Genomic DNA, 113,875 nt, shown 5'->3' with positions numbered 1-113,875 from the left:
CCTCGAAGCGGGGCTGCCCGCCGCACATGCCGTCCGAAGCCATCAAGTGGGTTTCGCCGATGCGGAACTCGGCATGCATCACCTTGTCGGGCGACGGAGCGGGCGCGCCCGGCGCGCCGCCGCAGGTGCCTTCCTGGGGTGGAGCGGGGTTGTCCTGGAAGCGCATCAGCGCCGTGACCTCGGCGCCCAGCGCTTTCCGGTAGAAGGCCAGCGCCTCCTCGCAACGGCCGTTGAAGAACAGGTACGGTTGGGCTTTCATGGGGGCTCCTCGGCTGGGGGTCCATCAACATGTGAACACCGTCCACAAAGGTAGCAGAGACAATGGACACTGTCCACATCGCAAACGCCATGTCCGCTTCCGCTCCGCCATCCGCCATGCCCCCGCGTGCCACCTACCGCCACGGCGACCTGCGCCGCGCCCTGCTCGATGCCGGGCTGGAACTGGCGCGCCAGGGCGGGCCGGACGCGGTCGTGCTGCGCGAGGCCACCCGGCGCGCGGGCGTGGCGCCCAATGCGGCCTACCGCCATTTCGCGAGCCGGCAGCACCTGCTGGACGCCGTGCGCTCCGCCGCCGTGGCCGCCATGGCCGTGTTCATGGAGGAAGAGCTCGTCCGGGTGCCCGCGGACGCCCCGGCCACCGAGCGGGCCTACGGCAAGGTGCGCGCCGTCGGCCGGGGCTACCTGCGCTTCGCCCAGGCGGAGACCGGGCTGTTCCGCATGGCGTTCGGGCAACCCTTCACGGTGGAGAGCGAACCCGATCCCGACAAAGGCGGCGCCAGCGGGCTCAACCCTTTCGAGCACCTGGGCGCTGCTCTCGACGACCTCGTGGCCGCCGGCGCCCTGCCCGCCGAACGCCGGCCCGGCGCGGAATACCTCGCCTGGTCCACCGTGCACGGCATGGCTTTCCTCGCCATCGACGGCCCCCTGCGCAGCGCCCCCGAAGCGCTGCGCGAAATGCTGGCGCAGCGGCTGCTCGACATGGTGGAGCGGGGGCTGTAGGGGAGCGCCCGGGGGCGGTCGGGCTCAGGGGCGCCAGAACTCCCACCAGCGGCGGGCGGGTGGAGGTGCAGCAGCGGCTTCCTGATGAGGCGCGGGGTACCGGGCACGCAACTGCGACACTGCCTCGGCACAGGAAAGCTGCGCGAGCGCCTGCGCGGCCGGGTGGTGTGCCGCGCAGAAATAGGCCAGTCCTTCGGGATGCCCGAGGCCGGATGCCTCGGCGCCTGCGTAGTCGATGAACTGCACCCAGGTCCCTCGCGGACCGCCTCGGTCCGCCTCTTCGGCCCCCGAGGTGCCGCACACCGGACAGACTGCAGGGTTCATCGTCCGGGCTCCGAGGCGATCACGCCAAGCACAGGAATGACAAGCCGTGGTGCCTCGTGGCCCACCGACTTGACGAACATGTTTCGAATGAGTGCTGCCTGGATGGGCACGATCGAGGTGGCTGCGTATAGCCGGCACAACTCGTCGGGATGCGAAACCACGCCCTTCAACCCATTGCCTACCGTCCGATCCATGTATCGGATTTGTCCGTAGATCGTGCGGAATGCATAGATGGCATGGCCACCGATGAGCTTGCTGCCGTTCATCACATGGACGGAAAGCATAACCACACTGCCATCGAACGGCACCATGCGCTCTGCCTCCCGGAAGGAAGAGATGCTCCTCACCGCCCCGACCTGGGCGCCCAGGTGCCTCAGGTAGGACATGCCCGTAGCCAAATTGGGAATACGCCACAAAGCGTTCATATCCATGCCAAGCGCTCTGGCAACGTCCTCAACGCTCGCCAGCAACTTGCCGTTGAACTTTTGTCCAACCTGAGCGAACGCCTTCGCCGATGCGATCCAGAAGCAATTGGGACCGCCCGTATCAGCCACCACTCTCGCCATGGACAGCCCTTTGGCAGACTGGTAGAGGCTCGCGGCCTTGCCCACAGGAAACACCGCGACAAACCGCAGGGCGTCCTGTCCCGCCCCTCGGAGCGTCCCCTCTTTCATGCCGTCCCCGAGCCGCAGGATGTCCACGAATCCCGCACCGAAAGTCATCAGCGCTTTCGTCGACGCCGCGGTAATCATCGCTCCCTGGCTGTATTTGCTGGACTCCACCCACTGATCCAGGATCTGCTCGGATTCTTGGCGCTGCCCGTCGAACCAGTCTGCTATTTGCGTGAATTTCCACATGGATCTTCTTCCTCCCATTCAAAAATGACAGGATTCCAAGCGTACTTCACCGCATGCTGCCATGCCAGTTCATCAAGGCATTGGCTTCTGCACGAAATCCACGCGCAGACCACGCTCCGTCACCGTGATGGGCCCGGGCTGCATGCCCAGCCCGTCGGCCAGTGCCAGGTCCTGCGGACGCAGGGTGTGCAGCACCACCTCACCGAGCGATTGCGTGGCCAGCTGCTGCGAGTAGGCGTTCAGCATCTCGGACGCAGACGACCGGAGCCCATCGATGCGCAGCGAATTGACGTGGATCTGCTGCGCACGCAGCGTGCGGTCCGAGGGCTCGTAGCGCAGCCCGAAATCCACGTCGAGCGAGCCGGACGCATCGTGTGCGCCGTCAGACACCGCCAGCCCTGAAGCGACCACGGGCAGCACCGCGTTGATGCGGTTCTGGGCCGGCAGCAGGCGCAGCGCGGGCACCTGCACTTCCATATTCAGCAGCCCGCCGAGCCGGTAGCGGCGCGGCAGCTTTTCGGCCAGGGCGTCCTGGATCTGCGGCGTGGTGATGGTGTAGGAAGGCTGAGCCTGCGCGGGCGGCGTGATCAGCGCCGCGCCCAGGCCCACGGCACTGGATACCAGTGCGAATGCGCGGCAGAAAGCGCGCCGGGCGGGCTGCACGGGCTCGGTCTGGAAAGAGGAAATCGGCATGCGTGGATTTTCAGCGGCGCGATCGAAGATGGGACCGGTGAGGAAGTAACACTTGGTTGTGATCCATTCGGGCAGGCTCAGGGTGCACCGAAGTCAATCTCCAACTGCGCGGCAGGCAAGGCGGGGTCCGCACGGCGGCTCAGCAGCTTGCGGGCGCACACCACCCGCAGGGCCGCAACCGCCACGTAATAGGCGAACGAGAGGAATAATGCCGCCCACAGTGCCAGGTAACCCCACTGTTTCCTGATCGCTTTGTCCACGTACACGCCGAACTCAGGGTCCTTGAGAACCGAACACATGGTGGCGATGTCTCGCTCCGAGAATCCCAGGCGAGCGGCTTCTCCGGCTACCGGTTTCTCGCAATCATCGGGCCTCAGCCGCTGTGTAGAGAAGGGCGGCAAGGGCCAGACAGGCCGAAGCTCCGTTTCGCTGGCGAGAAAGCTCTGGTCCGTCTTTTTCACGGTGAGCAAAGCCGGCAGCGTCATGGCCCATATGGCCAGCAGCCCAGTGACCATGAGGGCCATCGCGCAGACGCCCACTGCACGCCCCACCCACTTCGGTGGAAGCCAGCGCTCCTTGACACGGCGTGCCTGGGGGTCGAAGTACGGGCCGCAGATGCGCAGCACCCCCAGGTCCACGTTCCTCACCCGGCACCACTCCATCAACGTGCGAGCTTCGGCCAACGTGGTCACCTGGACACCGGCGAACACATGGAATGCCGCCAAGTTGTTCTGTTCATCCACATAGGCACGGATGCCGGGGTCCGATATCTCTTCCTTGCCATGCACCAGCAGCCAGATGCGCCGGCGCAGCATGTGCCAGGACTCGGTGCGCAGAATCACCCAGAAAAAGATGGCACCGAGTCCGAGGGCGATGCCCAGCGGCACCAGCGTGGCGATATCCGAGACTTTGAGCGCGGCAATGCCGTCCATGGGAATCCTCCTCACCTTTCTTGTTTTTCGAGGTGTCGGCCCCCTCGCGCCTATCGCAACGCTGGTGCCGGCAACCCATCAAGCCGCCACCGCTACCCCATCCAACCGCTGCGCGAACGCCCCCTCCCCGCTCGCGGTGATCACCAGCCGGTGCGTGGCCCGCGTTGCCGCCACGTAGAACAGCCGGGCCTCCTCGCGCTCGTCCTCGCCGTCCGACGGCATGTGGCCTGCTCCCACCATCGCCACCACCGGGAATTCCAGTCCCTTGCTGGCGTGCATGGTCATCACCTTCACCGTGTCGTCCGCCGGATGGAAGCTGCCCGTGCCCTTGCGCACGTGGTGCGGCAGGCCCTTGTGGCGCAGGGCCGAGGCGCACTCCTCCATCTGCGCGTAGTGCCTGCACAGCACGGCCATGTCGCCCCAGGCGTGGCCTTCCTGGTGGGCGGCAGCCAGACGCTTGGCCACCTGGGCGGCCTCGGCGCGGAACGAGGGCAGGCGCACGACCACCGGCGCCTCGCCGTCGCGGCCGCAGCTCACGGGCTGCAGCAGGGGCACGCCGTCCTCGGTGCTGTCCTCGGGCACGAGCAGGTCGGCCGCGATCAGGTGGGCGGTCTGCAGGATCTGGCGCGTGTTGCGGTAGTTGATCTTCAGGATGGACGTACGGCCCTGCGCCTGGATGCCCACGCTGCGGAAGCTGAACTGTTTCTGCCGTGCGCGGGCATAGATGCTCTGCGCATCGTCATAGAGCACCAGCAGGCTGTTGGTGGCCGGGTCCACCATCCGCGAGACGAGCCGGAGCCATTCCGGCTCGAAATCATGCCCCTCGTCGATCAGCACGGCCGCGTACTGCCCGCTGGGGATGTGGCCCGTGTCCACGCCGCGCACCACGCGGTCCACCATGTCCGCGAAGAAGGCATCGCGCGGCAGCGACGGCGCCGGCAGGCCCTGCCCGTAGGCCACGAGCTGCGCGCGCGCCCACTTGTGGAAATGCAGGCAGTGCACCCGCTCGCCCAGCCCCTTGGCTTCCATGGTGCCGGCCAGCTTCACGGCCAGCGGCTCGTTGTAGCAGAGCACCAGCACCGGCTTGGCGCCATCGGGCAGCGCGCCGTGCAGCTTCGCGAGGTGCTCGGCACGGTAGCCCAGGATCATGGTCTTGCCCGAGCCGGCCACGCCGTGGATCACCCGGTGGCCCTCGCCCAGCGAGCGCGCCAATTGCTCCTGCTGCAGGTCCATCACGCGCAGCAGGTCCGGCACGTCGTCCACGCCGCCGTAGTGCGCGAACAGCCGGCCCTGCACGGGCACGCGCACTTCGGGGAACATGTGCCAGCGCACGCGGTCGATCTGCGGCAGCGGCATCGCTCCGCCGAAGGCATGCGGGAACATGCGCCAGAGCCGCTGCTGGAAGGCCTCGGGCTCCACGTCCTCCAGCATTTCGTCCTGGCAGACCACGTAGTCCGGCGCGATCGCCTCGTCCAGCCCCGCCGCCTCGAATTGCCGGCGCGTGATGCGCGTGAACACCACGCCGTGGCCCCAGGGGAAGGCCAGCTTGCCCTGGTGCGGCCCCGAAGGCTGCACCAGCTGCGGATCGCGCTCCAGCGCTCGCACCACCTCCAGCGCGCAATGGCGGGCCTGCTCCAGCGGGTTCTTGACGATCTTGGGAGCGCCGCCGTCCGGGGCGATCTCCCAGTACTGCCGCGTGGCCTTGCGCACCGTCTCCAGGTGCCAGTCCTTGGTTTCCAGGATCAGCACCCCGCGCCGCGGGTGCATGACCACGAAATCCGGATAGGTCTGCTTCGGCCCCACCGGCACGTCGTACCAGACCGAATAATCGCCGTCGAGCTTGCGCTCCAGCCGCTGGGCCAGCCGCCGTTCGCCCGCGGTCATGCGGGATGTGCAACTGCCGATGGCGGGAATGAGAGTCGCCACGGGAAGCCTCCTTCTCTCTGCTGATTTGTATCTATTTGAAATTTTATGCGATAAGTGATTTCTTTCTGCCTGATGGAAAGAACAGTACCCGCGTTTATTCGCCGGCGTATTCGAGTTCGAACAGAGGGATCTCCAGCGAACGCCGCAGCCACAGCCCTCCCCCGATGGCCCGAAAATGGCGCGACAGCCCCCGCCGGTAGGCCTCGGCGCGGTGGCGGAACAGCGCGGGATCCGTCAGCTCTTCATCGATGATGTCCTGTTCATAGTCCTCGCGCGTGACGGCCTCGATGTAGAGCGCCCCGCGGCACAGGCGCGCCAGGTTGTCGAGCGCGGCCTTCAGGTCCGGCGGGCTCAGGTAGGGCAGCACGCCCTGGCACACCACCAGGTCGGACGGCTCGCCCGCGGCATAGTCCACCACGGAGCCTTGCTGCCACCCGTAGCGCTCGCACAGGTAGGTGCTGAACTCCACGCCCTGGTAGCGCGCCTGCGGAAAATGGCGCGCCACGATGTCCTTCCACAGCCCGATGCCACAGCCCACGTCCAGCACGCGCTCCACCGGCACCCGCAGGTACTTGAGGTAGCTGCACACGAACTGGCCCAGGCGCTCCATGTGCTGCGGGTCCACCACGCTGGTCTTTTTGTCGAAATAGAAGCGCTGGTAGTAGGCCTCGTCGAACAGGGTGGCGCTGGCGGATTTCAAAGGCGGGTCCTTGCTGGGCTGGATGGGAAAGATTCGGCGGCAGGGAGTATCCCGTATCGCTCCCGCAGCCTGGCACCCCGGGGACGGCCGCACACCCCGGGCCGCCGCACAATGCCGGGCATGAGCGCCCCTCCGCCCGCCCTGCCTGCCGCCCTGCCGGAATCGACCGCGCACGATGCCTGGGTGGACTCGGCCCGGGGCCGGCTGTTCGCCCGCCGCTGGCAGCCTGCGCCGCACGATGCACTCCGCGCCATCGCGCCGGCCCCCGTCATCCTCTTCCACGACTCGCTGGGCTGCGTGGCGCTGTGGCGCGACTTTCCTGCGGCGCTGTGCCGGGCCACCGGCCGCGACGTGATCGCCTACGACCGGCCCGGCTTCGGCCGCGCCGACCCCTGCACGGGCGCGCTGCCGCCGGACTTCATCGCGGCCGAGGCGCGCACCAGCCTGCCGGCGCTGCGCTCGGAATTCGGCATCGGCCGCTACGTGGCGCTCGGCCACAGCGTGGGCGGGGCCATGGCCGCCCATTGCGCGGCGGACGGCAGCAACACGGGTGATTGCGTCGCCCTCGTCACCGTGGCTGCGCAGGCCTGCGTGGAAGAACGCACGCTGGCGGGCATCCGCGAGGCACGCGACCAGTTCCAGCGCAGCCCTGAGGCGCTGCAGCGGCTCGCCCGCCACCATGGCGGCGACGAGCACAAGGCGCGGTGGGTGCTGCATGCCTGGGTCGATACCTGGCTGGATCCCGGTTTCGCCGGCTGGTCGCAGGCCGGTGTGCTGGCGCGCGTGCACTGCCCCGTGCTCGCCCTGCATGGCGACCGGGACGAATACGGATCCCTCGAGCAGCCCGCGCGCATCGCCCACTGGGCGGCCGGGCCTGCGCGCGTGGAGATCCTGCCCGGCGCGGCGCATGTGCCGCACCGCGAGCGGCCTCATGAGTTCGTGGAGCGCGTCGCGCGCTTCCTGGCGGACCTGCCGTGAACCGCCCCGGCGCGCAGCGCCGGACCCGTCGGATCAGGCCTTGGGCGGCCGGTACATGGCGCAGAGCTTGTTGCCGTCCGGATCGCGCAGGTAGGCCAGGTACAGCGGGCCCGCCGGGCCTTCGCGGTATCCCGGCGGGTCTTCGCAGGTCGTGCCGCCGTTCGCCACGCCGGCCGCATGGAAAGCATCGGCCCGCTCCGGCGACTGCATCGCGAAGCCGATGGTGCTGCCGTTGCCGTGCGTGGCCGCCTCGCCGTTGATCGGCAGTGTGATGCCGAACAGCCCGCCGGGGCTGCGGTAGAAATAGCGATGCTTGTTGGCCATGCCGGGCGGAACGCCGATGGTGCCGAGCAGGGCGTCGTAGAAGCGCTTGGATTTCTCGAGGTCGGTGACGCCGACGATGACGTGGCTGAACATGCGATGTGTCTCCTGTGATGGCCTTGCCGGCCAGGCCGGTCCGCTGGCCGGACTGCTGGTCGGGACATGGATCGTAGCGGCAGCCATCGCGGCCGGGCGTCGCGCATGCGCGCCCAGGCCGCGCCTAGTACCGGCCCTTGACGAACAGCACCGACTCGGACTTGCGCTGCTTCGGCCGCACCACCACCGTGCCCGCCAGCTTGTCGTGCCAGCCCTGCTTGCGCCGGTCGAACGCCACCCACACGAAGCCCAGGCACAGCGGAATCGCCGACACGAAGTACGCCAGGTAGCGCCCCACCGCCTGCCCGGGCGTCATGGGCCGGCCGGTCTCCGCATCCACCACGCGGGCGCCGATGTTCATCTTGCCGGGCGTGGCCTGCCGCCAGAACCAGAACAGCAGCACCACCACCGCAGGCAGCACCCAGGAGATCAGGAAATCCGCCGGCCCCGCGACCAGCCGCTCCGTCTGCTTGAAATAGTCCCAGCCATAGACCGCCGCCAGCAGCGGCACGGTGACGACGAGCAGCAGCACCGTGTCGAGCAGCGTCGCGCCCAGGCGCGCCCAGAAGCCGACGTATTCGAGGTCGGAAGGATCGTCGCGGTCGTCCGGGGGAGCACTCGCGGGGAGGGTCATGGCATCGCTCGCTGGGTGGCTGGATGGAGGGGGCCCACGGTCGGGCCGGGGTCGGTGCCGGATTCTCGCCCAGGATCCTGGGCCACCGAAGGACGGCGCTTCGCCCATGCAGCGTCCGGTTCGTGTGGGTCGACCTGGAAGTCCTTGGCGGAGCGCGAGGAGATCGCGCTTCTGCGCGCACAAGAAGTCGGCGCACGAGAGATCGCCAGACGATTGGAGCGCAGCCCGTCAACCAGCTCGCGCGAATTGACCCGCAACGCTGCCACACGAGGCGGCAAGCTCGACTACCGGGCATCTGTCGCGCAGTGGAAGTCGGAGCTTCTAGCGAAGAGGCCCAAGCCAGCCAAGCGGGTCATCCACCAACGTTTGCGCGACTACGTCCAGAATCTCGAGGGCAAGATTCATGACGTCCAAGGTCGTTAAGTTGTCGGTCCGCTGCGTGCTCCATGTATCGGACGCAACAAACCCCACCGCGGGGACCGCAAGCGACAGACAGCGGTTGTAACGGGGCCCGCGCTGACCAAAGTAGACAGTGGACGCCTTCTACGGGCTGACACTGTACGGGCGCGCCAGCGATTTCATGGCAACACAAATTTGGCCGGAAAAAACCACTTAAGCTATTGTCAACATTATGATTTCGGTAAAAAATACAAAAACACCAAATATACCGAAATGCTTGAACTCAGCCCCGCCATCACCCGTCAGTACATCGACGCCGTTGCCGTGTTCGAGGCCCTGGCCGAAGCCACTGAAGAAGCGGCCCAGGTGCGCGGCGGGATGTACTGGCACGCGGGGCCAGCGTCTGCGCCGGAATCGAAATACCTGGTGCGCACCTCACCCGCTGGGGCCGAAACCAGCCTGGGCCCCCGTACCGCTGAGACTCAGGCCATCTACGACAAATTCATGCAAAGAAAGAAGGCCAGCGCCGAACGGCTCACCGGCCTGAAAGCCGCGCTGGAGCAGCAACAGCGTATGAACCGCGCCCTGCGGGTCGGCAGGGTGGACCCGCTGGTGGTGGCGCTGCTCAACCGCCTGGCCAGCACCCACCTCAGCGAACATTTTCGCGTGGTGGGCACCCACGCCCTCTACGCCTACGAGGCCGCAGCCGGGGTGCGGCTGGAGGCTGACGCGCTGGCCACACGTGACATTGACTTGCTGTGGGACACCCGCAAACGCATCACGTTCTCCACCCAGCTCGCACGGGTGGATAGCTCCATGCTGGGGGTGCTGAAAAAGGTAGACCCCACGTTTCGCATCAGGCAGGGCCAAAAGTACACCGCCGTCAACAAAGACGGTTTTGAGGTGGACATCATCCGCCGCGAACAAACGGACGATGACCCCCACCCCATCAAGCTCAGCGACGCGGATGAGGACTTTTGGGTAGCCCAGGCCCGCCGCGCCAGCATGCTGCTGGACTCACCGGGGTTCTCTGCCGTCATCGTCGCCACCAACGGAACCATGACCCGCATGAACACCGTGCACCCTGCCACGTTTGTAGCGTTCAAGCGGTGGATGGCCGGGCAACCCGACCGCGATCCGCTGAAGCGACGGCGGGATGTCCTGCAAGCCGATGCGGTGCAGGTGCTGTTGGAGCAGTATTTGCCGCCGGGTTAAATGCCGAATTGGCACATGCAATGAAAGGCCACCCATTTGACGGACCCCATGCCTGCACTGGCTTTTGGGTTGCGCGACTGTCTCAGCGCGAGGACCGCACGGCCCCCACACCGGTATCGATGGTGCCGAACACCGTCACACCGCTCTCGCCCGACTGGGCACCGGTGCCCGTGGCCGGGTCATTGGCGGGCCGGGAGGCCACCGTGTCGCACCCCGCCAGGGCCGCCGATGTCGCCAGCAGGGCGGCCACCACCCAGGCGCGCGTGGGGGCGGAGGCGTGGCGGGGGGTTGCGGTGTCGCTCGGGGTCATTCGCTGTCTCCTTGCAGGTGCTTGCCCAGGATGCCCGCCAGCTCGAACATGCCGGCCGATTCCTTGCCGAACACTTCGCGCAGCTTGGCGTCGGCCTTGATGGTGCGCTTGTCCTTGGGATCCTGCAGATTGTGGGCCTTGATGTATTCCCACATCTTCTTCACTGCTTCGGGCCGGCCGACCGGTTCCGGGCCGATCACCGCGGCCAGGGCGGCGCTCGGCGGCTTGCCGGCCGCGGTCTTGCGGGGGGCCTTGGCGACAGTGCTGGACTTCTTCGCGGCGGCCTTGGCAGCGGGTTTGGCGGCCTTCTTGGCAGCGGCCGCGGTGCCCGCCTTCGCTGCACCGGCAGCCGCGCCGGCCTTGCCGGCGAACTTGCGCGGCGGGAACTTGCTCTCGCGCGGCTCGAACTCGAAGTTCACCTTGCCGGCTTCCTTGTCCCACGCCAGGAAGGCCTTGAAGCTGCGGCGAGTGCGCATGCTCACGAACTTGTCGAGCAGGTCGGTCTTGCCGGTGGCGAGCAGCCTGGCCATCTGCTCGCGCTCCACGGGCTGCTGCAGGATGACCTTGCCGCTCTTGAAGGTGCAGCTGGGCGCGGGCTGGGCGGCGGTGGGCACGGCCTTGCTGCACACGTAGTTGCTGCCGTGCTCGTGCACGGGCGCGCCGCAGATGGGGCACGGGCCCAGCGGCTCGTCGGTGAACTCGACCAGTTCGCCCGATGCCTCGCCCGCGCGGTCGTCGCCGAAGTCGAATTCCAGCTTGAAGTTGCCGGCCTCCTCGTCGCGCACGATGGTGACCTCGGCCGTGAACGGCCAGCCGGCCTTGGAGCGGAAGCCCTCCAGCGGGCCGATGCGGCGCTCGCGCAGCAGGGCCTCGGCCTCGACGGGCTCGAAGGTGCGGCCCGCGGGCGACTTGGTGAACGAGAAGCCGCAGCCGTCGCCGCGCCCGTCGGCGCCCGTGCAGGCGTAGCGCCGGTAGTTTTCCTTGACCACGCCGCCGCAGTTGGGGCACGGGGTGGAGAGCGTGGCGTAGTTGCCGGGGATGGTGTCGCGGTCGTATTCCTTGGCCTTCTTCACCATGCGCTCGGTCATGGCGGCGATCTGCTGCATGAAGGCCTCGCGGCTGAGCTGGCCCTTCTCCATCTGGGCGAGCTTGTATTCCCACTCGCCGGTGAGTTCGGCGCGCGAGAGCTCTTCCACGCCCAGGCCGCGCAGCAGCGTCATGAGCTGGAAGGCCTTGGCCGTGGGGATGAGCTCGCGGCCCTCGCGCAGCATGTACTTCTCGGTGAGCAGGCCTTCGATGATGGCCGCGCGCGTGGCCGGGGTGCCCAGGCCCTTCTCCTGCATGGCCGAGCGCAGTTCTTCGTCTTCCACCTGCTTGCCGGCGCTTTCCATGGCGCCCAGCAGCGTGGCTTCGGAGTAGCGGGCCGGCGGCTTGGTCTTCAGGGCCTTGGCCTCGGCGTATTCGGTGTGCGTCATCTCGCCGGGCTTGACGGGCACCAGCGGCTGGCCCTTGTCGCCGGCCTTGCCGTCCTCGACCTCGCCCGCGGCTTCCTTGCCGTAGATGGCCAGCCAGCCGGGCTTGACCAGCACCTTGCCCTCGGTCTTGAACGAATGGCCCACCACCTGGCTGATGCGGGTGGTGACCATGTATTCGGCGCTCGGGAAGAACACGGCCATGAAGCGGCGCACCACCAGGTCGTAGAGCTTCTGCTCGGCCTCGGAGAGGCCGCTGGGCGCCTGCGTGGTCGGGATGATGGCGAAGTGATCGCTCACCTTGGCGTTGTCGAAGATGCGCTTGCTCGGGCGCACATAGTTCTCGTCCAGCGCCTGCCGGGCATAGGGCGCGAGGTGGCGCATGCCGCTGGTGGCGAGCATGCCGAAGGTGTCCTTCGCCACGGGCAGGTAGTCTTCCGGCAGGGCGCGGGAGTCGGTACGCGGGTAGGTCAGGGCCTTGTGGCGCTCGTACAGGCTCTGCGCCAGGGCCAGCGTGGTCTTGGCCGAGAAGCCGAACTTGCCGTTGGCCTCGCGCTGCAGGCTGGTCAGGTCGAACAGCAGGGGCGAGGCCTGGGTCGTGGGCTTGCTCTCCTCGGTGACCGAGGCGGCCTTGCCGCGCACGGCGTCGGCGATCTCGCGGGCACGCTCGAAGTTCCAGACGCGGTCGGCGCGCGCCTCGGGATCATCGGCGACCTTCTTCCACTGCGGGTCGAACCACTTGCCGAGGTATTCACCGGCCTCGGCATGGAAGCCGGCATGGACTTCCCAGTAGTCGCGGCTCACGAACTGGCGGATCTTCTCCTCACGCTCGACGACCAGCGAGAGCGTCGGGGTCTGCACGCGGCCCACGGTGGTGAGGAAGAAGCCCCCGTCGCGCGAGTTGAAGGCCGTCATGGCGCGCGTGCCGTTGATGCCCACGAGCCAGTCGGCCTCGGAGCGGCTGCGCGCCGCGCTGGCCAGCCCCTGCATCTGCTGGTCGGAGCGCAGGTTGCCGAAGCCGTCGCGGATGGCCTGCGGGGTCATGGACTGCAGCCAGAGGCGCTGCACGGGCTTGTTCAGGCCGCCCTTGGCGCCGCCCGCGTACTGCTCGATGAGCCGGAAGATCAGTTCGCCCTCGCGCCCCGCGTCGCAGGCGTTGACGAGTTCGGTCACGTCCTTGCGGCGGGCGAGCTTGACCACCGCGTTCAGGCGGCTCTTGGTCTTGTCCACCGGCTTCAGGTCGAAGTACGGCGGGATCACCGGCAGGTGGGCGAAGCTCCACTTGCCGCGCTTGACGTCGAATTCCTCGGGCGCCTGGATCTCGACCAGGTGGCCCACCGCGCTCGTGACGACGTAGCGGCCGTTCTCGAAGTGGTCCTCGTGCTTGTCGAACTTGCCGGCCACGGGGGTGAGCGCGCGCACGATGTCCTGCGCCACCGACGGTTTTTCTGCGATTACCAGGGTCTTGGTCATTTTCTGTGGGGTCGGCCCCGGAGGGCGCTTCTACAATTCCGGTCTTTCGCGCGTACATGCGCATGCACACGCGCGCCTGCGCATGTGTGCCTATTCAAATTAACAGAGTTTCGCCATGCCCCGAACCGCCACGCCCGCCGCCGACCCTTCCGCCGCCAGGGGCGGCCGCCGCATCCAGGTGCGGCGCTCGGGCGTGCATGGCAAGGGCGTGTTCGCGGTGCAGGATATCGCCGAAGGCGAAGTGCTCATCGAATACACGGGCGAGATCATCAGCTGGCAGGAAGCCCAGGACCGCCACCCGCACGATCCGCTGCAGCCGAACCATACCTTTTATTTCCACGTGGATGAAGACCGCGTCATCGATGCCAACCATGGCGGAAACGCATCGCGCTGGATCAACCACAGTTGCGCGCCCAACTGCTACGCCGACGAACGCGACGGCCGCATCTTCATCACTGCGCTGCGCAACATCCATGCGGGCGAGGAGCTGAACTACGACTACGGCCTGATCATCGACGAGCGCTACACCCCCAGGCTCAAGGCCGAGTACCCCTGCTTCTGCGGCAGCGCCAGCTGCCGCGGCACGCTGCTGGCGCCCAAGCGCGGCTGGGCGCCGCCGGGGCCCTCCGCGCCGCCGCCCCAGGCCGGCCGCAAGGGCGCACGCCGATGACCGGCACGGTGCAGCCGCTGCGCTGGCCCGCCGAGGCAGTGTGGGAGGCCGTGGCCCCGCTGCTGCCCGGCTTCACCGTCGAAGTGCTGCCAAGCATCGATTCCACCAACACCGAACTCATGCGGCGCGCGCGGGCAGGCCGCTGCGAACCCACGCTGCTCGTGGCCGAGGTGCAGACCGCCGGGCGCGGGCGGCTGGGCCGCGCTTGGCAGAACGCCGCGGGCGATTCGCTCATGTTCTCGCTGGGCCTGCCGCTGGCGCCGGCGGACTGGTCCGGGCTGTCGCTGGCCGTGGGGGTCTCCATCGCGGAAAGCCTGCAGCCGGTGCCCCGGGCCGGCCAGCCCCGCCTGGGCCTGAAGTGGCCCAACGACCTCTGGCTGGACGACGGCCGCAAGCTGGGAGGCATCCTGGTGGAAACTGCCAGCCTCGTGGGCGGTGCCGGCGCCTGGGGCGGCTCGCATCCGGACCGTACCGCGCGCTACGTGGTGGCCGGGGTGGGCATCAACGTGCGGCCTCCGCCGGCCGAGGGCCTGTCCACGCCGCCCGGCAGCCTGCAGGAGATCGACGCCCGGCTCGACGCCCCCGCGGCACTGCTGCGCACCGTGCCGCCGCTGGTCGCGATGCTGCAGTCGTTCGAGGCCCACGGCTTCGCGCCGGTGCAGCCGCGTTTCCTGGAGCGCGACGTGCTGCGCGACCGCGAAGTGGTCCTGAGCGACGGCGGCTCCGGCACCGCGCAGGGAGTGGCCAAGGACGGAGCGCTGCTGGTGCGCACGCCCCAGGGCCTGCAGGCCGTCACCAGCGCGGAAATCAGCGTCCGCCCGGCCGGGCAGGCACTGCCGCGGAACTGAAGGAGCCCTTCACCATGCTGCGCGCCGCCGTCCTCGTTCTGCTGCTGGCCAATGCCGGCTACTACGCCTGGGCACAGGGCCTGCTGCGCGACTGGGGACTCGCGCCGGCCGAACAGTCCGAGCCCCAGCGGCTCGAGCAGCAGATCCAGCCCGAGAACCTGCGCATCGGCCGGCCGGTGTCCGGCGATGCGGCATCGGCCCCCGCGTCCCCGCCGCCCGCGGCGCCTTCCTCCGCAGACACCCCGGCCAGCGAGGCATCCCACCCCGCCCCGCCCCCCGCATCCGCAGGGCCGGCGCAGGGCGCGGCGGCGGACCGCACGGCCTGCCTGCAGGCCGGCCCGTTCGACGCGCGCCAGGCCGAGGCCCTGCGCACGGCCGCGGCCGCCCTGCCCGCAAACACCTGGAGCCTGGAGCCTGTGTCGGTCGCGAGCCGGTGGATGGTGTACATGGGGCGCTTCCCCGACGAAGACACGCTCGAGAAGAAGCGCGCCGAATTGCGTGCGCGCAAGGTGGCCTACGACCGGCCCGGGCCGGGCCTGGAACCGGGCCTGTCCCTGGGCCGCTTCTCCACGGAGGAGGCCGCCGAACGGGCGCTGGCAGCGCTGGGCACGCAGGGCGTGCGCACAGCCCGGGTGGTGCAGGAGCGCTCGGACGCCACCGGCCATGTGCTGCGGCTGCCGGCGGCCACGCCCGCGCTGCGCACCCAGGCCGAAACGCAACTGCGCACGGCCCTTGCGGGCAGGCTGCTGCGCAACTGCGGCTAGGAACGCCTTCTCAGGCGGCGACGGCGCAGGCGGGTTCCCGCCAGTGCGCCAGCCCCCGCATGACCTGGCGCACCAGATCTTCCATTCCCCTGGCACGGGCGGGGCGCCCTCCCGCGAACACCACGGCAGCGTGCAACCGCTCTTCCCTGCCCGGCAGCCGCATCGGAGGCAGGCCCTGGCGCAGCAGCGCCCAGTCCATCGCCAGCAGTGCGGCGGATGCGTTGCCCGACGGCAGCGGACGCAGGCTCATGAAGGCCTGGTGGAGCAGTGCCGCGACCTCGACGGCAGCCAGCGGATCGCCCCCTGCCAGCCGTGCCTCGAGGTGCACCGTGACTTCCGCCAGGTGGCCCGGCAGAGCGCGCGCGGGCGGGTAGCTGCGGTGATCGAAACCCGGCGGCGCTGCAACGGCGCGGGGGTCACTTTCGCGGCAGGGCAGCGGCCCCCGGCCAGCAGGCACACGCTGGATCTCGTGCGTACGCAGCCGCGGCTCGCCCGGCGCCCGGCCGTTGGCGATCCAGCCCAGCTCCAGCAGCGCCTGCGGGGTGAACGGGCGGCCTTCGGCCACCCAGGTATCGACCGTGCGCGCCGCATCGCGCCAGGATGCCGCGGTGGCCGTGCCATCCACGCGCTCGCTCAGGAACAGCGCGAGCCGCGGCCCCTCCTGCACCGGCAGACCCCTTCCCGAGGCGCCGCCGGCGATGTACCGCAGGCATGCGCCGAGTGCCCGGCGCTCGGCTGGCGTCCATGGCGGTGCGCGCAGCAATTCGGCCGTGAGCGCCGCCGGCGTGCCGTCCAGCACCACCCGGCCGGGCATGGCGAGACGGCCACCGGGAAGCGCGTGCAGGCGGGGGTTGCAGGACAGGTCCACGAAAGCCAGCGCGGGCAGTTGCGCCGCCGCTGCGGGGATCGCCGTGAAGCGGCAATGCGACAGCCGCAGCTCCCGCAGCCGCGTGGCCTGCGCGAGGCTGTCGGGCAGGTTGCCCAGGTCGAAATTCGCCGAAAGATCCAGCGTTTCCAGTTGCGGCAGCGCGAAGAGCGCTGCGGGCACCTCTGTGACGAAACTGTTGCGCGCCGCCAGGAAGCGCAGCGCGCGGCAATGCGCCAGTGCATCGGGCAACCGGTAGAGCCCCGTGTTGTCGGACACGTCGAGCGCCTCCAGGAACTCCAGCCGCTCCAGGCCGGGCGGCAGCTCCGATAGCGCCAGACCGCTGAGGTCCAGTGTGCAGGACCGCTCCGCGTGGGCCTCCAGCACCCGGTCCACGGCTTCCTCCCGCAACTCGTCGAAGCCTCCCGGCAGCGGGCGCACGGCCGCGGGCCGCGCAAGCCGCACGGCCATGCGGGCCCAGAAGCCGCCCCGCGGTACGTGTTCCGGACCGGCGCCGCGCCACTGGCGCAGCGCCCGCATCCATTCACCGTGGCCAGGCAACGGCGCTGCAGGGACCCTGCGCGGGGCCTCCACGGTCTGCGGTACCGCATCGGGAAACGCGGACCTGGGACGGTATGGACTGGAGCTGAGGTTCATGGTCGCTGGGGTCGAAGCCGGTCTGGTTGCGTGGCAGGGCAATGCGGCGGGCCGCGGGTCTGGTTCAGCCTTCGGCGGGCGCCTGGGCCAGCAGACGCGCCATGAGCGCATCCATGTGCCGGACGGTTTCCTGCAGCAGTTCTGCCGCCGCGTCCGGCGACGCGATGCCCGAAAACCGGAACAGGACCGCAGCGGGCAGGGCCGGGTCGTCGGGCAGCAGGACCGGCGGCAGACCATGCTGCTGCAGGGCCCAGTCCATGGCCGCCAGGGCCGTGGGTTCGTTGCCCTTGTTCAGGGGGCTGAGGACCACCAGGGCCCGGTAGAGCAGCACGGCCCGTTCCAAGGCGGACAGCGGGTCGAGCGCCGCATCGGGCGCATCGCCCGCCGACAGCCAGGACTCGACCGCCGCGAGCAGCGGCGGCAGCGCGCCGGGAGACGGCCGGCCCACACCGGCGTCCGTACCGGCCGGCCCCGCGTCGAATAGCCCGTCCGGGCATTCCTGCGTACGCAGGAGGCCCGCGCCGGCCGGCCGGAAGTTGATGCGCCAGCCCAGCTCCAGGATCCGCGCAGTGGTCACCGGATCCCCATCGTCCAGCCAATCCGCGATGGCCTGGTGCGCGTCCTCGCAGGCTTCCTGCGTGCCCATGCCGTCGGTGCGCACCGTGAGCGACAGCCGGGCACGCAGCTGCCCGACCTGGTCCGAAAGGCGGGGCTCCGCCCGCATCCTGGCCTGCAGCAGGGACCACGCGCGGGCGATGGTGTCCATATGCTCCGCGAGCGTGCCGCGCTGGCGCGGCGTCAGCGGCAGGTGGCGCAGCAGGCCGGCGATGGCCTCCAGGGGCGTTCCTTCGAGCCGCAGGCGCGGGTCGTCCAGGCGCCACCCGGCGGGCAGCTCCTGCAGCCGCGGGTTGTGCGCGATCTCCAGCCGCTCCAGCGTGGCAATGCGCTCCAGGCCGGCGGGCAGGTGATCCAGCTGGCACTGCGAGGCGCGCAGCGTCCGCAGCGCGGGAGCGCGGGCGGCTTCGGCGGGAAGCGAGCGCAGTTCCGCGTTGTCCGAAAGGTCCAGCGTCTCCAGCCGTGGCAGCGAGAATATCTGCGGAGGCACCTCGGTGATGCCGCAATGGCGCGCATCGATCGCCCGCACCCCCCGGCAGTGGGCGAGCCGCTCGGGCAGTGCGCCCAGCCCCGCATTCCAGGAGATGTCCAGCCGCTCCAGGGTGCCCAGGGCCTCGAGGCCGGGCGGCAGGTCCGTCAGCCCCAGTCCGTGCAGGTCCAGCGTGGGAGCGCCCACGTCATGGGCGAGCAGCAGGCGGCCCGCGGCGACCTCGCGCAACTCCGTGCCCCCCTGCGCGGCGCCGAACGCCGCGCCCCCACGGTCCAGGACCCGGTCCGCGGCCATGGCGAATTCCCTGCAGCGCCCGGCGAATGCTTCTGCCCGCTCATCGCGGGCGCCGCCCCGGTTCCTGCGCACGGAAAACAGGCCCCGGAACCCCTCGGCGGCCAGCCCCTGCGACGGCTGCCGGGCCGGATCGGCCTCGCACCAGGCCTGCAGCGCCTCGTACCAGGCCTGCAGCAAGGGTGCACCGGGTGATGTGGCGGCCTGGCGCGGTGCAGCGATCGTCCCCCCGCGTTCCGGGGGCATGAAGGACAGGACGGAGGCGCCGAAAGGCGCCGTGAGCAGGGGCGAGGTCATGGCAGCGGGGGCGGTGTGGGGAAAGGAAAGCGGCTCGCCCCCAATCTAGGACGCGCCCCCTTCCATGCCCCGCACCGGCACGACGCGGTGTCGCGAAATGCGAACCGCCCACGCTGTCCGCTGCCGTGCGCAGCGCCGCGTCAGCCGCCCGTGGAGCGCCGCGGATCGAGCGCCAGCAGCAACTCCACGAGCGCGCGCAGGTCGGCCTGCAGGCGCCCGAAGCCCTCCGGCTGCAGCGCCAGCGTGTGCTCGTCCATGTAGAGGCGGCGGTTGATCTCCACCTGGATGCTGTGCCGGTCGCGGGCGGGATCGCCGTAGCGGCGCACGATCTCGACGCCCTTGTAGGGATGGTTGTAGTCCACACCGTAGCCGCGCTCCCGCAGGAAGGCGCAGAGCGCCTGCGACAGCGCCGGATCCGCGGTGGTGCCGTCGCGGTCACCGATGACGAAGTCGGCATGCACGAGCCCGGGATGCAGCGTGGCATGGCTGGCCGCGACGGAGGGCATCGAGTGGCAGTTCAGGTGCAGGCTGTAGCCGTGGCGCGCATGCGCGGCCTCGATGGCCTGCTCCACCGCGGCATGGTAGGGCCGCCAGCACTGCTCGATGCGCGCGCGCCCTTCAGCCACCGACAGCGGCCGGTCATAGATGGGCAGGCCCTCGTCGGTGCACTTCCAGATGAGGCCCTTGCCGAGCCGCACCTTCTGCAGCACCACCGGGTCGGCGGTGACGGGGTCGGGCCACTCGGCATCGAAGAGCGTGGTGTCGATCTCCGTGGTGTCCCGGTTGGCATCGAGGTAGATCCGCGGGAAATGCGCCTCCACCCACGCGACGCCGAGGGCGGGCGCGAAGGCGTAGAGCTTTTCCACATGGGTGTCTTCCGCGCGCCGCAGCACGTCCGGGGCCAGCGCGGCACGGAAGTCGTCGGGATAATCCGTGCCGCTGTGGGGCGAATCGAGGACCAGGGGCGTGCGGCCCGGCACCACCGATACGGAAGCGGCCACGGGGCTCAGCGGCTGCGGGTCGGGCATCGTCGGGCTCCGTTCATCGGGTCAGTCGAGGTGGATCTGGGCATAGGCAGCGATTTTCCGCATCTTGGCGATCTCCTGCTCGATCTGCCGGGAAAACTCTGCGGGCGGGGTGCCCGTGGGGTACAGGCCCTGGCCGGAGAGCCGGTCACGCACTGCCGGCTCCTTCAGCGCGGCGCCCACGGCCTGCTGCACGCGCAACACCGCCGCGGGCGGCGTGGCGGCCGGGGCCACCAGGCCGAACCAGGAAGGCTCGTTGGCCTGGGGATGGCCCAGTTCGCCGTAGGTGGGCACCTCGGGCAGCACGTCCGCGAGCCGCTGCGGCCAGGAGACGGCGAGCGCACGCAGCCGACCGCTCTTCACGTAGGGCAGCGCGGAGGCGACCTGGTCGAAATACACGGGCACCTGGCCGGCCAGCACGTCGTTCACTGCCGGGCCGGCGCCACGGTAGGGAATGTGCACCATGGAAGTGCCGGTGCTGATCTTGAACAATTCGCCCCACATGTGGCCGATGGTGCCGTTGCCCGGCGATGCGTAGGACACCTGGCCGGGCCGTGCCTTGAGGTAGGTCACGAACTCGCCGAAGCTGCGCACCGGCATTTCCCGCGGATTGACCACGAGGATGCCCGGCGCCTTCACGATCTCGGTGACCCCGGCGAAGTCGCGGACCGGATCGTAGGGCAGCCGCGAGAAAACGGCGGGGTTCACGCCATGCGTGGACACGGTCGCCACGCCGAAGGTCAGCCCGTCGCCTGCAGAGCGCGCCACCTCGGCCATGCCGATGGAGCCGCCCGCGCCGGCGCGGTTGTCGATCACCACCGGATGGCCCAGCAGGCGCTGCAGCGGCTCCTGCAGCACGCGGCCCGCGATGTCGGTCGCGCCGCCCGGAGGAAAGGGCACGACGATGCGTAGCGGCCGGCCCTCCTGCGCCCTTGCGAAGTTGCCGATGAAGGGTGAGGCGGCCAGGGCCGCGAGCCAGGAACGACGCTGCATGGTTTCCTTTGAGGTTATCGATGAGATTAATGGAATAAATGCACGAATGACGCAAAGGGCGTGCCGGTTAACATTCCGATTCGGCATACCCTCATCGCCGTCCGTCTCCCCGGAACCCTCCCCATGCCCCTGCGCCGACTCAATCCTCCTCTGCACCTGCTGCGCACGTTCTGCACCGTGGTCCGCTGCGGCAATGCATCGGCGGCAGCAGAGCCTCTGGACCTCACCCAGAGCGCCGTCAGCAAGCAGATCCAGGAACTCGAGCGCTGGGTGGGCGTGCCACTGTTCGAACGCAGCCGCCAGCGCCTGGTCCTCACCCCGGCGGGCGAGCGCTACGAACTGGCGGTGCGGGAACTGCTGGCCCGCCTGGAGGCCGCCACGCTCGAACTGCTGGCCAGCGGGCACGACGGCGGCGCGCTGCAGGTGGCCGCGCTGCCCACGTTCTCGGCGCAGTGGCTGGTGCCCCGGCTGGCGGATTTCCGGCAGCGGCATCCGCGCATCACGCTGCACCTGGCGCAGCCGCTCATCAATGCCCTGCCGGGGCCGGAGACGGACTGCGCCATCCTCTTCGGCGACGGCCACTGGCCCGGCATGCATGCCCACTACATCGCCGGCAACGACGTGGCGCTGATCGCCCCGCCGCCCGGGTCCGGCAGCACGGAACACCCCGTGCCGGTGCTGCGCAGCCCCGCCGACGTCGCGGGACACACGCTGTTGCGGCACGTGTCGGAGCCCGATGCGTGGGAGCGATGGGGCGAGCGCCACGGCGTGCAGGGGCTGAAACGCTTCGACGGTCCGGTGCTCGACCTGTTCGAGACCGTCATCCGCGGCGTCGCCATGGGCCTGGGCCTCGGCCTGGTCCCCCGCTGCCTCGTCCGCGAGCAGATCGCGGCCGGCGCCATCACGGAACCGCTGCCGGACGCCGGCTTCAACAGCCGGCTGGGCTACTGGCTCTGCCATGCGGGCGGGCGCACGCAATCGCCCGCGCTGGGCCATTTCCGCGCCTGGCTGCTGCACCAGGCCGAGTCGCACCCGGGCCCTGCGGCCTGACCGGCGGAGTCAGCCTCCGCGCACTTCCGCCACCATGCGTTCGAGCCGGGCCAGGTCGGTCACCACGAACGCCCGCCCGGCCTTCTCCAGCAGCCCCTGCCGCACGAGCACGCCGAGTTCGCGCGTCACCTGCTCGCGGTTGGTGCTGATGCGGCTGGCGACTTCCGCATGCGCCGGTGCCGGATCGATGCGCGCGCGCCCTGCCGCATCCGCACCGCCCGACGCCCGGGCCATGCGCAGCAGCTCCGCATGCAGCCGGTTCTGCACGCCCAGCGTGCTGAGGTCGATCACCCGCTCCGACAGTTCGCGCACCAGCACGCACAGGCCCTCCACGACGCGCCGCGCCACGGCGGGTTCCTCGGCCATCAGCCTGCGGAAATCCTCCGGCGGCAGGCTCGCCGCCAGGGTGGGCGCCAGGGTGACCACGTCGGCGGAACGCGCGCCGCCGTCGAGCGCGGCCAGCAGGCCGATGGGCTCACCCGGGCCGCAATCGCGGAAGGTGACCTGCCGGCCGTTGGCCGAATAGGTGGTCACACGCACCTGCCCAGTGAGGATGAAGTACACCTCCGCCTCCGCGGCTGCGCGGGAAAACAGGCGCCGCCGTGCCGGCAGCTGCTGCCAGCGGCACTGCTGCGCAATCCGGTCCAGCCGCTGCGCGTCGAGCCCCTCGAACAGCGTCACCCCCCGCAGCGCGAAGCTCGAGGGAACGGCGGCGACGGGAGAGGAACTGCGGCGGGGAGCGGACACCATGCGAAGACCACGGAAAGGGGAAAGGACCGGCGGACGGACACCGCCGGGCTCGGGGCATTATGCTCAGCGCCCCGCCCCGCCCCGTACCGATGCCCCGCTCCGCCCCCGATCCCGCCGACCTGTCCGGCCGCCTGCGCCGCCGGCCCTCGGCGCGCGACCTGCGCTGGGCGAGCGGACTGACGCTGTGGCTCTACGTGGCGCTGCACCTGGCCACGCATGCCGCGGGCCTGGTATCCCTGCAGGCAGCGGAAGCCCTGCGCCGCGCGGTGCATGCCGCGTGGGCGACGGCACCCGGCACGGTGCTGCTGTACGGCGCCTTCGCCGTGCACCTCGCGATGGCCGGCACCGCCCTGTGGCGCCGGCGCAGCTGGCGCATGCCGCCCGTCGAGGCATTGCGCATTGCCCTGGGATTGCTGCTGCCGCTGCTGCTGGCCACGCACGTGGTGGGCACGCGCTGGCTGGAAAGCACCTGGGGCGTGGAGCCGTCCTACCTGCGCATCGTGCGGGCCATCTGGTCGCCCGAGTCCCTGGCGCGGCAGGCATTGCTCCTCACGCTCGCCTGGCTGCACGGCTGCCTGGGCCTGCACCTGGCCATGCGCCACCGCGCGGCATGGCGCCGCCACCAGGCCCTGCTGCTGACGGCAGCCGTGCTGCTGCCGGTGCTCGCGCTGCTGGGCACGCTGGCCATGGGCCGCGAAATCGCCTGGGCCGCGCAGGCACTGCGCTCCCCCGGGCCGCCGCGCCCGGCCGCGGAGGCCGCACGCTCGCTGGGCGATGGCCTGCAGCTCGGCTGGCTGATGGCATTGGCGGCCCTCGTGACGGCCCGGTTCGCTGCGGGCGCGCTGCGCCGCCTGCGCGGCGAAGGCTGCGTGACGCTGCAATACCCCGGCCGTACCGTGCAGGTGGCCCGGGGCACCAGCGTGCTGGACGCCAGCCGCCTGCACGGCATCCCGCACCTGTCCCTGTGCGGAGGGCGGGCGCGCTGCTCCACCTGCCGCGTGCGCGTGGAAGCGGAAGACGGCAGCCTGCCGCCGCCGGAGCGCGATGAACTGCGCACGCTGCAGCGGGTGAACGCACCGGAGGGCGTGCGCCTGGCCTGCCAGTTGCGGCCGCAGGGCCGAGTGCGCGTCACGCCGCTCTTCCAGCCCGGCGCCGGCCCGGCGGCAGCGCGGCTGGGCAGCGAACGGCTGGTGGCCGTGCTGTTCGTGGACCTGCGCCGCTGGTCGGGACTGGCGGAGCGCCAGTGGCCCTTCGATCTCGCCTGGGTGCTGGACCAGTATTTCGAGCGCGTCGGCAGCGCCGTGCGCGAGGCCGGGGGACTGCCCAACCAGTTCATCGGCGACAGCGTGATGGCCCTTTTCGGACTGGACTGCGACCTTCCCACGGCCTGCCGCCAGGCCCTGGCGGCCGCCGCGGCCATCGAGGAACGGATGGAGGCATGGAACGAAGCTTTCCAGGCGCAGTTCGGCCACGCGCTGGACTTCGGCATGGGCCTGCATGCGGGCGCCGTCGCCGTCGGGCAGGTGGGCTTCGAGGACACGACCACCTTCACGGCCGTGGGCGAGGTGGTGAACACCGCAAGCCGGCTGCAGGACCATTCCAAGGTGGTGGGCGCGCGGCTCGTGCTCTCGGCGGACGTGGCGCGCCTCGCGGGCGCGCAGGACCAGTTCGGCACGCCCGGCCCGATCGCCGTGCGGGGTCGATCGCAGCCCCTCGAAGTGCTGCACGTGGCACGGCCGTCGTCCCTGCGCGCACCTTCCGGCGACTGAGCCGCTGCGCCTGCCATCTGCCGGATGCTGTGCGCTTTCGCACAGACCGCAGCAGGCCCGGAGGACACACTTGCCTCCATGCCGCAACGCAACACCGCAACGCGGCGATGACCCGACCGAAAGGAACCACACCATGAACGCACACCGTCCCTCCGCCCTCGTCCTGGCACTGGCCGCACTGGCCTTCGCCGGCGCCGCCTCCGCAGCACCCGCCTCGCAGGAAGACTGGTTCGGTGCCGAGCCCGCCGTACAGGGCAAGCCCCTGTCGCGTGCCGAAGTGGCGGCGGACCTGGCTTTGTGGGATCGCGCAGGACTGCGCGGCGTGGGCGAGGGCGACCGCAGCGCCCTGGCCGACCCCGCCAATGAGCAGCGCCTGGCCGAGTACCACCGCCTGCGCAGCGGGCCCGAGTACCTGGCCGAAGTGCGCCGGCAAGGAGGCGAAGACCGCTCCGTGGCAGGCCAGGCCACCGCAGCCGGCGGCAACTGAACTGCGCCCACTGTTGCATCTGAAACCGCCTGTTCTCCCACGCCGCAGCACCGGGGGGAGCACAGTCCGGTCGGACACAGACCTACACGAATCCGTGCGTTTTCGCACATGCAGGGGCAGGGAAGAGGCGCAAACTTCGTCCCATGCAGAACGCAATCCGGCGTGCTGCACATTGTTCCCCTTGTCGAAGAAAGGACTCATCGCCATGAATCGCAAGCATCTCATCGCCATCGCCACCATCGCCTTCGCAGGCGCCACCGCAGCCTCTGCCGCTCCCCTGTCCCAGGAAGAATGGGCCGGTCCCGCACCGGTGGCCTCGCAATCCACCCAGCAGCCGCTGTCGCGCGCCGAAGTGCTCGCCGACGCCAACCTGTGGCGCCGCGCCGGCCTGGACAAGTTCCAGGTGGGCGAACGCTCGCCGGCCAGCGACCCCGTGTACCAGGAACGCCTGGCTGAATACCAGCGCCTGCGCAGCGGCCCCGAATACGTGGCAGAAGTCCGCCGCCTGGGCGGCGACGTGAGCGCCGTGGCCAGCATGTACGAACACGGCACTGTGCCGATGACGAACTGACGGTCACGCCTGATGCCAAGGCCCCCGTTCGCGGGAGCCGCGGACAGTACGCAGCCCGCCCGGCCCGCGCCTGGCGGGCTGTGTCGCATGGACCGTCAGCCAGGCAGCGGGAGCGGCCTGCTCACGCGGGTTCCGGGTCGTCCCCTGCGGAAAACCGCACGGAAAAGCACGCGCCCGACGGACTCACTCCCGGATGCGCGTCTTCCAGCCGCACCTCCGCGCCATGCTGGCGCGCGATTTCCAGCACGATCGGCAGGCCCAGGCCCGAACCGTCGGCATCGGTGCCCAAGGCGCGGTAGAACGGACGGAACACCAGTTCGCGCTCGGCCTCCGGCACGCCAGGGCCGGAATCCTCCACCTGCAGCAGCACGATGCGCCCGAACCGATCGGCCAGCACCCGCGCAGTCACCACCCCGGGCCAGCGGCTGCTGGAAGGCGTGTAATTGATCGCGTTGTCCAGCAGATTGCGCGCCAGCTCCTTGAGCAGGGTCGGGTTGCCGTCCACCCACACGCCGGGGTCCGCCGGCTGGGCCCCTTCGTAGCCGAGATCGATGGACTTCTCCAGCGCGCGGGGCACGCAGTCGCGCACGGCCTCGCGCACCAGGCGCGCAAGATCCACCGGCTGCCGCGACAGCACGGCGCCACCGGCTTCCGCGCGCGCGAGCGCGAGCAGCTGGTTGACTGTATGGGTCGCACGCACGCTGGCGCGGCCGATCTGCTGCAGCGAGCGCTTGAGGTCTTCCGTGCTGGTGCCCTCGCGCTGTGCAAGATCGGCCTGCATGCGCAAACCCGCCAGGGGAGTCTTGAGCTGGTGCGCGGCATCCGCCAGGAAACGCTTCTGCGTGGCCAGTGAATCCTGCAGCCGCTGCAGCAGATCGTTCACCGAATCCACCAATGGAGCCACCTCCATCGGCACCGCCCGGTGGTCCAGCGGGGACAGGTCGTCCGGATCGCGTGCGCGAATGCGCTCTTCCAGCCGGTGCAGCGGCTGGATGCCGCGTGCCAGCGCGAGCCAGACCAGCAGCACGGCGAGCGGCAGGATGACGAACTGCGGCAGCATCACGCCCTTGATGATCTCGGTGGCGAGCACGCTGCGTTTTTCCCGCGTTTCCGCCACCTGCACCAGCGCAGCGGGAGCCCCCTGTATCGGCAACCGCACCCAGATGGCCGCCACGCGGATCTCGATGCCACGCAATTCCGCGTCGCGCAGCCGCACCTGGCCGGACAGCGGGCGATCGTCCTCGGGCGGCTGTGGCCGGGGCAGGTCGCGTTCGCCGGACAGGAACTCCCCGCGGGGCCCCAGGACCTGGTAGTAGACGATGTCGGATTCATCCGCGCGCAGGATCTCGCCGGCAGGCTGCGGCAGGTTGAACTGCACGCGGCCGTCCTGCACCGTGACGAGTTGCGCGAGCGCATGGGCGTTGTACTCCAGCGCCCGGTCGAAGGGCTTGTTCGCCAGCCCCTGGGCCACGAGCCAGGTCAGCGCCAGACTCACCGGCCACAGCAGCAGCAGCGGCGTGAGCATCCAGTCGAGGATCTCCCCGAAAAGCGACCGCTGTTCGCGCTGGAAGATCTTCAAGGCACGTCGCCCGCGGCAGGAGGAGGCCGCGCTAGGCGGCGACCTTCTCCAGGCAGTAGCCCAGCCCCCGCACCGTGGCGATGCGGATCGGCCCGCGCTCTATCTTCTTGCGCAGGCGGTGGATGTACACCTCGATGGCGTTGTTGCTCACTTCCTCGCCCCATTCGCAGAGCCGCTCCACCAGTTGCTCCTTGCTCACCAGCCGCCCGGCGCGCTGCAGCAGCACTTCCAGCAGGCCCAGTTCGCGGGCGGACAGCTCCACCAGCTTGCCGTCGATGGTGGCCATGCGCCCCGCCTGGTCATAGACGAGCGGGCCGTGCCGGATGGTGCTGCTGGTGGCGCCCATGCCACGCCGCGTGAGGGCGCGCACGCGCGCCTCCAGCTCCTGCAGCGAGAAGGGTTTGGCCATGTAGTCGTCGGCGCCATAATCCAGGCCCTTCACGCGCTCCTCCACGCTGTCGGCCGCCGTGAGGATCAGCACGGGCAGCGCCGAGCCGCGGCCGCGCAGCCGCTTGAGCACATCCAGGCCATGCATGCGCGGCAGGCCGAGATCGAGGATCAGCAGGTCGAATTCCTCCGTCGTCGCGAGCACGGTGTCGGCATCGCTGCCGCTCGCCACGTGGTCCACCGCCGCCCCGGAGCCGCGCAGCGTGCGCAGCAGGCCATCCGCCAGAACCTGATCGTCTTCGGCAATGAGGATGCGCATGGGCCTGTCTCCGGTGTTTCTGGGGATGCGCCGCAGGCGGCGTGACCTGCCCCCGGGCTTTCCGCCGATTCTAGGGACATCGGCTGGTGCGCGGCACGGGGTCACTCCGCCATGCCGTCGCCCCCCGCATAGGCCTCCAGGCCCAGCCGCACCACCGCGGCCACGGCGTCGCCCACCTCCGCACCGAATTCCGCCTCGGCCTGCGCGACCGCACTGCGAAAGGCCTGCAGCCAGGCCAGGCCCGTGTCGGTGAAGCGCACCCGGCGCGCCCGCGCGTCATGCGGGTCGGGCTCCCGCACCACCAGCCCCCACGCTTCGCACTGGTCCACCAGCGCGGCCATCGACTGCTTGGCCATGCCGGCGCGCGCCGCCAGGTCGGTGAGCCGGTCGCCCTGCAGCGACAGGTGGCGCGTGATGTGGATGTGGGCCGCGCTGACCTGGTCGCGCGCAGCCAGGTGCGAGAGTGCCAGGGGAACCTGCACGTCGTGCGCCATCAGCTCGAGCACGCGCGCGTCGAAGCGGCGCATGGCATGGCCGAGCAGGCGGCCCAGGTGGGTCAGGCGCCAGGCGTCGTCCCGGGGGGCCAGGCTGCCCGACGGGGGTCGAGGAAACGGGGAAAAAACCATGCATCAATTGTCAGGCAAACTGATCAAAAAATGCATTGTTTGAAAAGTATCCAACCCCTACACTACTGGTCAAGCATCCAGCCTGTGATTGAAGACAGCCATCCGATGGCATCGCATTCGCCGGCTTTCCTTCCACGTTTTCCTCTTTCAGGAGCACTCCATGGACGCACCCGTCAAGAACAACGCCGCCAACAGCGAAAAGGCCAAGGCCCTGCAGGCGGCCCTCGCCCAGATCGAAAAGCAGTTCGGCAAGGGCACCATCATGCGCCTGGGCGAAGGCGAAGCCATCGAGGACATCCAGGTCGTCTCCACCGGCTCGCTGGGCCTGGACGTCGCCCTGGGCGTGGGCGGCCTGCCCCGCGGCCGCGTGATCGAGATCTACGGCCCCGAATCCTCCGGCAAGACCACCCTCACGCTGCAGGTCATCGCCGAGATGCAGAAGCAAAACGGCACCTGCGCCTTCGTCGATGCCGAGCATGCGCTCGACATCCAGTACGCCCAGAAGCTCGGCGTGCACGTGCCCGACCTGCTCATCAGCCAGCCCGACACCGGCGAGCAGGCCCTGGAAATCGTGGACAGCCTCGTGCGCTCCGGCGCCGTGGACCTCATCGTCATCGACTCGGTCGCCGCGCTGACCCCCAAGGCCGAAATCGAGGGCGAGATGGGCGATGCGCTGCCCGGCCTGCAGGCCCGCCTGATGAGCCAGGCGCTGCGCAAGCTCACCGCCACGATCAAGAAGACCAACTGCATGGTCATCTTCATCAACCAGATCCGCATGAAGATCGGCGTGATGTTCGGCAGCCCCGAGACCACGACCGGCGGCAATGCGCTGAAGTTCTACGCCTCCGTGCGCCTGGACATCCGCCGCACCGGCACCATCAAGAAGGGCGACGAAGCCATCGGCAACGAGACCAAGGTGAAGGTGGTGAAGAACAAGGTGAGCCCGCCCTTCAAGACGGCCGAGTTCGACATCCTCTTCGGCGAAGGCATCAGCCGCGAGGGCGAGATCATCGACATGGGCGTGAACGCCCGCATCATCGAGAAGAGCGGCGCCTGGTACGCCTACAACGGCGAGAAGATCGGCCAGGGCCGTGACAACGCACGCGAGTTCCTGCGCGAGAACGCCGACCTGGCGCGCGAGATCGAGAACAAGGTGCGCGACGGCCTGGGCGTCTCGCTGCTGCCGTCCGTGGCAGCCGGCGCCGCTGCGGCCGACGAGGCCTGACACGCAGGGCACACGGAGCGCCGGCCTGCCGCTTTTCGCGGCGTGCCGGCGCGGCTTGCGACTCCCATGGGTCTTTCTTCCCCCCTCTCCCTCAAGGGCCGCGCGCTGCACCTGCTGGCGCAGCGCGAGCACTCGCGCTCCGAACTGGAGGCGAAGCTCGCGCGGCACGTGCAGGAAGGCGACGACCTGCACGCAGTGCTGGACGAACTCCAGGCCAAGGACTTCATCAATGCCGCTCGCGTGGCCGAATCCGTGGTGCACCGCCGTGCGGCACGGCTGGGCACGCAGCGCGTGGTGCAGGAGCTGCGGTCCAAGGGGCTGGACGATGCGCTGGTGCGCGAGACGGCCGAGCGCCTGCGCGGCAGTGAGGCGGCCCGCGCCCTCGCCGTCTGGCGCCAGCGCTTCGGCACGCCCCCGGAAACACCCCGGGAGCGGGCACGCCAGATGCGCTTCCTCGCGGCGCGCGGCTTCCCGGGCGACGTGGTGCGGCGCGTGGTCGGCGGCCGCATGGAGGCCGACGACGGCCTGGCGCCGTCCGGCCTGGAAGCACCGCCGGACGAGTGACAGCGGCTACCCCAGCAGCCGTTCCGGATTCGCGTCGATCTTGGCGAGCGCGTCGCGCGTCGCGCGCATCGTGAGAGCTTCCTCTTCCTGCGGCACCAGCAGGCCCGATTGCAGATAGGCGGCCATCCGCCGCAACTGCAGCAGGTAGCTGCTGCCGTCCGGCGCCGCGAAAAGATGCAGCTGCCGGCGCTCGCTGTGCCATGCGTACTGCACCTGCGCCGAGGCGCCGTTGTGGTCCAGCGTGAACCACGCCCCCAGCTGCAGCTCGCGTGCCCAGGCCACCATGGCCTCGTCCACGGGCGTGCCGTTGTCCGCCGCGACGTGGATGGACGAGGCATCGATGCCCAGCATCATTTCCAGGTAGTCGGCATCGAGCGGCATGTCGCCCAGCGTGGCGTCGCTCATGTAGTCCTCGAGGTGGTCCAGGCGCCGGGCCATCGCATCGATGTGCGCCTGCGGAATGGAAGCCGTCTTGGAGAGAAAGGCGTCGGCGAGCGTGTCGGTGAGGATCTTGATGTGCACGTCCTGCGGCGCACCGGTCACCCCCAGCAGCTCCATGCCCTGCCGCAGCCGCTGCAGCAGCCCCGGCAGGCTCTGGATGACCTGGGCGCGCTCCGCCCGCTGGGGCTTGGCGCTGGCGGCCCACACGAGGTCGGTGGCCGCCCGCTTGAACGCGGCCGTGTCCGCATGCTGCGCCCCGCTGCGCACGGCCGACAGCGCCAGCACTTCGGCCCAGGTTTTGAACAGGAAGCTGCGGATCTCGTCGCGCACCGGCATGTCCTTGAGCAGGTTGCGCAGCTCGATGGTGTACTGGATCGCCATCGTCTCCTTCTGCTCCACCTGCTGCGCCACGCTCACGATGCGCGAAGTGGCCTGGGGTGCCGTGAGGAACCGCGAAATGAAGGCCTCGAACTCCGCCAGCACCAGCTGGAACACCCGCTGCCCCGTCTCCGGGTACTGCTCGATCACCTGCACCACGCGCCGGATCTCGGCCTCCAGGGCGCTGCCCTGGATCGCCGCGGTGTCGAAGCCCAGGACCACCCCGCCCATGCGGTCGATGAGCTGGCGGGCCGGGTGTGCCATGTCGCTGAAGAATTCGGGTTCGGCCAGGGCCACCCGCAGCACGGGAACCTGCAGGCGTGCGAACCACACGCGCACCGCGGGCGGGATGCGGTCCTCGCTCAGGATGCTCTGGAACATGAGCGCGACCACCTCGATGATGGCCTTCTCGCCCGGCGTTTCCGCCTTGGCCTTGAGCTCCGCGGTACGCTCGCGCGCGGCGCCGGCCACCTGCACCACCGCGGCGGGGCTGTGGTAGTCCAGGACCAGCGTGGCGATCTCGCTTTGGTAGAAGCTGTCGGCCATCAGCCGCTGTTCCGCCAGGGCCTGCTGCAGCGCAGCGGAGGCGGGCGCCGCCGGAGCAGGGGCCTCCCCCCCGGTACCCGCCGCGCGCCCGGCAACGGAGGGGTTGAATGCGGCGATGGCCGGCTGCACGAGAATCCTGCGCAATTGCCCCATCACGCCTTGCGCGCGCTGGCGCGCCCTGGCCAGCGGCGAACCGTAGGCGGCGGCCTGTGTGCCGGCGAAACCCGGGCCCCCGCCCTGCATGGGCCCCATCGGCCGGGAAGGAGCGCGCAGCCCGCCGCCGGTGGACGGGTCCCCGGCCTGCGGCATGGCCCCCATTCCGGACGCCGACGCCGGCCCCAGCCCCCCCTGCACCGTCGTGCCTCCCGTACGGCGCACGCGCGAACGCAGGTCGTCGTCCGGCCGCACGCCCTGCTCCTCGAAAAAGCGGACCAGGGCCTCGTACTGCGCGAGCACCAGCGCCCCAAGGGCGCGCTGCAACGGCTCGAGCAGGGCCTGCAGGTCCGCGCGCAGCAGGCCGCAGGCCACCCACGGATCCACGAGATGCAGGGCCAGGACCTCGGGGCGCAGGAGGTCGCGTTCGCCGGGCTCCTCGCCTTCGAGGTGCTGCAGATGCCTGCGCACCGCGTCGAAGGCGGGACCGGCCCGCTCCGCCACGGACAGGCCGATGCGGGACGCGAGAATCTTGTTTTCCACCACGTCGTCGCTCACCAGCTCGAGGCCCGCGAGCGAAAGGCCGCCGGACAGCGCGGCGCTGCGCGTGCTGGGGAGCGTGGTGGCCGCATCGCGCAGCGACCGGGCCGCGCCGGCGACCCACGCACCATGGAACTGCTGGTAGCGCATCCACAGGTCGCGGCGCTCCTGCATGACGCGCTGCGTCGCCGTCAGGCCCATGAGGTGGCCGGTGAACTCCTGGAGCTCGGCATCCAGGGCGGGCAGGCCTTCACCCAGCCCCTCGATGAAACGCTGGCGCCCCAGGCGGGCCAGGCGCCTCGCATTCGACGGGAAGGTGGACGAAGTCTCCATACGCCGCGAATTATGAGCGCGAGGCAGGCCCGCCGGTGTGTGGGAATTCGCAGACTTCCAACGGACGATCCGCCCCGCGGAATTCCATCGATGCAAATGCTAAACCGGCCGCCTCCGGCGGCCCGTCGGTGCCCGGAATGCGGTGCCGAGCTCAGACCGCCGCCCCGGCGTTGGGGTCGTTGGGGTCGCCTTCCTTGCGGGCCGGGGCCTTCACCAGGTCTTCGCGCTTGATGCCCAGCCACATGGCGATGGCGGCGGCCACGAACACCGAGGAATAGATGCCGAAAAGGATGCCGATGGTCAGCGCGAGTGCGAAGTAGTGCAGGCTCGGCCCGCCGAAGAAGAACATCGACAGCACCATCGCCTCGGTGGACGCGTGGGTGATGATCGTGCGGCTCATCGTGCTCGTGATGGCATGGTCGATGACCTCGTGTGTGGTCATCTTGCGGTACTTGCGGAAGGCTTCGCGGATCCGGTCGAAGATCACCACGGATTCGTTCACCGAATAGCCCAGCACCGCAAGCACGCCAGCCAGCACGGCCAGCGAGAACTCCCACTGGAAGAAGGCGAAGAAGCCCAGGATGATGACCACGTCGTGCAGGTTCGCGATGATGGCCGCGACGCCGAACTTCCATTCGAAGCGGAAGGCGAGGTACACCACGATCCCGACGACCACCATGGCCAGCGCCATGAGGCCGCCGTGCACGAGTTCCTCGCCCACCTGCGGGCCGACGAATTCCGTGCGGCGCAGCGTGACGCCCGGGTCCTGCTCCTTGAGGGCCCCCATCACCTGCTCGCTCTGCTGCGCCGAGGTCGCCCCCTTCTGCACGGGCAGGCGGATCATCACGTCGCGCGAGGTGCCGAAGTTCTGCACAATCACGTCGGAATAGCCCAGCCGCGAGACCGCCTCGCGCACCTTGCCGGTGTCGGCCGCCTGGGTGTAGGCCACCTCCATCACGGTGCCGCCCGTGAACTCCACCGACAGGTGCAGCCCGCGCGTGACGAGGAAGAAGACGGCCAGCGCGAAGGTGATGAAGGAGATCGCGTTGAAGACCAACGCGTGCTTCATGAAGGGGATGTCTTTTTTGATGCGGAAGAATTCCATGGCGTCTTCCTTCGGGTCAGTTCGTCTTGGCCGGCGCAGAGGGTACCGCCGGGGTGTCGGGACCGGGCTTCCACACCTGGCCGATGGACACGCTCTTGAGCTTTTTCTTGCGGCCGTACCAGAGGTTCACCAGGCCGCGCGAGAAGAACACGGCCGAGAACATGCTGGTCAGGATGCCCAGGCAGTGCACCACGGCAAAGCCGCGCACCGGGCCCGAACCGAAGGCCAGCAGCGCGAGGCCGGCGATGAGCGTGGTCACGTTGGAGTCGAGGATGGTCGCCCAGGCGCGCTCGTAGCCCGCATGGATGGCCGCCTGCGGCGCGACGCCCGCGCGCAGCTCCTCTCGGATGCGCTCGTTGATCAGCACGTTCGAGTCGATGGCAACGCCCAGCGCGAGCGCCATGGCGGCGATGCCGGGCAGCGTGAGGGTGGCCTGCAGCATGGACAGCACGGCGATCAGCATGAGCACGTTCACCGACAGCGCGATGGTGGAGAACACGCCGAACAGCGCGTAGTACACGCACATGAACACGGCGATGGCCACCATGCCCCAGACCACGCTGTGGATGCCGCGGCTGATGTTGTCGGCGCCCAGGCTGGGGCCGATGGTGAATTCCTCGATGATCTCCATCGGCGCAGCCAGCGAGCCGGCGCGCAGCAGCAGCGAGGTGTCGTTGGCCTCGGCCGTGGTCATGCGTCCGGAGATCTGCACGCGGCCGCCGCCGATCTCGGAGCGGATCACCGGGGCCGTCACGACCTCGCCCTTGCCCTTCTCGAAGAGCACGATGGCCATGCGCTTGCCGATGTTCTCGCGCGTGATGTCCTTGAAGATGCGCGCGCCCTTGGCGTCGAGCGTCAGGTTGACGGTCGGCTCCTGGGTCTGGCCGTCGAAGCCGGGCTGCGCGTCGGTGAGGTTCTCGCCCGTCAGGATGACCTGCTTCTTGACGATGATGAACTGGCCGCTGCGATCGGGGTAGCGCTCGCTGCCGAACGGCACCGGGCCGGAGCCCCGCTCGGCGCCGCGCGCCTCGGTGCTCTCGTCCACCATGCGCACCTCGAGCGTGGCGGTGCGGCCCAGGATGTCCTTGGCCTTGGCCGTGTCCTGCACGCCGGGCAGTTGCACGACGATGCGGTCCGTGCCCTGCTGCTGGATCACCGGCTCGGCCACGCCGAGTTCGTTGATCCGGTTGTGCAGCGTGGTCATGTTCTGCTTCAGCGCCTGGTCCTGCACCTTGCGCAGGGCCTCGGGCTTGATGGTCGCGCGCACGATCACGCCGTCGCCGCCGGGGCTGGACGTGGCCACGAGATCGGGAAACTGGTCGGAAATGAGGTTGCGCGTGGCCGTGGCGGCGGCCTCGTCGCGCAGGCGCACCTCGATGGTCTGGCCGTCGCGGTTGATGCCGCCGTGGCGGATGTTGCGGTCGCGCATGAAGGTGCGCAGGTCGCCCGCAAAGGACTCGGCCTTCTTGGTGAGCGCCGCCTGCATGTCCACCTGCAGCATGAAATGCACGCCGCCGCGCAGGTCCAGGCCCAGATAGACGGGCTGCGCGTGCAGCGCCGTGAGCCATGCGGGCGAACGGGAGACGAGGTTCAGCGCGACGATGTACTGCGGGTCGGCCGCATCGGGCACCAGGGCCTTCTGGATCACGTCCTTGGCCTTGAGCTGGGTGTCGGGCGTGTCGAAGCGCGCGCGCACCGAGTTGCCGTCGAGGCTCACCGTGTCGGGCGTGATGCCGGCGCCCTGCAGCGCCTCCTCGACGCGCCGCTGCAGCGAGGCATCGACCTTGACCGAGGCCTTGGCCGAGGAGACCTGCACCGCGGGCGCCTCACCGAACACATTGGGCAGGGAATAGAGGATCCCCACGAGCAGCACGACCACGAGGATCGCGTACTTCCAGACCGGATAACGATTCATGATCGCGCTCTTATCATCTCAGTTGACCACGGCGTGCCGCACCACCGGCGGCGCCTGGAGTTGGAGCGGCGCAGGCCAGCAGACGCCGCGCAAGGGCCGCCCCGCCGCGCTGGCGTCGTCCCCCTTCCCGCGCGCAGCGCGAGAGAAGGGGGAAGCGGCGCAGCCGCTCAGGGGGTTGCCCCTCACTTCACCGTGCCTTTGGGCAGGACCTGGGACACGGCGCTGCGCTGGACCTGCACTTCCACGCCCGAGGCGATCTCGATGTGCAGGAAGCCTTCGGACAGGCGCGTGACCCGACCCAGGATGCCGCCGGCCGTCGCCACCTCGTCGCCCTTGGCGATCGCGTCGATCATGGCGCGGTGCTCCTTCTGGCGCTTCATCTGGGGCCGGATCATGATGAAGTACAGCACCACGAACATCAGCACCAGCGGCAGCATGCTCGTGAGCGAGGACATCATGCCGCCAGCGGGCGCGGCGGCCGGGGCGGTCTGGGCGAAGGCGGAAGAGATAAACACGGCTACAGGCTCCGGTGAAAAGAGGGTCGTCCGGCCCGTTCGCCGGACCGATCGTGCACGCAGCGGCGCATGGGCGCCTGCCGCAGGGCAACAGGCGATTGTATGCGGCGCGTTTCAGCGGCCTGGTGGCATAACCCGTGGGCCGTTGGGTTATGCAGGGGCCGAGCCGTATCCGAGGCACGGAAGGCTCAGCGGCCAGGGATGCGCAGGCGCCTGTGCGTGAAGAAGGTATTGCCTCCCACGGTTTTGAACTCCACGAAGTCGGGCGAGGGGGCCCCGGAGTCGTCCGTCCGCCATCCAAACAACCCTGTCGGGCTGGGATCTGGTGGCAGCGGCTCCGTTGCAGCCAAAAGCGCGGCCTCGTAAAACGCCACGTATTTCGCATGCCAGGCCGTGTTGGTGGCATCGTTGACGATGGCCATTCGGGCATCTATCAATTCCTGCTTCCCGCTGGCAATCTGCGGGTAATGCTGGAAACCGGCAAATTGCACCTGCCCTCGGTCACTGGCAGTCACGATGTCCCGGATATTTCGGGCGCCGGCCGCCATGAACTCCTTGGCGCTGCCGGAGCCCAGCCGGTTGGCGATCACCCTGCGCATCATGCGCATTCCGTCCATAGCCGCATCCGGCCCTCCAATCCCGGCCCTCGTCCACTCCTGGGGCGCAGGCACCTCTACGAGGAAGAGCCGCACCAGAAGGCCAGCATCAGACTCAGGGCCGGGCAGACGCACCACCTTCTTCACCGTGACGCTTACCAGCGCCGGCGTGATCGTCAGCACAGAGGCGCTGGCGCCGCGCTCGGACTGGAGCATGAGCTTGGCATTGCCGGCATTGCGCGCGGCCACCGTGAAACCCCACGCATCCGCTCGGCTGTTGTGCGTCGTGCCCGTGATCTCCAGCACGTTGGGGTAATCGCTCACTGCCGCCAGCGTGTAGCGCTTGTCTATCTTCTCCAGCTTGACGCGCAGAACATTGCTCTCGACGAGAGTGATCGTACCCGGCACGGGATTGCCGTGCATGTATTTCAGGATGGCATTGGCCACGGAAACTCCCCCTCGGATATCCGCGATTTGTTTTCTACTTATTGCTTCGGCACGGGTGGCTTGAACGCCGGTATCCGAACCGTAGTCCCTGCACGCCGGCACTGCATGAGTATTCGATCGACCCACGACCGGCTCACCAGGGATGTACTGGTGCCAACATCCGTATCCGTTGGTACGACATCGGTCTTCAGATTCACGACGCCAGTGGCATAGGCCAGCATCCGGCCCTCCGTGTCCGGGTCCATCCTGTCAGGTACGTACGATTGCCCTGATCGAACGCGGTTTATCCGATGCACGGACTCGCCTTCGTACCAGATCATGGACAGCACACTCGTGCCCGGCTCCGATGTATCGGGCCTGTCCAGCCGCCTCTGCACGAAACAGAAGGTGTTCGCATGCGATGTGCTGGCCTTTGCAGCCAAAAACGAACGCAATGCGGCCCGGCTTGGCATCCGCCGCGGATCGGGCCGGGAGAACGCCGGATCGACGGGCACGCGGGACGATTCGGATGCTGCAACCGCGGGCAGCGCAACGCCTCCTAGCGACGACGCTACCGCCAGCGACAAAGAGAGCGCCCGTGCGATGCGTGCAGGGGTATGGCGCGGAATGATTCTCATGGATAGCCGCTCCTCCGGAGGACACTATACGGCCGGCGCAGTTCCGCCGCCCCCCGGGATCCCTCAGGCACTCTGCCGCAGCGCCACCTCCACCGGACCGCCGCGCCACCGGGCCATGAGACCGGTCCACTGCTTGCGGGCCTTTTGCAGGTGCTGCTCCTTCACGTGGCCGTAGCCGCGGATCTGTTCGGGGATGCGCGCGATCTCCACCGCCAGGGGCAGGTTCTCCGCCGTGAGCCCGGCCAGCAGCTCTTCGATGCAGGCGCGGTATTCCTGGATCAGCGCGCGCTCGGTGCGGCGCTCCCCGGTGCGGCCGAAGGGATCGAACGCCGTGCCGCGCAGGCCCTTCATCTTCGCCAGCACGCCGAAGGCCTTGTGCATCCAGGGACCATAGGCCTTCTTCACCAGCTCGCCGCGCTCGTTCTTCTTCGCGGTGATCGGCGGCGCGAGGTGGTGCACCACGCGGTAGTCGCCTTCGAACATGCCGGCGATCTTCCCGGTAAAGGCGCTGTCGGTGTGCAGGCGGGCCACTTCGTACTCGTCCTTGTAGGCCATGAGCTTGAAGAGGTAGCGGGCCACGGCCTCGGTGAGGCGGGTGGTGGAGCCGAAGCGCGCCTCGGCTTCCTGCACTTTCTGCACGAAGGCCCGGTAGGTGGCCGCGTAGGCCGCGTTCTGGTAGCCCGTGAGGAATTCCTCGCGGCGCGCGATGATCTCGGCAAGCGCGGGCTTCTTCGCGAAATGGATGACCTGCGCCGTCTGGAAAAGCGCGCGCACCCCGGCCAGGTCGTGCGCGCAGCGGCGGCCCCATTCGAAGGCAGCCTTGTTGTTCTCGACCTGCACGCCGTTGAGCTCCATGGCGCGCATCAGCGCGGCGCGGGACAGCGGCACGCGGCCTTTCTGCCACGCATAGCCCAGCATGAGGGGGTTGGTGTAGATGCTGTCGCCCAGCAGCTGCACCGCCACCTCTTCGGCATCGAAACTGCCCAGCAGCTCCTCGCCCACGGCCGAGGCAATGGCCGTGTTGCAGTGCTGGCCCGGGAACTGCCAGTCGGGGTTGTTCACGAAGGATGCCGTGGGCGAGCCATGGTTGTTCAGCGCCACGAAGGTACGGCCCGGCTGCATCGCGGCCATGGTGGTCTTGAGCGAGGCGACGATGGAGTCGCAGCCGATGATGAGGTCGGCCTTGGCGGTATCGACCTTGGTCGTGTAGATGGCTTCGGGCCGGTTGGCGATCTGCACGTGGCTCCACGTGGCTCCGCCCTTCTGGGCCAGGCCGGCGGCGTCCTGGGTGATGACGCCCATGCCTTCCAGGTGCGCGGCCATGCCCAGCAGCGAGCCGATGGTGATCACCCCCGTGCCGCCGACGCCGGCCACGACGATGCCCCAGGCGGATTCGGCCGCGGGCAGCACCGGCTCGGGCAGTGGCGGCAGCGCCGACAGGTCGCCCTTCTTTTCCTTCTTCGGCTTCCTGAGCGTGCCGCCCTCGACGGTCACGAAGCTCGGGCAGAAGCCCTTCAGGCAGGAATAGTCCTTGTTGCAGGTGCTCTGGTTGATGCGGCGCTTGCGGCCGAACTCGGTCTCCAGCGGCTCCACCGACAGGCAGTTGGACTGCACGGAACAGTCGCCGCAGCCTTCGCAGACCAGTTCGTTGATGACCACGGTCTTGTCGGGCGTGGCGAGCGTGCCGCGCTTTCTGCGGCGGCGCTTCTCGGTGGCGCAGGTCTGGTCGTAGATGATGGCCGTGCAGCCGGGGATCTCGCGGAATTCGCGCTGGATGCGGTCCAGCTCGTCGCGGTGGTGCACCGTCACGCCCTCGGCGAGCTGCACGCCGTCGTACTTGGCGGGCTCGTCGGTCACGATGACCAGTCGGGCCACGCCCTCGGACTTCAGGCTGTTCATGATCTGCAGCACCGAGTGGCCCTCGGGCCGCTCGCCCACCTGCTGGCCGCCGGTCATGGCCACGGCGTCGTTGTAGAGCACCTTGTAGGTGATGTTGGTTCCGGCGGCGATGCTCTGGCGGATCGCCAGCAGGCCGCTGTGGAAGTACGTGCCGTCGCCCAGGTTGGCGAAGACGTGCTTGTCCAGCGAGAACGGCTGCTGGCCCACCCAGGTCACGCCTTCGCCGCCCATCTGCGTGAAGGTGGAGGTGTTGCGGCCCGGCATCCAGTTGACCATGTAGTGGCAGCCGATGCCGGCCACGGCGCGCGAGCCCTCGGGCACGCGGGTGCTGGTGTTGTGCGGGCAGCCGCTGCAGAACCACGGGGTGCGGTCGCCGGTGTCGGCCGTGGTCCCGGCGAGCGAGCGCTCGCGCGCGTCGATCACGGAAAGGCGAGCGTCCATGCGCGCCACCACGTCTTCTGACACGCCGAGCTTCTTCAGCCGCTTGGCGATGGCGCGCGCGATGATGGCGGGTGTCAGGTCGGCCTTCGGGCGCAGCAGCCAGTTCTGGCTCGGGTTGGCCATGCTCCACTCGCCGCCGGAGTTGTCTCCCTCCACCTCGTCGAACTTGCCCAGCACGTTGGGGCGCACGTCGGCGCGCCAGTTGTAGAGCTCTTCCTTGAGCTGGTATTCGATGACCTGGCGCTTCTCCTCCACCACCAGGATCTCCTGCAGGCCCTGGGCGAAATCGCGCGTGATGGTGGCCTCCAGCGGCCAGACCACGTTGACCTTGTGCACGCGGATGCCCAGTTGCCGGCAGGTGTCGTCATCCAGGCCCAGGTCGATCAGGGCCTGGCGGGTGTCGTTGTAGGCCTTGCCGCTGGCGATGATGCCGAACCGGTCCTGCGCCCCTTCGATGACGTTGTAGTTGAGCCGGTTGGCGCGGATATACGCCAGGGCCGCATACCACTTGTAGTCCATGAGGCGCGCCTCCTGCTCCAGCGGCGCATCGGGCCAGCGGATGTGCAGGCCGCCGGGGGGCATCGCGAAATCCTCGGGCAGCACGATGTTCACGCGGTCCGGATCGACCGAGATGCTGCTGGACGACTCCACCACTTCCTGGATGGTCTTCATGCCCGACCACACGCCGGAGAAGCGGCTCATGGCGAAGGCATGCAGGCCCATGTCCAGGATCTCCTGCACGCTGCTCGGGAAGAACACCGGCAGCCCGCAGGCCTTGAAGATGTGGTCGCTCTGGTGCGGCGCGGTGCTGCTCTTGCTGATGTGGTCGTCGCCCGCGATGGCGATCACGCCGCCGTGCTTGGCGGTGCCGGCCATGTTGGCGTGCTTGAACACGTCGGAACAGCGGTCCACGCCCGGCCCCTTGCCGTACCAGATGCCGAACACCCCGTCGTACTTCTTCTTGTCGGGATAGAGATCCAGCTGCTGCGTGCCCCAGACGGCCGTCGCGCCCAGCTCCTCGTTCACGCCGGGCTGGAAGACGATGTGGTTCTGCGCCAGGTGCTTGCGGGCCGCCCAGAGCGCCTGGTCGTAGCCGCCCAGCGGGGAGCCCCGGTAGCCGCTGACGAAGCCGGCGGTGTTGAGCCCGGCCATGGCGTCGCGCTGGCGCTGCAGCATGGGCAGGCGCACGAGGGCCTGCACGCCGCTCATGAAGGCCCGGCCCTCCGGCAGCGTGTATTTGTCATCCAGGGACACTGTTTCCAGGGCGCGGCGGATGTGCTCGGGCAGCGGGGCGTTCATGAATGTCTCTCCATCATCGTCGGGGGTGCCGCGGCCTCGTGGGCGCGGGCAGGGCGGCGCGCCCGGTGGGGCGGGCTTTGCTTGCCAGTGTAGGCAGGACGGCCGGATATGTCCTTTCGTTTCCATGCCGTGTTTACCCTCGTTTCAGAAAGATCCTTTCTGAAAACAATAAGGAAATGGAAGAACTCGACAAATTCGACATCGCCATCCTCGCGGAACTGCAGGCCGACGCACGGCTGACGAACGCCGAACTGGCGCAGCGCGTGGGGCTCTCTGCCGCGCCGTGCTGGCGGCGCGTGCGGGCCCTGGAGGAGGCCGGCTTCATCAAGGGCTACCACGCGGAGATCGACCGCCACCGGATCGGCCTGGGCGTGCTGGCCTTCGTGCGGCTGGATGCCGACCGCAGCACCGGCGGCCTCACGCGCGAGATGGAAGAGGCCATCGCCAAGATCCCCGAGGTGGTCGCCTGCCATTACATCAGCGGCACCGGCACCTTCGAACTGCAGGTGGTGGCGCGCGACCTGGAGAGCTTCTCGCAGTTCGCGCGCGGCGTGCTGCTGAACCTGCCCAACGTGAAGGACATGCACACGAGCTTTTCGCTGGGGGAGGTGAAGGCGGGAGGGGCGCTGCCGCTGGCGCATTTGCGCCGATGACGATGCGTTTGAATCATCGCCGCAAAGCCATGCGCACTTTCTGAAAAGTCATATGGATGGCAGGCAATAGGGTCTGCGTAACCACCACGGCCAGCAGTTAGGCTGCCGGACGTTTCAGCCCGGCAGTTGCGTTTCGTAATCATACCGTCGCGTCGTCGCGCAGCGCCGGGCTTAGTTGCCTGCAGAATCCGGCGCCGAAGAAAGACACCGGGGGAAGAGGCATATGAACGATATCGTCCGTTTCGATAGCGAGCGCCTGAGCGCGCAACTGGAAGCGAAGCTGCCGCCGAAGGTTCGGCGGTTTCGGTTGGATGACATTCCGGGGGTGATGCGCTCGCGTCTGGAGTGGCCGGTCGCGGCGGCGTTGATGGAGCGGTGGTTCAGGGGAGCGGCGTTTGTGATGCCAGAAACCACCAAAAGTGGGCAGCGATACTTGAGCCATCTGAGTTCCTCGCAACTGGAAGAAAACATGGTCACCATGCAATGGGCATTGGGCTTTGCCCGTGTACGGACTGCGGTGTCGGCATTACAAGCGCGATGGAATAGCCCTGCCGGGATAGAGCAACTTAAGAGACGTATCGAACAGCAGATGAGCGGCCCAGCCTCGCAACGTTGGCGCTTCGGCAATCTGAACCAGCCGGCCAAGGTCCTGGATGGCACCTGCCAGGTGAATTTCGTGGATGTAGGCCGGTTCGGCGACCCCATGGACGACTTCTACGGCGCCATGGGCGAGGCGACGCTCAAGATCGCGGTGTCGGGCATGGTGACGCCCAAGGGCCTCGGCAAGGTCGCCATCGAAATCGACGAGTTGGCCTTCTACCTGCGGGACTCCTATGACTTCAATGACGACTCATTTCTATCGCAGCCGCTAGGCTTCTGGGGGCCCGGTGGCGTGGCGCGTTTTCTCCCGTCCGCACTGGCGATCCCTGTCACAGAGCAATGGATATACGCCAATGCAGCCGAGGCAGACCGCCAGAGCTATCTGGTGCAGAACCAACATTTCAGGGAATGGCGCGCCCTACATAGGCGGGGTGGAGATTTTATGGTCGTCTCCGACGTGCACCGCGTGCGCCTTCCTTTTTCGATCCAGATGGAGTGGTGATGAAACTGTCCAACCTCAAGAACGTACCCTGCATCGTCTGGTGCCTGGGCCTGAACGCGATGTTTCTTGCCGCATGGGCTCTGGCAACACCGACTTTGCTCGATGCCGAGAACAGCCCACACCGGGTGTACCGTCTGGAGTTTCACAAGGCATCTTTCCTGCAGCGCATCACGCACCCGAGCTTCAAAATGCCCTATGTAGTGCGGCTCTACCGCATCGAGCCCAAGACCTTGCTGGGTCAGAGTGAAGTAGTCGATCTCTGGCTGAACGGCGAAATCGGTTGGCATCTCGACCCACCAGTGCAGTTCAATAAAGTCTATGTGGGCAGAGATGTCATCTTCAAAAACATCCCACCGGAATGCACGGAAGAGGCGCAGATACCGGGTTGCCCTAATACCAAACCCTGAAGATCGCCCTCTGATGCTTCGGATGCACCGCATGGGCAAGCGCCTTGCATCCCATCCCAACCATGTATGCCCGCAGCACGTCACGTGCCGCGTCCGCATCCCGGGCCGCGCGCTCGGGCAGGTGCTGCGCGCCGTCGGGCAGCTTTCTCCCACTTACCGGCCAATTGCCAGCCGTTTTCAAAGGCCAAAGCAGCGACAACTCCGAGCAGAAAACCATGAGCTCTTCCTCGAAAAATTCTCGCACGGCATACGCCATGGCCTTCATGAGCGCCATGCTTCCACACGCTTCAGCGACTCAAAACCAAGGCGCTTCGCTATGCACGCTCCAAGAAGAACCGGTTTTTGCGTGTACGCTCAAGAACCATAGGACAGTCGCCGTGTGTGCCTCCCACCCACCTGACGGCTCCCCGGGCTACTTGCAATACCGCTTCGGCAAATCCGGGAACGTGGAAATCAACGTTCCGGACAAAGTGGAGAGCGGCGAATGGCGCAGGCAATTCAAGGCCAAACGGCTTTGGTACTCGGCAGGCGGTGGCAACTACCTGCGCGTCGATCGCGGGCAATATGCCTATGTGGTCTTCAGTGCCTTCGGCCGATGGGGCGAGAAAGACGGAGTGATGGTGTGGAAAAGCGGCGCCATGGTGGCGCACCATGCGTGCGTGGGGCCGGCAATGTCGAAACTGGGACCGGATCTGCCATCCCGGTGGGGGATCGGAGAAGACCCCGAGGAACTCGTATTACCGTGACGGAGCGGCTTGCTGCCTCGGCTGCTGTGCCGAGTGAGCCGGAGGCGGCATCCGACGCTGCTCTGTCGCAGCGCATCCGGTCCCGACCATGGGCCGGAATGAAGCCAGGAATGAGGCATGGCCCATGGCGCGTCGGCGTTCTCTCCCGCAGAATCGGAAGGACATGCCACCTCAGCCCCCGCACGACAGTTCCCCCTCCACGTCCTTGCCCCCCGGCCGCCTGATCGAAGACCCGGCCGCCACGCCCGCCGCGCAGGTGGCCGCCACTGCCGAGGCAGCCGCGGCCGCGCAGCTCGGCCAGGATGCCGCACGGCGCGCCGAGCTCTCCCCCCTCGCCCCGCTCGGGGTACCGGTGTTCCGCATGCTGTGGCTCACCTGGCTGGCCGCCAATACCTGCATGTGGATGAACGACGTGGCCGCAGCCTGGCTGATGACCACGCTCACCACGTCGCCCGTGCTGGTGGCGCTGGTGCAGACGGCGTCCACGCTGCCCGTCTTCCTGCTGGGGCTGCCCAGCGGCGCGCTGGCGGACATCCTGGACCGCCGCCGCTATTTCATCGCCACGCAGTTCTGGGTGGCCGCAGTGGCGCTGGTGCTGTGCCTGGCAATCCTCGCGGGCGGCATGACGGCGCCGCTGCTGCTGGGCCTGACCTTCGCCAACGGCATCGGCCTGGCGATGCGGTGGCCGGTGTTCGCGGCCATCGTGCCGGAACTGGTCAACCGTGCGCAACTGCCTGCGGCACTCGCGCTCAACGGCGTGGCGATGAACGCATCGCGCATCGTCGGCCCGCTGCTGGCCGGCGCGATCATCGCCAGCGCGGGCAGCGCGTGGGTGTTCGTGCTCAATGCCGTGCTGTCGGTGATCGCGGGTTTCACGATCATGCGCTGGAAGCGCACGCACATGCCCAATCCGCTGGGCCGCGAGCGGCTCGGCAGCGCGATGCGCGTGGGCGTGCAGTTCGTGCGCGAATCGCCGCGCATGCGCGCCGTGCTCTGGCGCATCTCGATCTTCTTCCTGCACGCCACCGCCCTGCTCGCGCTGCTGCCGCTGGTGGCGCGCGACCTGGAGGGCGGCGGCGCAGGCACGTTCACGCTGCTGCTGGCATCGATGGGTGCGGGTGCCATCGCGGCGGCGATGTTCCTGCCGCGGCTGCGCCAGGCCATGCCGCGCGACACGCTCGTGGGCCGCGGAGCGATGCTGCAGGCCCTCGCCACCTCGGTGGTCGCGATCGCCCCGAACGTCTATGTGGCCGTGCCGGCGATGGTGGTGGGCGGCATGGCCTGGATCACCACGGCGAATTCGCTGAGCGTGTCGGCGCAGCTGGCGCTGCCGAACTGGGTGCGCGCGCGCGGCATGTCGATCTACCAGATGGCCATCATGGGCGCCACGGCGGCCGGCGCGGCCTTCTGGGGACAGGTGGCGTCCGTGACCAGCGTGCACGTGAGCCTGGCGCTCGCCGCGCTCACCGGCACCGCGGCCATGGCCCTGGTGCAGCGCACCGTGGCGGATCGCTCGATGGAGGAGGACCTCAGCCCCTCACGGGCCTTCAAGGTGCCCACCGCCCCCACGACGCCCGAGCAGGGCCATGTGGTGGTGACCATCGAATACGTGATCGACCCGGCCCGGGCCTCGGAATTCCGCGACTCCATGCAGGAGAGCCGCCGCAGCCGCCTGCGCCAGGGCGCGCTCGACTGGCAGCTGCAGCACGACATCGCCGATCCGGCCCGCTATGTGGAGCGCATCGTGGACGAGTCCTGGACGGAACACCTGCGGCGCTTCGACCGCGTCACGGCATCGGACGTGGCGCTGCGCGACCGCAAGCTGGCTTTCCACGTGGCCGACGCGCCGCCGGTGGTGACGCGCTACCTGGTCGAGCTGGAGCGCTGAGCCGGCCGCCGCCGCCTCGCACCAGCCTCCTCACCGCTGCAGCGGCCGCAGGCCGAACCAGCCCCCTTCGGCATCGAACAGCACGTCGTACTGCTGCAGCAGGTTCATGCCGGTGTTCACGAAGGCGGGGCGCCCGAACACCTGCGCAGCCGGGCCCCGGGCAACCGTGGTGCTGCCGGCAGGGCACGTGGAGCGCGTTGGACGGTTGACGAGCACGGCCCGCGGCGCACCGGCCCCGCCCGCGTCGAACGCATACCGGGCCACCGGCGCCTGCGCATCCGGGAACAGCACCTGCACCGGCGTGCCATCCTTGAGTCCGTTGCTGGTGTGGCCCGGACGGCTGGGGTTGGGGATCTGCTGCGTCGGCAACGACGCCGGGTCGGTCACCGTGAGGTACATCTGCGCGATGCCGGTGTCCACGAGTATCGATCCCGCCTCGGGTGCACGGCCATTCACGGATATGGCCATGGACGCCTGCTGCCAGTCCCGCGGGTCGCTGGATGCCGGCTGCCCGCTGGCCAGCAGGCTGCCCGGCTGCAGCCTGGTGGCGCCGAAGCCCGCGGCGTTGGCCGGTGTGAGACCGGCGTGCACGCCGGATTTCGTCACGATGTAGCCGGCATGCACTTCGCCTTCGCGCACGGGCCGGCCGTCGATGGTGGCGAGGTTGAGCAGTGGATTCTTGTCGGGCGTGCCCTGTGGCTGGCCATCGTGCTCGCGCCCGAACCCCACGCCCATGTACACGATCCCCCTGGGCCGGTCCGTGGTCTTCGTGGGCTGCTCGCAGACCGGCTGGTTGGCTTTCTCGTCCCAGCAGGGACAGATCATTTCCTTCTGGACGGCCAGGACGGGCACGCGGGCCACCACCTCGCCCTCCGCGGCGCGGAACGCGAGATCGCGCACGACCCAGCGCCCCACCCACAGCCGCTTGCTGCTCGACAGGAACTCCCAGCCCGCCGGGCCCGCTTCATCGTCGGAATAGCCGGGAAGGTCGGCCGCGGAGATCACCACCCCGGTGGAACCCGTGTCCATCGTGACGGCGAAGTTCCGGGCGGCGGGTTGCGGGCTGCCGGACGGGGTGCGCACCTCGAACTGCAGTTTCGGCGGCCGGGACGCTTCGCCCAGCGGGACGACGAAGGGGATGAAACGCCCGGTGGTGTCCGGCCGGAGAACGGGCCCCGTCGCGGCTGCGGCATTGGCCGGAGCCTGGGCCCAGGCGGCGCTGCAGGCGAGCAGCGCGGCCATGGGGAGGATCGCTGTGCGGATCGGTGTCATCGGTTCTCCTTCCCTGTGGTGTTTTGGAAGGGGCAGACTACACGATATGCATTGTGCGGATGAGACACCGGAAGCCTGCGGGTGTCCGTGCTGCGCGTACTCAGGAAGCCTTCACACGGGAAGCGAATACGCCAGCATCGCGCTGGCGGATGGCCTCCACCATTCGCGGATACACCTCGGCATAGAGCGCAGCCCCCCGGTCTCCGAAACGATCTTGCGCGTCCGATGCGAACAGTACCTGCCGAGAATCAACGCACAAATTCCGGGCAGCGCATGCATTGACGAGATAATCATCTCCCGGGCCATCGCAACCCGGCACGGCCCCGCAGGTAGCCGCCACCCAGGCAATGGCCAGCACACGTTGATCGGCCGCATCGGTATAGGCTTTTCCGGAAAACACGACCGAGGCTCCATCGGGGGCATGGAAGAGCGATCCAGCCAAGTTTTCCATCAGCAGCGGATCGCCGGTGCGGAGCACCCGCTCCAGGACAGGCATTCGCGCCTGAGGATCGCTTGAAAGGCTCGCCCACTCCTTTCCCAGGCGCCGGTATGTGTCATTGGCGATCCTCGGATCCCGGGTCAGGGCCAGCATGGCATCACCCGACAGTTCCTGGTCGATGAATGACGCGCAACGCTCCTCGCGCAGGATCCTGGCTTTTTGTTGCTCTGCAGATTGAGGGATCCAACTGGGCGGAGCAGGCTCGTCACGCACGGATGCGCACCGTAAAAGAATTGTTAGCGCATACAAGCCATTTCCATCCATCGGGCTGCCGACCATTTGATGGAATAGAACCCTGTAGTCCCTTGCCTGCCTCAACAGAACCGTCCATCCTGACTGCCGCTTTTCTTCCTTCTCTGCCGCAGACCCTCCTGGGCTCGGTGCGGTAGGCGCAGGAGCCTGCTCCCTGGCTTCCGGAACAGGCGCCACGACGATGGTCTGCGCCGTCTTTGTTTCCGGCACTCCGCCTCTGCTCTTGAAAGCCAGGTGGTCGATGAGCACGACCACCAGCCCGGCAGCGAACAGCATTCCCAATGCCTTGTAGCTTTTCAACCGCATACGGAGTGATTTTGTACCGCCCCTGCCTCGCCTGCATCTTTGCCTGGCTTCAACGTACCAGGCATGGGGTGTCCTGGCGTGACTGCCGAGAATGTGGAATTCAGGACAGCCCACTGCTCCTCATATCCATCAGCATAGATCACCACAAAAAAACCCTTGTCATCCGGCCTGTTAGATCTGCCCCAGTATGACCAAAAACCGTCGAACACCTTCAACCTCCGATAAACCTGTTCCGCAGCAAGCCACCTGCTTTCCACGGAGCTTTGCGAAGTGACATTCTTCAGGTCTCCGGTGGCACTGCACCGCACGTTGGACGCCTGAATGTAACGCTCGGCACCTGCGACGAGTTGAACATAACCTGGGAAAGGCTCAGGAATACCCACGGAGCCCACCGACTGCGGTCCATACCCTTCAAAACCAAAATCATATATTCCGCTTGCAGTCACCGTGACTACAGGAAGCCCCTGCGAGAATGCGTTTCCGAAAGACAAAAGAAAAAATAGCCATGCCGAGCGCAGAAGCATGCAATCCTCCAGAAATATTCTGGCATTCTGCATGCGGAGGATTATTTTAATAAAATATCTTTGCTTATAAAATGCATCAGTTATATATATACATCACAGACGTCCGCCAAGTTATGGCCTCGGCCACAGCGCCCACAGCCGCAGCCCCTGCTTGAGCCGCCCCGCCAGGTCGCCCGCTTCCTGGCCCCAGCCGGCGAAATAGTCGGCCCGCACGGCGCCCAGGATCGCCGAGCCGGTGTCCTGCGCCAGCACCAGGCGCTGCAGCTGCGCGGTGGGGCCGGCAGAGGCCAGCCAGACGGGCGTGCCGTAGGGAATGCTCTGCCGGTCCACGGCGATGGAGCGGCCCGGGGTGAGCGGCACGCCCTGCGCACCGCGCGGGCCGAAGGCGGCGTCCAGGGCCGGCAGGGGTTCCTCGCGGAAGAACACGTAGCGCGGGTTGGCCCAGAGCATCTCCGGCACGCGCTGCGGGTTCTGCAGCGTCCAGGCGCGGATGCCGGGCCAAGTGGCATCGCGCACCAACCCCTGGTCCAGCAGCCAGCGGCCCACGCTCTGGTAAGGCTGGTCGTTGGTGCCGGCGAAGGCCACGCGCACGAGGCGCACGGAGCCGTCGGGCTCCTGGATGCGCAGGCGTCCCGAACCCTGGATATGCACCACCAGCGCCTCGACCGGATCCCGCACCCAGGCGATGGCACGGCCCGCCAGGGCAGTCTGGGCCTCGGGCAGGGTGTCGATCTGCTGGCGTGTGTACCAGGGCTTGCGCTGCCCGTAACCCGCCGGCAGGCCGTACAGCGGCACGGTGTATTCGTTGCCCGGCGTGCGGCTGGCGTCGAGGTAGGGCTCGTAATAACTGGTGAGCATGCCGTCCGGATTGCCGTCCAGCGACTCGATGCGGTAGGGTTGCAGGCGCGCCACCATCCATTCGCGCTGCTCCTCCGGCGTGGCGATGGAGAGGCGGCGGATCTCGGGGCACAGCTGCGAGAAGGCCGGCAGCGGGCGCTCGCAACTGCGCAGCCATGCGTTCCAGGCCTCGTAGAGCGCGTCGGTGGAGAACCCGGGCAGCTCGGACCAGTGCACCGGAATCCAGCGGCTCTTGGGCTGCGCCATCGGCGGTGGTAGCGGCCCGCCAGGTTCGGGCGGGATCGGCACGCCGGGTCCCGAAGGCAGGGTGATGAGCGGGCCGGAGGGCATGGTGGCTGGCGGCGGAGCGGGCGGCCGCGTGGAGCAGGCGGCCAGCGTTCCTACAATCAGCGCCGTTGTCACCAGGCGCAGGAGACGGAGATTCATGGGGCTGATTTTGCTTGAAGCATTGCTGGCACTCGCCGTGCTCGTCGCCATCGTGTGGTGGACCATGTTCGCGGGCCGCCGCCGGGGCGAGCTGCCTCCGCCGGACAGCCGGCCGCCGGACGACGGAAAGTAGGACGGCGCCTGCAAGGGCAGGCGGCCTCCGCCGGGTCACGGACGGGTTCGGGCACGCGAAAAATGCCTCCAGGCGCCAGCCCGGCCGGCCGCACTCCGCTGCATGGCGGGCCTGGCCACGGCGTCCCACCAAACGACAACAGGAGAATTTCCATGCGCACTTCCCGCACACTCATCGCCGCCACCGCCGCCGTCGTGCTGCTCGCCAGCGGCTGCGCCAACATGACCGATACCCAGCGCCGCACCGCCACCGGTGCCGGCGTGGGCGCCGCCGGCGGTGCCGTCCTGGGTGCCGTGACGGGCGGCAATGCCGGCACCGGCGCACTGATCGGCGCAGGCGTGGGTGCCCTGGGCACCTATATCTGGTCCCAGCACATGGAGCGGCAGAAGCAGGATATGCAGCAGGTGACGCAGGGCACCGGCGTGGTGGTCACCCAGACGCAGGACAACCAGCTCAAGCTCGACATTCCCAGCGATATCTCGTTCGCGACCAACCGCTCCGACATCCAGCCCAATTTCGCCCCGGTGCTGGACCGATTCGCCGAAGGCTTGCGCAACAACCCCAATGCCGAGGTGCGCATCGTCGGCTACACCGACTCCACCGGCAACGACTCCATCAACAATCCGCTGTCGCTCGACCGGGCCACCAGCACGCGCAACTACCTGACCTCCCACGGCGTGAGCGGAGCGCGCATCCAGGTGGAAGGCCGCGGGGCGCGCGAACCCGTGGCCACCAACGACACGGCCGACGGCCGCGCACGCAACCGCCGCGTGGAGATCTACGTGGGCGAACGCCCCCGCCAGGGCTGACACCCCGCGTGCCCCAGGATCAGCCGGCCGAGCGCAGCAGGTTCGCCAGCTCCACGGCCGATTTGACCTGCATCTTGTCGAAAACGCGCGCCCGGTGGACCTCCACCGTGCGCACGCTGATGTCCAGCTGATCGGCGATCAGCTTGTTGGGCAGCCCTTCCACCACCAGGCGCATCACGTCGCTCTCGCGTTCCGTGAGTTCCGCCAGCCTGTGCCGCAGGTCGTTGCGCTGGTGCGCCTCTTCCAGGTGCCGCGCGGATTGCGCCAGGGCCTGTTCGATGCGGTCCACCAGCAGGTTGTCGGAAAAGGGCTTCTCGCAGAAATCGAAGGCACCGCGCTTGACCGTGGCCACGGCCGTGGGCACGTCGGCATGGCCGGTGAGGAAGATCACCGGCATGGCGCCGATCAGACCGCGTTCGGCCAGACGGTCGAACAGCGCCAGCCCGCTCATGCCGGGCATGCGCACGTCCAGCAGCAGGCAGCACGGCTGGCGCGGCACGGGCCTGTCGCCCAGCATGGCTTCGAAGGCCTCTGCACTGTCGAACGACTCGCTGGGTACGCGGCGCGACCGCAGCAGCCATGCGAGCGCTTCGCGCACGCCGGCGTCGTCGTCCACGATGTACACGGTGGCGTTGGAGACGGGTTCCATCAGGCGTGTCGGGGTTCGTTGTCGGTTTCGGCGCCGGCCGCAGGACAGGCCGGCAGGGTGAAGGTGAATACCGTACCACGCGGCGCGTGGGGCGCGTGGCCCAGGAAGCCGCCATGCTGCTCGACCACGGTGCGGCACAGGCTCAGCCCCAGCCCCATGCCCTCCGCGCGGGTGGTGAAGAACGGCGTGAACAGCTTGGCCCCCACGTCGTCCGGAATGCCCGGGCCGGCATCGATCACCTGGAATTCCAGCCACGCATTCTGCGCGTTGGAGGCCGCGCGCCGCACCCGCAGCTCCAGCAGGCGGTGCGGCGTTCCGGGCTCGTCCATGGCCTGCATGGAGTTGCGCGCGAGATTGAGCAGCACCTGCTCGACCATGGTGCGGTCGCAAAGCACGCGGGGCAGTTGCGGCTCCACGCCGATGCGGATCTGCACGCGCAGCTTGTGCGCCTGCAGGCGGATCAGCGGCAGCACGGCATCCAGCAGGTCTTCCGCGGCGACCGGCTCGCGGGTCTGGTCGCGGCGGCGCACGAAATCATGCACGCTCTTGATCACCCGTCCGGCGCGTTCTGCCTGCTGCGCGATGCGCTGCAGGCCCACGCGCACGTCCGGCAGGAACGAAGCCGGGCCGAGGGCGCCCGGCGCGGCATCCGCCGACTCCAGCAGGTTGATCGACCCGGAGGCGTAGCTGGCGATGGCCGCGAGCGGCTGGTTGAGCTCATGGCTCAGCAGCGATGCCATCTCGCCCACGGTGGCCAGGCGCGCGGTCGCCTGCAAACGCTCCTGGGAGGCCCGCGACAGCTCTTCAATGCGGCGTTGCTCGCTCACGTCCAGGAAGGCGCTCATCCAGCCCGTGTGCAGGCCCTGCGCATTGATCAGCGGCGCCTCGAAGATCAGCACCGGAAAGCGCGTGCCGTCCTTGCGCATGAACGTGGATTCGTAGCCCTCGCGCGGCGGAGGATGCTGCCCCGACAGCCGGACCCGCTGGCGGCGCAGGTATTCGTCGGCGAACTCCGGCGGCCAGTAGGGCAGCCGGTCGGCCTGGCCCAGCAGTTCCTGCGCGGAGAAGCCGACCATTTCGCAGAAGGCGGGGTTCACGTAGGTAATGCGCCCCTGGAGGTCACGGGCGCGCAGCCCCGTGACGAGCGAATCCTCCATGGCCTTGCGGAAGGCGAGCGCATCGCCCAGGTCGCGCTCGGCGCGCAGGCGCCGGCGGTTGTCGCGCACCAGCACCACGAGCACGGTGACCAGCGCGATGGACATGGCCGTGACCACGGCCGTGAGCACATTGGGGAAGACGCTGGGCGCGCTGTGCCAGCTGTCCATGCGCAGCACGAGGGCCGTGCCGGGCAGGTCGAAAAGCTGCTGCGTGCTGAACATGCGCGTGCCACGCCGGTTCGCGCCCACCATGGCCAGCCGGGTGCCATCGGCCTCCGTGAACGACACTTCCTGGCCCCGCTTGAGACCGGGCACCACCATCTCCACCAGCACGTTCTGCAGCGAATACGTGGCGACCAGGTAGCCGGTGTTGACCCCCTCGTTCGTCAACGGGATGCACAGCTCCATCATTTCCGCACCCCGGCCCTCGCCCAGGGGCTGGTAGTAGCTGCCCGAATACGAGGGGCCGCCCACGCGCCGCGCGTTGCCGCAGGCCAGGGCGGTGTTGGAGTGCGTGCCGCTGCGGGTTTCCGCATCCCACTGCACGGGCCGGTAGGGCGTCTCGGCATGCGCACGCACGCGCAGGGCGGGGTCCCGCCATTCGATGCGGACCAGTTCGCGGCGGCTGCCCAGGAGCTGGGCGGCGCGTGCCTCCCAGCTGGCGATATCGGGGCTGCCCGCCTGCAGCGCCTGGAGGTTTTGCAGGTTGTGCGTGAAGCCCGTGCGGATGTCGACCACGGCATCGGATGCATCCCGGTCGAGGCGGTTCTGCACCTCGGTGGCTTCATAGCGCCCCGCCAGCCACACCTGCGTGACCAGCATGCCCGCCACGAGCAGCACGAGTGCCGTCCAGAGCGACCAGCGCCGCCATGCGATGTGCCAGCGTCGCCAGGGCCAGCGTGCCAGCGCGCCCGCCGCCGGCGGCTGCAGCGGCGTGGGGCCGGCGGTGTCCGCGCCGGCCTCCGGCGATGGGGCGGTACTCACGGCGGATTCACAGGACGCGGTGGTCCAGCGCGGGCAACTGGGTGCGCACCTGCCGCAGGCGGTTCTCGTCGAGCGGCGCCGCCACCACGGCCGGGCCCTCGGGCTGCTGCGCCAGCACCTGCCCCCACGGGTCCACCACCATGCTGTGGCCCCAGGTGCGCCGGCCGTTCTCGTGGGTGCCGCCCTGCGCCGGCGCGACCACGTAGGCGAGGTTCTCCACCGCGCGGGCGCGCAGCAGCACCTCCCAGTGGGCCTGGCCGGTGGTATGCGTGAAGGCGCTGGGCACCAGCAGCACGTCCGCGCCGGCGCGGGCATGGGCGCGGTAGAGCTCGGGGAAGCGCAGGTCGTAGCACACCGACAGGCCGACGCGCCAGGTGGAGCCATCGCGGGCCGTCATGGTAAAGCGCGCGGGGGCATCGCCGGCCTCGATGACGGCGGCTTCGTCGAAGCGCTCGCGCCCGTTGTCGAAGCGGAACAGGTGGATCTTGTCGTAGCGCGCCACGCACTCGCCCGCGGGCGAGAACACGAGCGTGGTGTTGCGTACCTGGTGCTCGCTGCCGCAGCGCAGGGGCAGCGTGCCGCCGACGATCCACAACCCCAGCTCCCGCGCCGCCTGCGCGAGGAAATCCTGGATCGGCCCCTCGCCGAAGGTCTCGCGCAGCGCCAGCTTGTCGGTATCGCGGGCGCCCATGGCGCAGAAATATTCAGGCAGGGCCGCCAGCTCGACGCCCCGGGCGGCAGCGTCCTCGAGCAGGCGGCGGGCCTGCTGGAGGTTGTCCTGGACCTGGAGGCCGGAAACCATCTGCAGTGCGGCGGCGTTCATCATGGCTCTTTCTCCTCTGCGCCCCGGGATGCGGGCGCCTTGCGCTGGGATATGGCGGAAGCCGGCACCGACGCCGGGGCGGAAGCCGGCACCGGGGCGGCGGCCTCGTCCGGGGATGCGGCATCCCGCGAAGCGGAGGTGGACGGCTCCGCCCCCGCGCGGCGCCGTGGCACGCGCACGATGCGCGGGTCGGTCCAGGTGCCGTCGATGCGGAACTCCTGCGTTGCCGCCTGGATGAGCGGCCCCCGCAGGAACACCTGTGCCAGGAAGCTTCCGAGCCCCACGACGGGATTGATGGCCGTCGCCACGAGCGACGCCGTCATGGCGTTGATCTCGGGCACCACCACGACATGGAGGTTCTGGGTTTCATGGTCCAGGTCGGCGCTGCCTTCCATCAGCACCGCGGCATTCACGCCCTTCATCTGCAGGTTGTTGCTGGTGGCCACGCCCTGCTCGATGCGCACGTCTCCCCGCACGAAGTCGAACGCGAAGCCTTCGCTGAACACGTCGCGGAAGTCGAGTGTCAGGCGCCGGGGCAGCGACTGCAGGCTCAGCACCCCCAGCAGCTTCGCCAGGCCGGGGTCGGCCTTGAGGAACTGCCCCGACTCCACGTTCACGTTGATCTGCCCCGACATGGAGCGGTAATCGGGGTTGAGGGGCGCCCCCATCCAGGCGACCTGCCCTTCCATTCGGCCCTTGCCGCGGCGCAGCACGCCCTCCATGCCGAAGCGGGCCAGCAACTGGCCGGAATCGCGGATGTCGAGCCGGAAATCCATGGAAGTGCGGCGCCGCGCGCCGGCCGCCCCGCCGCCCAGTAGTACCCAGTCGCCGCTGGAAGTGAAGGAGGCCTCCGGCACAGTGAGGTTGAGCTTGGACAGCCGCCATTCCCGCGGAGCCCCTGCGCCGCCGCGGTTCTGCGCCTCCACCTCGATGCGCCCGAGCCGCCGGCCTCTCAACTCGAAATCCTGCACGATGATGTCGAGCGCGGGCATGGTGGTGCTTTCGGGGCGGCTGTCCAGCAGCGAATCCTCGACCTCCTGGGCCTCGCTCTGGGGCACGGAGAGCCGGGACAGGCGGGCGAACACGCGGCCGCCGGACTCCTCGCCCTCGCCGTCCGCGCGGTATTCCACATAGCCGCTGAGCTCGCGGGCATCCAGGTTGGCCCGCCAGGTGGAGCCCTCGCGGGATCCGCCCGCGACGACGTCGTGCAGCGTGCGTCCCTGCAGGGTCAGCGTCCTGGCGCGCGCGGCCAGCACGGTAGGCAGGAACGCCTGCGCGGCACCTTCGGGCATGCGCGCGTTGCCGCCCGAAGCAGCAGCGGCAGAAGCGCCGTCCGCCGGGGCGGAGGCCGAGGCCGAGGCAGGGCCGGCCGCCTGGCGGCCCAGCACGTCCTGCCAGGCGTCCAGGTCCAGGTGGTCGGTATGCACGTTGGCCGACACCCCCCGCTCCGGCATGACGGCGGACTCGCCCGGCGCCAGGCCGATGCCGATGGCGCCGCGCAGCACGCGGGGCGCCGGCCCCGAATGGTCCAGCACGTAGCTCGCGGAACCGATGCCGCCGATGTCCACCGTCATCTGCTCGCGTACCGGGGGCGCAGCGCCGGCATCCGTGGGCACGGCCGATTCCCGGGCGAGCTGCGACTCGTACCGCACCGGGCGGACCGCATCCGCAGCCTTGCCCAGGGGTGCGGGCAGGTCCAGCGCCATGCCCTGCAGATTGGTCGTCACCAGCACTTCGGGCAGGCCGCGGCGCACGCCCAGGGTCAGCGCATAGGCGGCGCTGCCCGTGGCATGGCGGGCCAGCTCGGGCAGCCCGGGCCACTGCACCGCCTCCCGCAGGCCCTCGGCCGTGGCCACGCCCTGGCCCCGCACCTGCACGGAAGACTCCAGCGCATTCGCACCGGATGCCGCGGGCCGCATGCCGCCTTCGAGCCGCAGTTCGCCGCCCAGCGCCTGCCCCTGCACATTCGCCAGGGTGAAACCGGTGTCGCTGAACTGCACCGCGCCCCGGGTGCGGGTGATGAGGGGCACGTCCGGGGTGATGCGCACATCGTTGCCCGCGAAAGCCAGGCTGCCCTGCACCTTCGACTGGTCGATGTGGCTGATCGGCAGGCTCAGGTTCAGCTGCAGGCCGGCGTTGCCGGTGCCCGTCGCCTGGTCCAGGGCATGCGAGGTGAGGCTCGAGAGGGGCGAAGCGGCCATGAAAGCCAGCATGTCGGCCAGCGGGCCCTGGGCCTGCGCCTGCACGCCCACCACGCTGTGGGCGAGTTCGGGAATGCGCGCCTCCACCCGGTCCACGCGCAGGCGCGGCGTGCCCGCGAAGCTGCCGCTCGCCCCGCGCACCGCCATGCTGGAGCGGTCGAACACCAGTTCACCCGACAGCTGGGTGAGCGCCGGCCAGACCGGATCGCCCGCATGCTGCAAGCCTGGCGGCACGTAGGCATAGGTCACGTCCCGGAGCTTGGCAGCGATGTGGAACTCCCCCTGGCCGGGATGGCTGAACGGGATGTCGTGCAGGTCGCCCTTGACGCGGAACTGCACGCTGGACGCCGTGCCGGCCGTCACCGCATCGCGCACGTAGTGCCGGGTTTCGGCGGGTATGGCCAGCGGCAGGTAGCGGTGCACGCGCGTGCCGTCGGCGCGGCGCAGCTCACCGCCCAGGTCCAGCACGCCCGGGAAGCGGGAGCGGCTGGAAGACTTCCTGGGGTCGCCGGTGGTCCAGGCCACGCGGGCCTCTCCCTGGGCATCGGCATTCGAGAACTGCAGGTCCGGCACCTGGAGCGCGATGCGCTCGCCCTCCACCTGCCAGCGCACGCTGGCGGACAGCCGCTCCAGGGGCACGGTGGGATCTTCGAAAACTTCCGGCAGCGCCAGGGCGCCGTCCTCGATCGACACGGACGCCTTGCCGCCCGACTGGGTAAGCTCGAAATCCACCGCGGCACCCCGCACGCCCGGCATGCCCGAGGTCTTCACCGCAGCGCCGTCGGCCAGCGCCAGGCCCGCGACCCGGCCCCGGGCCTGGTACTGCCGCGGGGCATCCAGCGGGCCGTGCCAGTTCGCCTGGATCTCCTCCACGATGCCCCGCGGACCGAACCGGCCGAGCGCCCCATGCAGCGCATCGCCCAGCGGCAGGCGGCTGGCGATCTGGGACAGCGCCGCCAGGTCGAGCCGGTCGGCGCGCAGTTCGCCCTGCTCGCGCCCGGGCGCGCGGGGGTCCCTGCCGGCCTGCCGGATGGACACATTCCCCCCGGGCCAGCGCAGGCCGTCGCTGGTGAGGAACTGCAGCCCCTCGGTGGACGCCTCGAAGCCGCCTTCCAGCCAGCGGCCACCCACGCGGCCCGCGACCGAAGCCAGTGCCAGGGGCTCCAGCCCTGCCCCCAGCGTGGCCTCCACGTCCGCCAGCGCCACGTCCGCCGTGCCGCCCGCCACCTCGCCGCGCCGCACGTCCAGCCAGGCGCGCAAGGCACCCCGGCCCCGCGCCACGTCGATGCCTTCGATGTCCGCATGCTGGCGCAGGCGGGAGACGTCCACCCGTCCGAACTGCGCGAACAGCAGGCCGCTCCACTGCCTCCAGGCACCGCCATGGGTGGTGAGCAGCGGCTGCCGGAAGCGGCCCATCAGCGTGAACCGGTCGCCCCAGGATGCGGGCGGCGTGGCGTCCAGGCGCATGGCGTGCCGCCAGCCCCGGTTGCGCAGCACGATGTCCACGTCGGACAGCTCCAGCGGAGGCGCTCCGCGCATCGCATCCGTCCAGCGCACCGTTCCGCCGCGCAGTGCCACCTCGCCCTGCGAAAACACCCAGTCGGCAGCCGCGCCACCGTCACCGGAGCCCGCCCCGCCGCGCAGCCGGATGCCACCCACCACCAGTTGGCCGTCAGCCTCGCGGCGCACGTCCAGCTCGGGCCGCTCGATGTACAGCTGCTCGAATCCCAGGCGCAGCGCCGAGCGCGGCGAGAGCGCCGCCACCACCCGCGGCAGGCGAAGGGCTTCGCGGCCCTGCGGGTCGAGCAGGGCCACGTCTGTCAGTTCGATGGCCGGCACCAGGCCCTCCGAGCGCGCCGACAGCGCCCCGATGCGCACGGGTATCCCCAAGGCCTTCGTGGCCTGGGCTTCCAGCGCGGGGCGCCACTCTCCGATTCGCGGCACAATCCAGCCGTGGAGCACCCCCCAGGCCACAGCGACCAGCAGCCAAAAGGCGATCAGCAGTCCCAGTGACCACCGCGCAATAACCGCCATGCATCGGAGCAGGCGGGAGGGGTGCGGTGTCGTCTCAATCATGGTGGGCTTGGATGTGGCAGGAATTATGACCCGCGCCCGCTGCGCGGGTTCAGCGCCAAAGGGTGTCGGTATGTACAGTTTCAGTGCCTCTTCCTTGCCATATGTCCACACCGTTCGCTGAGCCGGGCGGCGCTCGCGCGGAACACGCCGCCGGAGCTGCCCATTCCCGATTCCACCAGCGCCTGCAGCGCCGCTATGCCGGCGAAACCGGGCTGCTGCCGCCGGGCGCGCCTACCCGCCAGACCATGGCCGAGGCCCTGCAGGCCCTGTGCGCGCGCGGGCACGACACGGGCGCCGCCCTGCGCGTGCTGCGGCAACTGGTCATGGAGCGGCTGATCCGGCTGGACTGCGAGGAAGGCGCGCCGCTGGCCGACATCACCCGGGCCACGACCGAGCTCGCGGAACTTTCGCTGGACGAAGCCCTGCGCCACGCACGCCAGGACCTCGACGCCCGCCATGGCCCGCCGCGGGGCCCGGACGGCGGCCCGGTGGCGCTCTGGATCGTCGGCATGGGCAAGCTGGGGGCGCGCGAACTGAACGTGTCCAGCGACATCGACGTGATCTATGTCTATGAGCATGAAGGCGAGACCACCGGAGTGGACGGTGGCCGCGGCCGCATCTCCCACCAGGAATACTTCGGGCGGGCCGTGAAGGCCATCCACGCCCTCGTGGGCGAGACCACCGAGCACGGCTTCGTCTTCCGCATGGACCTGGCACTGCGCCCCAATGGCAATTCGGGCCCGCCGGCCGTCTCGCTCGCCGCCCTGGAGGAATACCTGCAGGTGCAGGGCCGCGAATGGGAACGCTTCGCGTGGCTCAAGAGCCGCATCGTGGCGCCGCGTGACGGCCTCGGCCACCCGGCCGTGCGGGGGCTGCGTGCCGTGGTACTGCCGTTCGTCTTTCGGCGCTACCTCGACTACAGCGTGTTCGATTCGCTGCGCTCGCTGCACCGGCAGATCCGCGACCATGCCGCGAAGCGCAGCGCGGGCCATCCCGAGCGGGCCAACGACGTCAAGCTCTCGCGCGGGGGCATCCGCGAGATCGAATTCATCGTGCAGCTGCTGCAGGTGGTGCGCGGCGGACAGTTCCCGGAACTGCGCTGCCGACCCACGCTGGAAGCCCTGCAGCGCCTCGCGCGCGCCGGCCTCATGCCGCAGGAGACGGCCGACGCGCTGGCCGAGGCCTATACCTTCCTGCGCCGCGTGGAGCACCGCATCCAGTACCTGGACGACCAGCAGACCCACGTGCTGCCCACGCGCGACGACGATCTCGCCTGGATCGCCAGCACGCTGGGGCTCGGCTGCTGCGCCTTCCTGCACCAGCTCGATGCGCACCGCGAACTGGTAGCGCAGGAGTTCGACACGCTGCTGGGCGGCCCCGGCAAGCGCCAGTGCAGCGGCGGCGGCTGCGGCGGGCCGCGCGCGCAATCGGCGCCGGTGCCCGAATTCGACACGCTGCTGGAGCAGTTGCCCCCGAAGGTGCGCGAACGCGTGGCCGAATGGCGCGACCACCCGCGCGTGGCCGCACTGCGCGACGAGGCCCGGGCACGGCTGCTGCGGCTGGTGCAGCGCACGGCGCGCTGGCTGGCCGAAGGCCGCGTGAACGAGGACGCCGCGGTGCGGCTCGTGGCCTGGCTGGAGCCGCTGCTGCGCCGGGAGAGCTATCTGGCGCTGCTGCTGGAGCGCCCGTCGGTGCACGAGCACCTGATGCACCTCCTCGGCGCCGCCCAGTGGCCGGCCCGCTACATGCTGCAGCACCCCGGCGTGATCGACGAACTGGCAGGGGACGCGCTGCTGTCGGAGCGCTTCGTGCCGGCGGATTTCGAGCACGAAATGGAGCTGCGCATCGGCTCGCTGCGCTCCACCGCCGAGGACGACGACGAGGCATTGCTCAATCTGCTGCGCCGCGCCCAGCATGCGGAGACCTTCCGCACCCTCGCGCGTGACGTGGAGCGGCGCATCACCGTCGAGCAGGTGGCCGACGACCTGTCGGCGCTGGCCGACTGCGTGCTGCGCGTGACCGCCGCATGGTGCTGGGACAGGCTGCGCAACCGGCACCGCAACGTGCCGCAGTTCGGCATCATCGGCTACGGCAAACTCGGCGGAAAGGAACTGGGCTACGGCAGCGACCTGGACATCGTCTTCGTGTTCGACGACGACGACGACCGCGCGCCCGAGATCTATGCCGCCTTCGCGCGCAAGCTCATCAACTGGCTCACGGTCAAGACCGGCGAGGGCGACCTCTACGAGATCGACACCGCCCTGCGACCCAACGGCAGTTCGGGCCTGCTGGTCACGAGCTTCGAGGCCTATGCCAACTACCAGCAGCGCCGCGGCAGCAACACCGCCTGGACCTGGGAACACCAGGCCATGACGCGCGCGCGCTTCGTGCTCGGCAGCGATGCGCTGCGCGACCGCTTCGACGCCGTACGCACGGCCGTCATCACGGCCCCGCGCGACGCCGCCGGCCTGCACGCGGAGATCGTCGCCATGCGCGAGCGCGTGCGCGCCGCACATCCGGTGCCTGCGGGGCAGTTCGACGTAAAGCACAGCGTGGGCGGCATGGTCGATGCGGAATTCGCCGTGCAGTACCTCGTGCTCGCGCACGCGGGCGAGCACCCGGGCCTGTGCGACAACGTCGGCAACATCGCCCTGCTGCAGCGCGCGGAGGCCGCCGGCCTGCTGCCCGCGGGCGTCGGCGCGGCCGCCTCGTCGGCCTACCGGACGCTGCGCCAGGTGCAGCACCGCGCGCGGCTGAACGAAGAACCCACGCGCGTGGCACCCGCCACCCTGCACGCCGAGTGCGAAGCCGTGATGGCGCTGTGGCGCTCGGTGTTCGGCGGCATGACGCCGTCGTGATGCGCTGCGGCGGCGAAAGCCGCCGCGATCCTTCGCCGCATGTCACGTCCTTCCGGAGACAAAAGAAGGCGCTTCCCTTATTCCAGCCATAAATGTTAGAACATTGATGCGGGGAAGCTTTTTGGCAACGATACGTTCAAGCGACAAAAACTTACAACATCGCGCCGATGACCGCTGGAGACGCGGACTCATGCCTGCGAAGAGCCCCTGAAGGGGCCACAGCAAAGAGGGAGGGCCATCCTGCCTGTACACGGTCATTCGACGCCTGAGGTGGCACCCTTGGCGCGTCGTGCGCGACTGTACCAACGGACCAGCATAGCAGGCCCTCGCCTGTAGCGATCTGCCGGTCCGTCTCCCATTCCATCGTTGTCAACGAGCCGAACGGAGCAGCCATGCGCGCCAGCCATTCCCCTGTCCAGACCCTTCCACTGACCGCCGCCCAGATGGGCATGTGGTTCGGTACACGTTTCGCGTCGCCCGAGGCCAACTTCAATCTCGCGGAGGCCATCGAGATCCGCGGTAGCTTCGAGCCCCGGCTGCTGCAGCAGGCCTTGCTCACCCTGTGCGCGGAGGCCGACTCCATCCGCCTGCGTGTCGCGGACACGCCCCGGGGGCCGCGGCAATGGCTCGAGGCGGAGTTCGCGGGGAGCATTTCCATGCTCGATTTCAGCGGCGACGGTGATCCCCGGGCTTCGGCAGAGCAATGGATGGCCGACGAATCCTCCCGCCGCATGGACGTCGAGCGGGAGCCCCTCTGGTCCAGCGCAGTGCTCCGCATCGCTCCGGACCACCACATCTGGTACCAGCGCGGGCACCACTACGCCTTCGACGGCTTCGCCGCCGTCATTCTCGCGCGCCGGGTGGCAGACCTGTACACGGCGCTGGTGAACGGCACGGCCGCGCCGGCCGATTCGGAGCTGAGGCCGCTGTCCGTCCTGATCGAGGAGGACCAGGCCTATCGCGACTCCGCGCGTGCCATGAAAGACCGCGAATACTGGATGGAGCGGATGCGTGACCGCCCAGAGCCGCTGACCCTCGCCGAACGGCGCAGCAACAACATCGGCGGGTTGCTGCGGCACACGGCGCACTGGCCTGCGGCGCGCGTCGCCGCGCTGCGCGATGCCGCCGCGCTGCACGGCGCCACGCTGCCACAGGTCCTGATCGCCGCGACGGCCACCTATCTCTACCGGATGACGGGGGTGTCCGACATGGTGATCGGCGTTCCCGTGACGGCGCGCTACAACGACCGCATGCGGCGCGTTCCGGGCATGGTCGCCAACGCAGTGCCCCTGCGTCTGTCCATGCGGCCCGAACTGCCCTTCACGGACCTGCTGCGCGATGTCAGCCAGCAGATGCGCAGGATCCTGCGCCACCAGGCCTACCGCTACGAGAGGCTGCGCACGGACCTGGAACTGCAGGCGAAGGACCACGAACTCTTCACCACCGTGGTCAACGTGGAGCCCTTCGACTATGCACTGCGCTTCGGGGACTGCCCTACCGAGATCCGCAACCTCACCAACGGATCCCTCCGGGACCTCGGCATCTTCATGTACGAGCGCGGGAACGGCCAGGACCTGCGGATCGACTTCGACGCCCATGCCGATCTCTACACCGCTCCCGAACTGGCGGCGCACCATGCCCGGCTGCTCGGCGTGCTCGACGCCTTGACGGACCGTCCCGCGCAGGCCATCGGCTGCGTGGAAGTCATCTCCGCGGATGAACGCCTGGCATTCCTGTCCAGATGCAGCGGCGCGGTCCGCGCGGAGCCCGAGGCCCACCTCGCCGAATTGCTGGATACCGGCCTGTCGAGCGACCCCGGCGCGATCGCGCTGCGCTTTGAAGGCCGCTCCATGACCCGGGGCAAGCTCGACCGCCAGGCCCGGACGTGGGCGCACCGCCTGGCGGCCATGGGCGCCGGACCGGGACGCATCGTCGCGCTGGCGATTCCGCGGTCGCTGGAACTCGTGGCAGCGCTGGTCGCGGTCCTGAGAAGCGGGGCGGCGTACCTGCCGATCGATCCGGACTTTCCCGCCGACCGCCTCGCATTCATGCTGGACGACGCGCAGCCCGCCTGCCTCATGACCACGCGCGAGCTCTCCGGGCGCTTCGATGGCGGCATTCCGCGCTTCCTCGTCGATGCCGCGGACCCGCAGGCCGACCTCCAGCAGCATGCGCATGCCGGCGCCCCGCCGGCCGCAATGCTGCACCCGTCGCACCCGGCCTACGTCATCTACACGTCGGGATCCACGGGCAGGCCCAAAGGCGTCGTGGTCCCCCACTCCGCCATCGTCAACCGGCTGCGCTGGATGCAGGCGGAGTACGAACTGAAAGCCGACGACCGCGTGTTGCAGAAGACGCCCTCGAGCTTCGATGTCTCGGTATGGGAGTTCTTCTGGCCGCTGATCGCGGGCGCCACGCTCGTGATCGCCCGGCCCGGCGGGCACCGCGACCCGGCCTACCTGGCGGACCTCATGGCGCAGGAAGCCGTCACCACCGTCCACTTCGTGCCCTCGATGCTCGAGCTGTTCCTGCAGGAGCATGCGGCGGCAGCGTGCCATACGCTGCGCCACGTGGTCTGCAGCGGCGAGGCCCTGTCTACGCCGCTGGTGGCGCGGTTCCACGGAACCCTGGGGCGATGCGGGCTGCACAACCTCTACGGCCCCACCGAGGCGGCGGTGGACGTCACCGCCTGGGCATGCACGCCCGAGGCATGCGCCGGCGTGGCGCGCATCCCGATCGGACGTCCCATCTGGAACACCCGGATGTACGTGCTGGACCCGGGCCTTCAACCCTTGCCGGTGGGCGCCACGGGCGAGCTGTATATCGCGGGCGACGGCCTGGCGCTGGGCTACCTGAACCGTCCCGCGCTCACCGCGGAGCGCTTCATCGCGGATCCGCACGGGCCGGCGGGCAGTCGCATGTACCGCACCGGCGACCTCGCGCGGTGGCGCGACGACGGCACGCTCGAATTCCTCGGCCGCTCCGACCACCAGGTGAAGATTCGGGGTCTGCGCATCGAGCCGGGTGAAATCGAATCGGCGCTGATGCGCCACCCCGGCGTGCAGCAGGCAGCCGTGGTGGTCCGGGAAGACTCCGGCGGGGACAAGTTGCTGGTGGCGTATTGCGTGCCCGTTGCAGGACACCGGCTGGACGACTTCTCCTTGAAGGCCCATGTAGCGCAGCGCGTGCCCCAATACATGGTGCCTTCCGCCTTCGTCACCCTGGCGGAGCTGCCGCTGGGGCCGAGCGGCAAGCTCGATCGCCGGGCGCTTCCCGATCCCACCGCCTGCGATCCGGGCCTGGACTACGCCGCTCCGCGCACGGAGGCCGAAAAGACCCTGGCGGGGCTGTGGGCGAGCGCGCTGCATGTGGAGAAGGTCGGCATCCACGACAACTTCTTCGACCTGGGCGGGCATTCGCTCATGGCCATCCAGCTCGGCATGAAGATCCGCGAGCACATGCACCCGGATTTTCCGCCGGCCGAACTCTACAGCCGCCACACCATCGCGGAACTCGCCGTCTGGTTCGACAGCAACGGGGGCATGCGCCCCGCCACCGATCTGAAGGCCCAGATCGTGCTGCCCGAGCACATCCGCAGGCCGGACCTGTCCGCGCCACCGGCCCGCCCTCAGCGGGTCTTCCTGACCGGCGCGAGCGGCTTCGTCGGCAGCTACCTGCTCGCCACGCTGCTGCGCGAAACCTCCGCCACCATCATCTGCCATGTACGCGCACCCGACCAGCGCTCGGGCCTGCAACGCCTGCAGCACGTGCAGGCGGAGCGCCGCCTCAGCGGGGCGTGGGATGCCTCGCGCGTCGAAATCGCCACCGGGGATCTCGCCGCGGAGCGGCTCGGCATGACCGACGACGCCATCCGGCAAGTGGCCGAATGCGACGCCATCTACCACTGCGCCGCACAGGTGGACTACCTCCACCCCTACGAGACACTGAAGCCGTCCAACGTGGACAGCGTGGTCACGCTGCTGGAATGGACGGCCCAGGGCCGGCCGAAGGCCCTGCACTACGTCTCCACGCTGGCCGTGATCGGCATGAATCCCGAAACGCCCGTGGTGACCGAGCGGTCCGCCCTGTCCACGCCCGACGGACTGGGAAGCGGCTACGCGAAGAGCAAGTGGGTGGCCGACCACTTGGCACGGGCCGCCCAGGCACGGGGCCTGCCGGTGGCGATCTACCGCCTGGGCGCCGTCACGGGAGACAAGGCGCAGGCAGCCTGCAACGACACCGACATGTTCTGGCGCGTGGCCCGGCTGTATGCGGAGCTGGGGATGTCGCCCCAGCTGGATCTCCCCATCAACCTCACACCCGTGGACGAGGTGGCGAGGGCCATCGTGCGGCTCTCCCACCGGCAGGACTCGTGGGGCGAAGTCTTCCACCTGCTCGGTTCGGATCCGCTGCACGTCAACGACATGGGCGCCGTGTTCCAGCAGATCGGCAGGCCGCTGCAGCCCACGGATCTCGGCAACTGGATGCACCATGCGCAACAGCGCCTGGCCATCACGCAGGATCTCGACCTGGCGGCGCTCCTCACGATCCTGGACGGCTACGACCTTCACAACGCGGTGCCGGCCATGGTCTGCGCCGCGGCCACCCAGGAACGGCTGGAAGCCGCGGAGGCACCCATCCGCTCGGCGGACCGTGACTTGCTGCGGCGCTACTTCGAGAACCTCGGCATCGGCGACGCTGCCGATGCCGCCGGCACGCAACCCGCCGCGGCCCTCGGCTGACGCACGGCAGGAGAAACCGACCATGGCACGCTATCTGCTCGCCGCCACCGCCCTGCCCGGACACGTCATGCCGGTCCTGGCAGTGGCACGGCATCTCGTCCAGCTCGGCCACGAGGTGCGGATCCACACCGGTGGCATCTTCCGCACCCAGGCCGGGAGTACCGGCGCCGGCTTCGTGCCGTTGCTGCCCGGCATCAACCACGATTACCGAGAACTCGGACAGCGGCATCCGCAGCTGCAGCGGCTGCCGCCCGGCCCGCCCCGGCTCGCCTACGGCCTCAAGCACTTCTTCGCCGACGCCATCGCGCTGCAGTACGAAGGCCTGCAGCGCATACTGGACGGCGGCTTCGACGCCGATGCCATCGTCACGGACACGATGTTCTGCGGCACCATGCCGCTGCTGCTGGGGCCGCGCAGCGCAAGGCCGCCCGTGGTCGCGCTGGGCATCAGCGCGCTGGCGCTCTCCAGTGCCGACACGGCCATGTTCGGCTCGGCGCTGCCGCCGCCCGACACCGCCCAGCAGCGACAGCAATACCAGGCGCTCCAGGCCATGGTCCGGCGGACGACGTTCGGCGACGTGCAGCGCCATTTCGACGGCGTGCTGGCGCAGTTGGGGCGCCCGCCGCTTCCGGGATTCTTCGCCGATGCCATGTTCACCCTGCCGGACCTCTACCTGCAGCTCACGGCCGAGGCCTTCGAATATCCGCGCAGCGATTTGCCGGACACGGTCCGCTTCGTGGGCCCGCTGCTCGCGCCGCCCTCGCAGGGCTTCGAGCCGCCGCCGTGGTGGCATGCGCTGGACGATGGCCGCAGCGTGGTGCTGGTCACCCAGGGTACGCTGGCCAACGAAGACCCGAACCACCTGATCGTCCCCACGCTCAAGGCGCTGGCAGGCATGCCGCACCTGCACGTGATCGCCACCACGGGCGGACCCGTGCCGCCCGCGGTGGCGGCGGCAGCCCCCGCGAATGCCCGCGTCCTCGACTTCATACCGTACGACCGCCTGCTGCCGAAAGTGCATGCCATGGTGACCAACGGTGGCTATGGCTCCGTCAACCATGCCCTCAGCCTCGGCATCCCCATGGTGGTGGCCGGAAGCACGGAGGAGAAGCCCGAAATCGCGGCCCGCATCGCCTGGACGGGGGCCGGCATCAACCTCAAGACGGGACAGCCCCCCAGCCGCGCGATCGCGGACGCGGTCCACCAGTTGCTCGGCACCCCCTCCTACCGGCAGCGCGCCCAGGCCATGCGGGAAGCCTTCTCGGGATACGACGCCCTGGCAAGCATCACCCGGGCCCTGGAGAGCCTGACCGGGGCCGCGGAACGCAGCCCGCGGCAGCCGGCCTTCGCGCATCCATGATGGAAACAACTGAAACGGAACCTTCCCATGACCCATCCGCTTGACGACGACAACGGCCTTTTCCTCGTGCTGGACAATTCCGCGGGCCAATCGTCCCTGTGGCCGCACTTCCTGGCGGTACCCGCAGGCTGGACGGCAGTGTTCGGCCCGGAGCGCGCCGAACGCTGCCGCGACTTCATCACAGCCCACGCTCCCGCCTGAACGGCAGCCACCGCCCGGCAGGCGCGGCGGGACGCCACACGGAACGCCAGGCAATTCAAACAAACGTTTGATTGATTGTGATGTAATCCGCGGCCATGCCCGCACGACGCCCACGTTCTGCAGAGACCTCTCTTCCCCCGACCCCCTCTCCAGCCCCGGCTGGAGAGGAGTCGGCATCCCCGCGGGCTCGCCTGCTGTCTGCCGCCCTGCGCCTGTTTTCCGAGCAGGGTTACACCAAGACTTCGGTCCGGGCCATCGCTGCAGCCGCGCATGCCAACGTCGCGGCCGTGAGCTATTACTTCGGCGACAAGGCATCGCTCTACAGTGCCGTCTTCACCGAACCCACGTGGGACCACGAGTCACTGCGCTCCGCCTTCGCTCAGCCCGGCATCACGATGGAAGAGGCGCTGCGGCGCTACTTCCACGCGGCGCTCGCCCCCCTCAGCCATGGCGAACTGGCCCGCCAGAGCGTGCGGCTGCACATCCGCGAAATGCTCGAGCCCACGGGCCAATGGGAGCGCGCGCTGGACAAGGACGTGCGCCAGCCCCATGACGCGCTCGTGCGCCTGCTGTGCCGCCACATGGGGGTCGCCACCGCGGACCTCGCCATCCATCGGCTGGCACTGACCCTCTCCAGCATGGCGTTCCAGCTGTGGGGCCATCGCGACGATATCGAGGCCATCAAGCCGGAACTGCTGGCCACGGCCGAGGCCGTGGAACTCTGGGCCGACCGCATGGTGGACTATGCGCTGGCCATGATCGCGGCCGAGAAAGCCTGGCGGCTTGCCACGCCCAGCGCGGCCAGGGCGCACGCCAGGGCATCCGCCCCACCTGCACCGGCCCGCCGGAAGACGCCGAAACCATGACGCTGACCATCTTTCCCGGCCCACGCCGCCTTCTCTGCGCCGCCGCACTGCTGGCCCTGTCGGGCTGCGCGGTGACATCGCCCGCGCCGCGCGCCGAAGCGGCCATGCCCGCCGGCTGGCAGGCCCCGCTGCCGCACCAGGGCCGCGTCGAAGACCTCTCCCGCTGGTGGGACCGCCTGGGCGACCCGCTGCTCACCGACCTGATCGGCCGGGCACAGGAAGTCTCTCCGGACATCGCCCAGGCACGCTCCCGTGTGGAGCAGGCACGTGCCACCCAGGTGGCTGCGCGCGCCGCGCTGCTGCCGACGCTGGATGCCCAGGGCAATGCCAGCCGGGGCACGAGCCAGCAGGCCGCCGGCCTCGCCACGACCGTCCAGGGCACCGTGCAGGCGGGCTGGGAAGTGGATCTTTTCGGGGGCAATGCCGCGGCCGAGGAAGCCGCCCGCCAGCGTTTCGCAGGCGCGCAGGCCCAGTGGCACGAGGCCCGCGTCTCGGTCGCGGCCGAGGTGGCCACGCAATACGATGCATGGCGCCAGTGCCTGCGGCTGACCGAGGTGGCCGAGTCCGATGCCCGCTCCCGCACGGAGAGCGCGCGCCTGACCGAAGCCAGCGAGCGCGCGGGCTTCACCGCGCCGGCGACGCTGGCGCTCGCGCAGGCCAGCGGCGCCGAAGGCCGGGTGCGCGCCGAGCAGCAGCGCATGACCTGCGACATCGACCGCAAGGGCCTGGTGGCCCTCACCGGCATGCCGGAAGCCGAACTGAGCGCCCAGGCCGCCGCCGCCCCGGCTCCGCAGGCTCTCCCGGACTCGCTCTTCGCCATCGATGCACTGCCGGCCCGCGTCCTGGCCCAGCGGCCTGACGTATATGCCGCCGAGCGCGAGGTGGCAGCGGCCAGCGCCGATGTCGGCAACGCGCGCGCCCAGCGCTTCCCGCGCCTCACCCTGGCTGGCTCGGTCGGCCGGGCGTGGGGCAGCATGGGCGGCACCAGCGTCGCCAGCAACACCTGGTCGATCGGCCCGGTGGGCCTCAGCCTGCCCCTCTTCGATGCTGGGCGGCGTGCCGCCCAGGTCGATGCCGCCGAGGCACGCTACGAGGAAGCCGCGCAGCTCTACCGCGCCAACGTACGCCGCGCGGTCAGCGAGGTGGAACAGGCCCTGGTGCGGCTCGCGAGCACGTCCGCGCGCAGCGCCGACGCCGAGCGCGCCGCGCAGGGCTACCGCGCCTCCTTCGTCGCCACCGAAGCGCGCCGGCGCGGCGGCCTCGCGAGCCTGCTGGAACTGGAGGAGACGCGCCGCACCGCGCTCAACGCCGAAACCGCGCTCATCACGCTACGGCAGGAGCGCATGGCCGCGTGGATCGGCCTGTACCGCGCCGCAGGCGGCGGCTGGGAACCACCCGCGGCCCCCGGCCCGGCAGGCACCTCCGCACCCTGACCCGAACCGTTTCAACGACCGCAACTCCCGGACCTCTTCCATGCTGCGCCTGCGTTCCCGCCCTTCCCTGCTGGCCCTGTCGGCCGCCTGCCTCGCTGCCGCTGCCGGCGGCGCCCTCGTGCTGGCCACGCCCGGCGCCTCCCACGCCGAAGACGCCAAGGGCAAGGAATCTGCCGCACAGGCACCCCGCCCCGCGCTCACCGTGACCGCCACCACGCCACGCCGCGAATCGCTCGCGGCCCGGCTTCCGGCCAACGGCAATGTCGCCGCCTGGCAGGAGGCGAGCATCGGCACCGAAAGCAATGGCCTGCGGCTGACCGAAGTGCGTGTCAACGTGGGCGACACGGTGCGCGCAGGCCAGGTGCTCGCCGTGTTCTCCGCCGATACGGTACAGGCCGAGCTGGCCCAGAGCCGCGCCAGCCTGCTGGAAGCCCGGGCGAGCGCCGCCGAGGCCGCCGCCAACGCCGAGCGCGCCCGCACGCTGCAGGCCTCGGGCGCCCTGAGCCAGCAGCAGATCCAGCAATACACCACCGCGAGTGAAACCGCCGCAGCCCGCGTGGAAGCCGCCCAGGCGGCGCTGTCCGCGCAGCAGCTGCGCCTGAAGCACGCGCAGGTGCTGGCGCCCGACAGCGGCGTCATCTCCGCGCGCACCGCCACCGTGGGCGCGGTGGTGGGCGCAGGCACCGAGCTGTTCCGCATGGTGCGCAAGGGCCGGCTCGAATGGCGCGCCGAAGTCACCTCCAGCGAGCTGCCGCGCGTGCGGCCGGACATCCGCGCCCGGATCACCGCCGCGAGCGGTGCCGAAGTGGAAGGCACCGTGCGCGTGGTGGCGCCCACGGTGGACCCGCAGACGCGCAACGCCCTCGTCTATGTCGATCTGCCCGCCCACCCCGACATCCGCGCCGGCATGTTCGCGCGCGGCGATTTCCTGCTCGCGCAACGCGATGCCCTCACCGTTGCGCAATCGGCCGTGGTCGTACGCGACGGCTTCAGCGCCGTGTTCGAGATCGGCGACGGCGGGCGCGTGGCGATGCGCCAGGTGAAGACCGGCCAGCGCACGGGCGACCGGGTGGAGATCCTCTCGGGGCTGCAGGAACGCGCCACCCTCGTGGAACGCGGCGGCGCGTTCCTCAACGACGGTGACACCGTGCGCGTCGAGGCCTCCGGCGCAGCTGTGCCGGCCGCGAAGAGCGCCAGCACCGCGCGATAGCGCAGAGAAGACAAGAGCAACCCCGCCCATGCCGCATCCGCATTCCCGCCAGAGCCCCGAGAGCCTGCTGCCATGAACCTTTCCGCCTGGTCCATCCGCAACCCCATCCCGGCCGCGATGCTGTTCGTGCTGCTCACCTTCGCGGGCCTGCTGTCGTTCCGCGCGATGAAGGTGCAGAACTTCCCGGACATGGACCTGCCGGTCGTGATGGTCACCGCCGCCCTGCCCGGCGCCGCGCCGGGGCAGCTCGAGACCGACGTGGCGCGCAAGATCGAGAACGCCATCGCCACCACGCAGGGCCTCAAGCACATCACCACCACCCTGGTGGACGGCACGGCCACGATCGCGGCCGAATACCGGCTGGAAAAGCCCGTGCAGGAGGCCGTGGACGACGTGCGTTCGGCCGTCTCCCGCGTGCGCGCGGACATGCCTGCCGACCTGCGGGACCCCATCGTCACCAAGCTCGAACTCTCTTCGCAGCCCATCCTCGCGTTCGCCATCGCGTCCGGCCGCATGGACGACCAGGCGCTTTCCTGGTTCGTCGATGACACCCTCACGCGCCGCCTGCTGGCCGTGCCCGGCGTCGGCGCCGTCGGCCGCGTGGGCGGTATGCAGCGCGAGGTGCGCGTGGCCATCGACCCGCTGCGCCTGCAAGCCCTGGGCGCCACCGCGGCCGACGTCTCGCGCCAGCTGCGTCTGGTGCAGACCGAAAGCGCGGGCGGCCGCACCGACCTCGGCGGCGCGGAGCAGCCCGTGCGCACCATCGCCACCGTGCGCACGGCCCAGGAGATCGCCGCGCTCGACATTCCCCTTTCAGCGGGCGGACACGTGCGCCTGGACCGCATCGCCACCGTCACCGACACGGTCGCAGAGCCCCGCACCGCCGCGCTGCTGGACGGCAAGCCGGTAATCGGTTTCGAGGTCTCTCGCAGCCGCGGCGCCAGCGAGGTCGAGGTGGGCGCGGGCGTGCAGCGCGCGCTCGACCAGCTGGTGGCCGAGCACCCGGACCTGCACCTCACCCGCACGGTCGATTTCGTGGAGATCGCGAGCGACGAGTACGACAGCTCCATGCACCTGCTGTACGAGGGCGCCATTCTCGCCGTGGTGGTGGTGTGGCTCTTCCTGCGCAACTGGCGCGCCACCATCGTCTCGGCCGTGGCGCTGCCGCTGTCCGTGCTGCCCGCCTTCATCGGCATGCACTTCCTCGGCTTTTCCATCAATATCATCACGCTGCTGGCGCTTTCGCTCGTCGTCGGCATCCTGGTGGACGATGCGATCGTCGAGGTCGAGAACATCGTGCGCCACCTGCGCATGGGCAAGTCGCCCTACCAGGCGGCGATGGAGGCGGCCGACGAGATCGGCCTGGCGGTGATCGCCACCACCTTCACCCTGATCGCCGTGTTCCTGCCCACGGCCTTCATGAGCGGCATTCCCGGGCGCTTCTTCAAGCAGTTCGGCTGGACCGCAGCGCTTGCCGTGTTCGCCTCGCTCGTCGTGGCGCGGCTGCTCACGCCGATGATGGCGGCCTACATCCTCAAGCCCATCTCCGGCGAGGAGAAGGAGCCCCGCTGGCTCGCCGCCTACATGCGCGCGTCAGCCTGGGCGCTGCGCCACCGCGTGCTGACGCTGCTCGGCGCGCTGCTGTTCTTCGCGGGCTCGCTCGCGCTCATCCCGCTGCTCCCCTCGGGCTTCATCCCGCCGGACGACAACGCCCAGACCCAGGTGAACCTGGAACTGCCGCCCGGCACCCGCCTCGCCGAAACCCGCGACGCAGTGGCGCAGGCCACGGAGCGCGTGATAAAGGTGGGCCACGTGCGCAGCATCTACACCGCCATCGGCGGCGGCTCCGCGGGTGCCGACCCGATGGCGGGCGGATCGAGCGCGGGCGACCCGCGCAAGGCCACGCTCACGCTGCGCTTCGTGGCCCGCGGCGAGCGCCCGCTCAAGCAGGCCATCGAGCAGGACCTGCGCGCAGCCATGGCGGACCTGCCCGGTGTGCGCGTGAAGATCGGCCTCGGCGGATCCAACGACAAGTACGTGCTCGCCCTCGCCAGCGAGGATCCGCAGGCCCTGGCCGACACCGCGCGCGCGGTGGAGCGCGATTTGCGCACCATCCCCGGCATCGGCAACATCGGCTCCAGCGCCAGCCTCGTGCGGCCGGAGATAGTGGTGCGCCCGGACTTCGCCCGCGCCGCGGACCTGGGCGTCACCAGCAGCGCCATCGCCGAGACGCTGCGGGTGGCCACCGTGGGCGACTACGACCAGAACCTGCCCAAGCTCAACCTGCCCCAGCGGCAGGTGCCCATCGTCGTGCGCCTGGACGACGCGGCCCGCGAGGACCTGTCGGTGCTGGAGCGCCTGGCGGTGCCGGGATCGCGCGGGCCGGTGCGCCTGGGCGAGGTTGCCCGGCTCGAGGTCGGCAGCGGCCCCGCCGTCATCAACCGCTACGACCGCGCCCGCAATGTCAACTTCGAGATCGAACTGGGCACCCAGGGCCTGGGCGAGGTGACCGAGGCCGTGCGGCAATTGCCCTCGGTGCGCCAGATGCCGGCCAGCGTGCGCCTGATCGACGTGGGCGACGCCGAGATGATGGGCGAGCTGTTTTCCAGCTTCGGCCTGGCCATGCTCACCGGCGTGGTCTGCATCTACCTCGTGCTGGTGCTGCTCTTCAAGGACTTCCTGCAGCCGGTGACCATCCTCATGGCGCTGCCGCTGTCGCTCGGCGGAGCCTTCGTGGGCCTGCTGGTCGCCGGCAAGAGCTTCTCGATGCCGTCGCTCATCGGGCTCATCATGCTCATGGGCATCGCCACGAAGAACTCCATTCTGCTCGTGGAGTACGCCATCGTCGCGCGGCGCGACCAGGGCATGGGCCGCTGGGACGCCCTGCTGGACGCCTGCCACAAGCGCGCACGGCCCATCATCATGACCACGCTCGCCATGGGCGCGGGCATGCTGCCGATCGCCATGGCCTGGGGCGACGCGGACATGAGCTTCCGCTCTCCCATGGCCGTGGCCGTGATCGGCGGCCTGCTCACCTCCACCGTGCTCAGCCTGCTGGTGGTGCCGGCCGTGTTCACCTACGTGGACGACTTCGCGCAATGGTTCCGGCGGCGCGTGCTGCGCCAGCGGCCGGCAGACGGCGCGCTGCCGCACCACTAGGAGGCCCGCCCCTGTCTGGCGGAGCATGGCGCTTCGCCTGCAGGCGTGCGGCTTCGCACGCCGCGCGGCGGCATCCGCCCCGGTTCGCGACCATAGAGCCTGAGAGACTCTGAAGACGTGAGCCATGCGTGCCAGCCATTCTGCGGGCATCCGCCCGCCCCTTCCCTCCGCCGACTCTCCGACGCCGCAGCAGAGCGCGGACGATGCGGTACCTCGGCGGCGCCAGAGCCTGCAGGCCCCGGAGGGCCTCGCAGCCCGTGGCAGAACCGGCGCGGATGCGATCTATACGACCGACCACCTCGTGCAGCTCCCGAAGCAGGGATGGCTGAGCCGGCTCAAGACCCGCTGGAAGACGGGCAAGACCACGGCCAGTGCCAGCCTGGGGCCGATGGCGGCGGGCATGCAGACCCAGCATCCGGCGGGCAGCCAGAACCAGGTCCAGGCGCCCCGGTTCAGCGGAGACGGCACCGTTCCCCTGCCCCACGCCACGCGGACCGGGCTGGCCCAGGCCGTGCAGCAGGCATTGCAGCAGGTAGAGGCGGGTGCCGCCACCCCGGAGGCTGCGGGGGCCGCCGGCCCGTCGATGTCGCCCCGCGGCACTGCGGCAAGAGCGCGGTACTGGGCGCAGCAGGCGCTGTCCGTCCTCGCCATGGGCAAGGGTCCCGCCAGCGTGCCCGGCGACGTGCTGGCGATGCTCTACGACGCCGAAGGCCTGAACGGCGACCAAGGGGCCGAAGGCAGCGCCCGATCCGAACGCTCCGTCCTGCTCGGCCACATGCAGGGGCTGGTCCACGCAGAGAAGGCCAAGGCGGCCATCCATCTCGCCGCCCAGGCGGCCCTTCCCGGCGGGGAGCGTGTCGGCACCGACGGCGCCCTGCAGCGGCTGACCGAGGCCAGCCAGGCCGCCGCCCGGCGCACGAAAAACGAGGCGAACGCCCTCAACGCCCGCAGGATCGCCGATCTGGTGCAGGGCGTTCCGGCGCCTTTGCAGCACCGCCTGCAAACGGCGGCCGACACCCTGGCGGCGGCACTGAACCACGGAGCCAAGGTGCCGGACGTCCTCGGCGTCGACCTGCTCGTGCGCACCGCGCGCGCCACGTTCGCGGACGACCCCGCGGGCCTGGTGGACGCGATGGAGGGCATTGCGCGCAGCACCCCGGCGCAACTCGTCGGCCTGGTGCACGCCGCCTTCCAGGTGCCTGCTCCCACGGCAGAGACACGGCAGGAACCCGGTCCGCTGCAGCAGCCGGTATTGCGGCTCGCCTGCGCGCTGGCCCGCCCGTCCGGAGGCCAGCGGATGCTCGCGTGGATGACGGCGCCGCCCGCCACGGGCGCCACGCAGGAGGCCCTGCGCGTGGCGATGTCCGCCGTGCTGCAGCTGCAGGCGCCCCCGCAGGCAGGTCCGAAAGCTCCAGACGCGCCCGACACCGCGCTGCTGAAGGCCGCGGTGACGCACGCTGCGCGTGAGGCCGGGGCGCCAGACACGGCGGCGCCATCGCCCGCCGAGGCACGCACGCAGCGCATCGCCTACCGCTGCGTGCAAAACGGCTTCCTGTCGCGCGCGCCCGGCTCCAGCTACGACCGCGTGCGCAGGCGCCTGCAGCAGTTCAGCGACGGCAGCCTCGAACAGACCGCGCAGCGCAATGCGCGCGCGGCGTCGGGTCGCCTGGGCCGTTTTCAGAACTGGCTGACGGGCGGATTGCCGAAGGCCGTGAATCGGTCTTCGAACGGCATGGAAGGGCTGCTGGCCCGCACCCTGCCGGCCATCGCCGCCTCGCTGCCCGGCGCGCAGCCCACGATGTGGCGCAAGTCCGTGATGCGCCAGATGACCACCGCCGCCAGCGCCAACGGCCTGCTGCCGTCGCGGGACGAGGCCGTCGCGTCGCTGCACCGCACAGCCGCCGACGTGCGCACCCACCTTCAAGAACGCTCGGGGCCGCACGCCGCCCCGGCGGAAACGCTGATGCTGGCGGTCCTGCGGCAACTGGGGTTGGGCACGAGCGCCGCGCCACCTTCCCAATACACGCTCAAGCACCTGAAGCCGGACTTCTTCCGGGCGGTCGAGGCCAGCCTGGACGACGGCGGCACGGCCCGCCTGCTCCCCACGCTGCAGGCGCAGTGGCAAGCGCTGCGGAACGCGCGCCCCAACGCCGGACACCTTTTGCGGATGCTGGGCGGCCACATCGATCTGCGGGCGGCGGCCACCGGCACCCTGTTGCCCACGGCCGTGCCCGGCCAGGTGGCCCGCGGCGAGCGTACCGACGCCCTGGCCCGTGAAGCCATCGACGCCTTCGCCGGGCTCGCCGCCGCAGCAGCGGGGGCATCCGGCAGCGAATCCCCGCAGACCCAGGCGCTGTCGCGTCTCATGCAGGCCACCGCTGCGGTGCTGCCCGGGGTGAAGCCCCCCGCGGCGCTGCAGGCACTGCGCATCGAGACCTTCGAGGCCGTGGAAACCCGGCTCGCCCGCGACTGGCAGGACACCCTTCCGCCCGGAGAGCACCCCTCCTTCGACGACGCGCGCAGCCACGTCATCGGCTCCTGGCCGGCTTCGGTACAGGCCGCGTGGAAGACGATGAAGACCTCCGCGCCCGACGCCGGCCGCCTGATGCGCGCCCTCGCCGACAGCGCAGGTGGGGTGCGGTGGGGCCCTCCGCGGTACGACGGCGCAGCGCCTTCTTCCAGCCGCCCCCCACCCCATTCCGTGGCCGATGCGCTGGAGCGGGCCGCCCCCGCCCTGCAGGCACTGCAGGCGGACGTGCACGTGAACCGCTTCGAACAAGCCGTCTCCGACACCGTGACGCTGTTCAATGACCTGCGTGGCCCGGACGATGCGGCCGAGGTGATGAAGTCGTTCGCCCACCGCGTCAGCCTGGGCGAGAAGATCCGAGGTGGCGATACCCGCCAGGGCCGGGTGGAACTGGGCCAGGCCGTTTCGGTGACCACCACCGCCCCGGAACTGCTCGCGCCGATCGCGGGTTTCGGCATCGGGCACGAACGCTCGATGAACCTGAACATGATCGGCGCGGCCATGCAGATGCAGATCGGCACCGCGGACTCCCGGCATGCGCGGCTGGGCCTGCGGGCAGGCCTGCGGGGTGCGCTGGGGAACACGGACCACGAATTCAACCTGGGGAACGACCAGGCCGGCATCGCCCTGCGGTTCGACCTGCGCCTGGAGGCCGGCGGCGAATCCTCCACGAGCCGCGGCGTGAGCCTGCGCATGCAGCGCACGGGCGGCCATGAAGACGCCCTGCGGCGCCGGTTCGCCGATGCGCTCATCTCGCTGACCCGCGGCGGGCATCCGCCCGGAGCCGAGGGCGGCGAAGACGGGGGAGACGCCCTGGCGCTGCTTCTGGAGCACTACCCCGATCTGGTCGTGGCCGAACTCTCCAACACGCGGTTCACCCGCTCGTCCGAACTGGCCTTCGGCGCCAACGCGACGGCCCGGGCACGGGGATTCCCCAGCCGCACGGACCACGACCGCAAGGCCACGCACCGCGCCCTCGGCATCGGCGCGCAGGCGGGCGTCGCCAGCAATACCCAGCGCTACCACTCCGTACAGATGGAAAGCCGCTCCGGACTGAACGTGGCAGAGTACAAGCTGTCCGCCCAGCACCGCGTCAATGCCCGGGTGGCCGCGGGCGCCAGCATCGGCCTGGTGCCCGCCTCGCGGCACGACCCGAAAAAGGCGGCCCAGGTGCGCGGCGCCAGCGTCGACTTCCGCAAGCAGCTGGCCGGCGACGCCGTGGCCACCACGCTGCGCGTGACGACCCGCCACGGAGAAACCTGGGCGGACCAGACGCAGATGATCCGGGAGTTCGAAAACCTCGACGACTTCCTGGAAGAACTGGAGCCCCGGCAGCACCAGTACGTGGCCGCCCTGGCCGCGCGCGACGGCGTGCCCGGCGCCACGGACGCCGAGAAGGCCGGCCGCGCCTGGCTGCGGCTGCAGGACACCCTGGTGCAGGCCGCTGCCGCGAGGGCACCCGGCATGACGTTCTCCGTCGTGACCAAGATGCGCCCCGAGACGGCGGAGGCCTACGACAAGTTACAGGGCCTGGTCCAGGCCGCGGCCGAAGCCGGCGACACGCCCCGCGCGAATGGCTACCGCAACGAAGTGCGCACCCTCCTGGAGAGCCACGACGCCTGGATCGCCAACAACCTGCAGATCAAGACGAAAGCCGGCGACGAGATCGCGCAGACGGCCACGCTCGGCATCCTGCAGGGCAAGGCCTCCGCGGACACCACCCGACTGCACGAATTCCTGCCGGCCGGTGCCCAGCAGGTGGGCCGCAGGCCGCAACTGCATACCGCCGCACCCGAAGACCATTCGGTCCGCTGGACTCCACGGATGCTGCCCCGGGAGCCCCTGGCGCGCGACCACGCCGCCACCGCACTGCCCGCTCCGGCCGCCGATCCGTCGCAGGTGTGGCGCGCCCGGGCCGAGGCCCAGGCGGACAGGGAAATGGCCCAGGCCCGGCTCCAGGCCCGGCGCCAGACACAAGGACAAGACGCGCCCGTACAGGTCTCTCCCCTTCGCGGCAGGCGTGCGACGCCGGACGAACTGCGCAGGATCCAGGAAGCGCTGGCGCAGGGCCGCCACGGCCCGCAGGCCCCATGGCCCCCCGGGCCGGACCATCCCCGCTATCCGCTGCCGCTGCCGCCTCGCCGCTGATCCGCTCGCCCGGGAAGCCCCCAACAGCCGGGGGAATCCCGGGGTTGCCGCGGCTTTCACCCCTGGCCCGTGCACCGATAATGGGCGACCCGCCATGAACCTCGTTGCGCTGAACATCGACACGATCCCCCTCGGGCACCCGCTGCCCTTCGTGCTCCGGGGTGCCAGCGGGGTGCTGCTCGCGCAGCGTGGCTACGTGATCCGCAACCGCGAAGAGCTGGACCTGATGGTGGCGCGCGGCCTGAGCCTGTGCGTGGACACCGACGAGTCGGGCGACAGCCACCGCGCCTACCTGGCCCAGTTGCAGAAGATGCTGCTCACGGACACCTCACTGGGCCAGATCGCCGCGATGAAGATCTCCGCCGGCACGTCGGCCTCGCGGGAGAAGGCGAACGCGGGCAACGGGCCGCCGGACTGGCCCGAACTGCAACTCCGCGCGACCCAGTTGCTGCGCGCACCTCCAACGGCGGCCGAGTTCGGCGAGCGCTTCGACGCGCTGCACGGCGAACTTGCCCGCCACTGCGCGGCCACGCCGGACGCGACGCTGCTCGCGCTCATCTACGTGTCGGGCCAGGAAATGCGGCAGTACAGCGGCACGCATGCCATGCTGGTGGCCTGCGTATGCATGATCGCCGCCGCGGAGCACCTGCGCTGGCCGGTGCCCAAGGTCCTGCAACTGGGCCGCGCGGCGCTGTCGATGAACATCGCCATGACCACGCTGCAGGACCAGCTCGCCGTCCAGACCCAGCCGCTGACCGCTCCGCAGCTGGCCGAGATCGAAAACCATGCCGTGCGCTCCGAGGCCCTGCTGCGGCAGCTCGGCGTGGGCGACCCGGTCTGGCTGGAAGCCGTACGCACCCACCACCACCGTGCTCCCGGCCCCCTCTCGTCCAAGAGCGAGGCCCAGCAGATGGCCCGCCTCATCCAGCGGGCCGACATCTTCGCCGCGCGCCTGGCGCCCCGCGCATCGCGGGCTCCCATGCCCGTCACCGCCGCCATGCAGGCTACCTACTACGACGAAGCCCACCAGGTCGATGAAGCAGGGGCGGCTCTCGTGAAAGCCCTGGGCGTCTATCCGCCAGGCGCTTTCGTGCGTCTGGCCAGCCAGGAAGTTGCCGTGGTGCTGCGCCGCGGCGCCAGTGCCACCACGCCACGCGTGGCCGTTGTGCTCAACCGCAGCGGCATGCCGACGGGCGAACCGATCCCGCGGGACACGGCCCAGTCGGCCTGGAAGATCACGGGTGCCGTGGCGCTGCGCGACGTGCGGGTGCAGCTGCCTCTCCCGCGCCTGCTGGCGCTGGTGTGAGCGCAGCTTCCGCTTGCCACGCGCACGCCTTCTGGACTACCGTCGCTGGCGGCCGTACCGCGGCCCTTCGCAACATCCATATCGGGAGATTCGCCATGCACCGCCTGACCGCCCCGCTGATCCTCGCGCTCGCGGCATCCGCAGCGCTGCCGGCCGCCGCTCAATCTGCTTCCGCCGCACCGGCCCCATCCCCGAAAGAGGCTGCGCCATGCCCTGCCGTCCTGCGCCACACCATGCCCCGCTTGCAGGACGAAGCGCCCCAGGACCTTTGCCAGTACAAGGGCCAGGTACTGCTGGTAGTCAACACCGCCAGTTACTGCGGATTCACCGGCCAGTACGAGGGCCTGGAGGCCCTGCACGCCCGTTACAAGACGCAAGGTTTCGCAGTACTGGGCTTTCCGTCGAACGATTTCGCCCAGGAAACCGGCAGCAATGCGCAAATCGCTGACTTCTGCAGCAACACCTTCGGCGTGCGGTTTCCCATGTTCGCCAAGAGCAGTGTCAAGGGCGCAGACGCGTCACCCTTCTACCGCGAACTGGCCGCGCAGGCCGGCGAGGCGCCGCGCTGGAACTTTCACAAATACCTGCTCGACCGCAATGGCAGGGTGGTGGGTAGTTTCGGCAGTTCGGTCGTTCCGGACGACCCGAAGATCGTGCGTGCCGTCGAGCAGCAGTTGAAGCTTTTTCGCTAATTCGCTACGTTTTTCGGTGTCATATTCCAATATGCGGAAATCTTACATTTTCTGATGCTTTTGGCGCTTAGATCGCTGGAACTTTGCCGAATTGGCACTAATCTATCGCCCATGGACAAGTTAACTGCACTTGTTCTGCATGTTGAGTTTTCCAGTTTCTCGTTGCGAAGCCTTTCGGACCTGTCCGACTGAAATCCTGAAGCGCTTCTCCTCCCTCCCTCTCTAATTCGTTTCGGGACGCTTCGCAACTTTTTTTTATTCCAGCTGCAAAAAAGCGCGCAACCGCAAGGTGCGCGCTTTTTGGCTTTCGGGGGCTGCCGCTGAAGGGATTTCAGCGGGGCCGGGTCTCCGCGAAGCTGGGCCGCTGCACGAGCTTGTCGAGCAGGCGTGCCAGGTTGGGATGCTCGGTCCGCCAGGCGATCTCCGGAAACCGGAACTCCAGCCAGTCCAGCGCGCATCCCACCGCCACATCCGACAGGCTCAGGTGGATCCCGCTGCAGTACGGCTTCTCGCCCAGCCCCTGGGACATCGCCTTGAGGCCGGCATGCACCTTGCCGAACTGGCGGTCGATCCAGGCCTGGCTGCGCTCACCGGCCTGGCGGTCCTTCCAGCTGGCTTCCAGCCGGGCCAGCACGCCGGCATCCATCACGCCGTCGGCCAGGGCTTCCCAGGTCTTGACCTCCGCGCGCTCGCGACCCTGGGTGGGGATGAGCTTTCCCACGGGCGACAGGGTGTCCAGGTATTCGACGATGACACGCGAATCGAACACCGCCTCGCCGCCCTCCATGACGAGGCAGGGCACCTTTCCGAGGGGGTTGGATGTGGCGATCGTGGTGTCGTCGGCCCAGACGTTTTCCTCGATGAAGCGGTAGTCCAGCTTCTTCTCGGCCATCACGATGCGCACCTTGCGCACATAGGGACTGGCAGAGGATCCGATGAGTTTCATGGTGTGATTCCGGGCGCGGGCAGGACAGGAGAGAACGGAGAACGAACGGGCGGCCGCCGATTCTAGGCGGCCGGGCGTACTCGCGCAGCATCGAACGGGACGCGGGTGCGGCGCCTGCGCCACGGCCGGCACCTACAATCCCGGCCCATGAGCCTGTCCACCATCACCGCCCTCTCTCCGCTCGACGGCCGCTATGCCGCCAAACTGTCCGCACTGCGCCCCATCATGAGCGAGCACGGCTACATGCACCGCCGCGTGCAGGTGGAAGTGGCATGGTTCATCGCGCTGTCGGACGCCGGCTTCGAGCAGTTCAAGCCCCTGACCACCGGCGCGCGCGCCTACCTGCTGGGCCTGGTGAAGAATTTCTCCGAGGCCGACTCGCAGGCCATCAAGGACATCGAAAAGACTACCAACCATGACGTGAAGGCGGTCGAATACTGGATCAAGTCCAAGTTCGAGGCGCGTCCCGAGCTGGAGAAGGCCGCCGAATTCGTGCACTTCGCCTGCACCAGCGAAGACATCAACAACACCAGCCACGCGCTGCAGCTGCGCTCCGGGCGCGACCAGGTCATCCTGCCCGGCCTGGACCGCGTCGTCCTGAAACTGCGTGAAATGGCGCACTCCTACGCCGAAGTCCCCATGCTGAGCCGCACCCACGGCCAGACCGCCAGCCCCACCACCGTGGGCAAGGAACTGGCCAACGTGGTCGTGCGCCTGCAGGCGGCCTGCGACCGCATCGCCGGCGTGAAGATGCTGGGCAAGATGAACGGTGCCGTGGGCAATTACAACGCCCACCTCTCGGCCTGGCCCGACTTCGACTGGGAAGCCTTCAGCAAGAAGGTCGTCGAGACGCCCGAGCCCCTGGGCCTGGGCCTCACCTTCCAGCCCTATTCCATCCAGATCGAGCCGCACGACTACATGGCCGAGCTGTTCGACGCCATCGCCCGCGCCAACACCATCCTGGTCGATCTCTCGCGCGACATCTGGGGCTACGTCAGCCTGGGCTACTTCAAGCAGCGCCTGAAGGCCGGCGAGATCGGCTCGTCCACCATGCCGCACAAGGTCAATCCCATCGACTTCGAGAACGCCGAAGGCAACCTGGGCCTGGCCAACGCGCTCCTGCGCCACCTGTCCGAGAAGCTGCCCGTCAGCCGCTGGCAGCGCGACCTCACCGACAGCACCGTGCTGCGCAACATCGGCGTGGCCATGGGCTATGCCGCCCTCGCCTACACCTCGCTCATGACCGGACTGAACAAGCTGGAGCTGAACGAGGAAGCCCTGGCCGCCGACCTGGACGCCAGCTGGGAAGTGCTGGCCGAGCCCATCCAGACCGTCATGCGCCGCTACGGCGTGCAGGGCGCGTACGAAAAGCTCAAGGAAGTCACGCGCGGCAAGACCGTGACGGCCGAGGCGCTACACGCGCTGATCGCCGGCCTGGAGATCCCCCAGGCCGACAAGGACCGCCTGCTGGCCATGACGCCGGGCAGCTATGTCGGCAAGGCCGCCGAACTCGCCCGCCGCGTCTGAGCATGGCCATCAAGTCCACCATCTTCAAGGCGAACCTCGCGATCGCCGACATCGACCACGGCTACTACGCCGACCACGCCCTGACCCTGGCGCGCCATCCGAGCGAAACCGACGAGCGCATGATGGTCCGGCTGGCGGCGCTGGCGCTCAACGCCTGGCAGTTGCAGGCCATGTGCCAGGGGGACGGCACGCTGGCCTTCGGCGCCGGTCTGTCGGACCCGGACGATCCGGACGTGTCCATCACCGATTTCACCGGCCGCAAGCGCCTGTGGATCGAAGTCGGCCAGCCCGAAGACAAGCCGCTGGCCAAGGCCTCCTCCAAGGCGGATGCAGTGCTGGTCTATTGTTTCCACCACGCGGCCGAGGTCTGGTGGAAGGGCATCGAGGGCAAGCTCACGCGGCAGGACAGGCTGCAGGTCTGGCGCCTGCCCACCGAGGCGTCGCAGCAGCTCGCCTCCCTGGCCGAGCGCAGCATGCAACTGCAGGCCACGGTGCAGGAAGGCGGCCTCACGCTGAGCAGCGGCCTGGGCAGCGTGCACCTGGAGCCCGTCCGCTGGAAGTGAGCAGGACCCTCCGTGGTCCACGGCGCTCAGGGTTGGTCGGCCACGGGCATGAGCGCCCCGCAGTTCCAGCACTGCTCGAAACCGCCTTCGATCCATTCGCCGCATCCGGGGCAATGCCAGCGCCGCTGGGGCAGATCCGCCAGGGCCTGCAGCAGGCGCCGGGCCTGCGGCGCATGCTCCTCGTGCTCGAGCCAGATTTCCGGCAGGCACTGGTCGGGCGGCAGTTGCCCCGCCGCCGCCAGCAAGTGCTGGCGCTGCACCGTGGCGGGCATGCCGCCCTCGCTCAGCAGATCGGCCCACAGCGTGGCGATGGCGATGTTCGGGGCCTGGGTCAAGCGCAGCATGCGGCCAGCTTAGGTGGTTCCACGGCGCGTGTCACGCGGGACCGCGCAGGCTACGGGCCCGGGCGCCCGGTCTCCGGGGCCTGCCGTCCCTCCGCGGCCCGCTCCGCATAGCGGTTGAAGCGCCAGGCCGTGTTCTCGATGGTGATGCGCCGCCACACGGCACGCTTTTCGGCCGGCCCCATCGCCAGCCAGTGCTGCACTTCGGCGAAGCTGCGCCCGCATCCCTTGCAATGATCGTCGCCCTGGCTGGTCGAGCAGATGGCGATACAGGGCGTGTCGGGCGTCGTCTCGTACCACGCCAGCCAGGCCGCCATGGCATCGGCGGGCAGCGAGGCGTACTCCACCTCGTCCACCCGCGCATAGACCATGCGGGCATACACCTCCGCGAGCGCCTGGAGCTCGGGCGCCAGCGCCAGCCCCGCGCCCGCCGGCGCACGGGCGCGCCAGTGGTTGATCGCGGATTCGATATCGGTGATGTGCAGGGCGGCCATGGACACGCGGCAAAAAGGCGGCCGATCTTACCCGCGGCGGCCGCGGGCCGCGCCGGCGCAGTGCCATGGGCCCGCGGGCTCTCCGGGTTAGCACCAGCACTCATGAAAAAATAGCAGGAAAACCAATAGAGCCGGTCATCTGCAGCGCATTTCTCTTGAAGCATGCTGCCGCCGTGCCGCACTTCCGCCTTGCCGCGCCGCGCAGGGCTGTGTTCCAATGCGGGCTTCGAGGGGGAGTAGCTCCCGGTCCCGGCGCGAAGGCATGTCCCGAGCCGCCGGCACTGTCGGTCATGTCGTCAATACGAAGCCGCAAGGCTTCCGGCATTTCCGGGTCCTGGCGGAGCCGCATGGCCCGCCGGCCGAGCAAGACCTTTGAAAGGCCCGTCACAGGCCGTTCAAGGCCATGCACTCCCCGGCATGGGCGCCCGCATCGCGGCGCACATGCCCTCCAGCTTCCTTGACGGCCCCCAGCGGGCCTGAACGTCTGTGGAATCGCCGGTCCCGCCCCATGCGGCCGCGCGGCCTATCGCCAAAATGACAACGAGGAATCTATGGAATTTTTGACATCGCCCGAGTTCTGGGTCGCACTGGGGCAGATCATCATCATCGACATCCTGCTGGGTGGCGACAACGCGGTGGTGATCGCCCTGGCCTGCCGCAAGCTGCCGCCCGCGCAGCGCACCAAGGGCATCATCTGGGGCACCGCCGGGGCCATCGTGCTGCGGGTCATCCTCATCGCCTTCGCGATGACGCTGCTGAACCTGCCGTTCCTGAAGTTCGTCGGCGCCATCCTGCTGGTGTGGATCGGCATCAAGCTGCTGGCCCCTGACGAAGAAGGCCACGGCGACGTGGCCGGCAGCGACAAGCTCTTCGCCGCCATCAAGACCATCATCGTCGCCGACCTGGTGATGAGCGTGGACAACGTGATCGCCATCGCCGGCGCCGCCCAGAACGCGGGTGACCACTCCATGCTGCTGGTGGTGCTGGGCCTGCTGATCTCGATCCCGATCATCGTCTGGGGCAGCCAGCTGGTCATCAAGCTCATGGAGCGCTTCCCGTTCATCATCGTGGCCGGCGGCATGCTGCTGGGCTGGATCGCCGGGGGCATGCTGGTCACCGACCCGGCCCTGGCCAATCCCGACCGCTGGCAGTGGATGCTCAAGCTCCCGCAGAGCGACGTAGTGAAGTATGGTGCGAGCGTGGCCGGGGCGCTTCTCGTGCTGATCGTGGGCAAGGCGATCGCCTCGCGCCGCACGGCGGCCGTCTCCCACGGCTGATACCTGGGGCCCGGTGAACTCCGGGCCCGCCCGCGATTCGACCCTTCATCATCGACCAACGCCCATCACCCGACAGGAGAGCCCTCATGGACAAAGTCATCGTGTACGTGGACGACGCAGCCTATGCGCAGCAGATCCTCGCCCCCCTGGCGGCCTGCGCCCATGCGCCCGGCACCCATTGGGTGGTCGTGGCCTGCGCCCCGCGCATGACCCACCGCATCAGCAAGTGGGTCAGCCACAGCGCCCGCGAGAACTGGCGCGCCAAGTGGGCCGGCAAGCTGTTCTCCCAGGTCCTGCCCTGGCTGCAGGCCGGCGGCAGCACCATCACCACCGTGCTGGCCAAGGGCCCGCTGCCAGACCTGGCGGCCGAACTGCAGGCGGAGCACGGCAGCGCGCAGATCGTCGATGCCCGACGCCCCAAGCAGGATGCCCATGCGCCGCAGCCCGCCGCCGCGCCGGCCGCCCAGCCACTGGTGGTGCGCAAGCCCGCGCCCCGACGCTGGTCCCTTCCCGGCACGCTGGCCAGCCTGGGGGCGCTCTTCCTGCTGTTCGCCGAACAGCCCTGAGCCGCGGCAGGCGCCCGGGCGCTGCCGCCCGCCGGCCTGCGGCAGCGCCGGGACGGCACCCCGGTGCTATCCTCCTGCGCCATGAAACTCCTCCTGAAATGGCTGCTCAGCGCCGCCGCGCTGCTGTGCGTGACCTACCTCTACGGCGGCGTCGAGGTGCGCAGCTTCGGCTCCGCCATGGTGGCGGCCTTCGTCATCGGGCTGTTCAACGTGGTGCTGCGGCCCGTGCTCGTGGTGCTCACCCTGCCGGTGACCATCGTGACGCTGGGCCTCTTCCTCTTCGTCATCAACGCGCTGATGTTCTGGGCGGCGGCGTCCGTGCTGGGCGACAGCTTCCAGGTACACGGCTTCGGCGCTGCGCTCATCGGCTCGCTCATCTACACCGTGCTGGGCATGCTCATCGAATCAGCGCTCGGCGGCCTGTTCCTTAAGAAGTGATTCGGTGGCGCGCAGGCGCGTCTCGATGATCGATGCCTCGATGTACTCTGCGGCATCCCCGCCACGGCTCCCGGTCTTGCGCGCCATGTCCTGGCCAGCCTTGAAGCGGTCCACCGCCGCCGCATAGTCGTACCGCGCCACGTGCGCTTCCGCCTCCGCGCGGACGGCCCGCAGCGGCTGCCCCTGCTGCTGCCACACCGCGGCGAGCAGATACCACACCGACGCATCGCGCGGATGGTTCGTCACCCAGGTCTGCAGCGTGCCCGTCATGGGCGCCGCCCGGGTCTGGCGCAGCAGCGCCTGCGTGCGCAGGATCATCTCCGGCCGCCCCAACCCGCCGGACGCCGCGGCGGATGCGCCCCGGCCCGGACCGGTCACGGATTCCAGTGTCAGTGCCGCGCCGCTCCCGGATGCGGAAGCCGGGTCCCCGGCCTGGGAATCCGCTGCGGGAATGAGGGCCAGTTGCTCCAGTGCCGCGTCCGCCTGCCCCCCCGCCAGTTCGATCTCCGCGCCGAGCAGATGGGCTTGGCGCGTGCCCGCGGCATCACCCCGCGCGGCCTCCAGCAGCGACCGCTGCGCGGCCCGCGCCGCCGCCATGTCCTGCAGCTGCAGCGCACTCAACGAGGCCGCATACCAGGCACCCACCCGCCGCGGCAGCGACTGCGTGCCGAAGCCGCCCGCCTGGGGCTCGTTCACCCACTGCCGCCAGACATCGACACCGGGCCGGGACAGCACCCGCGCCCGGGCGGCCATCATGGCGTGCTCCAGCGTCGGGCCGGGCGCAGGCGACCGGGCCACGGCCGGGGGGATGCGCGCATGCAGGTCCGCAATCCGCTGCGTGGTGAGCGGATGGCTGCGCAGGTAGGGCCAGCTGCCGTTGTCATTGATGCGGTTGGCCTGCTGCAGCTTGTCGAACATCGACACGAAACCCTGCGGTGCGAAGCCCGCGGGGGCCATCAGGCCATAGCCGACGCGATCGGCCTCCCGTTCCATGTCGCGCGAGAAATTGAGCTGGTTCTGCACGGCCAGTGCCTGCCCGCCGACCAGCATGGCCTGCCCCGCGCTCGGGTTCTTCGTGGCGGCCAGCATGCCCAGCACCATCGCCCCCAGCATCAGCGGCCCCTGCCGGCTCTGCTGCGTGATCAGGCGCGAGATGTGCCGCTGCGTGACGTGGCTCAGCTCATGCGCCATCACCGAGGCCAGTTCGTCGCGCGTGGACACCACGCCGATCAGGCCCAGGTGCATCCCGAAATAGCCGCCCGGCAGGGCAAAGGCGTTCACCGTCCGGTCCCGCCCCAGCAGGATCTCCCAGGCGAAGCGCTCGTCCAGCTCGGGCGGCAGCTCGCCCCGCTCGCGCGCCGCCTTCACCAGCGGAAGGAAGATGCCCAGCACGTACTCGTTGAGCACCGCATCGTCGATGTAGTCCGGATCCCGGTAGAGCTCACGAATGATGCGGTCGCCGAGGCGTCGCTCCTGGCTGGTCGTCATGTCGGAGCCGTCGCCGAGGGTGGGCAGGGCGCCCTGCGCCCAGCCGGGCAGGGGCAGGACGCACTGCAATGCAGCGATGGCCCAGGCTACCGCCGAGTGGCGCAGGACACCAGTTGCCGGACAACCTCGTGATACGGGTGTGGAGCCCATGGGAGCAAACCTCCTCGTGATGGCCCCTTGGAGGGGGCATATGGATGCACGCATGGACCGTATGATGCCCCGGCGCGCCGAAGGTGCCACCCCGTTACCTATTCCCGCAAGGGCCTCTTCCGATGACCAACCGTTCGTCCCACCTCACCCATTTCGACGCAGGCGGCCAGGCCCACATGGTGGACGTGGGCGACAAGCCCAATACCCGGCGCATCGCCGTCGCGGGCGGGCACATCGCCATGCAACCGGCCACCCTGGCGCTCATCGCTTCGGGCACTGCCGGCAAGGGCGACGTATTGGGCATCGCCCGCATCGCGGGCATCCAGGCTGCGAAGAAGACCAGCGACCTCATCCCGCTGTGCCACCCGCTGGCGCTCACGCGGGTGGCGGTGGATTTTCAGCTCGATGCCGACGCCTCGTGCGTGCACTGCACTGCCACCGTGGAAACCGTCGGACCCACCGGCGTGGAAATGGAAGCCCTGACGGCCGTGCAGGTGACGCTGCTCACAATCTACGACATGTGCAAGGCGGTGGATCGGGGGATGGTGCTCCAGGATGTGCGGCTGGTGGAAAAGCACGGGGGCAAATCAGGTAGCTTTCTTTCGGAAAAGCGTGGAATCCAGAACTAACGGTCGGATGCGGGCCATCACATGGGCCCAATCGCCACATAAATAAACGCGCCTTGAAGCGCTATACCTTCCGAACCTTGAATACGTATTGCAGCGGAAGCATCATGTTGGTCAACTGCTCTGGATCGACACCCTGGTGCATGGCAAGGGGTTCCATGAATTCTGCTATTTCACGCCCCTGTTCCTCCTGGAATATCCGTGGAACCACGGCTTCGATCGAAAGCGAGGGATGGTCAAAAAGCGCATGCAGGTCGGCCAGGGTAAACCATCGGATATGCGTGCGATCAAAAATTCCCATGTCTTCTCTGGGCCAGCTTCCTCGCACCAACTGAAGGAAAACACTCCAGTGCTGTACGTTGGGCACAGAGGCAATCAAGCAACCGCCAGGACGCAACCAGTTGGCAGCCTGATCGACAGATTTTTCAGGCGCATAAAGATGCTCCAGGACGTCGCCAAATATAATGCAATCAAAGCCTCCTGCGGGCCGACAGGCCAGGAGCTGAGAGTTTTCCTCCCAATTGGGACAATTGTCCAAATTGAGCAGCACCGCATTATCCAGCACATGACGCGCCTGCGCCAATGGCTCTGCCGCAATATCCACGCCAGTATAACGTGCATGTGGAATCTTATTCTTCACGGCCTCTGCCAGTGCACCAGCACCGCAGCCGAACTCGCAGAAATCGAGCGCGCGCTCCTCTACCAGATTGAGGACTGTGGAATTGAAGTTCTGGTAGTAGCCCATATGAATTTTCCTACAATAGAGATGGCACACCGTTCACTTATTCTGGTAGTCATGCCATTTTTCAAGATATCGATCGCAATTGGCCGACCACTTTGGATCACCAAAATTTCCCGCGCTTTCGTGCAGCAACTGCACAGGCCATGTGCCGATTCTCAACCCGAGAGCTCGCGCCGATCTGGAAAAATCCAGATCATAAAAATGAAAATCAAACCTCTCATCGAATCGCAGGCCCGCCCGCTTAAGTACGTCGGCACGGGCAGCCAGCATCACCCCATCCAGAAGCTCGCAATCAGCCGGCCAAGGGCCAAACTGATTGAGTTGATTGTTTGATATAGTGCCGTAGCGTACTGCACCTGACAAGTGCGGATGGTCCCATACCATATCACCCTCAGCTTCTTTTCTCAGATGCCAAGCAGGCTGACCGGGTGTTCTGCGCGTATTTCCTGCTATACCAATAACGTCGTAACGGCGCAGGCCGCGCAAGATTTCCTTAACACTCTCTTCACTCGTGAGCCACGTATCGTCATGCAAGAAAACAAGAACATCGTGGGGCTGCGCCTGATCGATCGCCTGATTGTATACGGCAGGCAACCCCTTTCGATTCTCATACGCAATGCGTGTCGTGATCCACTGCTGATCTCGCCACCCGTTCAAACGTTTTCCCAGCCATGCCTTTCTAGAGAAATCATCTTTGCTGAGTCGGGTAGCGGCCACGAAGCATACGGTACTGCGCCTTTCACGTTGTTCGTGAAAAGTATGGTTGATAATTTTGCCCACGAAGCTTTTTTCCAGTACGGACTGAAGCCATCGATTGCACTTGTGCAGAAGAAGACCAACACGCATCTTTGGGCTTAGTGATTGATCGGGAACGACGAAAAATGAGGCATAACGCCAGCATTTTCTTCGATAAATTTTTGGAGAGCTGCTGCGGCCAGTTCCCCAGATGGCAACGATACCGACCAAAGTGTCTGGTCGTCTTCAGGGAAAAACCAGGGATCGAATTTAAGCTCTTTTGCAATAAATAGACGCGCAGGCCCCAAATAACGCTCATTCAGAGAAACACGCCAGTCCAGTGAAATCCCCAATTGCGGGGATACACCGACGCGCAGACCTCGGCGGGCAGCACAGTGGCTGAAATACTCTTCCAACATGGTGCCGGCCTCGTCCAACTCAGCTTCGAAATCCAGGCCCTTGATGGCTGATAGTCGAATAGCCACGAACGAACCATCGATGACCTGCACCTTATTAGCGGCGGCGCCTCGCTCACGGCTCAGAGCATATACCTCCCAGAATCCAGCCTTTTCCCCAGAGGGGATGAGATAAGCTCCAGCCTTGACATCCTGAGCATAGGTCCGCCACTCCAGTCTGTCCCAGCGCTTGGCACCGTAACAACCAACAATGTCACACTCCTCAAGGGCAATAATCAATTGCCGCCAGAAATCATTCCGCCAGAAATTCACGTTCGCGTGCAGACAGACAAGGATATCCTCTTGACCAGCATCGACAATTTCGCGATAAATTTTCGATTTATCCCTGGAATGACATTGTGAGATGCGAATTTCTGTATGAGGCAGCATTTCAAGCTCTTCCACGTGTTGGCGGATGGTGGCGAATGCCCCGTCGTCATCTGCAACGATGCACACATGAATGTTGCGTGCCCACTGCGATTGCGGCTCAGTTGGGCTGTTGGCTGCATTAATCATCTTCGATGCAGTCTCAGATGAGATCACTTTGGCAGCACAGCGCAGCAGATCTATTTGGCAAGACTGGGACGACTCCAGCATGGAAAATCCCTCCAATTCATGGAGCGTCGCATTAGCCTTCTCAATACTGCCCTCCATGAAGTGGAAACGGGTCTCATTTATCAATGATTTGATTCTATCGACGACGTCGGAAAATCCGGGACGGTGCTTTTCCAAGTAATGTGCTGCAACTCCAAAAAGGCCCTGTCTGGTAAGGCGCTCAGTCCATAGAATGTGGGCTGCACCACAGTCAGGATGGAGGTTCAGGCAGTAGTCCACAATGCGCTGAGCGACATCAAACTGACCATATCTCAGGGTAATCAATGCCCGCCGCACAAGTTCCGAGGCTGGTAGTGCATACGACGTCAGTACCTCGCCCTTCACGGGCGGCATTTCAAGCCAATTGCGATAGAACACTTCGACGTCCCGCGCAAATATCGTGCCGTTACCGAGGGCAGAATCCTGAAAACGCTGTCGAGCCTCCCGCCTAAACCGCGATAGGCCGTCAATATCCTCAGCTCCACGCACGGCCTGTTCCACATACTCTTCAGCACTATGGACCACCCACTCGTTCAAGCCCAAATTATTGAGCACCGACTCTCCCATACGGGAAGCCAGCGCACGCCCTTTTCTTGAAACAACAGGAACCCCTGAGTAAGTTGCAAAGCAGGTCGTGGTGCCGCCATTGAAGGGATATGTATCGAGAATTATATCAATCTCGCCATAGGCAGAGAAAAGCTCCCGAGGCATGGTGGGAGGAAGCAGGTCCACCCTACCGGAAGGGATACCCGCCTCGAGAAGTCTTTTCTCGAATGATGATTTTCGCAGCGGGTCGGCAAAATTTACAGCACGAATCACAAGGCGACTGTCGGCAACCCGCGCCAGCACCTCGCCCCAACAAGAAATGGTTTCATTGGTTATCTTTCCTATGTTTCCAAAACAGCCGAAAGTGATATAACCATTCATTGTGCATGGCGGCGACGGCGGCAAGGGAATGTCTTCCTTGGGATCAAAACACCAGAAAGAGTGAGCCAATATGGCTGGCGTCTCGCTGTATAAAATCCCCATATCGGGATCAACGAGATGGCGATCAAGAAACTTCGCATCTATTCCTGACAACCCCGTAGTGGGTGGATACCCGAGTCCGGTAACTTGCAAGGTGGCGAATCGGTCACGCAGCATGTCCAGGCGATTGGCTGACGTGTGACCAGCCAACTCCACGAGCACATCCAGGTCATGGTCCTTTAGCAGTTCCGCCAGTTGGTCGTCATTCAATTGTGCCACTTCAAAGAAATGGTCTGCATGGATCTTGATTTTTTCCGTCTGGTCATCCGCAGTTGGATGGTCATGGTACAAGAATATCTCATGCTTTTCGCGATCGTGTCCTTCCAGCAGCGGGCGAAAGAAATAACGAACAGAATGCTCCCGCATGTCAGGAGACCAATAACCCACCCTCAGCTTTCCACCTTGTCGCGAAAGGGGGGGGGGCCGCACATGGGGCTGAAGAGGACCAATGTGGTGGGGCCTCGGTCTCAGAGTACCAGCCCAGAATTTATGTTCAGCGGCAAGCCATGCTTCGTCCTCTTGCACATAGGTCGCGGTGAAGAGATACTGGTCAACAGTCCGTGGACTATCAAAATCACCCAACCAAGCGTGCAGAGTATGATCTACGGCCTGGCGAGAGTCTCCAAATGAAAATAAGATAGCGGCGTAGCTGGCACGGATCCCGGTCAGTGCGGGCGCCTGGATACGAGCCTTCGCCAATATCTCCAGTGCTTCTTCCGTTCTGTTTCGTCCTTTAAGCACATTTGCATAGTTGACAACAGAAGGTAGATGAGAGTCATCCAGTGAATAAGCCAAATCGAAATAGCGAACAGATTCGCTTTCCCGGCCAATGGTTGCCAGCGCGGCCCCGAGATTATTAATCGCATCTACGTCATGCGGGCGAAGCTTGAGATAGGATTTCCATATCTCTATGCACTCCCGAAAGCGCCGATCTGCAAATAATTTGGCCCCCTCTTCTTGAAGGGCATCCGCATCCACGGCGGATGTTATCAGTGGCGCCACTGAGCGACGCAAAAACCGTTTGGCAAAATTCAGCAGCATTGCAGGCAACGGACTTAGTGCGGGACCGCAGGGCGCCGCGAAACCTCGACGATCAGCCCTTCGACAGCGATATCGATAAACTCCCGAGGATATCCGGCATCTTTGAGCGCCCATCTGAAATTATTAGCCAGCATCGTGCGCCCAAGAAAGCTGCGCCCCACCTTGCTTTCCTGCCCCAGTCTACCGAATGCCTGTTCCAGTATGCGTGTAATACGGCTGGCCGAGAGTGTATGTATACGCTCACGAATAGTTTTTGGAGGAAGATTCTTTATCAGATGCCCTGCCAAATCTACCGCCATCCGCTTCTCATCCTGAAAGGAAAATCGTTGCAAGAAAGACATAATTGATTAATTAATACACAAATCACCCTCGGCAGGAGGCAGGAAGATAGCGTGCCGGAGTCCCAGAACATGTCCATGAGAGTACACGTGCACCTCCTGCCTGAGTGGGTGCGGACAAGACCACCGTCACGGAGTCTCCAATAAGGCGGGGATTACCTACGACAGTAATGCCGGCGGCTGCGCCTCCAGCCACAGAAATGGACGAGACTTTTCCGGTTGGCGCAACACTGCAAAGGGAACTGATGCCCTCTGGTACGCTTGCGCCATCGCCCTGATTCATCGCTTCGGAAGCGCAGGTCTTTGCGAAGCTGCCCGCAAGTATCAACTCTGAAACTCTGGCTCGGATAGTGAAATCCCGGTACACCGGAAGTGCAGTGGCGGCCAGGATGCCAATGATTGCAACCACAATCATCAGTTCTATGAGCGTAAAACCCTTCTGAATGGCAATCATGACAGGCGCCCTTCAGGAAATTTATCAATAACCCTGTTGAAAAATAAAAAGGCCTGGCGCATTTTAGGTGCCAGGCCTGCTGTCGATCGCAGGAATTCTAGTGCATTCCTGCAATGCCGCTTAACCGCGGCAGGAAGAAGGCAAATACTTTGCAGGCGTGCCGCTGCAAGTCCACGTGATCGTTCCACCAGTGGTGATGCCATTCAGAACAACAGTGGCGCCAGAAGCACCGCCAATTGCGGATTGAGCACCGACCACAGAGATGAGAGCACCGCTCGCAACGGTACCGACCCCAGCAGCGCTGACTTTACCAACCACTGCGACAGCGCAATCCGAGCTGAGACCGGTAGGGAAACCGCCATTTGCCTGGAAGGACTCCGTCACGCAGGTACGCGCCGAGCTGGCAGCCAGGACCAGTTCCGACACCTTGGCGCGGACCGTGTAGTCCTGGTAGGCCGGCAGGGCCACAGCAGCCAGAATACCGATGATCGCGACCACGATCATCAGTTCGATCAAGGTAAAACCTTGTTGAACAGCACGCTTCATAAATCTCTCCTGGGAAAACAGTTGCATGTCACCTGCAGAAGGATTTCGCAGGCCGACTCCTTCAAAGCAGGTTGCATGCCAACAAAACACTGGGGCTACCCCCTGCTTCGCAGGCTCGCACAGGGCTTCGCCCGCCGCGCAATGACATTTCTGTCACCCAACCCTGTCATCAACCGTTGCAGGTACTACGAGACGTACCTCGACCCCTCACCGCTGCCGAAACTCCATGTCCGTGCCCGCCAGCCCCAGGCGGTCACCGTCCTTGAGCAGCACCGGCTCGGCGGTGATCGGCTGGCCGTTGAGGCGAGGAGGCTCGGCGCCTTCCACATGGGCCAGGACGAATCCGTGGTGGCGCTTGGTGATCGAGGCCACGGCCACGCCGGGCTTGCCGATGGTGGTGACGACCTTGACCAGGTCCACCTCGCGGCCGGCCGCGGCACCGGACATGACCCGGATGGCCGCGTTGAGCGGCACGCTGGCCGGGGACGGCAGCGGCGCGGGGCGCGACGCGGGCACGCGCGGCGGCAGCATGCCGGGAGTGAAGACCATGGTTTTCTCGTAGTTCTCGCCCGCGCCTTCGCCCACGAAGCGGATCTTGTACTTGCCGACTTCGACCAGGTCGCCATTGCGCAGCGGCTGGCGCTTGACGGGCTGGCCGTTCACATAGGTGCCGTTGGTGCTGCCGATGTCCTCGATCTCCACCGCGTCGCCGGCCATGTGGAGCACGGCATGCTCGCCGCTGACGGCCAGGTTGTCGATGACGATGTCGTTGTAGGGGCGGCGCCCCAGCGTCGTGCGCTCCTTGATGAGCGCCACTTCCTTGATGACCACTCCGTCGATCGACACGATCATTTTGGGCATGAACCGTTCCTCGTCTGTCTGTCTGGGCTAGCTGGCTGGTGGATGACTGCGCAGGTGTCCGGTCCAGGCCGCACCGATGGCGGCGAACCGGATTCTCAGTCGGTACGTAGCAACAATCGTGACACCAGGCCGCGCTTCTTCTCGCCACCGCCGGCCCGCACCAGCAGGACACTGATATTGTCGCGCCCCCCGCGCTCGTTGGCGGCGTCGATCATGCGCGCGGCCCGCTCGGCCAGCGGCTCGGAGGAGGCGGCCAGTACCTGCAGTTCCTCGTCGTCGAGCATGTCCGTGAGCCCGTCGGAGCACAGGATGAAGAGGTCGTCGGGCTGCACCTGGAATTCGTTGACCTCCAGCGCCGCCGTGGATTCGACGCCCATCGCCCGGGTCACGAGGTTGCGGAAGCCCGACAGCGCGGCCTCCTCGGGCGTCAGCAGCCCGGCATCGATCTGTTCCTGCAGCCATGAATGGTCCCGCGTGATCTGCTGCAGGTCGCCGTCGCGCAGGCGGTAGCAGCGCGAGTCGCCGATGTGCCCGAGCACGAGCCGATCGTCCCGGAAGGCAGCCACCACGACGGTGGTGCCCATGCCGGCGTATTGCGCGTTGGAATGCGATGCGTCGTAGATGGCACGGTTGGCGGAATCCACGCAGGTTTCCATGGCCTGCCGCAGGTCCGCGAGGGAGGCCTCGCGCCCGCTGCCGGCCAGCCATTCGGCCAGGCCCTGCCGGATCAGCTCGGTAGCCATGCGACTGGCAACCTCGCCTGCGTTGTAGCCGCCCATGCCATCGGCCAGCACGGCCACCTGGCCGGCCACATCGACCGTCACTGCGTCTTCATTGTTGGAGCGGACGCGTCCCTGGTCGGTGAGGGCGCAGAACTCGTATGCCAGCGGGGACGGTGCACTCATGCCCGGACAGCCTCCGGGACAGGCGGCAGCAGGCCGACGCGTTGGCGGCTGGAGCGTGCCGGCACCGGCGTCATCCCTTGCATTGCGGACATATGCGTTTCCCCATATCTTTTCCCTATGTATCCCGTGCCGCATCATAGACGAGGCAACGGGATCGGGAGCGGGCTGCGCCCCCCGCGGCGGCTGGGGTCAGACGGTAGCCCCGCGCTGGGAGCGCAGCTGCATGAGCTTGCCCACGCCGACCACGAAGGCCGCGCCCAGGGCGGCTGCGATGTAGTGGAGCGACGGGTGCGCTTCGGCGAAGTCGTGCAGCGACGCATCGCTCGCGATGGTTTCGCCCCCCACCCAGCCGATCAGGCCCGCGCCCAGCAGAACGATGACGGGAAAGCGCTCCATGAGCTTGATCATGAGGGTGCTGCCGAAGATCACGAGCGGAATGCTGATGGCCAGGCCGAGGATGAGCAGCACCATGTTGCCGTGCGCCGCCGCGGCCACGGCGATGACGTTGTCCAGGCTCATCACCAGGTCGGCGATGAGGATGGTGCGCACGGCCGCCATGAGGCCCGCATTGGCACCGCTGGATTCCTCTTCGTCGTCGCCGTCGGTCATGAGCTGCAGGCCGATCCACAGCAGCAGGCAGCCGCCGATGATCTGCAGGAAGGACAGCTCGAGCAGCTTGGCGGCCACCACGGTGAGCGCGATCCGCAGCACCACGGCGGCGCCGGAGCCCCAGAAAATGGCCTGCTTCTGCTGGTGCGGCGGCAGCGAGCGCGCGGCCAGGGCGATGACGACCGCGTTGTCGCCCGAGAGGATGATGTTGATCCAGACGATCTTCACCAGGCCGATCCAGAAATCGGCGGAATTCAGGAATTCCATTGCGTGTGCTCCACTGTTATGAATGCAAGAAGCGCCCGAAACATGCGTTCCGGGCGCTTCTTTTTTGGGGAACTTTCAGTGTAACGGTGAAGCCACGCACTGGCGTGCGTAGTTTTGCTTAGCCCCCGATCGGCCCGCAACCCTTCCGGGCAGCGGAACCGAAACCGTCACTTCAGCTGGGCCTTGAGCAGCTTGCCCAGTTCGGACGGGTTGCGCGTGATGATGAAGCCGGACTCTTCCATGATGGCGAGCTTGGCATCGGCCGTGTCGGCACCGCCGGAGATCAGCGCGCCGGCATGGCCCATGCGCTTGCCGGGAGGGGCGGTGACGCCGGCGATGAAGCCGACGATCGGCTTCTTCATGTTGGCCTTGCACCATTGGGCGGCTTCGGCTTCGTCCGGGCCACCGATTTCACCGATCATGATGACGGCGTCGGTGTCGGGATCGTCGTTGAAGGCCTTCATCACGTCGATGTGCTTGAGGCCGTTGATCGGGTCGCCGCCGATGCCCACGGCGCTCGACTGGCCCAGGCCGACTTCGGTCAGCATGGCCACGGCTTCATAGGTGAGCGTGCCGGAGCGCGAGACCACGCCGATGCGGCCCTTGCGGTGGATGTGGCCGGGCATGATGCCGATCTTGATCTCGTCGGGCGTGATCAGGCCGGGGCAGTTGGGGCCAAGCAGCAGGGTCTTCTTGCCGCCGGCGGCTTCCTTGGCCTTCATCTTGTTGCGCACTTCGAGCATGTCGCGCACGGGGATGCCTTCGGTGATGCAGATGGCCATGTCCAGGTCGGCCTCGACGGCTTCCCAGATGGCGGCCGCGGCGCCTGCGGGCGGCACGTAGATCACCGACACGGTGGCGCCGGTCTGCTGGGCGGCTTCCTTGACGCTGCCGTAGATCGGGATGTTGAAGATCGACTCGCCGGCCTTCTTCGGGTTCACGCCGGCCACGAAGCAGTTCTTGCCGTTCGCGTATTCCTGGCACTTCTCGGTGTGGAACTGGCCCGTCTTGCCCGTGATGCCTTGGGTGATGACCTTGGTGTCTTTGTTGATGTAGATCGACATGAGTGTTCTCCGGGCTTACTTGACGGCAGCAACGATCTTGGTCGCGGCTTCGGCCATGGTGTCGGCGGCGATGATGGGCAGGCCGGATTCGGCCAGCATCTTCTTGCCCAGCTCTTCGTTCGTGCCCTTCATGCGCACGACCAGCGGCACGTTCAGGTTCACGGCCTTGCAGGCGGTGATGACGCCGGTGGCGATGGTGTCGCACTTCATGATGCCGCCGAAGATGTTGACCAGGATGCCTTCGACCTTGGGGTTCTTCAGCATGATCTTGAAGGCTTCGGTGACCTTCTCGGGGGTGGCGCCGCCGCCCACGTCCAGGAAGTTGGCCGGCTCGCCGCCGAACAGCTTGATGGTGTCCATGGTGGCCATGGCCAGGCCCGCGCCGTTCACCAGGCAGCCGATGTTGCCGTCCAGGCTGATGTAGGCCAGGTCGAACTTGGAGGCTTCCACTTCGGCCGGATCTTCCTCGTCCAGGTCGCGCAGGGCCACGATCTCGGGGTGGCGGAACAGGGCGTTGGCGTCGAAGTTGAACTTGGCGTCCAGGGCCGTCAGGTCCCCCTTGGAGTCGCAGTTCAGGGGGTTGATCTCCACCAGGGACGCATCGGTGTCCATGTAGCACTTGTAGAGCTTGGCGAAGATGTCCAGCGCCTGGTCCACGGACTTGCCGGACAGGCCGATGGCTTCGGCGACCTTCCTGCCCTGCTCGGGCGTGATGCCGGTCAGCGGGTCGATCATCTCGGTGACGATCTTGTCGGGCGTGGAGTGGGCCACTTCCTCGATGTCCATGCCGCCTTCGCTGGAGGCGATCAGGGCGACCTTCTGCGTGGCGCGGTCGGTGACCAGCGAGACGTAGAGTTCGTTCTTGATGTCGGCGCCGTCCTCGATGTAGAGGCGGCGGACCTTCTGGCCTTCGGGGCCGGTCTGGTGCGTCTTGAGCTGCATGCCCAGGATGTCGCCGGCGAGCTTCTTCACGTCATCGATGCTCTTGGCGACCTTGACGCCGCCGCCCTTGCCACGGCCACCGGCGTGGATCTGGGCCTTGACCACCCACACGGGGCCGCCGAGCTTCTGGGCGGCTTCCACGGCTTCCTGCACCGTGAACGCGGGAATGCCGCGGGGAACGGGCACACCAAAATTGCGCAAGATTTCCTTGCCTTGGTATTCGTGAATCTTCATGAGGTCTCTCTCAGGGGAAGGATGGTGGTAACCCGTCTGCCATGACCGGATGTCTGGCCGCGGGCGGGTGACATGGCAGCCGGCGACTGTATCATGCTGCGACGCACCATCCCCTGCGGCAGTCACGTACCCTGCTGGCTTTCCGCGCCTTCCCTTTCCAGGAGACTCCATGGCCAAGATCTTCATCGACGGCGAAGCCGGCACCACGGGACTGCAGATCCGCGAGCGCCTGCAGGACATGCCGCAGGTGGATCTGGTGAGCATCGCGCCGGAACTGCGCAAGGATCCCGCGGCCAAGCGGGACCTGATCGCCGGCGTGGACCTGGTGGTGCTGTGCCTGCACGACGATGCGGCGCGCGAGACCGTGGCGCTGGTGGATTCCATCGAGGCCTCCACGGGCCGCACGATCAAGGTGATCGACGCCAGCACGGCCCACCGCACGGCCCCCGGCTGGGTCTTCGGATTTCCCGAGCTGGCGCAGGGGCAGCGCGATGCCGTGGCGGGTGCCACGCGCGTGGCCAATCCCGGCTGCTACGCGACCGGCGCCATCGCCCTGCTGCGCCCCCTGCTGGACGCCGGCCTGGTGCCGGCCGACTTCCCCGTCGCGCTGCCTTCGGTGAGCGGCTACACCGGCGGCGGCCGCACCATGATCGAGGCCTACGAGAAGGGCGATGCCGCGCCCTTCGAGCTCTACGCACTGGGCCTGTCGCACAAGCACCTGCCAGAGATCATGAAGTACACCGGCCTCACGCGCCGGCCGATCTTCGTGCCGTCCGTGGGCAATTTCGCACAGGGCATGCTGGTGCAGCTGCCCCTGCACCTGGATCTGCTGCCCGGCGCGCCCAAAGGCGCCGACCTGCACGAGGCGCTGGCCGCCCACTACGCACGCAGCAACACGCCGGAGCAGTGGGTCCGGGTTCTGCCGCCCACCGAGGACGGCAAGCTCGACCCGCTGGCGCTCAACGACACCAACATGCTGGAGATCCGCGTGTTCGCGAACGAGACCCACCGGCATGCCGTGCTCGTCGCCCGGCTGGACAACCTCGGCAAGGGCGCGAGCGGCGCGGCCGTGCAGAACCTGCGGCTGATGCTGGACCTGTAAGGTCCCGCCCCGCCCCCCGCGTCCCGGAGCGATCGGGGCATGCGGACCTCACGCCAGGGCCATGCGCTGGAAAAGCCCGCCCGGCAGCCGGGCGACCTGTCCTTCCAGTTCCAGTTCGAGCAGGGCCACCTGCAGCCGGGATGCGTCGAGGCCCGTGCGCGCCACCAGGGCATCGAGCCCCATCGGATCGAATCCCAACGCCTCCAGCACGTCGGCATGCGGGCCGGAAGCGGCGGTACGGCCCGGCGGTTCGCCACTGCCCGCCCCTGCGGGACCTTCCGGCAGGGAAGCCGTGGATGGCACGGAAGGCAGCCGCAGTTCCTCCAGCACATCCTGGGCGGATTCCACCAGCTTCGCGCCCTGGCGGATGAGCGCATGGCAGCCGCGCGACTGCGGTGCATGGATGGACCCGGGGATGGCGAACACTTCACGCCCCTGCTCCGACGCCAGCCGTGCCGTGACGAGCGAGCCGGAGGCCAGGGCGGCCTCCACCACCAGCGTGCCCTGCGAAAGCCCGGCGATGATGCGGTTGCGCCGGGGAAAGTTCGCGGCCAGGGGCGGCGTGCCGAGCGGGTATTCGCTGACCACCACGCCCTTGCGGGCGATGCGGTGGGCCAGGTCGCGGTGGCGGGCCGGATAGACGCGGTCCAGCCCCGTGCCGACCACGGCGATGGTGCAGGGGGCGCCAGCGCCGCTCACCGGGGCCGGCCCGGCTTCCATGGCCCCCTCGTGCGCAGCGGCATCGATGCCGAGCGCCAGCCCCGAGACGATGCACAGGCCCGCGCCGCGCAGCGCCCGCCCGAATTGGCGGGCGTTTTCTGCGCCCTGCGCGGTCGGGTTGCGGCTGCCGACGATCGCCAGGCAGCGCTCCAGCGGCCAGCGCGATGGCCCCTCACCGTCCAGCCAGCGCGGGGCGCCGAGCAGGTGCAGCAGCAGCGGAGGGTCTTCGGTGGCCAGCAGGGCCGCGGGGTAGGCCGCATCGCCCAGCGACACGATGCGCCGTACAGGCGCTTCTTCTCCCAGGGTTTCATCCTCCGGTGCTGCGGCATGCAGCCATTGCCAGGTGGCGTCCTCCAGCGCGGCCAGGCCCGGCGGGACGGCGCACAGCGCTTTCGCCTGCGCAGATGTGGCGAGCGCCGCCAGGGCGCCCTCCGGCTGCTGGAAGATCTGCTGCGGCAGGCCGAAGGCAGCCAATAGCCGCCGCGCCGTACCCGGGCCCACGCCGGGGGTGAGCACGAGGCGCAGCCATGCGGAAAGTTCGTCGCGTTGCATGCGGCGAGCATAGCGGCGCCACGCCACCGCCGCGTTACTTTGGCCGCTGGCCGGGCCGCCAGGGCCCCATGCCGGGCCTGGAACGGCTCTTTACTGCGGATTCACGAGGCGGTCGCCCACGCGCACGCCCTGGCGCACCTGCATCAGCAGCGCGTAGGAGACGCGATCGAAGGTGCGGAAGACCATGGCCGTGCCATTGGCCTCGCTCGGCAGCTTGATGGTGGCGCGATCGTCGTCGGTCTTGTCCACGATGCGCTCGCCCTTGGTGAGCACGGTCAGCACGAGGCCCGGCTGCATGCCGTCCCGGGTGCCGCGGTTGATCGCCACCACCTGGTTCTGCGCCGCGTAGGCGACGGCCGCGCTGCCGTAGATGGACACCACGCGCGCATCCACGGGGAACTGGGGGGCCTGCGGCGTGTAGCTCGTGTAGCCGCGCTCCGGAGCGGGCAGCAGGCGGTCGCCGAAGCGGATCTCTTCCTTCGCGCCGGACAGGTCGATGGTGGCGGGGACCGGATCGGTGCGGGTGCCGCCGTCGGGCGTGCGGGTCTCTTCCGCGGCCTCGCCGCGCACCAGGTCCGCCCGGGCGACGTACTGGGCCTCGTAGCCCAGGATTTCCCCGGTCTCGGGGTCCTTCATCGGGACGGCGTTGCGGAACACGCGGTAATGGCGCGGCACGCCCGGATCGAGGCGCAGGGGCAGTCCGGCCGGGCCGCGGGCATAGGCGCGGTCGCCGTTGGCCATGAGCACGCGCTCGTCCACCGTGGCCACGATGCGCGGGGTCTGCGACAGGGTCAGCTCGTCCACGACCAGGGGCTCGACCAGGAAGGGCTCGATGAGGTGCGGCGGCAGCGTGGGCAGTGCCGTGCCGGCGAGGCTGTCCGTGCGGGTGCGGGGCGAGACGCGGACGGTTTCCGGATCGCCGTCCGGGCCGCCGCGGGCGGTACGCAGGCGCGCATAGCCGTCCACCTTCTCGAGGTAGAGGGTCTGGCCCGGGAAGATGAGGTGCGGATTGGGGATGGCCTGCAGGTTCATGCCCCAGAGTTCGGGCCAGCGCCAGGGGCGCAGCAGGTACATGCCGGAGATGCCCCAGAGCGTGTCGCCGCGCTTGACGACGTAGGTGTCGGGCGCGCTGGGCGCCAGTTCGGCGAGCGGCACCCCGCGCGAGGCCACCTGCTGGGCCGTGGCGCGCTGCCCGGCCGTGACGGGATAGTTCTGCGCATGACCGGCCGCCGGCGCCGCGAGGACCGCGGCGGCGAGCGCGAGCACGCCCAGGGCCGGTGCCCGCAGGCGGGTGGATGCATTCATGTTCTGGATCCCGTTGCTCTTGCTCTTGTCAGCACACATCGCTAAGCGCCCCTCGCTGGCAGCGGGCCGTCTTGCTGGTGACAAAACTTGCCGGCCGATACGTTACAAATCATCAAGGATTCTGGCCCCAAGCCCTGGATCGGGCAATGATTATTGCCACCGCCCCCAGCGGCGCGGCGCGAAAGTGGCGAAAATAGCGACATCTTCGTCCGTTGTCCCATGGCCCTCCTTCCCATCCTCTGCTATCCCGATCCCCGCCTGCACAAGGTGGCCCAGCCCGTCCAGGCGGTGGACGACCGCGTGCGCGCGCTGCTGGACGACATGCTCGAGACCATGTACGACGCGCAGGGCATCGGGCTGGCGGCCACGCAGGTGGACGTGCACGAGCGGATCATCACCATCGACGTGTCCGAGGACCGCGACACGCCCCTGGTGCTGATCAACCCGGAGATCCTCTGGGCCAGCGAGGACAAGCAGGTCGGCGAGGAAGGCTGCCTGTCCGTCCCCGGCATCTACGACGGGGTGGAGCGCTCCTCCGCCGTGCGCGTGCAGGCCCTCGACGCCCAGGGACAGTCCCGCGTCATCGAAGCCGAGGGGCTGCTGGCCATCTGCATCCAGCACGAGATGGACCACCTGCTGGGCAAGGTGTTCGTCGAATACCTCTCCCCCCTCAAGCGCACGCGCATCAAGACCAAGATGCTCAAGCAGCAGCGGGGTGCCCGGGCATGACCGCCCGCACGGCCACGTTCTGGCGCCGCGCCGCGGCGGCCTGCCTGGCCGTGCTGCTGGCCGCCTGCGCTTCACCGGATTTCCTGCGGCCGGGCGCGCAGCGCGGCGAGGTGCTGCGCGAGCTGGGCCAGCCCTACTTTTCCTCGACGCTGCCCGGCGGCGGCGAGCGCATGGTCTACAGCACCCAGCCCATGGGGCGGCAGGTCTACCACCTCGATTTCGACGCCCAGGGCAGCCTGGTGCACCGCGAGCAAGTCCTCACGTTCCAGAACCTCGCCGGCATTCCCGCCGGCACGCCGGTCGAGGAGGTGCGCCGCTTCTTCGGCCCGCCGATGCGCGTGGAGCAGGTGGCCCGCTTCGACGGCGACATCTGGACGTACCGTTTTCTCGACGACATCAACACGCGTCGCTTCGCGCACGTGCACATCGACCGCCAGGGCGTGGTGCGCAAGGTGATGTTCACCGACGAACCCGATCCGCGCGAGTGGCGCGCTTTCTGACCGAGCGGCGCCCCTGCGGGGCGCGTCTTTTTCCGTTGCCATGAAGATCATTTTCGCGGGCACGCCCGAGTTCGCCCGGGTGGCCCTGGAACGCCTGCTCGCCGCGGGCGCCGAAGTTCCCCTCGTGCTCACCCAGCCCGACCGCCCCGCCGGCCGGGGCATGAAGCTGCAGGCGTCCCCCGTCAAGCAGTGCGCGCTGGCCCACGGCATTGCCGTGGCGCAACCGCGCGGGCTGCGGCTGGACGGCAAATACGCCGAGGATGCCGCCGCCGCGCGCGCCGCCCTGGAAGCGGCCGGGGCCGATGCCATGGTGGTCGCGGCCTACGGCCTGATCCTGCCGCAGTGGGTGCTGGACCGGCCCCGGCTCGGCTGCCTGAACATCCACGCGAGCCTGCTGCCGCGCTGGCGCGGCGCGGCACCCATCCACCGCGCCATCGAGGCGGGCGACGCCGAGACGGGCGTGACCATCATGCAGATGGATGCCGGCCTGGACACGGGGGCCATGCTGCTCACCGAGAGAACGCCCATTGCGCCGCGCGAGACCACGGCCGCGCTGCACGACCGGCTGGCCGACCTGGGCGGCCGGCTGATCGTGGAGGCCATGGAACTGGCTGTCTGCGGCGGGCTGGCGGCCACGCCCCAGCCGGCGGAAGGCGTGACCTACGCGCACAAGATAGAGAAAGCCGAGAGCGCGATCGACTGGAAGCTGCCTGCCGCGGCCATCGACCGGCGCGTGCGTGCGTTCGATCCGTTCCCCGGTGCCTCGACGCAGTGCGGCGCCGAGACCATCAAGGTCTGGGGAAGCGAGCCGCTGCACGCGCCGCCCCCGGAGGGCGCACGACCCGGGGAGATCCTGCAGGTGGATGGGGCCGGCGTGGCCGTGGCCTGCGGAGGGCCGGACACGGCCGGCGGCGTGCTGCGCCTCACGGTGCTGCAGCGCGCAGGCGGCAAGCGGCTGCCGGTGGGCGACTTCCTGCGCGGCCATCCGCTGGCGCCGGGCATGGTGCTCGGCGGCGGGGCCGATGCATGAGCATGGCCGAGGAAGCGCCCTCCCCCGGCGAACCGCCCGGCTCCGTGCCGCGATCGGCGGGGGAGATGGTGCGGCATCCGTTTTTCCGCACCGGCATGATCGACATGATCGGCACCAGCGTGGGCATCGGCGCCTGGGGACTGGTGACCGGGGTGGCGATGGTCAAGAGCGGCATGCCCGTGGGACTGGCGATCTTCATGTCGCTCACCGTCTATGCAGGCAGCGCCCAGCTCACCGTGCTGCCGCTGCTCGCCGCGGGGGCGCCGCTGTGGGTGATGTGGCTCGCGGCCTCGTGCGTGAACCTGCGGTTCGTCATCTTCAGCAGCATGTGGCGCAGCTATTTCGCCTGGCTGCCGCCCCGCCAGCGGCTGGCGATAGGCTATTTCAGCGGCGACGTGATCTTCGTGGCCTTCATGAAGCGCTTTCCCCGGCCCGCGCCGCAGGCCGAGCAGGTCCCCTATTTCTGGGGCGCGGCGGTGCTGAACTGGCTGTCGTGGCAGGTGCCGTCCATCGCCGGCATCCTGCTGGCGAACGTGGTGCCGCTGTCCTGGGGACTGGGTTTCGCGGGCGTGCTGGCGCTGCTGGGCGTGCTGCTGTCCATGCTCTTCGACCGCGCCACGTGGATCGCCACGGGCGTGGCGATGACGGCGGCGATCGCCGCGTTCTCGCTGCCGCTCAAGCTCAACATCCTGGTCGCGATTGCGGCCGCCGTGGCCGCGGGGCTGATGATCGAGGCAGCGGACCGCCACCTGCGGCGCAGGCCCGAGGTGCGGCTCGTGCCGGCGCACGGCACGCTGCGGCCGGACGAGAAGAAGCACGTGGAGGACGGCGACGTGGTGCCGCTGCGCGAGGAGGACCATCCATGAGCGGCGCCATGCAACGCGCAGGGGAGGCGGCATGGACGCGTCGGTGACGGAAATCGTGGTGGCGACCGTGGGACTGGCACTGATCACGCTCGTCACGCGTGCCTTCTTCATGATTCCCGAGAAGGAAGTCCCGATGCCCGACTGGCTCAAGCGCGGGCTCAAGTACGCCCCGCTCGCGGCGCTGGCGGCGGTGCTCGCGCCGGAGCTTTTCATGGCGCGCGGCGAATTCATCGGCACCCTGCAGGATGCCCGGCTGCCGGCCATGGCCTGCGCCACGGCCTACTATTTCTGGCGCCGCGGCATCCTGGGCACGATCTGCGTGGGGATGGCGGTCTATCTGCCCCTGCACATCGGCCTGGGCTGGTAACGCGCGCGCTGCGCGCGCCTACAATCCCTCGCAGTTTTTTCGCCCCAGCCCGCCCGCGTGCCACCCCGGTGGCCGGCCGGGCTTTTCCACACCTCTCCAGCCCATGCAAATCCTTCGCTTTTCCGACCTTTGCGCCCAAGGCCAGGCCCGCGGCCAGCGCGTGTTCATCCGCGCCGATCTGAACGTGCCCCAGGACGACGACGGCCGCATCACCGAAGACACGCGCATCCGCGCATCCGTGCCGTGCATCCGGATGGCGCTGGACGCGGGCGCCGCGGTGATGGTGACGAGCCACCTCGGCCGCCCCACGGAAGGCACCCTCACGCCTGCGGACTCGCTCGCGCCCGTGGCGGCGCGCCTGTCGGAACTGCTCGGCCGCGACGTGCCCCTGGTGGCCGACTGGGTGGACGGCGTGCAGATAGCGCCCGGCCAGGTCGTGCTGCTGGAGAACTGCCGCGTGAACGTGGGCGAGAAGAAGAACCAGCCCGAGCTGGCGCAGAAGATGGCGAAGCTCTGCGACATCTACGTGAACGATGCCTTCGGCACCGCGCACCGTGCCGAGGGCACGACCTACGGCATCGCCGAATACGCGAAGGTGGCCTGCGCCGGCCCGCTGCTGTCGGCCGAGATCGATGCCATCGGCAAGGCACTGGCCCAGCCGGCGCGCCCGCTGGCCGCCATCGTGGCGGGCAGCAAGGTCTCCACCAAGCTGACCATCCTCAAGAGCCTGTCCGACAAGGTGGACCAGCTCATCGTGGGCGGCGGCATCGCCAACACCTTCATGCTGGCCGCAGGCCTGCCGATCGGCAAGAGCCTGGCCGAAGCCGATCTCGTGGGCGAGGCGAAAGCCGTGATCGAGGCCATGAAGGCGCGCGGCGCCGAGGTGCCGATCCCCACCGACGTGGTGGTGGCCAAGACCTTCACGGCGGATGCGCCCGCCACGGTGAAGGCCGCGGCCGACGTGGCCGGGGACGACCTGATCCTGGACATCGGCCCCGAGACGGCGAAGCGCCTGGCCGCGCAACTGCAGTCCGCCGGCACCATCGTCTGGAACGGCCCGGTGGGCGTTTTCGAGTTCGATGCGTTCTCGCACGGCACGGAAACCATCGCGCGCGCGATCGCGCAGAGCGCAGCATTCAGCATCGCGGGCGGCGGCGACACGCTGGCCGCCATCGCCAAGTACGGCATCGAGAAGGACGTGGGCTACATCTCCACCGGCGGCGGCGCCTTCCTGGAAGTGCTGGAAGGCAAGGAACTGCCGGCCTTCGAGATCCTGCAGAAGCGCGCCCAGGGCTGATCCGCGGTTTCCGGGCGCTGGCGGCAGCCACGATCCAGAGCCCGCTGGCGCATTGCCCGCGGGCTTTTCGTATGGCGGACTCTCAGCGCACCGTGGAAGGCAGGTAGCCGAACCGGCCGCGGAAGCGCTCGGCAAAACGCGCACGGGACTGGTAGCCGCAGGCCAGCGCGATGCGCGGAATGCTCCAGCCGGTGGTCTGCAGCAGCATCAGCGCGTGCTGCATGCGCACGTCGGCCAGCAGGACATCGAAGCGCTGCTGCTCGGCCGCCAGACGCCGGCGCAGGGTGGCCTCGCTCATTGCGAGGGCGTGGCCGGCCTGCGCCGCCGTCCAGCGCTGTTCGGGCGCTGCGCCCAGCAATGCGCGCAGGCGCCGCGTGGTGGCATGGTGGGGCGCGGGCCGGAAGGCGTGACCGCGCTCATGCACTGCGCACAGCAGTTCCAGCAAGCGGTGGTGCAGGCGCTCGTCGCTGATGCACGCAGCGCCGGCGCCGTCCACGGCATGGCCGAAGGTGCGGGCCAGATCGCCATCCAGCGGCATTGCGCGAAAAGGCGCTGGAGGCACGGCACATGGCACGCACCCCATCCGCCCGCGCTGGAACGACTCCAGCAGGCCGGCATCCAGCATGAGCAATACGGAGCGGAACCGCCGGGTACTACCGCCCGGCGTCTTGTGCAGGTCCGCGCAGGTGCCGGGATCGACCAGCAGCAGCGTGGACCCGCCGTGGACCGACAGGCGCTGCGTGCCGGCCACCAGATCGAGCTGGCCCTCCCGCACCTGCACCAGGGCGGCGTCCTGGAAGGCGAAGCGCGGCGTGTGTTGCACCGTGGCCAGGGCCGGCTGGGCGAGCTGGCACAGACCGCGCCGCAGCACGGGCGCGCCGGAGGGCGGCGCCATTGCAGGCGCCGGCGAATCTGCCGTCACGGCAGGGCGACGGCCGGGTTGAGCGTGTACAGCCCGGTCAGGCGGGCCTGGGCCAGCACGGGCGCCTTGCCCAGCGCGGCGCGCACGTTGGCGCCGGTCAGCGGGCCCTCGACCTGCAGCGTGGGCGTACCCAGCGCGACCACCGTGAAGACGTAGCGGTGCACGATGGCGTCGTTCCAGGGCGGGCAGGGGCCGTCGTAGCCGTAGTAGTCGCCCCGCATGTCCTCGTCCCCGGCGAACCAGCCCGTGTAGTCGTTGATGCCGTGGCGCAGGCCCTCGGGCGCGGCGGGTCCGGGCTTGCCGCGCGGCGTGACGGCGCTGGAATGGGCACCCGCGGCGATCTCGGTGCGGTCGCCGGGAATGTCGAGCAGCAGCCAGTGGAAGAAGTCCACGCGCGGCAGGCTGGCGGGCACGGTGCGGCCCTCCTGGTTCACGTCGTCGCCCTGGCTGGGCACGTCCGGGTCATGGCAGATGATGGCAAACGACCGCGTGCCGGCCGGTGCGCCGCTCCAGGCCAGGTGCGGGTTGCGGTTGGCGGACAGCGCGACGTGCGCCGCCGCATCGGGCACGGCGAACGCGAATTCGCCGGGAATGGCCTGGCCGTCCTGGAAGCTGTGGCTGGTGAGTTGCATGCGTGAAGGCTCCTGTGCGGTGAAGGAACAAGGAAAAAGGACACGGTCCCCGGCAAGCCGAAGGCGTGCTGCATTCTAGGAACCGTTCGCGGCAGCGAGCGCACCGCATCCGATCGCACCGGGCCTCGATCCCGCCAATCTGCCGGGTTTGCGTCTTCATGCTTTCCGGTCCGGCCACAGCACCGAGGCGATGGCGGCCACCATCAACGCCACGGCCGCCCAGTCCTGCCAGTGCAGGCGCTCGCCCAGCCACAACGCGCCGCCGAACACGCCGAGCACGGGGATGAACATCACGGACAGCGTGGAAGCCACGGGCGGCAGCGTGCGTGCCAGGTAGAACCAGGCCGGCTGCGCGAAGCCGAAGGCCAGCACGGCGTTGTAGAGCACGGCGCCTCCCACGGCCGGCGGGGGCACCGCCCAGCGATCGCGCTCGAACACCACCGACAGCACGACCAGCACCGCCAGCGTCTGCACCGTCATCCAGAACGACAGCGTGAGCGTGGGCAGCGGGATGGTGCTGCGCCGCAGCAGCTGCGTGCCCAGCCCCCAGGCGGCCGCGGCCGAGAGCATCAGCAGCACGCCGCAGGGTCGTCCGCCCAGGGCGCTCAGCTCGTGCCACAGCAGCAGCACCACGCCGCAGGCCGCCGCCGCGACGCCGCCCCACGCCCGCGGCGCCAGGCGCTCGCCGAAGCAGGCGGCGCCCAGCACCGCCGAGAAGATCGGCATGGTGTAGCCCAGGATGGCCGCCCGCCCGCTCGAGAGCTCGGGAATGGCGAGGATGGCCAGCACGTACCACACCACCATGTTCGCGAGACCCAGGCCCGCCAGGGGCCACCAGTATGCGCGCGGCACGGCAAAGGGCAGGCGCAGGACGGCCAGCACCGCGCCGAGCAGCGGCAGCCCCAGGCCGAGCACCAGCACGCGGAAGGTCAGCGGCGGAAAGCCCGTCACGCCCAGCTTCATCACCGGCCAGTTCAGCCCCCACACCAGGGTCAGGACGACGAGCACGGCAAGCTGGCGGCGAGTGAGTACGGGCATGGACGCGGATCGTATCGGGGCGGCGGGTGCCGCGCAGTCGTCCGCGGCACCCGCCCCGGCGACACAGAGGGGGCGCAGGGGGGCCTTCTACAATCCCGGCCATGACCTTCATCGACATGCTGCGCGGCGCCACCGCGCGCAACGACTCCCTGCTCTGCGTGGGCCTGGACCCCGAGCCATCGCGCTTTCCGGCCGGCCTGCGCGGCGACGCCGGACGGATCTACGACTTCTGCGCGGCGATCGTGGACGCCACGGCCGACCTCGCCTGCGCCTTCAAGCCGCAGATCGCGTATTTCGCGGCGCACCGCGCGGAAGAGCAGCTCGAACGCCTGGTGCGGCACATGCGCGCCACGGCACCGCACGTGCCCGTGATCCTGGACGCCAAGCGCGGCGACATCGGATCGACGGCGCAGCAGTACGCGATCGAGGCCTTCGAGCGCTACGGCGCCGATGCGGTGACGCTCTCGCCCTTCATGGGCTTCGACTCGATCGAGCCCTACCTGGCCTACCACGGCAAGGGCGCCTTCCTGCTGTGCCGCACCTCCAACCCGGGCGGCGACGACCTGCAGAGCCAGCGCCTGGCGAGCGTGGACGGCCAGCCCCTGCTGTTCGAGCACGTCGCGCGGCAGGCCCAGGGCCCGTGGAACCGCAACGGCCAGCTCGGCCTTGTGGTGGGCGCCACCTACCCGGCCGAGATCGAACGCGTGCGCGCCCTCGCCCCCACGCTGCCGCTGCTCATTCCGGGCGTAGGCGCCCAGGGCGGCGACGCGGCCGCCACGGTGCGTGCCGGGCTGCGGCCGGACGGCCCGATCGTGGTGAATTCCTCGCGCGCGATCCTGTATGCGAGCGGGGAGGAAGGCTTTGCCGCAGCGGCGCGGCAGGCGGCGCTGGCCACGCGCGCTGCGTTGAACGCGGCGCGGGGCTGATACTCCAATCCTGCGGCAGCCCTGATTGAAAAACGAGGTTGCTGCTGGGGCAACCATCCACAATTCAAGGTCGCACCGCCAAGGGTGCAGGGTCTGTGTCGGAGCCGAAGCTCACGGATCTGCAGTCTTGCGACCACCGTGGTCGCACCATGGCGCTTTCAGAAAATTCCGAGCGGCCCAGAACTGTGCCGCTGCCGCCCACCAACTGCACGAAACCCGCGCCGCTTTTATATTGAAAAGCTTCTATGCGATAGGGTCCTGCGGGGCATGTGTCTACGAAGAGCGGTAAGGCGGCAGGCTTGGAAAGGTATGCAAATAAAAGCAAACCAATACCCAAGAACACAGCACCCACCAAACATTTCGCTGTAGTACCAATTAATATTTTCATGCAGCAACAACAATATCATTATGACAACTAAATCATGAAAAAACCTTCTGCAATGGGGCAGCAATTTTATACCGATGAAGGTCAGAAAATATCAAAAAATCTGCACCTAACCCAGTATGTGATCGCCAGTCATTGAAACTTTTATTCTCCACCACCGCCAAACCCCTTCCTGGCAATTTGTGAGCGCCATCCCGCCCCCAGTAGCCCAGAGGCTGATCACCAGAAAAGTCATAAGAATCGCGAATATAGAACAGAAGTTCTTCTACGTAAACCGTATGGATTGTCTTGAGACCTTTTTTTGTTGGAACGACACGGCCTCGGCCAGATACATGCAACGTAAACGCGCCCAAGGCACAATACAGGTCATCCAGAGGATCCGTCAACTTTTCCCATCGATTAGCGGCGACTGGCCTTGCATTCATATGAGAAGAATCAATTAGTACCACGGAAGATTCTACGTCGCCGAACCTGGTTTCATGCGCTGTAATCTTCCCATATTTCATTAAGCAACGATATAGAGGGTGTTATGAACTTCCCGCTGCGGCCAGCACCCGCGCGGCGGCGGGCAACATGAGCACTGCAAACACCAGGAAATGCAGTCCGCTGAGC

General features: G+C 68.3%; 100 protein-coding genes and 1 pseudogene (1 of these 101 cut by a window edge). 45 read left to right on the top strand and 56 right to left on the bottom strand.

The genetic code is table 11. The annotated features are described in order from the left end of the window. Positions 1–259 carry the 5' portion of a VOC family protein gene (locus BLR05_RS06655; protein WP_092833019.1) on the bottom strand. It extends 176 nt beyond the left edge of the window, so only the first 259 of its 435 coding nucleotides appear in the window; the start codon lies at positions 257–259; the stop codon falls past the left edge of the window. 89 nt (positions 260–348) lie between these two features. Here BLR05_RS06655 and BLR05_RS06650 point away from each other — a divergent pair, with 89 nt between their 5' ends. Continuing rightward, complete coding sequence (locus BLR05_RS06650; RefSeq protein ID WP_092833113.1) at positions 349–999, top strand: TetR/AcrR family transcriptional regulator; 651 nt, start codon at positions 349–351, stop codon at positions 997–999. Positions 1,000–1,023: 24 nt separating this feature from the next. Here the strand turns inward: BLR05_RS06650 and BLR05_RS25755 are convergent, their stop codons facing one another. The 6 genes from BLR05_RS25755 to BLR05_RS06625 form a co-directional block, all read right to left on the bottom strand. Beyond that, positions 1,024–1,323 (bottom strand): hypothetical protein, encoded by a 300-nt coding sequence (locus BLR05_RS25755; RefSeq protein WP_143015868.1) that lies wholly within the window; start codon positions 1,321–1,323, stop codon positions 1,024–1,026. After that, entirely contained in the window at positions 1,320–2,180 is an 861-nt protein-coding gene (locus BLR05_RS06645; RefSeq protein WP_092833018.1) for a hypothetical protein, read from the bottom strand. The genes BLR05_RS25755 and BLR05_RS06645 overlap by 4 nt, the downstream gene beginning before the upstream one ends. Before the next feature lie 72 nt (positions 2,181–2,252). Beyond that, positions 2,253–2,873, bottom strand: a complete 621-nt coding sequence (locus BLR05_RS06640; protein ID WP_092833017.1) for a DUF1439 domain-containing protein — start codon at positions 2,871–2,873, stop codon at positions 2,253–2,255. A gap of 77 nt (positions 2,874–2,950) precedes the next feature. After that, on the bottom strand, positions 2,951–3,805 hold the full coding sequence (locus BLR05_RS27045) for a DUF6216 family protein (RefSeq protein ID WP_092833016.1): 855 nt from the start codon (positions 3,803–3,805) through the stop codon (positions 2,951–2,953). 78 nt (positions 3,806–3,883) lie between these two features. Next, the gene (locus tag BLR05_RS06630; protein WP_092833015.1) at positions 3,884–5,731 is read right to left on the bottom strand and encodes a DEAD/DEAH box helicase; all 1,848 of its coding nucleotides are present in this window, start codon (positions 5,729–5,731) and stop codon (positions 3,884–3,886) included. Between the two features lie 94 nt (positions 5,732–5,825). Further along, a complete protein-coding gene (locus BLR05_RS06625) occupies positions 5,826–6,431 on the bottom strand; it encodes a class I SAM-dependent methyltransferase (protein ID WP_092833014.1) in 606 nt (201 codons plus the stop codon). Positions 6,432–6,551: 120 nt separating this feature from the next. On the opposite strand from BLR05_RS06625, the gene BLR05_RS06620 reads away from it, so the two are divergent. Further along, positions 6,552–7,409: an alpha/beta fold hydrolase gene (locus BLR05_RS06620; RefSeq protein WP_092833013.1), complete on the top strand. Its 858-nt coding sequence runs from the start codon at positions 6,552–6,554 to the stop codon at positions 7,407–7,409. 33 nt (positions 7,410–7,442) lie between these two features. On the opposite strand, the gene BLR05_RS06615 is transcribed toward BLR05_RS06620, so the two are convergent. Together BLR05_RS06615 and BLR05_RS06610 are read right to left on the bottom strand one after the other, a co-directional pair. Next, positions 7,443–7,826 (bottom strand): VOC family protein, encoded by a 384-nt coding sequence (locus BLR05_RS06615; RefSeq protein WP_092833012.1) that lies wholly within the window; start codon positions 7,824–7,826, stop codon positions 7,443–7,445. Between the two features lie 124 nt (positions 7,827–7,950). Next, the gene (locus BLR05_RS06610; protein WP_092833011.1) at positions 7,951–8,460 is read right to left on the bottom strand and encodes an RDD family protein; all 510 of its coding nucleotides are present in this window, start codon (positions 8,458–8,460) and stop codon (positions 7,951–7,953) included. Between the two features lie 141 nt (positions 8,461–8,601). On the opposite strand from BLR05_RS06610, the pseudogene BLR05_RS06605 reads away from it, so the two are divergent. Together BLR05_RS06605 and BLR05_RS06600 are read left to right on the top strand one after the other, a co-directional pair. Next, positions 8,602–8,946: pseudogene (locus BLR05_RS06605) on the top strand (helix-turn-helix domain-containing protein); the annotation flags it as partial. 108 nt (positions 8,947–9,054) lie between these two features. Next, entirely contained in the window at positions 9,055–10,074 is a 1,020-nt protein-coding gene (locus BLR05_RS06600) for a GSU2403 family nucleotidyltransferase fold protein (protein ID WP_244160058.1), read from the top strand. 82 nt (positions 10,075–10,156) lie between these two features. On the opposite strand, the gene BLR05_RS06595 is transcribed toward BLR05_RS06600, so the two are convergent. Both BLR05_RS06595 and BLR05_RS06590 read right to left on the bottom strand, forming a co-directional pair. After that, complete coding sequence (locus BLR05_RS06595) at positions 10,157–10,384, bottom strand: hypothetical protein (RefSeq protein ID WP_092833010.1); 228 nt, start codon at positions 10,382–10,384, stop codon at positions 10,157–10,159. Then, entirely contained in the window at positions 10,381–13,329 is a 2,949-nt protein-coding gene (locus tag BLR05_RS06590) for a DNA topoisomerase III (RefSeq protein WP_092833009.1), read from the bottom strand. The genes BLR05_RS06595 and BLR05_RS06590 overlap by 4 nt, the downstream gene beginning before the upstream one ends. A gap of 115 nt (positions 13,330–13,444) precedes the next feature. Between BLR05_RS06590 and BLR05_RS06585 the strand changes: the two genes are divergently transcribed. The 3 genes from BLR05_RS06585 to BLR05_RS06575 are packed head-to-tail and all read left to right on the top strand — an operon-like array spanning position 13,445 to position 15,611. Then, positions 13,445–13,999 (top strand): SET domain-containing protein, encoded by a 555-nt coding sequence (locus BLR05_RS06585; protein WP_092833008.1) that lies wholly within the window; start codon positions 13,445–13,447, stop codon positions 13,997–13,999. Continuing rightward, on the top strand, positions 13,996–14,847 hold the full coding sequence (locus BLR05_RS06580; protein WP_092833007.1) for a biotin--[acetyl-CoA-carboxylase] ligase: 852 nt from the start codon (positions 13,996–13,998) through the stop codon (positions 14,845–14,847). The genes BLR05_RS06585 and BLR05_RS06580 overlap by 4 nt, the downstream gene beginning before the upstream one ends. A gap of 14 nt (positions 14,848–14,861) precedes the next feature. Then, complete coding sequence (locus BLR05_RS06575) at positions 14,862–15,611, top strand: sporulation protein (RefSeq protein WP_092833006.1); 750 nt, start codon at positions 14,862–14,864, stop codon at positions 15,609–15,611. A gap of 10 nt (positions 15,612–15,621) precedes the next feature. Here BLR05_RS06575 and xopAC (BLR05_RS06570) read toward each other — a convergent pair whose 3' ends face one another. From xopAC (BLR05_RS06570) to BLR05_RS06555, 4 genes are all read right to left on the bottom strand, one after another. Continuing rightward, entirely contained in the window at positions 15,622–17,133 is a 1,512-nt protein-coding gene (gene xopAC / locus BLR05_RS06570; protein WP_167361212.1) for a XopAC/AvrAC family type III secretion system effector, read from the bottom strand. Positions 17,134–17,197: 64 nt separating this feature from the next. Next, positions 17,198–18,826 carry a XopAC/AvrAC family type III secretion system effector gene (gene xopAC, locus BLR05_RS06565; RefSeq protein ID WP_225979023.1) on the bottom strand — a complete coding sequence of 543 codons (1,629 nt, stop codon included), beginning with the start codon at positions 18,824–18,826 and terminating at the stop codon, positions 17,198–17,200. Between the two features lie 140 nt (positions 18,827–18,966). Continuing rightward, a complete protein-coding gene (locus BLR05_RS06560) occupies positions 18,967–19,854 on the bottom strand; it encodes an N-formylglutamate amidohydrolase (protein WP_092833005.1) in 888 nt (295 codons plus the stop codon). 21 nt (positions 19,855–19,875) lie between these two features. Further along, a complete protein-coding gene (locus tag BLR05_RS06555) occupies positions 19,876–20,844 on the bottom strand; it encodes a tripartite tricarboxylate transporter substrate-binding protein (protein ID WP_092833004.1) in 969 nt (322 codons plus the stop codon). Positions 20,845–20,967: 123 nt separating this feature from the next. Between BLR05_RS06555 and BLR05_RS06550 the strand changes: the two genes are divergently transcribed. Then, positions 20,968–21,894 carry a LysR substrate-binding domain-containing protein gene (locus BLR05_RS06550; protein WP_092833003.1) on the top strand — a complete coding sequence of 309 codons (927 nt, stop codon included), beginning with the start codon at positions 20,968–20,970 and terminating at the stop codon, positions 21,892–21,894. Positions 21,895–21,903: 9 nt separating this feature from the next. Here BLR05_RS06550 and BLR05_RS06545 read toward each other — a convergent pair whose 3' ends face one another. Next, positions 21,904–22,644: a Crp/Fnr family transcriptional regulator gene (locus tag BLR05_RS06545; RefSeq protein WP_092833002.1), complete on the bottom strand. Its 741-nt coding sequence runs from the start codon at positions 22,642–22,644 to the stop codon at positions 21,904–21,906. 89 nt (positions 22,645–22,733) lie between these two features. On the opposite strand from BLR05_RS06545, the gene BLR05_RS06540 reads away from it, so the two are divergent. From BLR05_RS06540 to BLR05_RS06530, 3 genes are all read left to right on the top strand, one after another. Beyond that, positions 22,734–24,413: an adenylate/guanylate cyclase domain-containing protein gene (locus BLR05_RS06540; RefSeq protein WP_092833001.1), complete on the top strand. Its 1,680-nt coding sequence runs from the start codon at positions 22,734–22,736 to the stop codon at positions 24,411–24,413. Between the two features lie 133 nt (positions 24,414–24,546). After that, positions 24,547–24,900, top strand: a complete 354-nt coding sequence (locus BLR05_RS06535) for a DUF4148 domain-containing protein (RefSeq protein ID WP_092833000.1) — start codon at positions 24,547–24,549, stop codon at positions 24,898–24,900. Between the two features lie 205 nt (positions 24,901–25,105). Next, positions 25,106–25,471, top strand: a complete 366-nt coding sequence (locus BLR05_RS06530; protein WP_092833107.1) for a DUF4148 domain-containing protein — start codon at positions 25,106–25,108, stop codon at positions 25,469–25,471. Positions 25,472–25,592: 121 nt separating this feature from the next. Here BLR05_RS06530 and BLR05_RS06525 read toward each other — a convergent pair whose 3' ends face one another. The 3 genes from BLR05_RS06525 to BLR05_RS06515 form a co-directional block, all read right to left on the bottom strand. Next, positions 25,593–27,050: a sensor histidine kinase gene (locus BLR05_RS06525; RefSeq protein ID WP_092832999.1), complete on the bottom strand. Its 1,458-nt coding sequence runs from the start codon at positions 27,048–27,050 to the stop codon at positions 25,593–25,595. A 31-nt stretch (positions 27,051–27,081) separates the two neighbouring features. Next, positions 27,082–27,756 (bottom strand): response regulator, encoded by a 675-nt coding sequence (locus BLR05_RS06520; protein ID WP_092832998.1) that lies wholly within the window; start codon positions 27,754–27,756, stop codon positions 27,082–27,084. Positions 27,757–27,857: 101 nt separating this feature from the next. Further along, positions 27,858–28,382, bottom strand: a complete 525-nt coding sequence (locus BLR05_RS06515; RefSeq protein ID WP_192883819.1) for a MarR family winged helix-turn-helix transcriptional regulator — start codon at positions 28,380–28,382, stop codon at positions 27,858–27,860. Between the two features lie 160 nt (positions 28,383–28,542). On the opposite strand from BLR05_RS06515, the gene recA reads away from it, so the two are divergent. Next, positions 28,543–29,607, top strand: a complete 1,065-nt coding sequence (gene recA, locus BLR05_RS06510; RefSeq protein ID WP_092832997.1) for a recombinase RecA — start codon at positions 28,543–28,545, stop codon at positions 29,605–29,607. A 66-nt stretch (positions 29,608–29,673) separates the two neighbouring features. Continuing rightward, entirely contained in the window at positions 29,674–30,171 is a 498-nt protein-coding gene (recX, locus tag BLR05_RS06505; protein WP_092832996.1) for a recombination regulator RecX, read from the top strand. Positions 30,172–30,177: 6 nt separating this feature from the next. Here recX and BLR05_RS06500 read toward each other — a convergent pair whose 3' ends face one another. The 7 genes from BLR05_RS06500 to BLR05_RS06470 form a co-directional block, all read right to left on the bottom strand. Next, positions 30,178–32,562: a DUF1631 family protein gene (locus BLR05_RS06500; protein WP_092832995.1), complete on the bottom strand. Its 2,385-nt coding sequence runs from the start codon at positions 32,560–32,562 to the stop codon at positions 30,178–30,180. Between the two features lie 151 nt (positions 32,563–32,713). Then, on the bottom strand, positions 32,714–33,667 hold the full coding sequence (gene secF, locus BLR05_RS06495; RefSeq protein WP_092832994.1) for a protein translocase subunit SecF: 954 nt from the start codon (positions 33,665–33,667) through the stop codon (positions 32,714–32,716). Positions 33,668–33,683: 16 nt separating this feature from the next. Further along, a complete protein-coding gene (gene secD, locus BLR05_RS06490; protein WP_092832993.1) occupies positions 33,684–35,582 on the bottom strand; it encodes a protein translocase subunit SecD in 1,899 nt (632 codons plus the stop codon). A gap of 182 nt (positions 35,583–35,764) precedes the next feature. Beyond that, the gene (gene yajC / locus BLR05_RS06485; RefSeq protein WP_092832992.1) at positions 35,765–36,097 is read right to left on the bottom strand and encodes a preprotein translocase subunit YajC; all 333 of its coding nucleotides are present in this window, start codon (positions 36,095–36,097) and stop codon (positions 35,765–35,767) included. A gap of 188 nt (positions 36,098–36,285) precedes the next feature. Continuing rightward, positions 36,286–37,140, bottom strand: a complete 855-nt coding sequence (locus tag BLR05_RS06480; protein WP_092832991.1) for a hypothetical protein — start codon at positions 37,138–37,140, stop codon at positions 36,286–36,288. A gap of 38 nt (positions 37,141–37,178) precedes the next feature. After that, on the bottom strand, positions 37,179–37,757 hold the full coding sequence (locus BLR05_RS06475) for a hypothetical protein (protein ID WP_225979024.1): 579 nt from the start codon (positions 37,755–37,757) through the stop codon (positions 37,179–37,181). A 63-nt stretch (positions 37,758–37,820) separates the two neighbouring features. After that, positions 37,821–41,396, bottom strand: a complete 3,576-nt coding sequence (locus tag BLR05_RS06470; protein WP_092832990.1) for an indolepyruvate ferredoxin oxidoreductase family protein — start codon at positions 41,394–41,396, stop codon at positions 37,821–37,823. 176 nt (positions 41,397–41,572) lie between these two features. Here BLR05_RS06470 and BLR05_RS06465 point away from each other — a divergent pair, with 176 nt between their 5' ends. From BLR05_RS06465 to BLR05_RS06455, 3 genes are all read left to right on the top strand, one after another. Next, positions 41,573–42,049 carry an Lrp/AsnC family transcriptional regulator gene (locus tag BLR05_RS06465; protein ID WP_013596925.1) on the top strand — a complete coding sequence of 159 codons (477 nt, stop codon included), beginning with the start codon at positions 41,573–41,575 and terminating at the stop codon, positions 42,047–42,049. Positions 42,050–42,272: 223 nt separating this feature from the next. Continuing rightward, entirely contained in the window at positions 42,273–43,151 is an 879-nt protein-coding gene (locus tag BLR05_RS06460) for a DUF6402 family protein (RefSeq protein ID WP_092832989.1), read from the top strand. Continuing rightward, the gene (locus BLR05_RS06455; RefSeq protein WP_092832988.1) at positions 43,151–43,558 is read left to right on the top strand and encodes a hypothetical protein; all 408 of its coding nucleotides are present in this window, start codon (positions 43,151–43,153) and stop codon (positions 43,556–43,558) included. Before BLR05_RS06460 ends, BLR05_RS06455 begins: the two co-directional genes overlap by 1 nt. Here the strand turns inward: BLR05_RS06455 and BLR05_RS26490 are convergent. Continuing rightward, positions 43,542–43,832, bottom strand: a complete 291-nt coding sequence (locus BLR05_RS26490; protein ID WP_167361207.1) for a hypothetical protein — start codon at positions 43,830–43,832, stop codon at positions 43,542–43,544. The two genes, BLR05_RS06455 and BLR05_RS26490, sit on opposite strands and share 17 nt — an antisense overlap. 103 nt (positions 43,833–43,935) lie before the next feature. Here BLR05_RS26490 and BLR05_RS06450 point away from each other — a divergent pair, with 103 nt between their 5' ends. Together BLR05_RS06450 and BLR05_RS06445 are read left to right on the top strand one after the other, a co-directional pair. Next, positions 43,936–44,304, top strand: a complete 369-nt coding sequence (locus tag BLR05_RS06450; RefSeq protein WP_225979025.1) for a hypothetical protein — start codon at positions 43,936–43,938, stop codon at positions 44,302–44,304. A 163-nt stretch (positions 44,305–44,467) separates the two neighbouring features. After that, a complete protein-coding gene (locus tag BLR05_RS06445; RefSeq protein ID WP_092832987.1) occupies positions 44,468–46,192 on the top strand; it encodes an MFS transporter in 1,725 nt (574 codons plus the stop codon). Positions 46,193–46,222: 30 nt separating this feature from the next. Here the strand turns inward: BLR05_RS06445 and BLR05_RS06440 are convergent, their stop codons facing one another. The 4 genes from BLR05_RS06440 to mltA all read right to left on the bottom strand — a co-directional run bounded on the left by BLR05_RS06440 (position 46,223) and on the right by mltA (position 50,329). Further along, positions 46,223–47,464, bottom strand: a complete 1,242-nt coding sequence (locus tag BLR05_RS06440; protein WP_092832986.1) for a hypothetical protein — start codon at positions 47,462–47,464, stop codon at positions 46,223–46,225. A 100-nt stretch (positions 47,465–47,564) separates the two neighbouring features. After that, complete coding sequence (locus BLR05_RS25740; protein ID WP_143015867.1) at positions 47,565–48,491, bottom strand: hypothetical protein; 927 nt, start codon at positions 48,489–48,491, stop codon at positions 47,565–47,567. A gap of 20 nt (positions 48,492–48,511) precedes the next feature. Beyond that, entirely contained in the window at positions 48,512–49,045 is a 534-nt protein-coding gene (locus tag BLR05_RS25735) for a hypothetical protein (protein WP_143015866.1), read from the bottom strand. Between the two features lie 111 nt (positions 49,046–49,156). Next, positions 49,157–50,329 (bottom strand): murein transglycosylase A, encoded by a 1,173-nt coding sequence (gene mltA / locus BLR05_RS06435; protein WP_225979026.1) that lies wholly within the window; start codon positions 50,327–50,329, stop codon positions 49,157–49,159. On the opposite strand from mltA, the gene BLR05_RS27470 reads away from it, so the two are divergent. Continuing rightward, positions 50,328–50,462 (top strand): hypothetical protein, encoded by a 135-nt coding sequence (locus tag BLR05_RS27470; RefSeq protein WP_264080735.1) that lies wholly within the window; start codon positions 50,328–50,330, stop codon positions 50,460–50,462. The genes mltA and BLR05_RS27470 overlap by 2 nt on opposite strands. 152 nt (positions 50,463–50,614) lie before the next feature. After that, on the top strand, positions 50,615–51,271 hold the full coding sequence (locus tag BLR05_RS06430; RefSeq protein WP_092832984.1) for a YiaD family glycine zipper/OmpA-like lipoprotein: 657 nt from the start codon (positions 50,615–50,617) through the stop codon (positions 51,269–51,271). Positions 51,272–51,290: 19 nt separating this feature from the next. Here the strand turns inward: BLR05_RS06430 and BLR05_RS06425 are convergent, their stop codons facing one another. Genes BLR05_RS06425 through BLR05_RS06410 form a run of 4 tightly spaced genes read right to left on the bottom strand, consistent with a single transcriptional unit; the run spans position 51,291 to position 59,161 of the window. Continuing rightward, on the bottom strand, positions 51,291–51,920 hold the full coding sequence (locus BLR05_RS06425; RefSeq protein WP_092832983.1) for a response regulator transcription factor: 630 nt from the start codon (positions 51,918–51,920) through the stop codon (positions 51,291–51,293). Then, a complete protein-coding gene (locus BLR05_RS06420) occupies positions 51,920–54,061 on the bottom strand; it encodes an ATP-binding protein (RefSeq protein WP_377778366.1) in 2,142 nt (713 codons plus the stop codon). The genes BLR05_RS06425 and BLR05_RS06420 overlap by 1 nt, the downstream gene beginning before the upstream one ends. A 7-nt stretch (positions 54,062–54,068) precedes the next feature. Beyond that, positions 54,069–54,884 carry a carbon-nitrogen hydrolase family protein gene (locus tag BLR05_RS06415; RefSeq protein WP_092832982.1) on the bottom strand — a complete coding sequence of 272 codons (816 nt, stop codon included), beginning with the start codon at positions 54,882–54,884 and terminating at the stop codon, positions 54,069–54,071. Continuing rightward, entirely contained in the window at positions 54,884–59,161 is a 4,278-nt protein-coding gene (locus tag BLR05_RS06410; RefSeq protein WP_167361211.1) for a YhdP family protein, read from the bottom strand. Before BLR05_RS06410 ends, BLR05_RS06415 begins: the two co-directional genes overlap by 1 nt. 101 nt (positions 59,162–59,262) lie before the next feature. On the opposite strand from BLR05_RS06410, the gene glnE reads away from it, so the two are divergent. From glnE to BLR05_RS06355, 11 genes are all read left to right on the top strand, one after another. Continuing rightward, complete coding sequence (gene glnE, locus BLR05_RS06405; protein ID WP_092832980.1) at positions 59,263–62,019, top strand: bifunctional [glutamate--ammonia ligase]-adenylyl-L-tyrosine phosphorylase/[glutamate--ammonia-ligase] adenylyltransferase; 2,757 nt, start codon at positions 59,263–59,265, stop codon at positions 62,017–62,019. 392 nt (positions 62,020–62,411) lie between these two features. After that, positions 62,412–66,761, top strand: a complete 4,350-nt coding sequence (locus BLR05_RS06400) for a non-ribosomal peptide synthetase (RefSeq protein WP_092832979.1) — start codon at positions 62,412–62,414, stop codon at positions 66,759–66,761. Between the two features lie 22 nt (positions 66,762–66,783). Next, positions 66,784–68,121, top strand: coding sequence for a glycosyltransferase (locus BLR05_RS06395; protein WP_092833097.1), 1,338 nt, complete (start codon positions 66,784–66,786; stop codon positions 68,119–68,121). Between the two features lie 27 nt (positions 68,122–68,148). Further along, positions 68,149–68,322: an MbtH family protein gene (locus BLR05_RS06390; RefSeq protein WP_092832978.1), complete on the top strand. Its 174-nt coding sequence runs from the start codon at positions 68,149–68,151 to the stop codon at positions 68,320–68,322. 95 nt (positions 68,323–68,417) lie between these two features. After that, positions 68,418–69,188, top strand: a complete 771-nt coding sequence (locus tag BLR05_RS06385) for a CerR family C-terminal domain-containing protein (RefSeq protein ID WP_092832977.1) — start codon at positions 68,418–68,420, stop codon at positions 69,186–69,188. Beyond that, entirely contained in the window at positions 69,185–70,621 is a 1,437-nt protein-coding gene (locus BLR05_RS06380; RefSeq protein ID WP_092832976.1) for an efflux transporter outer membrane subunit, read from the top strand. Before BLR05_RS06385 ends, BLR05_RS06380 begins: the two co-directional genes overlap by 4 nt. 40 nt (positions 70,622–70,661) lie before the next feature. Then, positions 70,662–71,831 carry an efflux RND transporter periplasmic adaptor subunit gene (locus tag BLR05_RS06375; RefSeq protein WP_092832975.1) on the top strand — a complete coding sequence of 390 codons (1,170 nt, stop codon included), beginning with the start codon at positions 70,662–70,664 and terminating at the stop codon, positions 71,829–71,831. A gap of 72 nt (positions 71,832–71,903) precedes the next feature. Then, complete coding sequence (locus tag BLR05_RS06370; RefSeq protein ID WP_092832974.1) at positions 71,904–74,990, top strand: efflux RND transporter permease subunit; 3,087 nt, start codon at positions 71,904–71,906, stop codon at positions 74,988–74,990. A gap of 124 nt (positions 74,991–75,114) precedes the next feature. After that, positions 75,115–79,665: a hypothetical protein gene (locus BLR05_RS06365; protein ID WP_192883821.1), complete on the top strand. Its 4,551-nt coding sequence runs from the start codon at positions 75,115–75,117 to the stop codon at positions 79,663–79,665. 94 nt (positions 79,666–79,759) lie between these two features. Then, positions 79,760–80,971 carry an HD-GYP domain-containing protein gene (locus BLR05_RS06360; protein ID WP_092832973.1) on the top strand — a complete coding sequence of 404 codons (1,212 nt, stop codon included), beginning with the start codon at positions 79,760–79,762 and terminating at the stop codon, positions 80,969–80,971. Positions 80,972–81,066: 95 nt separating this feature from the next. Beyond that, positions 81,067–81,663 carry a glutathione peroxidase gene (locus tag BLR05_RS06355; RefSeq protein WP_092832972.1) on the top strand — a complete coding sequence of 199 codons (597 nt, stop codon included), beginning with the start codon at positions 81,067–81,069 and terminating at the stop codon, positions 81,661–81,663. 331 nt (positions 81,664–81,994) lie between these two features. Here BLR05_RS06355 and BLR05_RS06350 read toward each other — a convergent pair whose 3' ends face one another. Continuing rightward, positions 81,995–82,609 carry a glutathione S-transferase family protein gene (locus BLR05_RS06350; protein WP_092832971.1) on the bottom strand — a complete coding sequence of 205 codons (615 nt, stop codon included), beginning with the start codon at positions 82,607–82,609 and terminating at the stop codon, positions 81,995–81,997. Between the two features lie 147 nt (positions 82,610–82,756). On the opposite strand from BLR05_RS06350, the gene purB reads away from it, so the two are divergent. Further along, a complete protein-coding gene (gene purB, locus BLR05_RS06345) occupies positions 82,757–84,136 on the top strand; it encodes an adenylosuccinate lyase (protein WP_092832970.1) in 1,380 nt (459 codons plus the stop codon). A 2-nt stretch (positions 84,137–84,138) separates the two neighbouring features. After that, a complete protein-coding gene (locus BLR05_RS06340; RefSeq protein ID WP_092832969.1) occupies positions 84,139–84,699 on the top strand; it encodes a YaeQ family protein in 561 nt (186 codons plus the stop codon). Between the two features lie 26 nt (positions 84,700–84,725). Here BLR05_RS06340 and BLR05_RS06335 read toward each other — a convergent pair whose 3' ends face one another. Both BLR05_RS06335 and BLR05_RS06330 read right to left on the bottom strand, forming a co-directional pair. Next, a complete protein-coding gene (locus BLR05_RS06335; RefSeq protein ID WP_092832968.1) occupies positions 84,726–85,043 on the bottom strand; it encodes a hypothetical protein in 318 nt (105 codons plus the stop codon). 50 nt (positions 85,044–85,093) lie between these two features. Further along, positions 85,094–85,534: a DUF3717 domain-containing protein gene (locus BLR05_RS06330; RefSeq protein WP_092832967.1), complete on the bottom strand. Its 441-nt coding sequence runs from the start codon at positions 85,532–85,534 to the stop codon at positions 85,094–85,096. A gap of 551 nt (positions 85,535–86,085) precedes the next feature. Between BLR05_RS06330 and BLR05_RS06325 the strand changes: the two genes are divergently transcribed. From BLR05_RS06325 to BLR05_RS06315, 3 genes are all read left to right on the top strand, one after another. After that, entirely contained in the window at positions 86,086–86,811 is a 726-nt protein-coding gene (locus BLR05_RS06325) for a TerC family protein (RefSeq protein WP_053842904.1), read from the top strand. A gap of 86 nt (positions 86,812–86,897) precedes the next feature. Further along, on the top strand, positions 86,898–87,377 hold the full coding sequence (locus BLR05_RS06320; protein ID WP_092832966.1) for a hypothetical protein: 480 nt from the start codon (positions 86,898–86,900) through the stop codon (positions 87,375–87,377). An 81-nt stretch (positions 87,378–87,458) separates the two neighbouring features. After that, entirely contained in the window at positions 87,459–87,815 is a 357-nt protein-coding gene (locus BLR05_RS06315; protein ID WP_013596954.1) for a phage holin family protein, read from the top strand. Here the strand turns inward: BLR05_RS06315 and BLR05_RS06310 are convergent. After that, a complete protein-coding gene (locus tag BLR05_RS06310) occupies positions 87,783–89,453 on the bottom strand; it encodes a M48 family metalloprotease (protein ID WP_092832965.1) in 1,671 nt (556 codons plus the stop codon). The two genes, BLR05_RS06315 and BLR05_RS06310, sit on opposite strands and share 33 nt — an antisense overlap. 122 nt (positions 89,454–89,575) lie before the next feature. Here BLR05_RS06310 and moaC point away from each other — a divergent pair, with 122 nt between their 5' ends. Then, complete coding sequence (gene moaC, locus BLR05_RS06305) at positions 89,576–90,082, top strand: cyclic pyranopterin monophosphate synthase MoaC (RefSeq protein WP_092832964.1); 507 nt, start codon at positions 89,576–89,578, stop codon at positions 90,080–90,082. A 61-nt stretch (positions 90,083–90,143) separates the two neighbouring features. Here the strand turns inward: moaC and BLR05_RS06300 are convergent, their stop codons facing one another. The 11 genes from BLR05_RS06300 to sucC form a co-directional block, all read right to left on the bottom strand. Continuing rightward, entirely contained in the window at positions 90,144–90,824 is a 681-nt protein-coding gene (locus tag BLR05_RS06300) for a class I SAM-dependent methyltransferase (protein ID WP_092832963.1), read from the bottom strand. Positions 90,825–90,857: 33 nt separating this feature from the next. Then, positions 90,858–91,601 carry a glycosyltransferase gene (locus BLR05_RS06295; RefSeq protein ID WP_167361210.1) on the bottom strand — a complete coding sequence of 248 codons (744 nt, stop codon included), beginning with the start codon at positions 91,599–91,601 and terminating at the stop codon, positions 90,858–90,860. 74 nt (positions 91,602–91,675) lie between these two features. Then, positions 91,676–94,609 (bottom strand): O-linked N-acetylglucosamine transferase, SPINDLY family protein, encoded by a 2,934-nt coding sequence (locus BLR05_RS25730; protein WP_208605985.1) that lies wholly within the window; start codon positions 94,607–94,609, stop codon positions 91,676–91,678. A 77-nt stretch (positions 94,610–94,686) separates the two neighbouring features. Next, complete coding sequence (locus BLR05_RS26485) at positions 94,687–95,013, bottom strand: hypothetical protein (RefSeq protein ID WP_167361208.1); 327 nt, start codon at positions 95,011–95,013, stop codon at positions 94,687–94,689. Between the two features lie 22 nt (positions 95,014–95,035). After that, positions 95,036–95,464 carry a pilin gene (locus BLR05_RS06280; protein ID WP_092832960.1) on the bottom strand — a complete coding sequence of 143 codons (429 nt, stop codon included), beginning with the start codon at positions 95,462–95,464 and terminating at the stop codon, positions 95,036–95,038. A 120-nt stretch (positions 95,465–95,584) separates the two neighbouring features. Then, positions 95,585–96,010 (bottom strand): pilin, encoded by a 426-nt coding sequence (locus tag BLR05_RS27465; RefSeq protein ID WP_092833093.1) that lies wholly within the window; start codon positions 96,008–96,010, stop codon positions 95,585–95,587. 207 nt (positions 96,011–96,217) lie between these two features. Beyond that, positions 96,218–96,871 carry an FHA domain-containing protein gene (locus BLR05_RS06270; RefSeq protein WP_092832959.1) on the bottom strand — a complete coding sequence of 218 codons (654 nt, stop codon included), beginning with the start codon at positions 96,869–96,871 and terminating at the stop codon, positions 96,218–96,220. A 95-nt stretch (positions 96,872–96,966) separates the two neighbouring features. Continuing rightward, entirely contained in the window at positions 96,967–97,776 is an 810-nt protein-coding gene (locus BLR05_RS06265; RefSeq protein WP_092832958.1) for a Stp1/IreP family PP2C-type Ser/Thr phosphatase, read from the bottom strand. A 189-nt stretch (positions 97,777–97,965) separates the two neighbouring features. Beyond that, complete coding sequence (locus tag BLR05_RS06260) at positions 97,966–98,652, bottom strand: TerC family protein (protein WP_092832957.1); 687 nt, start codon at positions 98,650–98,652, stop codon at positions 97,966–97,968. 167 nt (positions 98,653–98,819) lie between these two features. Continuing rightward, positions 98,820–99,716: a succinate--CoA ligase subunit alpha gene (gene sucD, locus BLR05_RS06255; RefSeq protein WP_092832956.1), complete on the bottom strand. Its 897-nt coding sequence runs from the start codon at positions 99,714–99,716 to the stop codon at positions 98,820–98,822. A gap of 15 nt (positions 99,717–99,731) precedes the next feature. Then, complete coding sequence (gene sucC / locus BLR05_RS06250; RefSeq protein ID WP_092832955.1) at positions 99,732–100,892, bottom strand: ADP-forming succinate--CoA ligase subunit beta; 1,161 nt, start codon at positions 100,890–100,892, stop codon at positions 99,732–99,734. A gap of 169 nt (positions 100,893–101,061) precedes the next feature. On the opposite strand from sucC, the gene argC reads away from it, so the two are divergent. Beyond that, the gene (gene argC / locus BLR05_RS06245; RefSeq protein ID WP_092832954.1) at positions 101,062–101,994 is read left to right on the top strand and encodes an N-acetyl-gamma-glutamyl-phosphate reductase; all 933 of its coding nucleotides are present in this window, start codon (positions 101,062–101,064) and stop codon (positions 101,992–101,994) included. A gap of 48 nt (positions 101,995–102,042) precedes the next feature. Here the strand turns inward: argC and dprA are convergent, their stop codons facing one another. Beyond that, positions 102,043–103,266: a DNA-processing protein DprA gene (gene dprA / locus BLR05_RS06240; RefSeq protein ID WP_092832953.1), complete on the bottom strand. Its 1,224-nt coding sequence runs from the start codon at positions 103,264–103,266 to the stop codon at positions 102,043–102,045. Positions 103,267–103,356: 90 nt separating this feature from the next. Next, on the bottom strand, positions 103,357–104,571 hold the full coding sequence (locus tag BLR05_RS06235; RefSeq protein ID WP_417629441.1) for a LysM peptidoglycan-binding domain-containing protein: 1,215 nt from the start codon (positions 104,569–104,571) through the stop codon (positions 103,357–103,359). Between the two features lie 219 nt (positions 104,572–104,790). On the opposite strand from BLR05_RS06235, the gene def reads away from it, so the two are divergent. The 6 genes from def to BLR05_RS06205 all read left to right on the top strand — a co-directional run bounded on the left by def (position 104,791) and on the right by BLR05_RS06205 (position 109,360). Beyond that, positions 104,791–105,300, top strand: coding sequence for a peptide deformylase (def, locus tag BLR05_RS06230; RefSeq protein ID WP_013596968.1), 510 nt, complete (start codon positions 104,791–104,793; stop codon positions 105,298–105,300). Continuing rightward, complete coding sequence (locus BLR05_RS06225) at positions 105,297–105,800, top strand: hypothetical protein (protein ID WP_092832951.1); 504 nt, start codon at positions 105,297–105,299, stop codon at positions 105,798–105,800. Before def ends, BLR05_RS06225 begins: the two co-directional genes overlap by 4 nt. Positions 105,801–105,840: 40 nt before the next feature. Beyond that, positions 105,841–106,830, top strand: coding sequence for a methionyl-tRNA formyltransferase (gene fmt, locus BLR05_RS06220; RefSeq protein ID WP_092832950.1), 990 nt, complete (start codon positions 105,841–105,843; stop codon positions 106,828–106,830). Positions 106,831–106,895: 65 nt separating this feature from the next. Continuing rightward, entirely contained in the window at positions 106,896–107,696 is an 801-nt protein-coding gene (locus tag BLR05_RS06215) for an AzlC family ABC transporter permease (RefSeq protein WP_167361213.1), read from the top strand. 31 nt (positions 107,697–107,727) lie between these two features. Continuing rightward, positions 107,728–108,063, top strand: coding sequence for an AzlD domain-containing protein (locus BLR05_RS06210; RefSeq protein ID WP_092832948.1), 336 nt, complete (start codon positions 107,728–107,730; stop codon positions 108,061–108,063). A gap of 103 nt (positions 108,064–108,166) precedes the next feature. Continuing rightward, complete coding sequence (locus tag BLR05_RS06205; protein ID WP_092832947.1) at positions 108,167–109,360, top strand: phosphoglycerate kinase; 1,194 nt, start codon at positions 108,167–108,169, stop codon at positions 109,358–109,360. A gap of 82 nt (positions 109,361–109,442) precedes the next feature. On the opposite strand, the gene BLR05_RS06200 is transcribed toward BLR05_RS06205, so the two are convergent. The 3 genes from BLR05_RS06200 to BLR05_RS06190 form a co-directional block, all read right to left on the bottom strand. Then, a complete protein-coding gene (locus tag BLR05_RS06200) occupies positions 109,443–110,282 on the bottom strand; it encodes a helix-turn-helix transcriptional regulator (RefSeq protein WP_244160055.1) in 840 nt (279 codons plus the stop codon). Next, a complete protein-coding gene (locus BLR05_RS06195; RefSeq protein ID WP_092832945.1) occupies positions 110,279–110,914 on the bottom strand; it encodes a YbhB/YbcL family Raf kinase inhibitor-like protein in 636 nt (211 codons plus the stop codon). The genes BLR05_RS06200 and BLR05_RS06195 overlap by 4 nt, the downstream gene beginning before the upstream one ends. Positions 110,915–111,070: 156 nt before the next feature. Further along, entirely contained in the window at positions 111,071–111,952 is an 882-nt protein-coding gene (locus BLR05_RS06190) for a DMT family transporter (protein WP_092832944.1), read from the bottom strand. 101 nt (positions 111,953–112,053) lie between these two features. Between BLR05_RS06190 and pyrF the strand changes: the two genes are divergently transcribed. Next, positions 112,054–112,878: an orotidine-5'-phosphate decarboxylase gene (gene pyrF / locus BLR05_RS06185; RefSeq protein WP_092832943.1), complete on the top strand. Its 825-nt coding sequence runs from the start codon at positions 112,054–112,056 to the stop codon at positions 112,876–112,878. Between the two features lie 420 nt (positions 112,879–113,298). Here the strand turns inward: pyrF and BLR05_RS25725 are convergent, their stop codons facing one another. Beyond that, the gene (locus BLR05_RS25725; protein ID WP_143015864.1) at positions 113,299–113,769 is read right to left on the bottom strand and encodes a DUF6402 family protein; all 471 of its coding nucleotides are present in this window, start codon (positions 113,767–113,769) and stop codon (positions 113,299–113,301) included. Positions 113,770–113,875: the final 106 nt, after the last annotated feature.

It is taken from the genome of Paracidovorax cattleyae (assembly GCF_900104515.1).
Lineage (GTDB): Bacteria > Pseudomonadota > Gammaproteobacteria > Burkholderiales > Burkholderiaceae_C > Paracidovorax > Paracidovorax cattleyae.
Note: the sequence above shows the minus strand (reverse complement) of the source record. Positions and strands in the feature narration are given on the sequence as shown.

Coding starts and splice junctions, on each gene's coding strand:
- BLR05_RS06385 (WP_092832977.1), top strand. CDS start 68,418: ATGCCCGCACGACGCCCACGTTCTGCAGAGACCTCTCTTCCCCCGACC.
- glnE (WP_092832980.1), top strand. CDS start 59,263: ATGTCCACACCGTTCGCTGAGCCGGGCGGCGCTCGCGCGGAACACGCC.
- BLR05_RS06560 (WP_092833005.1), bottom strand. CDS start 19,854: ATGCCCGACCCGCAGCCGCTGAGCCCCGTGGCCGCTTCCGTATCGGTG.
- pyrF (WP_092832943.1), top strand. CDS start 112,054: ATGACCTTCATCGACATGCTGCGCGGCGCCACCGCGCGCAACGACTCC.
- BLR05_RS06375 (WP_092832975.1), top strand. CDS start 70,662: ATGCTGCGCCTGCGTTCCCGCCCTTCCCTGCTGGCCCTGTCGGCCGCC.
- BLR05_RS06520 (WP_092832998.1), bottom strand. CDS start 27,756: ATGCGCATCCTCATTGCCGAAGACGATCAGGTTCTGGCGGATGGCCTG.
- BLR05_RS06535 (WP_092833000.1), top strand. CDS start 24,547: ATGAACGCACACCGTCCCTCCGCCCTCGTCCTGGCACTGGCCGCACTG.
- BLR05_RS06390 (WP_092832978.1), top strand. CDS start 68,149: ATGACCCATCCGCTTGACGACGACAACGGCCTTTTCCTCGTGCTGGAC.
- BLR05_RS06335 (WP_092832968.1), bottom strand. CDS start 85,043: ATGCTGCGCTTGACCCAGGCCCCGAACATCGCCATCGCCACGCTGTGG.
- sucC (WP_092832955.1), bottom strand. CDS start 100,892: ATGAAGATTCACGAATACCAAGGCAAGGAAATCTTGCGCAATTTTGGT.
- BLR05_RS06360 (WP_092832973.1), top strand. CDS start 79,760: ATGAACCTCGTTGCGCTGAACATCGACACGATCCCCCTCGGGCACCCG.
- dprA (WP_092832953.1), bottom strand. CDS start 103,266: ATGCAACGCGACGAACTTTCCGCATGGCTGCGCCTCGTGCTCACCCCC.
- BLR05_RS06455 (WP_092832988.1), top strand. CDS start 43,151: ATGAAACTGTCCAACCTCAAGAACGTACCCTGCATCGTCTGGTGCCTG.
- BLR05_RS25735 (WP_143015866.1), bottom strand. CDS start 49,045: ATGCTTCTGCGCTCGGCATGGCTATTTTTTCTTTTGTCTTTCGGAAAC.
- BLR05_RS06425 (WP_092832983.1), bottom strand. CDS start 51,920: ATGGAACCCGTCTCCAACGCCACCGTGTACATCGTGGACGACGACGCC.
- xopAC (WP_225979023.1), bottom strand. CDS start 18,826: ATGACCTCGCCCCTGCTCACGGCGCCTTTCGGCGCCTCCGTCCTGTCC.
- def (WP_013596968.1), top strand. CDS start 104,791: ATGGCCCTCCTTCCCATCCTCTGCTATCCCGATCCCCGCCTGCACAAG.
- BLR05_RS06190 (WP_092832944.1), bottom strand. CDS start 111,952: ATGCCCGTACTCACTCGCCGCCAGCTTGCCGTGCTCGTCGTCCTGACC.
- BLR05_RS27470 (WP_264080735.1), top strand. CDS start 50,328: ATGGGGCTGATTTTGCTTGAAGCATTGCTGGCACTCGCCGTGCTCGTC.
- BLR05_RS06270 (WP_092832959.1), bottom strand. CDS start 96,871: ATGCCCAAAATGATCGTGTCGATCGACGGAGTGGTCATCAAGGAAGTG.
- BLR05_RS06400 (WP_092832979.1), top strand. CDS start 62,412: ATGCGCGCCAGCCATTCCCCTGTCCAGACCCTTCCACTGACCGCCGCC.
- BLR05_RS06380 (WP_092832976.1), top strand. CDS start 69,185: ATGACGCTGACCATCTTTCCCGGCCCACGCCGCCTTCTCTGCGCCGCC.
- argC (WP_092832954.1), top strand. CDS start 101,062: ATGGCCAAGATCTTCATCGACGGCGAAGCCGGCACCACGGGACTGCAG.
- fmt (WP_092832950.1), top strand. CDS start 105,841: ATGAAGATCATTTTCGCGGGCACGCCCGAGTTCGCCCGGGTGGCCCTG.
- BLR05_RS06330 (WP_092832967.1), bottom strand. CDS start 85,534: ATGGCCGCCCTGCACATCACCGATATCGAATCCGCGATCAACCACTGG.
- recX (WP_092832996.1), top strand. CDS start 29,674: ATGGGTCTTTCTTCCCCCCTCTCCCTCAAGGGCCGCGCGCTGCACCTG.
- BLR05_RS06410 (WP_167361211.1), bottom strand. CDS start 59,161: ATGATTGAGACGACACCGCACCCCTCCCGCCTGCTCCGATGCATGGCG.
- BLR05_RS06645 (WP_092833018.1), bottom strand. CDS start 2,180: ATGTGGAAATTCACGCAAATAGCAGACTGGTTCGACGGGCAGCGCCAA.
- BLR05_RS06280 (WP_092832960.1), bottom strand. CDS start 95,464: ATGATTGCCATTCAGAAGGGTTTTACGCTCATAGAACTGATGATTGTG.
- recA (WP_092832997.1), top strand. CDS start 28,543: ATGGACGCACCCGTCAAGAACAACGCCGCCAACAGCGAAAAGGCCAAG.
- BLR05_RS06415 (WP_092832982.1), bottom strand. CDS start 54,884: ATGAACGCCGCCGCACTGCAGATGGTTTCCGGCCTCCAGGTCCAGGAC.
- BLR05_RS06540 (WP_092833001.1), top strand. CDS start 22,734: ATGCCCCGCTCCGCCCCCGATCCCGCCGACCTGTCCGGCCGCCTGCGC.
- BLR05_RS26490 (WP_167361207.1), bottom strand. CDS start 43,832: ATGGCGCTCATGAAGGCCATGGCGTATGCCGTGCGAGAATTTTTCGAG.
- BLR05_RS06340 (WP_092832969.1), top strand. CDS start 84,139: ATGGCCATCAAGTCCACCATCTTCAAGGCGAACCTCGCGATCGCCGAC.
- BLR05_RS25740 (WP_143015867.1), bottom strand. CDS start 48,491: ATGCTGTTCGCTGCCGGGCTGGTGGTCGTGCTCATCGACCACCTGGCT.
- BLR05_RS26485 (WP_167361208.1), bottom strand. CDS start 95,013: ATGTCTTTCTTGCAACGATTTTCCTTTCAGGATGAGAAGCGGATGGCG.
- BLR05_RS27465 (WP_092833093.1), bottom strand. CDS start 96,010: ATGAAGCGTGCTGTTCAACAAGGTTTTACCTTGATCGAACTGATGATC.
- BLR05_RS25725 (WP_143015864.1), bottom strand. CDS start 113,769: ATGAAATATGGGAAGATTACAGCGCATGAAACCAGGTTCGGCGACGTA.
- BLR05_RS06595 (WP_092833010.1), bottom strand. CDS start 10,384: ATGACCCCGAGCGACACCGCAACCCCCCGCCACGCCTCCGCCCCCACG.
- BLR05_RS06575 (WP_092833006.1), top strand. CDS start 14,862: ATGCTGCGCGCCGCCGTCCTCGTTCTGCTGCTGGCCAATGCCGGCTAC.
- BLR05_RS06320 (WP_092832966.1), top strand. CDS start 86,898: ATGGACAAAGTCATCGTGTACGTGGACGACGCAGCCTATGCGCAGCAG.
- BLR05_RS06325 (WP_053842904.1), top strand. CDS start 86,086: ATGGAATTTTTGACATCGCCCGAGTTCTGGGTCGCACTGGGGCAGATC.
- BLR05_RS06475 (WP_225979024.1), bottom strand. CDS start 37,757: ATGAGAATCATTCCGCGCCATACCCCTGCACGCATCGCACGGGCGCTC.
- sucD (WP_092832956.1), bottom strand. CDS start 99,716: ATGTCGATCTACATCAACAAAGACACCAAGGTCATCACCCAAGGCATC.
- BLR05_RS06615 (WP_092833012.1), bottom strand. CDS start 7,826: ATGTTCAGCCACGTCATCGTCGGCGTCACCGACCTCGAGAAATCCAAG.
- BLR05_RS06620 (WP_092833013.1), top strand. CDS start 6,552: ATGAGCGCCCCTCCGCCCGCCCTGCCTGCCGCCCTGCCGGAATCGACC.
- BLR05_RS06465 (WP_013596925.1), top strand. CDS start 41,573: ATGGAAGAACTCGACAAATTCGACATCGCCATCCTCGCGGAACTGCAG.
- BLR05_RS06590 (WP_092833009.1), bottom strand. CDS start 13,329: ATGACCAAGACCCTGGTAATCGCAGAAAAACCGTCGGTGGCGCAGGAC.
- xopAC (WP_167361212.1), bottom strand. CDS start 17,133: ATGAACCTCAGCTCCAGTCCATACCGTCCCAGGTCCGCGTTTCCCGAT.
- BLR05_RS06550 (WP_092833003.1), top strand. CDS start 20,968: ATGCCCCTGCGCCGACTCAATCCTCCTCTGCACCTGCTGCGCACGTTC.
- BLR05_RS06265 (WP_092832958.1), bottom strand. CDS start 97,776: ATGAGTGCACCGTCCCCGCTGGCATACGAGTTCTGCGCCCTCACCGAC.
- moaC (WP_092832964.1), top strand. CDS start 89,576: ATGACCAACCGTTCGTCCCACCTCACCCATTTCGACGCAGGCGGCCAG.
- secD (WP_092832993.1), bottom strand. CDS start 35,582: ATGAATCGTTATCCGGTCTGGAAGTACGCGATCCTCGTGGTCGTGCTG.
- BLR05_RS06430 (WP_092832984.1), top strand. CDS start 50,615: ATGCGCACTTCCCGCACACTCATCGCCGCCACCGCCGCCGTCGTGCTG.
- BLR05_RS06445 (WP_092832987.1), top strand. CDS start 44,468: ATGCCACCTCAGCCCCCGCACGACAGTTCCCCCTCCACGTCCTTGCCC.
- BLR05_RS06355 (WP_092832972.1), top strand. CDS start 81,067: ATGCACCGCCTGACCGCCCCGCTGATCCTCGCGCTCGCGGCATCCGCA.
- BLR05_RS06215 (WP_167361213.1), top strand. CDS start 106,896: ATGGTGCGGCATCCGTTTTTCCGCACCGGCATGATCGACATGATCGGC.
- secF (WP_092832994.1), bottom strand. CDS start 33,667: ATGGAATTCTTCCGCATCAAAAAAGACATCCCCTTCATGAAGCACGCG.
- BLR05_RS06555 (WP_092833004.1), bottom strand. CDS start 20,844: ATGCAGCGTCGTTCCTGGCTCGCGGCCCTGGCCGCCTCACCCTTCATC.
- BLR05_RS06470 (WP_092832990.1), bottom strand. CDS start 41,396: ATGAACGCCCCGCTGCCCGAGCACATCCGCCGCGCCCTGGAAACAGTG.
- mltA (WP_225979026.1), bottom strand. CDS start 50,329: ATGAATCTCCGTCTCCTGCGCCTGGTGACAACGGCGCTGATTGTAGGA.
- BLR05_RS06260 (WP_092832957.1), bottom strand. CDS start 98,652: ATGGAATTCCTGAATTCCGCCGATTTCTGGATCGGCCTGGTGAAGATC.
- BLR05_RS06370 (WP_092832974.1), top strand. CDS start 71,904: ATGAACCTTTCCGCCTGGTCCATCCGCAACCCCATCCCGGCCGCGATG.
- BLR05_RS06235 (WP_417629441.1), bottom strand. CDS start 104,571: ATGAATGCATCCACCCGCCTGCGGGCACCGGCCCTGGGCGTGCTCGCG.
- BLR05_RS27045 (WP_092833016.1), bottom strand. CDS start 3,805: ATGGACGGCATTGCCGCGCTCAAAGTCTCGGATATCGCCACGCTGGTG.
- BLR05_RS06545 (WP_092833002.1), bottom strand. CDS start 22,644: ATGGTGTCCGCTCCCCGCCGCAGTTCCTCTCCCGTCGCCGCCGTTCCC.
- BLR05_RS06530 (WP_092833107.1), top strand. CDS start 25,106: ATGAATCGCAAGCATCTCATCGCCATCGCCACCATCGCCTTCGCAGGC.
- BLR05_RS25755 (WP_143015868.1), bottom strand. CDS start 1,323: ATGAACCCTGCAGTCTGTCCGGTGTGCGGCACCTCGGGGGCCGAAGAG.
- BLR05_RS06310 (WP_092832965.1), bottom strand. CDS start 89,453: ATGGGCTCCACACCCGTATCACGAGGTTGTCCGGCAACTGGTGTCCTG.
- purB (WP_092832970.1), top strand. CDS start 82,757: ATGAGCCTGTCCACCATCACCGCCCTCTCTCCGCTCGACGGCCGCTAT.
- BLR05_RS06315 (WP_013596954.1), top strand. CDS start 87,459: ATGAAACTCCTCCTGAAATGGCTGCTCAGCGCCGCCGCGCTGCTGTGC.
- BLR05_RS06210 (WP_092832948.1), top strand. CDS start 107,728: ATGGACGCGTCGGTGACGGAAATCGTGGTGGCGACCGTGGGACTGGCA.
- BLR05_RS06195 (WP_092832945.1), bottom strand. CDS start 110,914: ATGCAACTCACCAGCCACAGCTTCCAGGACGGCCAGGCCATTCCCGGC.
- BLR05_RS06225 (WP_092832951.1), top strand. CDS start 105,297: ATGACCGCCCGCACGGCCACGTTCTGGCGCCGCGCCGCGGCGGCCTGC.
- BLR05_RS06610 (WP_092833011.1), bottom strand. CDS start 8,460: ATGACCCTCCCCGCGAGTGCTCCCCCGGACGACCGCGACGATCCTTCC.
- BLR05_RS06440 (WP_092832986.1), bottom strand. CDS start 47,464: ATGACACCGATCCGCACAGCGATCCTCCCCATGGCCGCGCTGCTCGCC.
- BLR05_RS06640 (WP_092833017.1), bottom strand. CDS start 2,873: ATGCCGATTTCCTCTTTCCAGACCGAGCCCGTGCAGCCCGCCCGGCGC.
- BLR05_RS06585 (WP_092833008.1), top strand. CDS start 13,445: ATGCCCCGAACCGCCACGCCCGCCGCCGACCCTTCCGCCGCCAGGGGC.
- BLR05_RS06515 (WP_192883819.1), bottom strand. CDS start 28,382: ATGGTTTTTTCCCCGTTTCCTCGACCCCCGTCGGGCAGCCTGGCCCCC.
- BLR05_RS06205 (WP_092832947.1), top strand. CDS start 108,167: ATGCAAATCCTTCGCTTTTCCGACCTTTGCGCCCAAGGCCAGGCCCGC.
- BLR05_RS06650 (WP_092833113.1), top strand. CDS start 349: ATGTCCGCTTCCGCTCCGCCATCCGCCATGCCCCCGCGTGCCACCTAC.
- BLR05_RS06460 (WP_092832989.1), top strand. CDS start 42,273: ATGAACGATATCGTCCGTTTCGATAGCGAGCGCCTGAGCGCGCAACTG.
- BLR05_RS06395 (WP_092833097.1), top strand. CDS start 66,784: ATGGCACGCTATCTGCTCGCCGCCACCGCCCTGCCCGGACACGTCATG.
- BLR05_RS06365 (WP_192883821.1), top strand. CDS start 75,115: ATGCGTGCCAGCCATTCTGCGGGCATCCGCCCGCCCCTTCCCTCCGCC.
- BLR05_RS06300 (WP_092832963.1), bottom strand. CDS start 90,824: ATGGGCTACTACCAGAACTTCAATTCCACAGTCCTCAATCTGGTAGAG.
- BLR05_RS06350 (WP_092832971.1), bottom strand. CDS start 82,609: ATGAAACTCATCGGATCCTCTGCCAGTCCCTATGTGCGCAAGGTGCGC.
- BLR05_RS06500 (WP_092832995.1), bottom strand. CDS start 32,562: ATGGAGACTTCGTCCACCTTCCCGTCGAATGCGAGGCGCCTGGCCCGC.
- BLR05_RS06580 (WP_092833007.1), top strand. CDS start 13,996: ATGACCGGCACGGTGCAGCCGCTGCGCTGGCCCGCCGAGGCAGTGTGG.